This is a genomic window from Rothia sp. L_38 (assembly GCF_050689125.1).
Classification (GTDB): Bacteria; Actinomycetota; Actinomycetes; order Actinomycetales; family Micrococcaceae; genus Rothia.
In genome coordinates this window covers 1-115343 of the sequence record NZ_JBOEQD010000008.1, presented here as the reverse complement: position 1 = coordinate 115343, position 115343 = coordinate 1, and the positions used below count along the sequence as shown (strand labels likewise).

Genomic DNA, 115343 nt, shown 5'->3' with positions numbered 1-115343 from the left:
AAAAAGACTGCTTGGGGGACAAGCTGGGGCGTGTACCCCCGGTTTCTGGGCTGCTCTTGGGGTGCAGCTGACCCGGGGTGTCCCCTAAAAATCTTAGCGATGTGATGAAACAGTCGTACTATGACGATGGGTGAAGGCACCCAGGGCAGCAAGCACCACAGCAACCGTGACCGATATGAGCACCTCTAGGCGATGGGCTTCGGTGATACCCATGTACACCAGCAGGGCTAACAGACCCACGATGAGGATGTAGTTGATGACGCCGCTTCCCCCTTCACCATCTAGCCTACGGCTCCGCAGATGGGAGACCGCCACAATCAGCCAGACAAAGATGCCAACCCCGCCAGTGGAGTTCACCAGCAGGGAGAAGACCTGCTCGGGCATGAAATAGTTGAGGGCCACCGACACCACCCCGATAAGAGACGAGAGCACAATGGCGTTGCGGGGCGCCCGGGTACTAGAAACGCGGGAAAAGGCGCGCGGGGCGTCCCCCTGCTCTGCCAGGGCAAAGACCATGCGCGAGGCAGCATAAAGACTAGCGTTCAGGCACGACAGCAGGGCCGTGAGCACCACAATATTCATGGCCAACCCGGCATAGGGAATACCCAGGGCCTCAAACATGGTCACAAAGGGAGAAGAACCCGCCGTCACCATCGTCCAAGGAATCACCAGCAGAGTCACCGCAATAGACCCCACATAGAAGAAAAGCACCCGGAAAATCACCGACCGCACCGCCTTAGCCACAGCAACCGCAGGGTTACTAGACTCACCGGCTGCCACCGTGGCAATCTCAGCCCCAAACATCGAAAAAATCACCGCTAACAGGGCGGTAAAAATCGCACCCACACCGTTAGCAAAGAAGCCGCCCCCCGCCGTGTAGTTAGCAAAGGACGCCGTGGAGTTAGGGATCAGCCCCAGCACAGCCAGAAGACCCACCACAATAATCACGGCAATCGCCCCAATCTTGATGGAGGAAAACCAGAACTCCGCCTCACCGTAGGACCGCACTGACAGCAGATTCAAACCCATGAAAGCCAGAACCAGCACCAGGGCCACCAGCCACTGAGGAGCCGCCGGCCACCAGCCACTCACAATAGTGGCGGCCGCTGTAGCCTCAATCGCCACCGTCACCGACCAAAACCACCAGTACAACCAGCCCACCGAGAACCCAGCCCACCGGCCAATATAGCGACGGGCATAGACAGAAAAAGACCCCGTCTCAGGAGTCCGGGCAGCCATCTCACCCAGCATCCGCATCACCAGCACCAACACCGTGCCAGCCAGCAGATAGGTCACAATAACAGCAGGGCCCGCCGTCACAATAGCCGTCGACGAAGCCACCAACAGGCCAGCACCAATCGCCCCGCCCATAGCAATCATCGACAGATGCCGCGGCTGCAAAGACCGGGCCAAACGGGTATCAGATACCGGCTGCTTTATCTCGCGTGTAAGCGTCACACATACCTTCTTGAGCTACAGCGCACCCACATGTGCGCACCTGCTTTAACCACCGGCGTCCGCAAAAACTTCCCGCCCGCGCACCCGGTGGCAGCTGCAGATAATCCTAACCGTTACGCAAGTGTTACGCACAGTTGAGTTCTATGACGCCGCCACCTACACACAGCGCAACAAATGCCCCTACCCCCAACAGCCCACTAGGCTGGTGGGTAACTGAATCTTGCGCCTGAGCCGCGCACCACAGAAGGAGAACCATGGCAGAGAATGCAGCCGCACGCCAGACCAAAGTCCGCGCCTCAGAACTTATCGGCCGAGGCTGGCTCAACACCGGCGACAAACAGCTTTCCCTCGAAAGCCTGCGCGGAAAAATCGTCATCCTCGACTTCTGGACCTTCTGCTGCATGAACTGCCTGCATGTGCTCGATGAGCTGCGCCCCCTCGAAGAAGAATTCGCAGACGTCCTCGTCACCGTCGGCGTGCACTCACCCAAGTTCGAACACGAAGCCGACCCGGTGGCGCTCGCCGCCGCCGTCGACCGCTACGACATCACCCACCCCGTACTCGACGACCCCAACCTGGACACCTGGAACGCCTACACCGCCCGCGCCTGGCCTACCCTGGTCGTCGTCGACCCCGAAGGCTACATCGTCGCCCACCTCTCCGGTGAGGGCCACGTCAAGGGCCTCACCTCCCTGGTGCACGAACTCGTCGAAGAACACGAAGCCAAGGGCACCCTGCACCGCGGCGACGGCCCCTACGTGCCCCGCCCCAAGCCCCAGGGCACCTTCGCCTTCCCCGGCAAGGCCCTTGCCCTACCCGAAGACCTGGCCGGACGTCCCGGCACCTACCTGGTCACCGACACCGCCCGCCACCGCCTGGTGCAGGTCGAGGGTGACCTTGAAACCCCCCTGGCCAGCTTCGGCGGCCCCGAGAAGGGCTACGCGGACGGCGACGCCACCACCGCCCGCTTCAACGAACCCCAGGGCCTGGCCCTGGTGCCTGCTGATCTGCGAGAGACCCTGGGGGCGGACGTCCTCATCGCCGATTCTGTGAATCACCGTATTCGCGGCCTGCGCCTAGCCGACGGAACCGTCACCACCCTGGCAGGCTCCGGCGCCCAGCGCCTGATCGACGGCGACACCGCCCGCACCGACCCCAACTTCATTGCCGAGGGCGCCGATCCCCGCTCTGTCGCCCTGTCCTCCCCTTGGGACCTGGTCTACTCCCGTGAGGCATCCGTCTTCCTGATCGCCATGGCAGGCACCCACCAGATCTTCAGCTTCGACCCCGCAACCGGCCAGCTGGCTGTTTTCGCGGGTACAGGTGCCGAGGGTCTTAAGGACGGCGCGGCTGCCGACTCCTGGTTCGCCCAGTCCTCCGGCATTATCGAAGCCCGTGACGGCTCCATCTGGGTTGCCGACTCCGAAACCTCCGCCCTGCGCCAGATCACCTTTGAGAACGGCGCAGCTACCGTCAGCTCCGCTGTGGGCATCGGCCTCTTCGACTTCGGCTTCGTGGACGGCACCCGTGAGGACGCCCGCATGCAACACTGCCTGGGCCTCACCGAACTGCCCGACGGCTCCATCGCTATCGCCGACACCTACAACGGCGCTATCCGCCGGTTCGACCCGGCAACCGGCACCCTGGGCACCCTGGACCGTGGCTTTGCCGAGCCCTCTGACCTGCTGGTGGAAGAGACCAAGGACTGCGGCGCCCGCCTGATCGTGGTGGAAGCCAACGCCCACCAGCTGGTGCGTGTAGCTATTCCCGAGGCCATGCAGCACGTGGATGAGGGGGCCTCCCAGGTTACCCGCAAATCCACCCAGCTGACTGGCGGCACCTTGGACTTCACCGCCCGCTTTAGTGCCCCCACCGGTCAGAAGCTCGATACCCGCTGGGGCGACCCCACCCAGCTCAAGATTTCATCCACCCCCGAGAACTTCATCCTCGAAGGCGCGGGCACCTCCCAGGGCCTGACCCGCCACCTGGTGCTCAACCCCGAGATTACCGAGGCCGTCCTGCACATTACCGCCCGCGCAGCAGCCTGCGACGGTGAACCCGGCGGCGAAATTCCCGACCACGCGGCCTGCCACCTCTACCAGCAGGACTGGGGTCTGCCCGTCATCGTCACCGGGGATGCCGCAGACGAGTCTGATCTGGTGCTAGACCTGCGCGGGGTGAACTAGGCAAAGCAGGGATGTTTAGCCAGCGGGGGTAAAGGTAAGAGTCTCCCCGCTGGCAGAGAGCGAGCCAGTCAGGGTAAAAGGAACTGTCTCTGTGACCTGCTGGGTCTTGCCCGTATAGAGGTCAAGCTCGGTAAAGGAAATCTCTGCCTCACCGCTGCTCTTACCCAGGGCCCACTTGCCCCCGGCCAAAGTCACCTCTGGCTGGGGGTACTTCGTGACAAGCCAGGTCACATCGCCGTCCACTCGACCTGAAAAGTCGTACTCAAAGGGGCAGCCGGTGGGGTAGAGGGAACTCTGCGCGGCACAGGTATCAAGATAGGTCTTAATCTGCTGCTGAACCGAGGTCACCGCAGTTTCAGAAGGGGTGAGTTCTACAGCAAGGGTGGACGGCTCACTACTGGGAGCCGTCACATCGACCGTCTGCGACCCAGCGGTATACAGTGCTGACTCATAGGTGACCGTATAAGAGCCGGGGTAGAGCACCGCAAACTTACGGGTTCCTCCCTCAACCGCCACCTTAGTGTTATTGAGGGTAGCGGCCTCCACCGAATTTGAGGTAATTTCCACGGTCGGCAGTTCACCGGCGTCAATCTGCCACTGGTCAAAGACTCCCCAGTAGGAGCCCACCTTATGCAGATAGAAGTCCGTGCTACCAGCCTGCCCATCGAGGGTGTAGGTAACGGTCACGGTAGCCCGCTCCCCGCCGTCCGTCACGGTGATAGTTTCGGTCGAAAGATCTTTGAGACCGGCAAAGGAGGCCTGCAGGGCATCCCCATCGAGCATAGCGGCGCTGGCATCGGGAACCTGGGCACCCAAGATACCCAGGGCTTTAGAACCGTCGCCCTCCCGCACCGCAGCGAAGTAGGCGCGCACCTGCCCCTGCGGCCCGTAGACCAGACGGTTAATGAGGGCTAAAGAAGTAAGGGCGATAACAAGCGCGGCAAGGACGCCCAACAACCACCAGGCTAAAACACGGTCTACTGAAGATCTAAAATGCACCCTTTAAATGTAGCTCACACGCGCTTACGCCCCGTTTGGGCGGTACTGCCGATAGAGTAGAGCCATGGCAGAACACGCTCACCAGGTACCCGATAAGTACGGGGCCGTCACGAAGATCTTTCACCCCCGTATCAACTCCTACCACCGCCGCCTCATCGCGGGTGTGCCCGCGGGTGTGCTGGCTTTAGCTTGCATCTGGTTCATGGTGGCCAAGCGCCCCACCCCGGTCTTTATGGTGCTTCTGGGCCTAATCACCCTGGGTGCCCTCTTTGCTATCTACTCCACCCTGCGCCCCCAAATCGTGGTTAAAACCGAAACCCACGTACTGAGCGGACGCCTGTTCGGCTGGCAGGCTGCCGAGCTCAGCTCGATTTCTCAGACCGTCTTCGCTGAGCGTCTCACCCCCCGCCAGGCAGCGGGCAAGGAGCTAACCGGCATGGCAGCTTTGCGCTACAAGGGGGTGCCCGCCCTCTGGGCCGTGAACGCTAAGGGCAAGCGTGTTTTCCGCCTTGACGGGCGTATCTGGGACGCCAAAACCCTGCGCTCCATCGCCACCGCAATTGCCCCTCAGACCACCGTCTACCAGGTCATCAACGTGACCCAGATGAACAAGCAGCACCCCGGCCTGGTGACCTTCAACGAGCTACACCCCGGCTGGAAGTCCACCACCGTGGGCGTCATCTCCCTGCTCTTCCTGCTGGCCCTAGCCGTTGCCGCCGTTCTCCCCGAAGAGACCCTGCAGCAGTTCAATATTCTGTAGCCAGACGTTCACCGGCTAAAGAAAGGCCCGGGGTTCCCCTGATATCAGGGGAACCCCGGGCCTTGGCCTATCTGCTGGGAACAGGCCCTAGAAACTACTGGCGGTCATCCGCGACGATTTCGTAGTTTGAGGTGAGCTGGCTGTCGTCCGCATCAGCATCTGCCTCTACATGGTTCTCGTAGTCAGCGTTAATCTCAGCAATGATGTCTTCGACGAAGCTCATGACCCTGCCACCACCGAAGACCGGCCCGCCTGCCAGAAGGCCGTCCGCACCGAGCGCGACAGCGCTGGGGGTGCCGTTGCCGAAAATGCGCTGGGTTTTAAAGCCGGGGTCAACAAAGGCCTGGATATCGCCGGTGAAACTGAAGCGGTCGATATCGGAGTCGTTTGATACGACCGGGTGAATGCCAAGCATGGGCAGCTGCTGCTGCCATTCGTCAATCTTGCCGATGACCTGGTGGCAGTGACCACAACCGGGGGAGACGAAGAAGAGCACACGGGCCTGCTGCAGGGCCAGGTCACGCAGGCTGGTTTGTTCGCCTGAACCGGCAGGCAGTGAGCGGTCCTCGTGGGGGTAGTAGAGGGGTGCGAAGGGGACAGGGGTGCGGACGTACTCGCCCTCCTCATCCACGGGTGATTCAAGGGCCGGTGCGGCCTTCTCTTCCTCGGTAGCAGGAACCAGCTCAGAGCAGTAAATCGCCCAGAGGGTCAGCGAGGCCAGGCCGGCACCAATCACCCAGAGCCAACCGTTGGCGTCGAGGGCCAGGAGCATGGTCAGGGCTGAACCGCCGGTGGTCAGGGCCCCGATGAGGGCGCCACAGGCAGCCAACAGGAGGGCTGTGTTGCGAACCAGGGTGTAGACCGAGACGGGGGCGGTAGAAGCTGACCCGAAACAGTTACAGCTGGCGGTATTACCCTGGACCACAGCCCGTGCGATAACGGCCCAGTAACCAATAAAGAGCAGCAGGGCGGCTAGAGCCGCAAGAATCTGGATAATACCGGGGGCAAAGAAAAGGACGGCCGCCAGGGCCAGCTCTGCCCAGGGCAAGACCCTGGCAATCGGCTTAACCGGCAGCCACTGATCTAGCTTGAGATTGACGATAGCGGTAACCGTGCTGGAAGGCTCTTTCGCCTTGGCGTAACCGCTCACAGCCAGCGTCACAATAATGGTGAGCGTGCATAGCACTAGGGGAGTCATAGTCTGCTTTCGTGCGAGTGAAATAAGATACTTATCTTTTTAAGGGTACGCTTCTTCAGCACGATGCAGGGGGTGCACTACGCCACTGGCCCAAGAGAAAGAAAAAACGGGCCTAGCAGGGGGCTCCGGGTAGCAGTTACCGGCCGGTAACGTACCGAACGTTAAGCTTGCCCTCAACTTTTAGTCAGCTAGGGGTGGCCCCTAGGTAACGTTAGCTTTTTAGCCTAGTCACGGCACATACACTACACACGAAAGCACCCGCATGTCTCTCACCTTCCGTCGGGCCGCCAGCTGCGCTGCCGCGTCCTTACTCCTCTTTACCGACGCCTACGCCCCCGCCCAAGCTGAATCAGCAACCTCCACCCCCAAGAACGTCATCGTGCTCATTGGCGACGGTATGGGTTATAACTACCTCGACCTCTACAACGCCTACACCACCGGCAAGGTGCACTACCAGGTCGAAACCGGCGGTGACCACAAGGCCATCAGCGCTACCCTGCTGAACTCCGCCTACAGCGGCAGCGGCTTCCAGAGCTGGAACCGTCTTTCGATGCAGACCAACTGGGCCGAGGGCCCCGCCTACGACCCCAACGCTGCCTGGGCTAACTTCGACTGGGTCAAGAACAGCCCCACCGACTCCGCCGCAGCCGGCACCGCTATGGCCACCGGCGTCAAAACCTACAACGCCGGCATCGGCGTAGACGTGAACGAACAGACCGTCGAAAACCTCTCAGAACGTGCCAAGTCACTGGGCAAGTCCGCGGGCGTGGTCTCTAGCGTGCAGTACTCCCACGCAACCCCGGCGTCCTTCTCTGCCCACAGCCTTTCACGCAACAACTACCTAGAAATCGCCAACCAGCAGGTCTACGGCACCATGGACGTGGTGATGTGGGCGGGCCACCCCTGGTACAACAACGACCACCAGAAGATCTCCAACCCCAGCTACCGCTACATCAGCGAGGCTGACTACACCGCCCTCTCAACCGGGGCTACCGACTTCACCTTTGTTGAAGACGACGCAGCCTTCGAGAAACTCACCACCGGCGACACCCCTGACCGTGTTTTCGGCATCGCCCAGGTCGCCACCACCCTGCAGCAGGCCCGCAGCGATGCAGCTACCCCCAACGATGTCGTTGACCTGCCCACCATGACCCAGGGCGCCCTCAACGTTCTGGACAACAACTCCGAAGGCTTCTTCCTCATGGTCGAAGGCGGCGCCATCGACTGGACCGGCCACGCCAACCAGACCCAGCACGCTCTTGAAGAGACTACCGACTTCTTTAAAGCGGTAGACGCTGTGAACGCCTGGGTTGAGCAGAACTCCAGCTGGGACGAAACCCTGGTCATCGTAACCGCTGACCACGAAACCGGCTACCTCATGGGTGACCCCGAAGGCGGCTTTAATCCCATGGTGCCCCAGGGCATCGGCCAGTACCCCACCCACTCCTGGAACTCGGGTGACCACACCAACATGCTGGTTCCCTTCTTCTCCAAGGGGGCCGGTGCTGCCGAGCTAGAGGCCGCTACCGTAGGGCGTGACCAGGTGCGCGGACGCTACCTCGATAACACCAGCCTGGCCAACTGGCTGCTCGACACCAAATGGGTCGCCTCAGCTGAACCCATCCCCGCCCCGACCGAAGAGCCAACGGCTGAACCCACCGCAGACCCTTCAGCTAACCCCACCGCAGAGCCGACCGTTCAGTCGACCAGCCAGCCCACCGCCGATCCTACCTCTGCCCCCAGCGCTGAGCCGAGTGCGTCCGCCGCCCCCAGCCAGGAGCCCCCAGCAGAACCTACCGCTTCGACCCAGCCCACCAATTCCGACCAACAGAGCACTAGCGCAGCCGCCCTCACCTCGGGCGCTGACACCTCCGGTACCGGCAACGTTGCAAGTAGCAGCACAAAGCCTGCCAAGGGTGTGCTGGCCTCTACCGGCGCCTCGGTGGCCGCCCTGGCCCTTGGCGCGCTCGCCCTGCTCGGCCTCGGTGCTCTTGCCCTGACCGTCCAGCGTAAGAAGCGCTCTAGCTAGTACCCTCACCGAGCACCTCGGCAGTGCCCTTCTCTGGCCCTCCGGCAGCCTTTCGCTGCCGGAGGGCCAGCCGTTTTGCTGCTGGTTTCTTGAAGATCTGCGGTAGGGCGCCCGCAAGGGGCTGGGGGAGTACGGTATTTTTGAAGTGTGCTATTTTCTGATCAGGATATCCGCAAAGAGATTGATGCCGGGCGAATTGCCCTAGAGCCCTACGATCCGTCAATGATTCAGCCCGCCTCGGTTGACGTGCGCATTGACCGCTTTTTCAGGCTCTTCGACAATCACAAGTACCCCTACATCGACCCTTCCCAGGCCCAGGAAGACCTTACCCGCCTGGTAGAGGTGGCACCCGATGAGCCCTTCATCCTGCACCCTGGCGAATTCGTGCTGGGTGCAACCTACGAGAAGGTGACCCTGCCCGATAATATTGCTGCCCGACTTGAGGGCAAGTCCTCCCTGGGGCGTCTGGGCCTGCTCACCCACTCCACCGCCGGCTTTATCGACCCCGGCTTCTCGGGCCATGTGACCCTGGAGCTGTCGAATATGGCGACCCTGCCGATTATGCTCTGGCCCGGCTCTAAGGTCGGCCAGCTTTGCTTCTTCCAGCTCACCAGCGCAACCGAGCACCCCTACGGGTCAGGAGCCTACGGCAACCGCTACCAGGGCCAGCGCGGCCCCACCGCCTCGCGCAGCTACCTGAACTTCCATAAGACCCTCATCCCTACCGATACCCCGATCAGCTAAAGGAGCCCCCTCATGCGCGGCCTGTTGCTTCACCCCGCAGACGTTCCGGTGCTGGTGGTCTTTGAGGACGCGTCGGACCGGCTCTGGGAGGACTCCCTGCGTGCCTGGGGGTCCCTAACCCCGCAGATTATTGACCCCCTCATGGAGGCCCATGCGGAGGACGTCCGCCTGGTCGTGCTGACCCGGCGGCCAGCTGCCGACGTGGTAGCTGCCTACCCCAAGGGCCTTGAAACTACCACTATTGATAGCTCTGACGAGGGGCTTGCAGCCGAGCGCCTTACGGTGCACGTCACCATGCACCTGCTCAAAGCCCATGCGGGGAACAAGCACCTCTTGCACGCCGCTGTATTAGGCGACGCAGAGAGCGGGCAAGCTGTGGGCCTGGTGGCAGCTTCTGGCACCGGTAAAACCACCGCAGCCAGCGTGCTGGGGGCCTCTTTTGCCTACCTCAGTGACGAGACGGCCGTGGTCAACGTCGATGACCTGAGCATCATGCCCTACCCCAAGCCCCTTTCGGTGATTGAAGAGGAAAATGCGCCAAAGGTTCAGTACGACCCTGCTCAGCGGGGGCTCAAAGTCGCTGCGCCTGGCAGCACCTACACCCTCTCGCACCTGGTAATTCTTGACCGGGATAAGACCGGGCAGGCACCGGTGAGCTGGGAACGCCTGCCGCTCGATGACGCCCTCTTTACGATTGTTCTGCAGTCCTCTGGGGTGCAGCAGATGCCCCAGGGGCTAGGGGAACTAGCCCGACTTCTGAACCGGGTGGGCGGGGCTATCAAGCTGACCTACAGCGAGATTACTGAGACGCTCCCTTTCTTCCGTGACCTGCTTGCGGGGCGACTAGGTATTCCGCCGCTCACCCCAGATTTTGAATACCTGTGTGACCCCGAGCCCGTAACGGGTGGGACAAGTGGCGACAAGCTCTACCAGCGGGCCCCCGGTACTGAGGGCTTGGCAATTGGGGATAGCTTCTTACTGACTACATCAGGCAGGCTCTCACGTATCTCTATCATCGGTTGGGATATTTGGTCTTTCTTAGAGACCCCCCAGCGTGCAGACGATATTTACGAGGCCATGATTGAGCTTTACGGAGACATCGCCCGCCTTGACTTTGACACGGCCCTGCGGGGCATGGTCGACGGGCAGATGCTCAAAGTCATTCGCCAACCTGATGCCCCTGAGGACGCCCCGCTCCCCGATAGCCGAACCTAGGCCGGTCAGGGCTTACTTCCCTGCGGCCACCTGTGGGTCCTTAATGGGAATCATCAGGAGCAGGCCGGCCAGGAGCACGATGATGATGCCGACGATGCCCCAAATCTGGCTGCCCATGAGGGTGACGAAGATGCCGAAGAGGGCGGGGGCCAGGAAGCTGGCCGCGCGGCCGGTGGTGGAGTAGAGCCCGTAAATCTCACCTTCCTGGCCTTCCTCGACCAGGCGACCCAGATAGGATCGAGCCGCTGACTGAGCCGGGCCGACAAAGGCGCACAGGGCGAGGCCGCAGACCCAGAACATGGTGGTGGACGGCCAGACCAGCAGGGGGATGGCTACCACGATGAGGGCTACCAGCGAGAAGATAATGACGCGTTTGGGGCCAAAACGGTCGTCGAAGAAACCGCCCAGCATGGCCCCTGCCCCTGCCACGATGTTGCCGAAGATGGCAAAGATAATCACCTGGTTGGTACTAAAGCCAAAGGAACCCGCCGCGAGGATGCCGCCGAAGGTAAAGATACCGTTGAGGCCGTCGCGGAAAACAGCGGACGACACCAGGAAGTAGAGGGTTGTGGGGGCCTGCCGGTAGAGCCTGACGACGGTGGCAAAAAGCTGTTTGTAGGAGGCGAGAACCCCGGTACGGGGGGCGTCCGGACGCACCGTCTGCGGCAGGGAACGCACCTTGAGAATCAGGGGCAGAGAGAAGACTAGAGCCCAGGCCGCCGAGAAGAGGGCCACGGCGCGGACGTTGAGGGCGCCGTCCTCCGTAATACCTATCAGACCGGGGGAGATGAACCCCACGAGCACAAGGAGCAGGGCTACGATGCCGCCAAAGTAGCCAGCTGCCCAGCCGGTTCCGCTCATTTTGCCGATGGTATCTCGGGTAGAGATAGTGGGCAGGATAGCGTTGTAGTTGACCACGGCGAACTCATTGACCAGGTTGCCCAGGGCCAGCAGGGCCACACCCCAGATAAGGTAGTCGGGGGAGGGGGCTACGAAGAAGCACAGGGCCATCAGAAGCACCAGGAGCAGGCTGTTGACGGTCAGCCAGAGGCCGCGGCGGCCGGTCACATCGGCCCGCTGGCCCGAGAGCGGGGCAAGTAGAGCGATGAAGAAACCTGCGATGGTGAGACCGGCGGAGAGGACGGCCGAGGTGTGCTCGGTGCTGCCAAAGCTGGAGCTGGTGAGGTAGACCGTGAAGACGAAGGTCGTCATGATCGCGTTGAAGCTGGCGTTGCCCACATCCCACAGGGTCCAGGCGAAGAAGGTGGAGCGGGAGGCAGGGGCGGTAGCGGTGGCGCTGCCGGGTGCTGGTGTGGTCATGGCTATATGCTATCGGCCCGGTTGTTACTTGTGGCCTGTGAAACGGTTAAATGACGGTAAAAGTAAAGGCTGGCCCCGCTCATCACTGAGCGGGGCCAGCCTTGCAGGCGGGACTACCGGCCGGGCTTAGACCTCAGCCTGGTTGCCTGATCCGGCCTTTGCTTCAATCTTGTGCTGGGCACGGGTGATGCTGACCTTGATGACGGTGCCGACCAGGCCGGTGATGAGGGACCAGAGGATGATGTCGCGCCAGCGCTCATCGTCGTCGGGGTTATTGGCGGGGGGCTCGTTGCCGGTAATCTTGGTCCAGGTTGCGCCCAGGACCTTGTTGGCCAGGGCAACGCCGCCGAGTGAGGCAGCGGTTCCTGCGATCTTGATGAGGGGGTTCATGAGGTTCCCTTTCGGTAGCTGATGGAGGCTCTACAGAGAGCTACTGGCACTAACACTATCAGTACTGTGTAAATGTGGGCAGCTGGCAGCGGCTTCTGTCATAAAAGTTTGTATCTTTTCTTTGCCCGGTTGACCTGCCTATACTACAAAGGCGTTCAGAAGGAACGTCCGCCCACGGCGGAAACGACAGGGGAGCGCCCACACGGGGCGCTGAGAGTGCACATGCAGACCCTCGAACCTGATCCGGTTAGTACCGGCGCTAGGGAGTCGAACAGAACGGCTGGTTTTTTTGCCTGCCGGTGCATGCCCCCTTTGCTGTACCACACCAAAGGAAGGCTTATGTCTAAGAAAGCTGCGCTGACCTGGCGCGTTAACGATATCGTAGTAGCCTCTGTGCTGGCTGTTGCCTGCGCTGTGCTCTTCTGGGCCTGGAATAACGGCGGCTACAACATGGCCCAAACCGCCTTGGCCCTGGCCCCCGAGTACGCCTCGCTGGTGGGCGGCACCTGGCTGATTGCGGGCGTCCTTGGCGGCTATATCATCCGTAAGCCCGGCGCTGCCCTCTACACCGAGCTGCTGGCTGCGGTGATTTCTATGCTGCTGGGCAGTAGCTACTCTGTAGCGATTATTATCTCCGGCATTATCCAGGGCCTGGGCACCGAGCTGGTCTTCCTGCTCTTTGCCTACCGCGTCTGGAACCTGGGCACCGCCCTGCTAGCGGGTGCTTCTGCCGGTGCCTTTATGAGTATTTCTGAGCTCTTTATCTACTACGCGGGCGTCTTTGAGGGCTCCAAGGCTGTCACCTACGCGGTGTGCGGCGTTATCTCCGGCACCCTGCTGGCTGGTCTGGTGTCGTGGCTTCTCACCCGCGCCCTGGTGACGACCGGTGTGCTCGATTCTTTGGCCGCTGGCCGTGCCCGCCGCCGGGCTAGCACCTCACCCCGTTCCCAGGCCTAGACCGGGGGCAGGCGCGTGCAGATAGAGCAGGGGGCCCGCTTTGTGGCCCGTAATTTCGGCTGGCACCACCCCGGGCGGGCTACCCCTGCCTTTTCGGGGCTGAACTTTGAGATCGCCCCGGGGCAGAAAGTGCTCCTGGTGGGCCCTTCTGGCGCGGGCAAATCGACTCTGCTGCACGCCATGGCGGGCCTGCTTGTTGACGAGGACGACCAAACCCAGCTAGGTGAGCTGACCGTCAACGGGCAGACTCCCACCGAGGCCCGCGGGGTCTGCGGGCTTATGCAGCAGGACCCCGAAAGCTCGGTGGTGCTGGCGCGGGTAGGCGATGACGTGGCCTTCGGACCCGAGAACCTGGGGGTGCCCCGCGAGGATATCTGGGACCGGGCGACCTGGGCCCTGGAGGCCGTCGGTCTGGGCTCCCTGCCCCTTGACCGTTCCACCTCGGCTCTCTCTGGCGGGCAGAAGCAGAGGCTGGGCTTAGCCGGTATCTTGGCTATGCACCCCGGTGCCCTGCTCCTGGACGAACCCACCGCCAACCTCGACCCGGCGGGTGTGCTTGAGGTGCGCGACGCCGTCCTGGCCGCCGCTGCCGCATCGGGCGCTACCCTGGTGGTTATTGAACACCGGGTTGGTATTTGGGCAGAGCACGTTGACCGGGTGCTGGTGCTCGATGCTCAGGGCGGTATCAGCTTCGACGGCCCGCCTGCGCAGGTGCTGGAACAGGCCCGCGACCAGCTCATTGCCGGTGGGGTGTGGGCGCCCGGCTATGTGCCCCACCCGCCCCGGGCAAGGAAGGTGGGGGCGGACGTCCGCCCCGGGCAGGGTACGGACGAGCCCTCCCCGCTACTTGAGGCCCGCGAGGTGGCCCTGACCCGGCAGCTACCTACCCGTCACCAGCGCAAGGAGCGCTCCCGCGCTATCGCCGCGGGGCAGGTGCCTACTCTCGATCTGCCCACCCTAGCTAGTGGAATTAACCTGACCCTTTCTTCCGGGGAGCACCTGGCTCTTTTGGGGCCCAACGGTGCCGGGAAGTCGACCCTGGCGCTGACCCTTGCCGGGCTAATCTACCCGGCTGCTGGGCAGGTCTATGCCCACGAGGCACTCGTCGCGGGTCTACCCGCCCGGCACCGTAGCTCCGATCCGGCTAGCTGGCCCGCTGCCGAGCTGGCCGATCGTATCGGTCTGGTTTTCCAGGAGCCGGAGCAACAGTTCCTTGCCCCCACCGTGCGCGCAGAACTAGAGTTTGGCCCCCGGCACCTGGCCCGTGTGCGCAAGGAGAAGATTGATGAAGACTGGCTGGCTGCCCGCACCGATGAGCTCCTTGCCCGCCTGCGCCTTACCGACCTGGCCGATGCTAACCCCTTCACCCTCTCGGGCGGTGAAAAACGGCGGTTATCGGTAGCCACAGCCCTGGCTACCGAACCGGCTGTCCTGGTGCTTGATGAACCTACCTTCGGGCAGGACGCCACCACCTGGGCCGAGCTCGTCACCCTCATTAAAGAACTGCTCGACCGGGGGCTTGCCGTTATATCGGTAACCCACGATACAGACTATGTAGCGGCCCTCGGCGGTACGCGCCTGACCCTGCAGAAAGCGGAACCCACCCATGGCTCTTGACCTTTTCGCGCTAGGCCCTGCCCACCGTAGCCGCGCCGGAAAGCTCAACGCGGGCACCAAACTGCTGGCTACCTTCCTGCTATCGATAGGGCTGCTGCTCATCAAAGACTGGGGCACAGCCCTAGTGGTATTTGCCCTTGAACTGGCCCTGCTCAAAGCCTGGGGCGTGCAGCCGTTCGCCCTGTTGGCCCGTTTCTGGCCCCTGCTGATTGGCACCCTGCTCACCGGCTGGTCCACCTCGCTGATCGCCGATAAAACGGGGGAGACGGTGCTCCAGGTGGGGTTTATCTGGATTACCACCGACTCCCTTGCCATGGGTATCTCCCTGATGATTCGTGGCCTGGCCCTGATTCTGCCCAGCCTCTTGCTTATCACCACCACTGACCCCACCCACCTGGGCGACTCCCTGGCACAGACGGCTAAACTGCCGGCCCGCTTCGTCCTGGCAGCCCTGGCCGCCCTACGCCTGCTGGGGCTCATGTTCAGCGAATGGCACACCCTGGGGCAGGCACGGCGGGCGCGGGGACTGGGGGCAAGCGACTCCCTGCTCCGCCGCGTCCGTACCCTGGCCGGGCAGACCTTTGCCCTGCTGGTGCAAGCTATCCGGCGCGGCACCCGCCTGGCTGTCACCATGGAAGCTCGTGGTTTCGGTGCCGGGCCCCGCACCTGGGCCCGCGTTCCCGTCTACAGCAGGGATGATTCGATCTTCCTGCTGTGCTGTCTGGGAACGCTCATCATCGGCTACGTGACATCGGGCCTTGCTGGCACCCTCACCTGGGTGTGGCAGTAAAAATATGACCTAAAAAGTCCAAAAATCTTTGAGAAAGCCCCACCGACCGCGTTAGAGTGAAAGCGTGTACCCGGTCACCAGACCCCACGCCTGGTAGTACTGGGAAAGAGTTCGAGCTCCCGACCAGAGGGCTCGAAGAACGCTCGCGCCGCACGCGGTGCTCGCATCAGGTGCTCCCGCCCCGCAGCCCTTAACGCCAGGTTGCCGCGGGAGCATCAGCGTTAAGGGTTAGGCTTGGAAGTATGACTACAACCGTTGTGATGCTAACTGAAGCCAACCCCGCCGGTGAGCTGGTTGACGCCACCGCCCCCCTCATCAACATCGAAGACCAGGGGCTGACCCGCGGCGACGGCGTCTTTGAAACCATGCTGGCCGCTAACCGCCGCGTCCGTAAATTTGAAGCCCACCTGACTCGCCTGGCCGGCTCCGCCCGCTTGCTCGACCTGCCCCTGCCCGCTGAAGATAATCTGCGGGCTGCTGTGCAGCTGGCCGTCGATGCCGCTGCCCAGGGGCCCCAGACCGTGCTGGGTGAAGAGCACACCGTCAAGATCATCATCTCCCGCGGTACCGTTGAAGCCGGCCCCCACGCCTGGGTGACCGTGGCCCCGTCCTCACCCACGATTCTGCGTCAGCGCGAGCAGGGGGTGCGAGCTATGCTCCTGCCGCGCGGCCACGACCCCGCCGAAGACTCCGCCTACCCCTGGCTCCTGGCCGGAGCCAAGACCCTCTCCTACGCCATCAATATGTCAGTACTGCGCTACGTGGGCAAACACGGTGCGGACGACGCTATCTGGGTGACCGACGACCGCCGCATTCTTGAGGGGGCAACCTCATCGGTAATCGTTGCCAAAATCGAGGGGCAGAAGAAGGTGCTCTACACCCCCGAACCGGCCCACGGCATTCTGCCCGGCACCACCCAGGGTGCTATCTTTGCGGGCGCTCGCGCAGCCGGGTGGGAGCTCGGCTACGGGCCCCTCTACCCCCAGGACCTGCTGGAGGCGGACGCCGTGTGGCTGGCGTCCTCGGTACGTCTACTGGCGCCGGTTACCCACCTCAACGGTACTCCCGTGGCCACCGATAAAGAACTAACCGAAGAACTGCTGGGCTACCTGGCGCGCGGCTAGCGGTGGGGTAGATACTCGCTAGGGTTTGGGTCGGTCAATCGCGTAGTCGCTCTCGGCCCGCGGCGTAGTAGCTAGGCTCAGAGCGCTGAGGGCCGCAAACCCCATCATCGCGCAGGCCATGGGTAGGTAGGCGCTGCTGCCGCCCAGGGCAACCAGGGCTGAGGCGTTACCAAAGACCATGCCGACCGAGGCTGTGAAGGCAAACAGCAGAACCATGGTGGGAACAAGCGAAGGGGTGCCCAGTAGGAAGTAGCCCAGCAGGAGCAGGCTGACGGTCAGCAGGGAGCTGGTGCCAACGACGAGGAGCTTGCGCAGGGCAACCTTACCCACCAGGGAAGTCATCACGGTGGAAGCAAGGACGATGGCCAGGGAGTTCAGGCCAAAGACGTAGGTGAAGTGGGTTTCGCTCAGACCCATGACGTTTTGCAGCAGGTAGGGCGAGCCGGAGATATAGCTAAAGAGGGCACCGAAGGCCAGCACCATGGTCAGCATGAACCCCCGGTAGCGGCGGATTTGGGCCACCTCGATAATGCCGGCATAGGCTGAGAGCAGGGAGCCGGTGCGGCGCTTGTTAGCGGGCAGAGACTCCTTGATGAAGAAGAGAACCAGCACCAGGGAAATAGCGATAATGACGCTAATGACCTTGAAAATATCGCGCCAGGTACCGTGAGCCAGCACGAAGCCGCCGATGAGCGGGGCGGCGACCGGGGCGATACCGTTGATCATCATCATGATGCCCAGCAGGCGGGCGGTCTGCAGGCCGCTGGTGGAATCGGCCACGATAGCGCGGGCTAGCACCATGCCGATGGAGCCGGTAAAGCCCATCACGAAACGGGCCGCAATAAACAGCTCAATGGTAGGCGCAAAGACGCAGACCAGGGCCGAGAGGGCGCAGAGGGTTACACCGATGAGCAGGGGCAGACGGCGCCCGGTCTTGTCTGAAAGCGGCCCCACGATGAACTGCCCGGTACCCATACCCACCATGAAGGCGGTCAGAGTCAGCTGGGCGTAAGCGGTAGTGGTACCTAGATCAACCGCGATAGCCGGGAGTGCTGCCAGGTACATATCAATGGCCAGCGGGCCCACAGCGGTGAGTGACGCCAGGGTAATAATTGCAATCGGCGGCAGGCCCCGATTAGGTGCGGCGGCTGAGCTCATCGGCGGTGGGTCTTCCTCTTAGGGGCGGTTTTCAACCCGTCCATTCTACGCTCGCTGGTTTCTTATTTGATAGGGAAACTAATGTGATGTTGCAGAAATGAAAAAATATGACCTACCGCTGAAAATATCAGTGCGTGCTCTAGGATTAATTTCAGAGACTTTTTACTGCAAGAAAGATTGAGGGTTGATGGGGGAAAACACGGGCCGGTATTTGCTTTCTTTTAGTGCCGGCGCCTTGATGCTTAATGAGTCCTTGACAGTGGCCAGGGTCTATTGCGATTTTCGCGATTGGGAAGCCACTCGGCAGTACGTGTTAGAGAATAATTCGATTCAGGCAGCGGCTGAGTCGAGTCTCAAAAGGTACACGGCTGAGGTTGTTGGCCGACTGAGAATGCTGACTGATGATGAGATAGGGTTCCTTGCAGATGCCTCAGCGGCTGATCAAAAGCTCGCTATCTGGGTTGCAATCTGCCGCCGCTATACCTTTATCGGGGAGTTTGCTGAGGATGTGCTTCGACAGAAGTTCCTGCTTCACGACTATGCACTGACTTACGAAGACTACGACCGGTTCGTAGCCCAGAAAATGTTTTGGCATGAGGAACTAGAAGAGCTGACGGAGCTAACCCAGAAGAAATTGCGGTCGGTCATTTTTAAGATGCTGGGGGGAGCTGATTTGGTCAATGATGCTGGACTGATCTCGATGGTTTTTCCGTCTGCTGAACTGCTCAGGCTGTTTGACGGGGCAGAGCCAGGGTCTACGGCCCGTTTTTTACCTACTTTTGAAGGCGGTGCATAGCATGGCAACTGATCAGGAGCTGATAACTCTTTTGGGGAGCGAAAGTTTTCTTACGATGAGGGGGCTGAGCAATGAGGTTCCTTTCTTCATTTATCCCTTTGACCCCACAGATGCGCTGAACGCGGAAAAGTCCTTGCGTCTCGTGAGCGGGCACCTGCGGCAAGACGGTATTGATGTCGTGACGATTAATCTCTTTGACCTATGTCTTGAGCTCTTGGAAGAAAGAGGTTTGCTGAATCCTGTGCTTAAAGCAGAACCTCGGCAGAAGACTAAGTCAAAGTTTGCTGCTGGCTTGCAGAGCATGCTCGATGTAGAGACGATGATTGCTCCGCGGATAGCTGCGCGGTCGATTGACCATAGGCTTGTGGTTGTGCACGGTATCGGGGCTGTGTTCCCCTTTATCCGTACTCATGCTCTTCTGGAGGCCCTACAGATTCATATGCCACCGGTACCCTTGGTGCTGTGGTTCCCAGGTCAGTACACCAAGAATGAGGCTCGTGGGTACGAGCTGAAGGTGTTGAATATAGCCGCTAGCGATAGCTACTACCGGGCTAAGAATATCGAGGAAATGGTAAGGGCAGGTTTGTAATGCAGATTAATAATCTTTTTGCGAAGGACATTCAGCGTTCTATTGAGGGTGTGATCAAGGCTGATGACACGAAGCAGCTGGGTACTGAAGTTGAAGAGTACGTTTTAACGGCGGAAGCCGCACATGCTGTTGAGAATCTACTGGATAGCTATAACAACAAAGACGGTAGCAACGGCGTGTGGATTTCCGGTTTCTTTGGGTCTGGTAAGTCCCACCTGTTGAAGATGCTAGCGCACCTACTGGGCACTGTTCCACAGCATGAATTTGATCGAGCTGTGGCTGTTGATGCTTTTTGTCAGAAAGCTCGTGAAGCTGATGAATTGACCTTGGAGGGGGCTATCAGCCGCTCGGCTGGGATTCCGGCAACGAGTATTCTCTTCAATATTGATCAGAAGGCCAGCAACTCGGTAGAGAAGGGCGATGATGCCCTGCTAGCTGTTTTTGTGAGGGTTTTTGACGAGGCCTGTGGTTACTTTGGTCGGATGCCCCATGTAGCCCAGTTTGAGAGGGACCTGGACGCGCGGGGGGAGCTTGAGCGGTTCAAGGCTATTTACGCTGAGGTTGCTGATTTGCCTTGGGAGGAGGGACGTAGCCATAGTTTCTTGGAGGAACACAACGCGGCTGTTGCTTACGCCCGGTTAAAGGGAGCATCAGAAACTGATCCTGTTCAGATTCTGACCCAGTACAGCGATAACTACAGCGTTACCGTTGAAGACTTTGCCCAGAACGTCAAGGACTGGCTAGACCGCCGTGAGGATTCCCGGTACCGGATCAACTTCTTTGCTGATGAAGTGGGGCAGTTTATTGCCAATAATGTGAAGCTGATGCTGAAGCTCCAGACGGTTGCTGAGACCCTGATGACAGTCTGTGAGGGGCGTTCTTGGGTCTTTGTAACGTCGCAGGAGAGCATGGACGCGGTTCTGGGTGACCAGACGAAGCAGCAAACGAACGATTTCTCTAAGATTCAGGCCCGTTTTAAGGCCCGTTTGAAGCTTTCTAGCCAGGATGTTGAAGAGGTCATCAGTAAGCGTCTGCTGCGTAAGAACGATGAGGGTGCGGCTGAGGTGAGGGCCCTTTATGCCCAGCAGCATCAGAACCTGAAGACTCTGTTCGATTTCCATGATGGTTCACGGGTCTTTGGTCATTACAAAGATGAAAGTCATTTTGTAGATATCTACCCTTTTGTGGGTTATCAGTTCCGTCTATTTCAGAACGCTATTGAGGGTCTTTCCCAGCAGAACGCTTTTGAAGGCCGGTATTCGTCGGTGGGCGAGCGGTCAATGCTGGGGGTCGTTCAGGACGTTGCCCGGCAGATCGCTGAACAGGAAGTCGGTTCGACGGTTAGTTTTGACCGTATGTTTGAAGGGATTAAGAATTCCCTTCGATCCTCGATTGTGCGTCAGATTGCTGCCGCTGAGGTTGAGCTTGATGCTTTTGCCGCCCAGTTGCTCAAGGCTCTTTTCTTGGTTAAGTACGTTGATGAGTTCAAAGCTTCTGAACATAACCTGGTGGTCCTTATGTACGAGGGTTTCAATACTGACCTTTCGGTTGTGCAGGCAAGGGTAAAACATGCTTTGCAGGATTTGGAGCAGCGCAGTTTTATCCAGCGTAAGGGAGAGCTCTTTGAGTATCTGACAGACGCTGAGAAGGACATCGAACAGAAGATTAAGAATGTTGAGCTGGACCCGGGGGAGGAACTGAAGGAGTATCAGCAGAACATTGCATCTATTCTGGCTGGCACTAAAATTCGTGATGCTGCCACGGGCCGGGATTTTGCCTACACTCTCAAGATTGATAATACGTCTGCGGGCCGGGCACAGGATCTTAGCATTAACTTTTTGACTCCCCTCTATGAGTTCCATGAGAATCTTGATGCTCTGCGCGGGCACAGCATAGGCAAAAAAGAGCTTGTGGTGATGCTGAGGCCTGATGAGCGGCTGGCACATGATATTCGTCTGTATGTTCAGACCAATAAATATGTGAAACGCACCCAGGGTAGCTCTGCTAGTGAAGATGCAACCAGGGCCTTGAACATGAAGGTTCAGATTAACCAGATTCGAGGGCGGGAGCTGAAGGGCCGAATCGAGAAAGCTATTCTTGAATCTGCTCTGTTCGATAATGGTTCTGAGCTGATGGATATTTCTGCTCCGACGGCTAAGGGCCGGGTAGAGATTGCTTTCTCTCGTCTTGTGGGCCGGGTGTATTCTGAGCTGTCTCAGTTGGGGAATGCTCGAGCGACTGAGGCAACGATTCGGTCCATCCTGAGTTCTGAAGAGACGCTTGAGGGTATTGAGACCCAGAGTTCTATGGCTGTGGCTGCGGAGACAATGCTGGGGGCGATAACCCGTAAACAGAATGAGAGCCTCAATGTTGCTTGGTTGACTGGTTATTTTGAGGGTAGCCCCTACGGTTGGGACTCCCTCTCATCTCGCGCAGTTCTTGCCCTTCTGGTTTCCGGTGGCAAGGTCACGGTGAGTAAGGATAGCCGCCCCCTAAAGCGAACCCAGGTTGCTGAAGCCCTGACGAAGGCTACAGGGTTTGATGCGTTGTGGTTGAAGGTGACCCGCCAGATTCCAGAGAAACAGATTCGGGATATGCGGGAGTTTTTGCATGATCTTGAGCCGCACGAGAATCTTCCTGTCTTTGATAGCGCTGAAGAGCTTGCTGCCTATGCCCTGACGCGAATTCAGGCTGTATTGGCTGAGGTAGTTCAGCTGGAGAAAGAGCCCTACCCTTTTACGCCGCTGCTTCAACCACTGCGGGAGACCCTGGACGACTTCAAGCAGTATGCTTCTACCCCTGTGGCTCTTTTCAGCCAGGGGGAAGGCTTGGAAAGCCTTTTGGACGAGGTCGAAAGCGTGCTGGCTCCTGTGAGGGGCTTTATGAAGGGGCAGCAGCGGAAGGACTATGACCGGGCTACCCAGCTTTTAGATCGTGAGAAGGTGAATCTTGCGTCTGTTCCTGCTTCGGCTGTTGACCAGCTGAGGTCTGCCCTGGCAATGGAAAAGTGCTTTGATAGTCGTGTTATTCAGAAGATCCGCCAGCTGACGGGAGACCTGATTGAGAAGCTTGACCTGGCCAAGCAGAGTGCGAGGAGTCAGGCTTTAGAAAATTTGGGTCGTGGGCGGCAGGAACTTGAAAACCTGCCGGAATGGGCGCAGGCTACCGACGCTCTGCGGGGGCGGATTGATCAGGAGTTCCAAGGAGCTCAACAGCGTATTGTGGAAGAAGCCTTTATCCCCCTGATTCAGTCGGAGGCCCAAGCGTTTGAGCAGACTAGGATTCCTGCTCTGGCCCAGGAGTTGCTGGTTGCTTTAGCGGAGACTCCTACTGCTGACCCTGGAGAGAATCAGCCGGCTCAGGGGGAAGCTGAACCCAGTAAACCATCCCAGAACCTTCCTGGGCAGGCTGCCCAACAGGTATCGGCTCCGGTTCAGATTGGTCAGCTGATGAAGCCTAAGGGCGCCCCCCAGGTTTTGCGTTCTCAGGCTGATATCGATTCCTATGTGAGCCTCTTGAGGCAGGATCTTGAACGGGCTGTGGGTGAGGGCTGCTACATTATGCTCTTCTAGCCCTACCCATGAAGCGGCGGGCGCTGACACTTACCGCGTGTTCAGCGCCCGCGTTTGTTTTAATGAGAAGTAAGTTTTGATTCAGAGTAAAGGTGTATGTATGGATACTTCAGCGTTGAAGAATTTTGCGGCTGAGACCCGTCGGGAGCTAGCTCAGGGGGTGGCTGCCCGACTTGATACTGTGCTCATGCAGGGGTCGGATGAACGCCTGGATTTTCCTACTCTGGTAGGGAAGCTAGAGCAGACGATTGCTGAGTCGTCGCGTGAGGCTGTAATTGAGCGGGTGACCTACCTGTGGTTTAACCGTCTGGTGGCGATGCGGTTTATGGACGCTAGGGGCTATTCCCCGGTGGGGGTAGTGTCGCCGGAAGAGGGAGTTAATCCTATGCAGGCTCCTCCCCAGGTGGTTTCGGATGCCTTTGCCGGCATGATTGATGAGAGCATTGTGAAGTCTCTGGGAGTGGCTGGAAAGATCCGGGATATTGTGAACGGGGTAGCCCGTTCTCAGGATCCTTATTCTGATGTTTTTGCCCTGCTGGTGGATGAGTACGCTCAGCATTTTCAGACCTGGGTTCCGGCGATGTTCCCGGAGGCTGATGATGTGAGTAATTTGCTTCTTCCGGCTAACCTGCTTGCTGCTCATTCTGTGGTGCGTAAGATTGCCCAGACCATGACGGTTGAGATGTGCCAGGACGTCGAGGTGATTGGTTGGCTGTACCAGTTCTATATTGCTGAGCGTAAGGACGAGGTCTTCGGCGGCTTTAAGAAGGGGAAGAAAGCGGGAGCTGCTGAGATTCCTGCGGCGACCCAGCTGTTTACGCCGAACTGGATTGTGCGTTACCTGGTGCAGAATACGGTGGGGCGTACTTGGCTGCTGAATAACCCGGGTTCTGCCCTGCGGGAGCAAATGGAGTATTTTGTGGAGCCGGTGGGCGGCTTGGAGTCTGTCCAGGACTTTGTGCGTATTAGTTCGCCGGAGGAGCTGACGGTTCTGGACCCGGCGGTGGGATCTGGCCATATACTGACCTATGCTTTTGATCTGCTCTATGAGATGTATTGTGAGGCTGGGTATGCAGAGGCTGAGATTCCTGGTTTGATTTTGGCTAAGAACCTGGTGGGTTTGGAGTTGGATGAGCGGGCGGGTGCTCTGGCTGCTTTTGCTTTGACGATGAAGGCCCGTGAACGTTACCGCCGTTTCTTGCGCCCGGACCGTGTGGTGGCCCCGCAGATTTGCGTGTTGCAGAAGGTGTCTTTTACTGGCGAGGAGCTGAGGCGCCTGGGGGAGGGCTTTGATTTTGCTGCTGACCATGCGGTGAATGGTGAGCTGGTCCAGGTGGATGCTGATGTTTTTGCTGGGTTCTGGAACCAGTTTGAGAACGCTGATGTGTTTGGCTCTTTGATTCGCCCGGATGCTGCTGTTCTGCAGGTAGTGCGTGAGCATGTTGAGGCGTTTGTGGGGGAGGCGGACGCTGAGCCCGGGCTCTTGCTGGATGAGCTGGCTGAGCTTCGGGAGAAAGCCCGCCTGGTACTGCGCCAGGCTGAATTGCTTTCGGTGACTTACGTAGCTGTGGTGGCTAATCCGCCCTATATGGGTTCCAAGAACATGTCGCCTAAGATGACAGCTTGGTTGAAGGAAAACTATCCTGATACGGCGGCTGATTTGATGACTGCTTTTATGGAACGGGCAGAAACTCTTGGCAAAAAATCTGCCTATTGGGGCATGATTGATTTACCTTCGTGGATGTTCTTGTCATCTTTCAAAAATTACCGTGCCCACTTGCTGAAGGACCTACAGGTAACGATTCTTGCCCATCTGGGGCGTGGTATCTTCGGGTCTGATTTTGGTTCTGTTGCCTTTATTATTCAGAATAGTGAACCTTCTGCGACTGCACGTGGCATTTATCGGAAGCTCTATGACCAGCATGTTGAGGTGCGCTCGGTTGAGGTAATTCGCCAGAGGTTCTTTGCCGAGGCTGAGAAGCAGTTTGAGGTCAAGCAAGCAGACTTGCTGAAGGTCCCAGACCAGGCCCTGGTCTACTGGCTGACTGATGAGATGCTGGCTGCTTTCAGCAAGGGCAGCAAACTGAGTGTAATTGCGAATGCTAAAAAAGGCTTAAGTACAGGAAAAAATGATATATTTCTTCGACTATGGCATGAGGTAAGTATAAAGCTGGCTGATCTTATGCATAGTCCTGGTTTGCCTACAAAAAATAAATGGTACCCCCTGAATAAGGGTGGTTCCTATCGAAAATGGTATGGCAATCAGGACTACTTGATTAATTGGGAGAATGATGGTGCAGAAATACTTAGATATAGCAAATCGACAGTAAGAAATAGTCAGTTCTATTTTTATCCATCAGTTACCTGGACAAAACTCACTAGTGGCATGGCATCTTTCAGGAAGCTTCCAGAAGGGTTCGTGGTAGAGGACTCTGCCCAGTCTCTTTATTCTGACCTGAATATTAGTGACGTTCTCGGTGTATTGAATTCTTCTTTGATGGTTCATGTGTTAGCTTCGGTTTCTCCCACGCTTAATTTGACTGTAGGAGACATTGGCAAAGTTCCATTTATTCAGGACTTGGGCCTAGATATTAGTGTGAACCATCTTATCGATATACACCGCCGTGACTGGGATTCCTCCGAGAACTCCTGGAACTTCACCGTCAATTCTCTCTGCCGGCTGGCTGCCAGCACTGGCACTGGCACCCTTGCCGACCTCATCACCCAGGACTTTGAACAGGCCCTGGCAACCGTTGCCACCGTGCAAGACCTGGAACACGAGGTTAACGTCAAGGTCGCCGGGGCCTACGGAATCACCCACGGTGTCGAGCTAGAGACACCGGCTGACCGCGTCACCCTGCTCAAAAACCCCTACGCTCGCTACGGCACGGGCCTTGCACACGATGAGCTCCTGGCTAAGTACAGCCAGGACTCCGTCAAGGACCTCATCTCCTATTTCGTCGGCGTCCTCTTCGGCCGCTACTCCCTCGACGCCCCCGGCCTCATCATCGCCAACCAGGGCGAAACCCTAGCCGACTACCTGGCCAAGGCCGGCACCGACGCACCTACCTTCATCCCCGACGAAGATAACGTCATCCCCGTCCTAGCCGACGACCGCTTCGAGGACGACATCGTCGCCAAATTCCGGGCCTTCCTCAAAAAAGCCTTCGGTGAAGAAAACCTCGACACCAACCTCACCTACATCGAAGCAGCCCTCAGCAAGAGCGTGCGCAAATACTTCACCGACGACTTCTACGAGGACCACCTCAAACGCTACTCCAAGCGGCCCATCTACTGGATGTTCTCATCCACCGGTAATGGCAAGGGTAGCTTTAAAGCCCTGGTCTACATGCACCGCTACACTCCGGCAACCGTCAGCACCGTACTTAACGACTACCTGCGTCCCTACATGGACAAACTCACCGCCAACCGGGAACACCTCCAATACACGATCGCCCACGGCCAAGGCCGCGAAGCAACCAGGGCCCAGAAAGAGGACGACGCGCTCGCCAAGACCCTCAAAGAGCTCACCGACTACCAAGACAGCGTGCTCTACCCCCTAGCCGTTGAGAACATCCACATCGACCTGGATAACGGCGTCGCCCACAACTACCCCCTCTTTGGAGGAGCCCTCCACTCCCTCTAGAAAGGCAACCACCCGTGTTCGATGAGCTGACCACCGACAGCACCGGCAAACTCACACGCCCCGAGGGCAAAACGCTGGAATACAAGCGGGACCTCACCCACCCCGCCGGGCCCCTGCGCACCCTCGTAGCCTTCGCCAACTCTGCCGGTGGCCAGCTCATCGTAGGAATCAACGACGACCGCACCGTCAACGGCCTGGAAGACCCCCTCGCTGAAGAAGAACGGCTCACCTCCCTCATCAACGACACCATCACCCCGCAACTCTTGCCCAACATCATGGCAGCTACCGTAGCCGGGAAAACCGTGCTCATCGTCGACGTACCTGCCACCCGAAAGCCCCACTACATTCGTGCAGAAGGCCTCGACCGCGGCGTTTACGTCCGCTTAGGAAGCTCAACCCGCCAGGCAGACACCGCCATGGTCGCAGAACTAGAGCGGCTAGCCCGGGGTAGCTTCTTCGAAGACGAACCCTGCCCTGCTGCCTCCATCGACGAGCTAGACCTAGAGACTCTCTCCCAGCTTCGGAACACGCCAACGAGCCGGGAGCACCTCACCCACCTGGGATTGGCCGTGGCCTACCTCGGCACCCTGGTCCCCACTAATGCCGGAATCCTGGCAGCCCACCCCCACCCAGACTCCTACCTCCCCACCGCCTACGTGCAACTAGCCCGCTTTCGCGGCACCGACCGGCTCCATATCAGCGACCACACCGATGTGCACACCAACATCCCGGCTGCTGTGGAACCTATCATGGACTTCATCCTCAAACACGCCTACCGCAGGGCTATCTTCGGGGGAGTGAAACGCCAGGACGTCTACTCCGTGCCGGTCACAGCCCTCCGGGAACTCGTCGTCAATGCCCTAGCCCACGCCAACTACGGCGAAAGAGGCACCCCGATCCGCCTCGCCTTCTACGACGACCGGATCGAAATTGAGAACCCCGGCACCCTCCTGCCGGGCATGACTATAGAGACCATGCGCTACGTCTCTAAGCTCCGCAACCCCTCCCTGGCCAAAATTTTCAGAGAAGCCAACCTCATGGAACAGTGGGGCACAGGTTTAAAGCGAGCTTTCGCAGATATCGCAGAGGCCGGTTTACCCGAACCCCGTATCGAAGAGATTGTGGACAGGGTGAGGGTCATCGTATACATCGAAGACCACTCCTCAACGCCCAGCACCTCAATCGCATATGATGAACCGGGTACCGCATATGATGAGCCCGAAACCGCATATGATGAGCCCGAAACCGCATATGATGAGTTGGATACCGCATATGAGGGGCTCCGACTTTCGGCCAACCACCTCACGCTCCTGAGATACCTGGCGGGGGGTAGCAAGACAAGACAGGAAATTCAGATGAGGCTTGGTATCAAATCAACCAGCCACCTGAGCAGCAGCTACCTTACCCCCCTGCTGAATGCCCACTTGATTGAGCGAACCCTCCCCGACAAACCCCAGAGTAAGAACCAACAATATAGGCTTAGTTTTAGCGGCCGGCAACTACTAAAAACAGGAAAATAAAAATGTCAGAAATTACTCAGGCCATTAGCCGTAAACTCGACCAGCAGAGCATTGTAATCTGGCACGACCCTGAGCAGGAATTCCTCGAAGACTTCAACCAGCTAGAACTGCCGGAAAACACCCAAAAACTACACGTTGATAACAATGAATTCGGTATCAAACACACAATTTTCACTGCCCCCGAAGGTCAGAAATTTCTGATTTACCGCCCCGGGCCAGCCACCCAAGATACCGACAATTGGCTTCTCGACCTTGAGCTAGCCTACGGCACCTTTACCGCAGACCGTGCCTCCCTAGCCCTCAACGCAGCCGATATCAAATCTCCGATTGCCGCTAGCCTCGCTGCCCACCACCCCGCTTTCTTCAACGACAGCGCTTTGCTGGGCAAGCTCAAGGCCCGCCTCACCGGTCAAGAAGACGAGGCAACCTTTAAAGCAAAAATGACAGCCTGTATTCTGGACCTGCCCGAGGATCAGCACTCCATGCAGGCAGTCCTCTCCGCCCTCCTGGTGAGCTACGCTCATGGTAACCCGGAGCCTGAAGCCGTGCTCGACCTCTATGACCTCAAAGAATTCTTCTGGCAGGGAGTACGGACAATCTACGCTTACCCAGAAGAATCAACCGAAAACTTCGGTGCCTTCCTCATCTGGGCCTACCGCGATGAAGTGCTCAACAGCACCGCCCCTGAATACCGCAATATCCGAACAGACTACAAGGCCTTCCGCGACAGCTACCACACCCGCCAGAATGCTCTCACCGTCGCCCGTATCGTTGCAGAGAACACCAACTATCGCCAAGCTCATCAGGATGATACTCTGAACGACCTACTAGTCAGCACCCTCTTCGAGGAAACTGAACAGTTAATCCTCCTACACTTAGCTCAAGCTGTTCCCAACTCCCTTTACTCAGCACAAGAGATGAGCGATATGGTGATTCAGCGCGAGCAAAACTCAGTGCTCTGGTACACAAAATACGAAAACTCCTACCGGGCCCTCCTAACCGGTGCGCAGTTCCTTGAAGCTGTCAAGCGCTTCGAGTTGGGGAACAGCAACCTCAACGAAACCTTTAAAACATACGTCACTACCTGGTACACCATCGACCAGCTCTACCGTACCTACCACCTGGCCCAGAAACAGAGCAACCAGGACCACGCGAACTCAATATTCAATCCCCTGACCCGACAGATTAATCAGGCCTACACCAGCAACTACCTCATGCCGCTGGGGAACCGGTGGTCTGAACTCATTGAAGCAACCCCCCGGTGGCGGAAGACCTTCCGCACCAGTAACCTGCAAGAGAATTTCTTTACCGAGCACGTCCAGCGCGAAATTGAAAAAGCTCGTACTTGCGTCATCATCTCAGACGGCCTTCGATTCGAAGTAGCCCAAGAATTAGAACGAAAACTAGCCCACAACAAAAAATACGACACAACAATCAGCGCCATGCTCGGCGTTCTACCGAGCTACACCCAGCTAGGAATGGCCTCCCTGCTGCCACCTGCCCCGCTTACAATCAATCCTTCAAGCTCCACCGTTTCGGCAGGCAGCGTCTTGACCCGCGGCACAGAAAACCGTGACAAAATCCTGCGGCGCCATGAGGGTCTTGCTGTGCAGTATCAGGACATCATCTCCCTGAGCCAAAGTGAAATCCAGGAAAAATTCAAAGACCATAAATTTATCTACATTTACCACAACACAATCGACAACATTGGAGATAAACGAGCAACCGAGAACCAAACCTTCACCGCAACAGAACAAGCAATGAAGGAGATTAAGGCACTCATCAAAAAACTTCACCGGTCCGTCACCCGAATCCTCATCACTGCCGATCACGGCTTTATCTATCAAGATGAAGAAGACAACCAGGTAAGTTACCTCAGCGAAAGAGCCCACGGCGACTCACTGGCCTTTGTAGACCGTCGTTTTGTGCTGGGCACAGGTCTGAGCCGTAGCGACGCCTTCCACCACTTCACCTCAGAAGAGCTAGGCCTTACCGGTGATGCAGAGGTCCTTATCCCCCGATCCATTCAAAGGCTGAAAAGGCAGGGCTCTGGGTTCAAATACGTTCATGGCGGGGCCTCCCTCCAAGAACTGACGGTACCTGTGATTAATGTTCGCGTCACTAAGAAGCAGAACACCGCCCAAACCGTTAGGGTGGGCTTCGCAGAGGTGCCCCAACGAATGACCACAAACCTTCTGGCCATCAAACTCCTCCAACAAGAACCTGTAGGAGAGCTGAAACCCCTTAAACTCAGAGCGGGAATTTATCACGCAGGCAAGCTGATCTCAGATCAGCCTGAAGCAACCTTTAACCTCACCGCTGAGATGGCCAGTGAAAGGCAAATAAAGCTTATTCTGGAACTGACCCGCGCAGCTGACGGCCTCCCTGAAGGGCCCGCAGACATCAAGCTAGAGAGCTACAGCGCCACCACCGATACCTGGCAGCACTACGACAAAACAAGTATCGAGATCAGACGGGGCAACACCGTAATCGACGACTTCTTCAACTAGGCCACAGCAAGGAAAGAACACCAACCATGGCATACACACCGCTAGATGAAAAAATTATTACTGAATTCACCGGCAATGTGGTCCGCAAAGACCTTTCAGCCCACATCAAAAGCAATGCACCAGTACCCACCTACGTCCTTGAATATCTACTGGGCCAATACGCTACCTCCCACGATGAAACTCAAATTGCTGAGGGTATTGAGCGAGTCAAGCTCATCATGCAGAACAACTTTGTTCAGCGAAACCAGGCAGAACTCATCAAATCAACTATCCGCGAAAAAGGCCCCAAACTCCTCATCGACCGTATCCACGTAACCTTTAACGACCAGGACGACCGCTACGAGGCAAGCTTTAACAATTTAGGAATATCAGAGGTCATCATTGACCCAGCTACCGTTCGCGCAAACCCAAAACTCCTGACCACCGGCGTCTGGTGCCTGCCCCGAGTGAGCTACAACGGGACTACCGAAAAGGGCGTCAGCCCCTGGAGCATCGATAGTCTCAAACCAGTACAGCACTCAGGTTTCGACTTTGAAGAGTTCACCAAACACCGTGCAGAGTTCACGACCGAAGAATGGATTGACGTGCTAATGCAGTCCATTGGCCTCAACCCAGAATTCTTTGGAACCCGCCAGAAACTCTTCCAGCTCACCCGGCTCATCCCCTTCGTTGAGCGTAACTACAACCTGATAGAACTTGGCCCCAAAGGAACCGGCAAAACCCACGTCTACTCGGAGTTCTCCCCTCACGGCATCGTTATATCCGGCGGAGACGTTACCGTGCCGAAGCTCTTCATCAACAACACAACCGGCCGCATCGGCCTCGTGGGCTACTGGGATGTCGTAGCCTTTGATGAGTTTGCCGGGCGCACCAGACGCCCCCAGCGGGAACTCGTTGACATTATGAAGAACTACATGGCCAACAAGAGCTTCTCCCGGGGCAGCGACGTACAAAGTGCCGAGGCCTCTTTCGCTTTTGTAGGGAACACCGCCCATAACGTTCCCCATATGCTCAAGCACTCAGACCTTTTCTCGGAACTCCCAGCGAATTATCACGACCCCGCCTTTATCGATCGTTTCCACACCTACATTCCTGGCTGGGAAGTTGAAACCGTGCGCAATGAAATGTTCACTCAGGGGTTCGGTTTCGTGGTGGACTACCTGGCAGAAGGCCTGCGGTACATGCGAAATCTCGACTACTCCCAGCACGCCTCAACCTACTTTGAACTCGATAATAGTCTCTCCAAACGTGACCGGGACGGAGTCAACAAGACCTTTTCAGGTCTGCTTAAGCTCATCTATCCCCACGAAATTTTTACGTCAGAACAGGCTGAAGAACTTTTCACCTTCGCTATCGAAGGCCGAAAGCGTGTCAAAGACCAGCTGTGCCGGATCGACTCCACCATGACCCAACCTCGCTTTGCCTACCGTGAGAAAGCAAGCGGAGAAGAGCGCACCGTTCAGATCCTTGAAGAGGTTGAATACCCAGATCTTTACTGGCGAGAAAGCGCACAGAACCAAGAAGACCAAATGCTGCCTAGCCTTGATGAGGCAGCAGCTAATCACCTCCAGGTAGCCTCTGCACTGTCATCTGAGATCCCCGCATCTACTCCTCCAGAAGGCAAGAGCGGCCCTCAAGAAAAGCGTCTTGAAATCCGTGAGAATCAGACCGGAGTCACCTATCAGGCACTTTTTGCTGACTATCTGCGGGGTGCCACCCTCATTCAACTAGAAGACGCCTATATTCGCCGTTACCACCAAGGGCGCAACCTATTGGATCTCCTGGCCGTTGTTCACTCTGTAAAAGCCCCTGAAAGTGAAATTGTTTTTACACTGCGCTCTGGGTCTGATGAATACGGGGCTTTTACTCAAGAACAAGAAGAAATGTTCGAAGAAATAAAAAACCAGGTTCAACCCCACGGCATCACCTTCATCTATACCTATGACCCCGATGCTCATGATCGATCCATCAAATGTAACAATGGATGGATTATCGATTTAGGTATCGGACTAGATATGTTCCAAAGACCTGCAATGGGATCGTTTTCCCTGGAATTCAACTACCAACAGTTTCGAAAAACCAAACGGCTAGTTCTGAACTACACGTTTGAAGCTGAAGGAAATACAGTTCCTCATGCCTAAAGCAACCGCAATTTTTATCTGCGACGTTCGTGTCCACCCAGAACTCATTTCCTCTTCAGGATCAGCCTGGGAAACAGGAACCTACCCTATACCCAGCGGAACCCGTCGAGATGGAAGCCAACTCTACTCAGATGGCAGGTGGCGGGCAAACTACTTCCCCGCCACCATGTCGTCCTTCCTCTATGGAGACCTTGAGGGGTCTCAAAGCCTTACCGATATGCCCGTCAGATTCCACAGCGTACAGCAGATTGATCTGATGCCCTACGTTGAGAGGAAAACCCGCCGAGTAGACGGGGAACTAGTGCCTAACTTCCCTCAGGTAACAGAATTCTCCATCCGACGGCTAGAGATTTTGCTGGCTGACAGAGTAACGGATGACCTAGCACTTGCCCAGGTAGCGCTTGTATGCGATGTGGCAGCTGAGACTGAGAAACAAGTTAAGGATGTGATACGTAGTTTTGCCTCAGCTTACGGACGGGGCACACACCGAGGCGTTCGAGGGCGGTATCTTCACGAAGTCATCGAGCAAGAGGCACCGGAACTTAACATCAAGTTTCCGACAGCGCAAACCTTACGAGATGATACTGAGGCGAATACCTACACAGCTATTCTGCTCCAAAAAACTCCTGAAGAAATTGAAGAGCTTAGCAAAGCCTACCCAGAAGAATTCAAAGAGTACGAACCTGTTCTGCCTTTGCTTGTTGAGTATTCAACCAACCTATCTCCTGAGCATGCAGCCGAAGATATGGACCGCTTTGACCAGGAACAAGAAAGCCGGTTTATTACCTTCAATAGGATAGGCTACGGATACTTCGCCCGGTACTACGCCACGTTCATCGCGATCAAGGAGCAACAGAATAAGCGCTTCAACAACTTTATTGTGAGCTTCGAAGCTGAGTACCTCGATGCCCTCCTCCTGGGCAGATTACAGGATCAGATGCTTCGCCGTTCTGAGCTGCGCCTCGTTGAGGCTATGGCAGGGGCTGCCCATTCAAATAATCTCGGTAAAACCTCAGATCAGGTTTTGGCTCTCTACCGAGAAATTGAAGTTGATTCTGTACGCTACTGGATGGACGATGCATCGGCCAATACAGGTAAGACAATGGAGGTCCTTCGGGAATACAAGGAGGCTATTGAGTTTTACAAGCGGTACGGTGTGATGAAAGAACACGCGGCAACCATCATGAACATCGCAACTCGCGATCAGCAGGAAGCTGCCCTCGAAAGCCAAGACCGTATCGCGTTGATTCTTGCTATCGTCGGTGCCCTCGTGATTCCCCTGCCCCTCCTTAACGATGGGTTCGATTTCGTGGATAAGGTTGCTCAGCAGCAGATTTTTGTTTCCTGGCATGTCTTCGTTTTCTGGTTCCTGCTGTCAGGTATCTTGCTGGGAGCTATTGTAGGCCTAGCAAACTGGCTCCTAGCACGACGAAAAGGCCGCCTTCGAGGAATCTTCTCTATCCTGCGCTTGGGGAGGACTCGCCGATAAATTTAAACACCTCAGTGTTCTCGTACGCCCCGACATAGTCCTGTAAGAGAGTTACCTCCTGGGCTGCCCACATGTCCCAGTAAGGGCGGTAGGTTTCTCCGTCCCGGACTAGGGCCCGCTGCCTGCGGCGCGCGGTATCAAGCTCCACGAAAACACCCACATCGTGGGTACCGGTCAGGGCCCCTACCCCCTCAGCGATGAGCACGCCGCCCGCCGCCTGCTGGGCAGCGGTAAAGGGGTGCGGGCCGGTTGCCTGAGAGCTACCCCAATCCCAGCCAAACCAGTGCGGGGTAGTCTCGGGGGAGCTGGCGCGTCCGTCCGCCACGGCCTCGGCAAGCTGCTGCCATACCAGGGCAGCTTGGGCCAGCCCGCTCCAGCCCTGATAGAGGTCTTCTAGATGAAAGACCTCGGCCGCGATACCTCGCTTGCTCAACCAGGTAGCCAGCTCAGCAGCCAGGGTGGTTTTACCCGACCCGCTGCGTCCGTCAATCGCCACCAGCAGCGGCCGCTCACCCCGCACCTGCTGGTGGGCCTGTGCCACCACCTCACCGAGCGAATCTAGCCCCGTTAGCTCAAGCACCCCGGCCTCCTTCGCCTTTGCCATAACTACTGCCCTCAGGCTACCGCACCGGGGCGACCTGCTAGGCCATAATGAGAAACAAGCCAACAGGCTCCACCGACAACCAGGGGAACACATGAGCACCGAAGAAGCCCAGGGCACAGCCCTGCTCCACGCCAGCCAGCGCAGCCAAGCCACCCTCGCGGCCTTATCCGCCCCCACCGCCCTGCGCTTCAACCTGCCCGAGGGCTACGCCGGCTCCCTCTACCGCTTCGCCCCGTTGGCGCCCGCTTCTATCGAGAACCTTTCCACCTGGCTCACCCAGCAGTTCTGGCGCAACCAAAACCCCGCCCTGCACGATGACCTGCGCACCCTTGCCGCAGCGGGCGACAACCTTCCCGCCCTTCTGGCAGACATCCAGGCCGGGAGCGGCGGCCTGCTGGGCCGACTCTTTGGCGGCCAAAAGCGCCGCGCCGCAGAAGCTGCCAGTGCAGCCCTTGCTGAGCGGCTGGCGTCCGCCTCCGGTGCTCTTACCCGCCTCACCCCGCTCTTTGCCCAGGCAGACCAGCTCACCACCCTTACCCCCGATGCGGCCTTCGCCGCCAACACCTTAGGTATTAAGGACGCCGCCGCCCCGGCCCTTGCCCGCTATGCCGGGGAAAACTGGGCCGCCCCGCACTGGGAAGAAGTCAGCACCGCAGACCACGCCGCCTTCCTGTCGGTATGGGGAGCCCTCAACACCCCCGAACGTGCCCAGCTGCTCACCGGTATGAGCGGGGTGACATGCAGGCCCTCAAAGCAGAACGGGCCACCCTCACCCTCAAGAACGTTCCCGTCGAAAAACTGCGCGACCTGACCAGCGGTACCGTCCGCACCGCACCCCTTGCGGATGCCGGCCTAGCTACCGTCGCCGACGTCCTCGCCCAGGGCAGCGCCGCCGCCCTCACCCGCATACCCGGTATCGGCGAAACCACCGCCAACCAGATTTACGCAGCCGCCACCCGCCTACTCGACGAAGCAGCAGGCCAAGAAAAAGAGAACCTGGGCGAAACCCGCACCCCCGCCGCCGAACGAATCCTCATCGGCCTTGACCGCCTGCGCACCATCGACGCCGCCCTCGGCGACTCCGACCTCCTCGACCGCCTGGCCTCCTACGCGCCCCTGCTCACCCAGCCGACCCCGGCGTCCGGCCCCCTCTTTGTGGCCGTCGGCGACGACCTGACCGACCTCAACCAGCTCCGCACCGACCTTGCCCGCTGCCGGGACCTCGCTCCGCTCACCGTACCCCCAGCCACCTGGCTCACCCCCGACGCCGCCTGGGCCGGCTACCTCGCCGACCCAGCCACCCACCAGGCCCTGCTCGCCCACTACCTGGGCAAAGAAACCCTCGGCGACGCCTACCTGCCGGCTGAAATCTTCGAGCGGATCCGCAAATACCCCCTCAACCTCACCGGCCTCTCATCCACCCTGCGCGGCTACCAAACCTACGGCGCCAAATTCATGCTCGCCCAGAAAAAAGTAATCCTCGGCGACGAAATGGGCCTGGGCAAAACTATGCAAACCCTCGCCGCCCTCACCCACCTCACCAACACCGGCAAAACCCACTTCATCGTCGTCTGCCCGGCCTCCCTGGTCATCAACTGGCAGCGCGAAACCGAAAAATTCACCGCAATCCCCACCCACCTAGCCCACGGGGACGCCCGCGACGCCGCCCTCACCACCTGGAAAGCCGACGGCGGCCTGCTCATCACCACCTACGACGGGGCCCGCCTCTACTCCGACGCCACCTGGCGCGCCGACGCCGTCATCGCCGACGAAGCCCACCTGGTGAAAAACAAGAGCGCCCAACGCTCCCAAAAAGTCGCCGACCTCGTCCGCGCCGCCGACTACGCCGTCCTACTCTCCGGCACTCCCATGGAAAACCGCGTCTCAGAATTCGTCACCCTCGTCGACTACCTACAACCCGACCTCGTCGCCGGCGGTAGAGCCGAAAACCTACTCGCCAGCGAATTCCGCGCCCGCATAGCCCCCGCCTACCTGCGCCGCAACCAAAAAGACGTACTCTCCGAACTACCCGACATGACCGAGCACCGCGACTGGCTCGAACTCACCCCGTCTGACGCAGACGCCTACCGGGCCGCCGTCGCCGAAGGCAACTTCGCCCTCATGCGCCGCGCCGCCTGGGCCGCAGACGACTCCGCCAAACTCACCCGCCTGCTTGAAATCGTCGAAGAAGCCACCAACGCCGGCCGCCAGGTCCTCGTCTTCTCCTTCTTCCTCTCCGTCCTCACCCGCCTCGAAACCGCCCTCGGCACCAAAACCATCGGAACCATCACCGGCGCCATGCCCCCAGCCGAACGCCAAGCCGCCGTCGACAGGCTCAAAGACGCCGCCCCCGGCTCCGTCCTACTCGCCCAAATCACCGCAGCCGGTGCCGGGCTCAACATCCAATCAGCCTCCATCGTCATCCTCGCCGAACCCCAGTTCAAACCCACCATCGAAGCCCAAGCCATCGCCCGCGCCCACCGCATGGGCCAAACCCACGCCGTCGACGTCTACCGCCTCCTCGGCGCCAACACCGTCGACGAACGCATGATCGAACTCCTCGGCCTTAAATCCCAGCTCTTCGACGAATATGCCCGCATCTCCGCCACCAAGGACGGCGCCGCCGAAGCCGTCGACATCTCCGACTCCAAGATGGCCGCCCAAATCATCGCGGACGAACGCGCCCGCCTCGGCCTGGACGCCGCCGCACCCGTGGCCGATAGCGAGGGGACGGCTGAGGGTTAGGGAACAGGAGGAAAAGCACGCAGAGTTCGCGCTCGCTGGGCGGACGCGGCCAGGGCGCCCCTTGCGCTGACAACCGCTCTCGTTCGTCGCCCGGGGGCTCCTCACGATTCACCGCCAGCCCCGATCCACGTCAGCTCTCAGGGGCGCCCCTGCCCGCTTACCCGGCCCAGGCTAACTGCTGTGGGTCTGGATCTGCTCGATGACTCCGGGCACGGCGTCCCGAATCATCTGGAAGGTCTCGTAGAAGTCGCTCATATCGCCGTACCAGGGGTCGTAGATGCCCAGCCGGTCAAGGGGCTGGTCTGCGACAGCCGGGTCGAACTCGCGCATGAGCCTAACCTTGGCCGCTGCCTCGTCGCTAGGGGCCATACGCTTAAGCGCCCGGTAGTGGTTGGTGTCCATGGCTAGAAGCAGGTCGTAGCGGTCAAAATCGGTCCGGGTGAACTGCTGGGCTCGGTGGGAGCCGGTATTGATGTTGAGCTCATCGAGCACCTTCTTGGCTCGACGGTCGATGGGATTGCCCTCTTCCTCATTGGAAATGCCGCTGGAAGCGACCTCCACGGTGAGCCCGGCCTGGGCGGCAGCTTGTTTGATAAGGTACTCGCCCATGGGGGAGCGGCAGATATTTCCGGTGCATACAGTCATGATTCGATACATGCTCACTATGTTCCCATGAAGCTTTCGGGAAAAGGTGGGCGGGCAGAGAAGCTGAATAAAAAGTGGTAAAAAGTTCGCTCTAAGGCGGAAAAATAAGGGCAACCTGTGTATAGTCTTACAGGTACACACACTTGATGGTGGCTCTTAGGCAAGAAGGTTTGCCCGGTTCATACAGCAGTGAACTGAGAAGAGCAGCACCAGACACTCAGTTTCTTGAGTTCTTTCGAGATGACAAAAGCCCCGCAGGCCACACACCTGCGGGGCTTTTGCGTACTGCCTACAATGGGTGACATGAGTACCAGCACAACAGTCAACGACGACCGCCCTGAGGAACAGACCCCTAAACCTCGCCGCAGCAGGGGTAACCGCCTAGCTCTTGCCGCTCTACCGCTCATTTTCATTCTTGCGCCCTGGGTTCTAGCGCTGACTGCGCCTGAGCAAGTGGTGATTACTTCGATTCTGGTCGGCACCCCACTCGTCCTTGCGATTCTTGCCGCCTACGATGCGGCAACCTACCGACCTAATCTCACTTTCTGCCTGTTGGCCGCAGCCTGTATGTGGCTGGCTTCCAGGCTTTTTTATCCGGACGGAGCGGGCTGGTACGTTTGGGCGGTAATCATCATCTATATCGTGTCAGTCAGCCCCTGGCACAAAAAATTTGCGGACGAGTGGGGTACAAGTTCCGAGGGTAAAGAAGGCTCTGGAGGGAAAGAGTAATGCTCCGCTGGGAACTGCACCACCCTGTGGCAGGGCATCTGCTTCTGGAGCGTGGATCTGATGCCGAATTCATCGAGATCGACCCGGACTGGCCTATCAAAAAACCAGACGAGAAGTCACTGCACGCCCTTAACGAGTCTCCGGTAGGGGCAAAGATCCGTGAACGTATCGCCGAACGTATCGACCGGCCTAAGCAACGGGTGAGGGTGCTCGTTGACGGTGAAGTAGTGGGCCGGTATGACCATACTCCTACCAGCATTGCACTCAAGAAGAACCTTCTAGACGGAAAGTTCTCCCGGGCTAAGGCCGCTGTTCCCACAGACCCCCAGCTTAAACTCACCACAAACTTTCTGGATGAGCTGCTGGTCGTGGCCTATAAACATGGGACAGCTAAGGAATATGTCGAGCTCGACGTGCCAGCCGGTAGCCGGTCAGAAGCCTACCGTGAGGCGCTTGAAAGAAGCCCTTCTCGACGGTTTGTGTTGCCCTTGCTGTTCGGTTTGGGCCGCTCCGCCTGGTTTCTCGCCATGCTGGTGCTTATGCCTGTGCTGGGTAGGGTAGTGCAGTGGCTAGTCGAACGTCTTCCAGATATAAATGCGCCCCAGATAGCCCTGCCTGTTCCAGAATTTACTCTTTCCCTGCCTGCCCCACCCCAGATAAGTCTGCCCGTTCCTTCCTGGCGCGTCCCCTGGCCTACTATTACTCCACCGGACTGGCTTATTTTTCTCATGGAATACTCCAAAGCCTGGGTCCCTCTCGTCATCGGAATAGTTGCTGCAGTTCTGGCTGTACGTAATGGGAAAAAATCTAAGCGCAGGAGGGCTGAGCTCGAAACTGACGGCAAAGAAGCCCAGGGATAGCCCAGGAAAACGTAGACACCGCGCGAAATATAATCAAGCTGACCATTTTCGCCTGTAAAGTTAGCTAGGACACACACTATCTGTATGGAAGGATGAGATTGCCATGACTCAGCAGCCTACAAACCCTGAACCCAACCTCCCTGGCGCCGGTCAGGCGGCGTCCGCCCAGGGCGTCCCGCAGCCTGCGCCCGGCACCCAGGCACCCGATACTCTTATCGGCGGCCCTATACCCCAGCCTCCCGCTGACCCGAAAAAGAAAAACATGGGTCTGCTCATCGGCGGCCTGATGGCTATCGGTATTGCCATAGCTATCCTGTCGGGGCTTATAATCTCCGGCGTCTTCGGTGGGTAGGGAACGCCCTCTGCGGGCTCTAGAGCGCAGTGCATTGCCCCTTGGTTGCCCTGGGGTCTAGTACCACCTTGCCGAGTCGGCACCTCCTTGTGTGGAGTGCCGACTTTTTTGTGTGCACTTTCAGGGTTTTAAAAGGTGTGGACGTCGCAGCCCGCCCCTGCCCTGCAAAGGCGGGGCGGGCGTCCGTCTGCTTCCCATAAGCCTAAACTGTTCATGCGCAAAAAAGTTGAGTCTTTTTGACTCAACTCTGTTGACTTCTGCTCAAAACGTGGCAAACTAGATATCAAGACAAGCGGGTTGAGCATACCGGGCTCAACTTGCTTGAAAGATGTACAGATAACCAAATCTCAAGGAGAAAACATGTCACGTGCAGTAGGTATTGACCTCGGTACTACCAACTCAGTTGTATCAGTCCTCGAAGGCGGCGAGCCCGTCGTCATTGCCAACGCAGAAGGCGCCCGCACCACCCCCTCCGTCGTCGCATTCTCAAAGGACGGCGAAGTTCTGGTCGGTGACGTCGCCAAGCGTCAGGCCGTCACCAACGTCGACCGCACCATCGCCTCCGTCAAGCGCCACATGGGCACCACCTGGACCCAGGACATCGACGGCAAGGCCTACACCGCCCAGGAAATCTCAGCCCGCACCCTCATGAAGCTCAAGGGCGACGCTGAAGCCTACCTGAACGACAAGGTCACCGACGCCGTCATCACCGTCCCCGCCTACTTCAACGACGCCGAACGTCAGGCCACCAAGGAAGCCGGCGAAATCGCGGGCCTCAACGTCCTGCGTATCGTCAACGAACCCACCGCAGCAGCCCTGGCCTACGGCCTCGACAAGGGTAACGAAGACGAACTGATCTTGGTCTTCGACCTCGGCGGCGGCACCTTTGACGTCTCCCTGCTCGAAGTTGGCAAGGACGAAGATGGCTTCTCCACCATTCAGGTCCGTGCAACCTCAGGCGACAACCGCCTGGGCGGCGACGACTGGGACCAGCGCATCGTCGACTTCCTGCTGGAGCAGGTCAAGTCCAAGACCGGCGCTGACCTGTCCAAGGACAAGATTGCTCTGCAACGTCTGCGTGAAGCAGCAGAACAGGCCAAGAAGGAACTGTCCTCAGCAACTTCCACCAACATCTCCCTGCAGTATCTGTCCGTCACTCCCGAGGGCCCCATCCACCTGGATGAAAAGCTGACCCGCGCCAAGTTCCAGGACATGACCGCAGACCTGATCGAGCGCACCAAGAAGCCCTTCAACGATGTCATCTCTGAAGCAGGCGTCAAGGTCTCCGACATCGCCCACATCGTGCTGGTCGGTGGCTCCACCCGTATGCCCGCCGTCACCGAGGTCGTCAAGGAACTCTCCGGTGGCCGCGAACCCAACAAGGGCGTCAACCCCGACGAGGTTGTTGCCATGGGTGCAGCCCTGCAGGCAGGCGTGCTGAAGGGTGAGCGCAAGGACGTCCTGCTCATCGACGTCACCCCCCTCTCCCTCGGTATCGAGACCAAGGGCGGCGTGATGACCAAGCTGATCGAGCGCAACACCGCTATCCCCACCAAGCGTTCCGAAACCTTCACCACCGCTGAAGACAACCAGCCCTCAGTATCGATTCAGGTCTTCCAGGGCGAGCGCGAGTTCACCCGCGACAACAAGAACCTGGGCACCTTCGAACTGACCGGCATCGCACCCGCACCCCGCGGCGTCCCCCAGATCGAAGTTACCTTCGACATCGACGCCAACGGCATCGTGCACGTCTCCGCTAAGGACAAGGGCACCGGCACCGAGCAGTCCATGACCATCACCGGCGGCACTTCCCTCTCCAAGGAAGACATCGACCGCATGGTTAAGGACGCCGAGGCTCACGCCGAGCAGGACAAGGCCCGCCGCGAGGCAGCCGAGACCCGCAACGCTGCTGAGAACACCGCTTACTCCATCGAGAAGCTCATCAAGGACAACGACGAGAAGCTGCCCGAGGACGTCAAGACCGAGGTCCAGGCCGACGTTGACGCCCTGAAGGCTGCCCTCGAAGGTGAAGACGATGACGCCGTCAAGGCTGCTTTCGAGAAGCTGCAGGCCTCCCAGACCAAGCTGGGTGAGGCTCTCTACGCCCAGGCTCAGGCAGACGCCGCAGCCGGCGAGGGTACCAAGGATGAGGACGACGACGTCGTTGATGCCGAAGTAATCGATGAAGAAGACGAGAAGAAGAACTAATCATGGCTGAGAACACCAACGAGCCCGTAGACAACCAGCCCGAGGGCACCGACCCTCTGGAGGACGCCTTCGCCGCCCCGGCATCTGAAGGCCACCCCGAGCCCGAAGGTGTAGCTGCTGACGCTGCGGCAGATGAAGAACCTGCCGCAGCCGAGGCCTGCGAAAGTGCAGAGGCAGCTGAGAGCGCTGACGCGGCCCTGGCCGCCGAACGTCTTGAAGATCTGCGCCGCCTTCAGGCCGAGTTCACCAACTACAAGAACCGCACCGCCAAGGAAAAAGACCAGCTGCGCGACTTCGTGATCGCCGATCTGGTTGCCGCCCTGCTGCCCGTCATTGACGATATCGATGCCGCCCGCAAGCACGGCGACCTTGAAGAAGGCCCCTTCGCCGCCATCGCTAACAAGCTCGAAGAGACCCTGACCAAGCAGGGCCTGGAACGCTTTGGCGAAGTCGGCGAACCCTTCAACCCCCAGGTTCACGAGGCTGTCCTGCAGCAGCCCACCAGCGAGGTTGAGCCCGATTCAATCTCCATGGTTCTTCGCAACGGTTACAAGGTGAAGGACCGCGTGGTCCGCACCGCCCAGGTAGCCGTAGCGGTAGCAGAATAAGGGATGCGGGCGGGCACCCGGCCTGATACGTCAGGCTAGGTGCCCGCCCCTTATGTCAAGAGGTTTATATATTATGAGCTATTTTATTGGAGTATTTCCACTCGCAATTTTTAGCATCGGCTTCGTTGTCATTTTTTGTTGTATAAAGAGGCCCGCAAAATATCTAATAATGGAAAAATTTGCAGGGTTTGCATTTCAAACTGGTCTAGCAATAGCAGCAATCTCCGGTGCGATTCATATGGCAGTGGTTACATCTCTTATTTCCTATACAACGGCTTTAGGGGTGTCTGTCTCTGAAGTTCCCGAAAATCTTGATAATGATAGAATCTGGGAGATGGTTAGTATGCTCCAAGAGTATTCGGATGAGGCTTTCTATATCGCAATTTGTGCAGCAATTCTATGCCTTCTTGGGATTATTTTTTCTGTCGTGGCAACGCTAATAAAAGAAATATAATTTTAATTTAAAAATTTGGTGAAGTAAGTCTGCAAAGGGTGGCCCATTGTAGAATTCTTTGAATAAACTTCTATAAATAGTTGAATATCTACCTCGGAAGGAGAGGCACATGGCGAGCGAAAACTGGCTCCATCAAGATTTTTATAAGGTACTGGGCGTAGCCGAGGACGCTTCCGAGGCAGATATCAAGAAGGCCTACCGCAAGCTGGCCCGCAAGCACCACCCCGACCAGAACCCCGGCGACGAGGCCGCTGAGAAGAAGTTCAAGGAAGTCTCAGAAGCCTACGACGTGCTCTCAGACCCCAAGCAGAAGGAAGAGTACGACCAGATTCGCAAGTACGGCGCTGCCGGATTCGGTGGGGCTGGTGGCGGCTTCCCGGGCGGTTTCCCCGGTGGGGCCGGGGGCTTCCCCGGCGGCGCTGGCGGTATCAACATTGAAGACCTGCTCGGCGGCATGTTCGGTGGCGGTGCTGGCTTTGGCGGGGCCGGACGCTCCGCCGGAGGTTTCCCTGGCGGTGCGGGTGGCTTCCCCGGTGGCGGCTTCTCAGCCCCCAAGGGGGAGGACGCCACCACCAGCGCCCGCATCACCATCCAGCAGGCCTACGACGGCGCTGAGGTCTCGGTCTTCCGCCCCGGCGGCTCCCAAACCCAGGTGCGCCTGCCCCGCGGCGTCAAGGACGGCCAGAAAATCCGTGCCCGAGGCAAGGGGCACCCAGGTGCCGGTGGGGCAGGGGACCTGATCGTCACCGTCCGTGTGGACTCCCACCCTGTCTTTGACCGCGAGGGTGATAACCTGCTCGTGCGTGTGCCCGTCACCCTGGAAGAAGCCGTCAAGGGCGGCGTGATTGAGGCCCCCACCCTCGACGGCGGGAGCGTCAAACTCCGCCTGGCTGCCGGGGCCCCGTCCGGCCGTAAGCTGCGCGCTAAGGGCCGCGGCTTCGTGACCAAGAAGGGCACCGGCGATATGCTGGTTACCCCCGAGGTGCAGCTGCCCACCAACCTCACGCCCGAAGCTGAGGCAGCTCTCGACGCCTTTTTCGCGGTGGCACCCCAGGCTAACCCCCGTGAGGACCTGCTGAGGAAAGCTGGTGACTAAGAATGGCTCTCGAATCTGACCGCCCGGTCTTCGTTATATCCGTAGCTGCCGAATTGGCCGGTATGCACCCGCAGACCCTGCGCCAGTACGACCGGCTAGGGCTGGTGCAGCCCCAGCGAGCCCCGGGGCGGGCCCGTCGCTACTCCGAACGCGACGTGCAGAAACTCCAGGAGATTCAGGAGCTTTCCCAATCGGGCGTCTCGCTTGAGGGAATCAAGCGCATCATGCAGCTGGAGAACCAGGTGGAGGCCCTGCGGGCCCGCATGACCGAGCTGCAGGCTGAAAATGATGTCCTTCGTAATCGCCTGCAGGAGAGCTCCCGCATCTTTGCTGCCGGAACCTCAGGTGGGGCTGTGCACCTGGCCCGGGGCAAGCGTCCTGCTGCCCGCCAGACCTCCCAGGCTGTGGTGCTCTACCGGCCGCGCTAACCCCGCCCCTAGATCTTGACTGTAGCGATGGTTGCCATCAGCGCGAAAGAGATTCGTGCAGATGGCAACCATCGTTACTTTTAAGATGCTGGATACCTCCAGCACAGCTCTTAAAAACTTTTGGAATAAAGTAATTTGGGCTAGTGTTGAACTGTCTGTAGACGAGAAGTTCACCACCGAAAGGGAACCATCATGACCAACATCAACACCGCCCCCGACCTACGCCCCGGCCTGCTCAGCGTCGATAACACAGCCTTCCAGATGGGCCTGGACACCTTCGGCGACACCACCGTCGACCTGGCAGGGAACCGCCTGCACCACGCCCAGGTCATCCGCAACGTCCTTGAACAGGGCCAGCTGGCCGACTGTGTCGGCGTCGACTTCTTTGGTATCGGTGAACACCACCGCCCCGACTTTGCCGTCAGCGCCCCCGATACCATCCTGGCAGGCTTGGCTACCAGCACTGAACGCATCCACCTAGGTTCGGCCGTCACCGTCCTCTCCTCGGACGACCCCATCCGTGTCTACCAGCGCTTCGCCACCATCAACGCCCTCAGTGACGGCCGCGCCGAAGCCGTACTGGGCCGCGGCTCCTTCACTGAGTCCTTCCCCCTCTTCGGCTACAAGCTTGAAGACTACAACTCCCTTTTCTCCGAGAAGTTCGACCTCTTCACCAAAATCATCACTCAGGAGCCCCTCAATTGGAACCCCGGCAACCGCCCGCCCCTGGTGAACCAGGAGATTTACCCCAAGACCGAGGGTATTCTCAAGCACTGGCTGGCTGTTGGTGGCAGCCCTGAATCCGTCGCCCGCGCGGCCCAGTACAAGACCCCGCTCATGCTGGCGATCATTGGAGGGCCCGCTGAGCGCTTCAAGCCCTACACCGACCTCTACCGCCGGGCCAACGAGCAGCTGGGCAACGGCGATTTGCCCATCGCCGTCCACTCACCCGGCCACATCGCCGAGACGGACGAAGAAGCCCGCAGCCAGCTGCGCGAACACTGGATCGCTAACCGCAACAAGATCGGTGCTGAACGCGGCTGGGGCCCGGCAGGGGAGCGCGAATTTGAGCACGAAATTGAACACGGTGCCCTCTATGTGGGTTCGCCCGAAACCGTCGCCCAGAAGATTGCCGATACCGTTCACAAGCTGGGTGTCAACCGTTTCGATCTCAAGTTCTCCAACGGTGCTCTAGCCCATGAGCACTCCATGAACTCGATTGAACTCTACGGCACCAAGGTGCTGCCGCGCGTTCGTGAACTGCTGGCAGAAGATTAGGGTAAGGACGCCTGTGGCAGCGCAAGCGGTCACAGCGGCTCATAAAGTGGCGGCACCCTGTTTTGGGTGCCGCCACAATCTTTAAGTCTACGGTAGTCAGGGGTGGGTATGCCAGGCTTTGTGGGAAAATTATCAGCCTACTGTTCATAAGTCGTCATTCTGCTGCAGATAAGGCTTAAAGACTTGAAAATTCCGGTATTGGTCAGCTAGCTTAGTTCTATCAGCGGGGTAGACCCGCCCCATCGATCGACAAAGGAGCCGACCGTGACCGACACCCACCTTTCTTCCAACAAGCCCTTCGACACCCTCGACCTTAAGGCTCTGACCGAACCCGCAACTGAGGGGGCTGTCCGAGTTACCCTCACCCTTCCCACCGAACGCGCCGGTCGCGACACCACGGGGAATGCCATTCGCTTCCGCAACCTTCTCTCATCTGCCCGCGACAGACTAGAGGCAGCAGGGCATGATGCAGATTCAATCCTTGCTCCCGCCCAAGAACTCCACGACGACCGTGACTACTGGCAGCACCAGGGAGATGGCCTGCTAGTCCTTCTTGACGGAGATAAACTCACCGCCCAGCGTCTGCCCTTCGAGTTACCCGAAAGCGTCACTGTAGCCAATGACTACGACCTCACCGCCCTCGTCCCCCTTCTCAGCACCGATACCAGCCTGCACCTGCTGGCCCTCTCCCGCAAAGAAGTGCGCCTCTTTGAAACCGACGGCACCCGCATCGGCCGCATCAACCTCGAGAACATGATCGAGAGCGAAGACGATATCTACAACGACTACGATGTGCAGCGCACCCAGCAGCAGGCCCCCAAGGGTGGTGGGGAAGCCACCTTCCACGCCCACACCAACGACTCTGATACCGACCGCATCTATCGTGAACGGTTCTTACGCAAGGTAGCCCAGGGGATTGAAGCAGAAGTCTCTGAGCCTAACCGTCACCCGCTCGTCCTCGCAGGGGTCGAAGAGCTTACCCACGAGTTCCGCTCCACCACTTCCTGGGGTCAAGTGCTGGAAACCGTCATCACCGGTAGGGTTGACGGGATGAGCGAAAGCCAGCTGCTTGAAAATCTGCAGCCAGTACTTACCGAAGTAGCTGATGCCGAGACCAAGAGTCTCGCCCAGCAGATTGACGATGCCCGATCCGGAAAACGATATATCGGCGCTGGTGAGATTCTAGAGGCAGCGACCCAGGGGCAGATTGCAACCCTGCTGGTGGCCCCCGGGGCTGAGAGTGCTGCCGACGGCCAGCTCGGCGAAAAGGCCCAAACTATTAACCTGGTGCTCCGTTCAGGAGGCGAAGTGAAACCCGCCCCCGAGAGCCAGGAAGAAAAACTGGCAGCAATAACTCGCTGGTAAGTAAATACACAGAATAAGACGAGATAGGCCACCGGCTCCTTGACTCGCTATAGTTGAATGGCGCCCCACCGCAGTGCACACGCCTGCGGCGGGGCGTCCTTATTCATCACGCAGCTGCGGCGCTCCCTCGCCCGCAGCGACCTGTATCAAGGACACCACATGACCTTTCAAGACGTCTTGAGCGCTATAAGCTCCCTCATCTGGGGACCTTTTGTGCTCATACCGCTGCTTCTTGGCACCGGTATCTACCTGACGGTGCGGCTGGGCTTTATCCAGCTCACCAAACTACTCGTCGCTAACCGTCTAGCCTTCTTCGAACGCAAGGACGACGGTGCTACCGGCGGCGACATCTCCCAGTTCCAGTCCCTCACCACCGCCCTCGCCGCGACGGTGGGCACCGGTAATATCGTCGGCGTTGCCACCGCGATTTCTATCGGTGGCCCCGGCGCCCTCTTCTGGATGTGGGTCACCGCTATTTTCGGTATGGCCTCCAAGTACTCCGAAGCCTTCCTGGGCGTGCGCTACCGCACCACAGATGCCAAGGGGGAAGTCTCCGGCGGTCCCCAGTACTACCTCCAGCGCGGTATCAAAGGCCCCCTGGGTAAATTCCTAGCCCTCTTCTTCGCGGTAGCCGCCGTGCTGGCGTCCTTCGGCATCGGCAATACCGCCCAGGGCAACTCCATCGCCCACAACCTTGAAGACACCTTCCACCTGCCCGCAGCCCTCACCGGCATCGTGCTAGCCCTTATCACCCTTTTCGTGCTGATGGGCGGCATTAAGTCCATCGGCAAGGTGACCGCCGGTTTTGTGCCGATTATGATCCTCTTCTACGTGGGCGGGGCTCTTTACATTCTGGGCGTTAACGCCGCGGCGCTTCCGGCTGCCCTGGGGCAGATATTTTCGGACGCCTTCACCGGCTCCTCCGCCGTGGGCGGCTTTGCTGGGGCCTCTCTCATGTACGCCGTACAGTACGGTGTAGCCCGCGGTATTTTCTCCAACGAATCGGGCATGGGGTCCGCCGCTATCGCAGCAGCTGCTGCCCAGACCACCCACCCGGTCCGCCAGGGGCTGGTCTCCATGACCCAGACCTTCATCGACACCATGATCGTTGTGACCTGCACCGGCCTGGTGCTGGTTGTCACCGGCACGTGGCAGGCCACCGACTCCACCGGTGAACAGATATCAGCCTCAGTGATGACCAGCCATGCCTTTGCGTCGGTGATTGGGCCCGCCGGCAGCTGGATCGTGACCATCGGCCTGGTGCTCTTTGCCTACTCCACCATTCTGGGCTGGGCCTACTACGGCGAACGCAACATCGAAAGGCTCTTTGGTCGCCGGGGCGTCACCCCCTACCGTCTTTTCTTTGCAGTCATTGTCTACTTCGGCTGCACCATGGAACTGACCGTAGCCTGGACCTTCTCAGACATCGCCAACGGACTCATGGCCATCCCCAACCTGATTGGCCTGCTCCTTATGTCGGGACTGATCGCTCGAGAAACCAAGTACTACCTGGCCAACGATCCCAAGCTCACCGCCTCCAAAACAGAGATTGATGCCTTTATGCAGGGGCACCCCGGAGCGGTTGATTCCTACGAGAAAACCGGTCAATAAGAAGACCCTCACCGCATAAAAACAGGCGGGTACCCGCAGCCACACATGTGTGATAGCGGGTATCCGCCTATTGTATCTACCTAGCGTAAGTTCTAGCGACGAATATAGGTTAGGTCGTGGGCGCGACGTCCGGCCTCGCCAGCCTTGCGTTCGAAGCTGGTGACGACGCGTCCCTCCCAACGAGGCGCCCAGCCGCCGACGGGGTCGTCCTCGCTGGTATTCTCCCCGGCGTGGGCATTGGTGAAATCGGGGTGGGCATCGAGTACCTCGCGCATGACCAGGGCGTATTCCTCCCAGTCGGTAGCCAAACGCCAGGTACCGCCGGGCTTGAGTACCCGGGCTACCTTATCTGCAAAGGCGGGGGAAACCAGACGACGCTTGTGGTGGCGGGCCTTGTGCCAGGGGTCGGGGAAGAAGACCCATAGCTCATCCACCGAGGATTCTTCGAGCAGGTTATCCAGCAGCTCGGGTGCATTAGCCTGGGCAACACGCACGTTCTCAACTCCGGCCTGGCCCATCTTCAGCAGTAGGTCAGCGATGCCGGGGGTGTAGACCTCAACAGCCAGGAAGTTGGCCTCTGGTACCTGGGTCGCGCGGTTGACGATGGCTTCGCCCAGACCTGAGCCGATTTCAACGACCAGGGGCGCGTCAACGCGTCCGTAGAGGGCCTGCTGATCAAAGACCGCACCCTCAGCAACCGAGGTATCGCCGATGTTGCGGGGCAGGTCAAGGACGTGGGTGGGGGCGTAGGTATCCCAGGCCTTCTGACGGCGGGCGGTCAGGCGGTCACCGCGGCGGACGAACGAGTAGGGTTGGCGGTGGAATTTTTCGGGGACGGGGGCGGTCAGGTCTTCACCTGCCGCTGCACGCTCGGCCTTAGCGGCCAGGTCCTGCTTTTGCTTGTTGGTTTCCATAACTCTCCTTACGAGGTTGAAACAGATAAACCGGCGCGCACGGAAACGCAAAGTGCCGCCGGTAGGGGAAAGAAAGACTTCCCCAAGTATATCGTCACAGATAGACACCGGGGCAGGCTGAAAACAGCCTGCCCCGGTGGAGGGTCCCTGACGGTTCTACTTAGTAGATAACGCGGCCCTGGGTGACGCCCATGTGCTCAAAGTTATCGTCTGAATCGCCGTCCATCTCATCGATGACAGTAACTGCTACGAACAGCTCGTACTGGACGTTCCAGAAAGGGAAATTCACGTAATAGCGCAGGGGAATCTCTACGGACTCACCGGGCTGTAGGACGCCGGAGTAGGTCCAGGTAAAGGAGGGGGAACCCCAGCCTGCCTGTCCAGCGTACGCGAAGGTGACGAGCGGATCACTTGAGTTAACGTAGGTGCCGGCCCGGTTTGAACCGGTAGCGTCTGTAGCAACATCGTTCATGTCGGTCAGTAGGGTGCCGCTGGGGTTCACTGCGGGCACCGTACCAACGTTGGTGATGGTCATGGTGTTGGGGAAAGACGCGTAGGCAGCAACGTTGGTTCTTGTGGTCGGACCACGATAGATGGGGCTATCGTAGACCGGCTGAAAAGTTGACCAGTCCACAGTGGGATCAGAGAGCAGAATTGCTAGATCGGTGCGGGGGATCTCTTCGAAGCTCGCTGCGTAAGCGGGGATAGCACTGGTAGCCAGGACGGCGGGGGCCGCCCAGGCACCAGCCTTCAGTACGGTGCGGCGTTTGGGAGTGTGCGCAGTCATTGTGTGTGCTTTCTTGTTTAGGCGAAACGGCCTGCTGCAAGCAGACGGTCCATGTTTCGTTCTGCGATAGCAGTAATGGTTACGAAGGGGTTAACACCAATTTTGCCAGGGATGAGGGAGCCGTCCATAACAAAGAGACCGGGAACACCCTTAACTTCACCGTTGAGGTCGGTGGTTTCACCGATGACGGCACCGCCGAGGGGATGGTAGGTGAAGTAGTCAGCGAAGGTCTTGCCGTCCTTGAAGAGACCCTTGTTGTAGCTGGTTCCTGAGTTAGCGGCGTTCATCTTATCCATGAAGGCCCTAGCTGCTGCAACGCCGGGGGCTGCCTTGGCGGAGTCCCAATCCAGTTCCATAGAGCCGGTTGAGTTGTTCCAGGTGAACTTGCCCTTGTTGGGGTTGTTGGTGATAGCCAGGTAGAGGCCGATACGCATATCGATACCTGCGGGAAAGGGGGCCAGCTCAGCGAAGACCGAGTTGGTGGAGTTATCCCAGTTTGAGACACCCATGGCAGGGATGCCGGACTGGTAGCCACCGGTCGCAGCGTTCATATTACGGGCAACCATGATGTTGCCGTTGGGGCCCCAGTTGGTACCGAGGGTGGCGGGCAGGTTCTTGATGGTGCCGAAGTTCTTGGCCTGCAGGAGCAGACGGTTGGTGCCCACGGAACCGGCAGCCATGATAACGCGGTCGTAGACCTTCTTGGTGTTGCTGACCAGGTTGCCCTTGAAGTCGATGGTCTTCAGGTCCAGGGAGAAGGTGCCGTCGGCCTGCTGGGTAATGGAGGTTACCTCGGTCATGGTGGTCAGGTTGACCTTGCCGGTTGCGAAAGCAGTGGCGAGGATGGTCTTGGGCAGGGACTTCTTGCCGTAGTCGTTACCGAAGATAACCTGGCCGCCGAGAGCTGACTTGGGAACGCGGGCGAAGTTTTCCTGGCGCATGTAGTTCCAGTCGTACACGTTGGGTACGAGCTGGTGCTTGAAGCCGGCCTTGGCTGCCTGGGAGGCTGAGAGGCGTGAGAACTGGTACCACTTGGAGGTACCTACGATGTCGGAGGGTGGTACGTTGACACCAAGGTTTGAGTTGGCACGGGGGAAGTAGGTTGCGTACATTTCCGCAGCGTCGAGCTGGGGGAGGACCTGCTGGAAGTAGGACTGGGTGGGGGTAACCGCCATACCACCGTTGGCGAGGGAGCCACCGCCAACGCCCTTGCCGACGTAGACCTTCATGTTGGCGAAACGCTCAACACCGAGTACGCCAGCGGCGCGGCCGATGGAGCGGTTAACGAAGTCCATGCCTGCGATGCTTGAGAGAGGCATGTCGGTGCGGTTTTCGAACCACATGGACCGCTCGGTGGGGGAGGTCATCTGGTCAAACTTGTAGCCGTTTGACTTAGCTGCCATGTTTTCCCAGTCTGCACCCATCTCGATCATGTCGACGGTGTAGCCCTTTTCGGTGAGGGCGCGGGCTGCAACAGCGCCACCGTAGCCGGAACCGATGATAGCAATGCGCTTCTGGCCGTTAGCATGGGCGCTGGTAGCGGTAGCGGTAGCGGCGGTCAGAGCGGACGCGGCAGATGCAGCTGCGGTCAGCTTCAGAGCTGAGCGACGGTTTGGGGTAAATGACATGGGTGTGTCCTCTTCTAAAAGTACAGGTGCGAGACCGAGTGGAGTTACGCTCGTCAGCCTTGGGGGAGGCCTCGAGAGCTCTGTGGGCTGTTCAGCAATATTCTGGGGGATATTTTCAGAATGCGAAAAGTCCTGTCCCCACTTTAGCGGTAGCTGTGGTGCTTTTATATCGCAGTTTGTGGGGGTGGTAGCCTCTTTTGCGTTCTGCTGTGCTGGAAAAATTTCCGGTAAGGACTGGAGGGGAGGGGTGTTATGCCTACTCGACGGTAGCTTACCCTATGAAATTTCCTCCTGTTTTTAGCTTCTGATGCTAAATAATGCTTGATGAATCAAGGGAAATTTTAAAAATAGGCGGGTGGAAAGTTAGAGGCACGGTGTTTTTTTAAAAATCGATCGTACTAGTTAAAGCTGAAAATTTGTGTGATGGATACGAAAAATTATTTTGCGCTGTTCGTCGGGTCGTCAATTGCCCGATGGTCCGTAGGGGTTCCGAAGGTGGGTTTTGCCTGCTGAATAATGGGCAAGGAGCCGGTGTGTAGCGGGATGCTTCCCGTATTGACGTCGTCAATGGTGATGTCGTAAACCTCTGGCTGAGTGGACTGGGCGGCGTCGTCAGCCAGCATTTTTTCGGTCACCACTTTGAGGCTGGTGGTATCGGGGTGTTCTAGAACCGGGTTCTTCTGGGAGAGGTCAACTTCGTGGTCGATTTGGGCGTCCAAGCCGCCAAGGTAGCCGTACATGAAGCTGTCGATGTTGTCGACCGTTGCTTCAAAGTTGGGGTCGTGAGTCAGGTACTTCTTTGTTTCGCAGGCTACGAGGCCGGATAGAAGAAGCAGGCCGATGAGGTTGGGGATGGCCATGAGACCGTTCATAATATCGGAGAAAGTGAAGACCAGGGTGAGTGGAGCAATCGCTCCTAGCCCGCAGACCAGGGCAAAAATCATCCGATAGCTCACGATAGCTTTAGCGCCACCGCCGAGTGACTCTAGGGCGCGTTCACCGTAGTAAGACCAGCCGAGCACTGTGGAGTAGCCCAGGAGTACCAGGCAGAAGGTAACGATGTAACCGCCCCAGTCGCCGGGAAGACCGGTAGCAAAGGCAACTGATGTCGAGGTGGCTGGGTCATCACCTTGCCAAGCGCCGGTGGTTAGCAGAATGAAGCCCGTCATTGAGATCACCATGATAGTGTCGACGAAGGTCTGCGTCATGGAAGCTAGGCCCTGGCGCACAGGGTGGGAGGTGGTGGCTACGGCCGCTGGAATGGCCGCGGTGCCCATGCCAGATTCGTTGGAGAACAGGGACCGTTGGGCGCCGACCTGTAAGGCAAAAATCATTCCGGCACCGACAGCTCCTCCGAGGGCGCCTTCGCCGGTAAAAGCACCCCGCAGAATCATGATGAAAACCTCTGGAAGCATATGGGCGTTGATGGCCACAATGTAGGCCCCAAAACCCAGGTAGAGCAGAATCATGAGGGGTACACATAAGGCGGTTACCTTTGAAACCGTTTTAATGCCACCGAGCAGGGCTGCCGCGGTTCCTAGAGCAAGGACGCCCGCAGTGAGGTAGGGAGGGATGTTGAAGGAGTGCTCTAGGTTGGCTGAGATGGCGTTTGCCTGGGTCATGTTGCCGATGCCAAAGCAGGCGAAGACGCAGCAGACGGCAAACATGGTGGCAAGGAATTTGCCGAAGCGGTTGGGGATCCCGCGCTGGAGGTAGGCTTGCGGGCCGCCGGTGAGTTCGCCCATCTTGTCTCGATGGCGAAAGCGGACACCCAGAAAGCATTCGGTATATTTTGAAGCCATACCGAAAATGGCGGTAATCCACATCCAGAAAAGAGCACCAGGGCCGCCGATGCTGAGGGAAAGCGTAACACCAACAATGTTGCCGGTGCCTACGGTAGCGCCGAGGGAGGTGCTCATGGCCTGGAAGGAGGATATTTCTCCTTTGGCTCCCTCCTGACGGGAGCGCCGTCCGAACTGCAGGCTCATGGCCTTGGTGAAGAGTCTCAGTTGAATGAGGCCTAGCCTGACGGTGAGGAAGATGCCGGTGCCAATGAGGAGGGGAAGGAGTAGAAAAGGTCCCCAGATGAAGCTGCTGGCTGTATCGAGTGCTTCTTGTAGGGCGCCCACTCTTCTAACCCCTTCTTTCTCTGTGGTCTAACTCTCGTTAATTTATCATAAGGCTGATGATTAGCCTGCTTCCTGTTGGTTTATTAAGGATAGAAAAACCGCCTTCACTCCGTAGGGGTAAAGGCGGTTAGACAGAAGAGATCTGGGGTTACTACTTCTTGCTGGAGAAGAGTAGGGCCAGGCCTGCGCCGAGTAGTACGGCGTCCTTGGCCATTGCGGTGCCTTCCTGGGTGGGGCGTATGCCGTCTTCCTTGGTGAGCGAGTCAATGTTGAAGTACATGCTCAGAAGGCCTGCTGAGAAGGCGGTCAGGCCCAGGCCTGCCAGCTTTGCGGGGACGAACGGGGTCAGCAGGGTGGCGCCGAGCAGGGTTTCACTGGTTGCCAGTAGCTTGCCGAACTGCTTGTCAGAAAGCTTCGATACCTGGGGGATGCCGTTGGCAGCCATGCCCTTGAGGTGGTTGTAAGTCTCTTCGTCCATGGAGAGCTTGTTGATGCCCTGATCAAGAATAAGGGCACCAGCGGTGAGGCGGAGGGCGGCGTTAGAAAGCTTAGGCATGAGAATTCCTGTCCTAGTGGGGCTCGGCTGCGGTAACAAACCGAGAAATTTTGTTTCCGTGTAAACATTCTAGCGTGTGGAGAGCCACTTAGATAGTGGGAGTAAGCGACTCTCAAGGGGGCAGCTATCAACATTAACGGAACAAATACCCCTGCTAGAAGGACTACACTTGAGCTGAACTATAACAAAATACCGGTCTGGAAAGGCGCGTTACCCCCTGTTCTCATCGAATATGAAGGGTCGCGTTCGCTCCTGGCAGGACTTTGACTCTTCTAAGGGGGCGCTCATGGCTACAGCCGAGCACACACCTGATGCGCAGGCAACCGAAGGTCTGCAACGAGGTTTATCAAACCGTCATATCCAGCTCATCGCTATCGGCGGTGCAATCGGCACGGGCCTCTTCATGGGTTCAGGCAAGACCATCTCGCTGGCAGGCCCGTCCCTGCTCCTGGTCTACGCAATCATTGGTTCTGTTATTTTCTTGGTGCTCCGCGCTATGGGAGAGCTGTTGCTCTCCAACCTCAAGTACAAGACCTTCAACGATTTCATCACAGATTTGCTCGGACCCAGCGCAGGTTTCCTTATGGGCTGGTCCTACTGGTTTACCTGGGTCGTCATCGGTGTTGCCGATATCATCGCCATCACCAGCTACGTTCATTTCTGGTGGCCTGACCTCCCTGCCTGGATCCCAGCCCTCTGTCTCATCGGCCTGCTGCTGGCTCTGAACCTACCCAGCGTGAAGAACTTCGGTGAAATCGAGTTCTGGTTTGCCTTGATCAAGATTGTGGCTATCGTCCTGCTCATCATCGTGGGCCTGGTGATGGTCTTTGCAGGCTTTACCTCCCCCAACGGTGACAAGGCCTCCGTGGCAAACCTGTGGAACGATGGGGGCTTCTTTCCCATGGGCGCAAGCGGTTTCTTTGCGGCCTTCCAGATTGGCATCTTTGCCTTCCTGGGCGCTGAACTTATCGGCACTACAGCTGCTGAGACCAAGGACCCCACCAAGACCCTGCCCCGCGCCATCAACGCGGTGCCGGTGCGTATCATCGTCTTCTACGTACTGACCCTGGCCGTGATTCTCATGGTCACCCCCTGGCGCAACATCGACCCCAACCAGAGCCCCTTCGTTGAGATGTTCACCCTGGCAGGTTTGGGTTTTGCCGCCCACCTGGTGAACTTCGTGGTGCTCACCAGTGCGACCTCGTCCGCTAATTCGGGTATCTTCTCGACCTCCCGCATGATTTACGGTTTGGCCCACAGCGGTAGCGCCCCCGCCATTTTCGGCAAGCTCTCAAAGAATGGTGTACCCCGCAACGGCCTCTTTCTGACCACCGTGTTACTTTTCTCAGGCCTGATTCTGCTCTACTCGGGTGACTCCCTCATCGCGGCCTTTACCCTGGTAACCACGGTAGCTTCGGTGCTGACCGTTGTGACCTGGTCGCTGATTATTATTGCCTACCTCAAGTACCGTAAGACCCGCCCGGAACTGCACGAGGCCTCTGTCTACAAGCTGCCCGGCGGTGTCTTTACCTGCTATGCTGTGCTGGCCTTCTTCGTGGGCGTCGTCGTACTGCTCTTTATGTACGAAGACACCCGCCAGGCCCTCATTGCCATGCCGGTCTGGTATGCCCTATTGGGTGCTGGCTGGTGGCTGATCTACCGCAAGAACCGCGGCCAGACTCTCACCGCTCGTGCTGACCAGAAGGCTAAGCACCACTAGCCCGCAAAAGCAGACCTGTAAGCGGGCTGGTCAGGGCAGGTTGCTAGGACGCCCTGCATAGCCCGCTTTTCAGCGCTGGTGACAGTGAGCCGGTAGGCAGCTTTGACCGATACCTGCCGTGCCACATACTCGCAACGGTAGCCTGGCTGGGGGAGCCAGGCGTCCGCGCTTTTATCGGACTTCTCGGTGTTGGCCGCCTGCCCCGCAGCCTGCAGGTTAAGAGGGTCGTTAGCGAGCAGGACGCGCTCTTCTGCACTCCACTGCCAGGCCCCCGAAGACCAGGCGTTGGATAGTGCCACCACATGGTCAATGGGTACAGCCTCACTGGTCTTAGGCCCGCGCGTAAAGTCAATACTCTCAGCCGTATAGGGGTCGATAAAACTCCCCGAGAGAACGTAGCAGTTACTGGCAATCTCAAGCGTACTCAGGTCCCGGGTCAGAATATCGTTGCGCTGGTCGCACCCGTTCTGGTCAATATCAGCCCAGGGATTACCGTAGGCATCTCGCTTGTACCGGGTCTCAGCATAGGGCTCGGCTACAGTCAGGCTAGCAAGCACCTCACTAGCTGTGGAATAGGTTTGCACCCCGGATCCAGCAAAACCGGTGCTCACGGGGGTGCCTGCCGGGTTGAGCAGATCATCGAGCGCAGCGCGGACGTTCCACTCGTGAGAGTGCAACCAGAGCACACCGCCCACCAGCAGAATCACAATCAGCAGAAGCACCAGAGCCCGCCGCAGACCCCGGGGTAGGTCCGCTACAAAGCGGACGCCCGCACGGATTTGGCGGTTGCTGGGCGCAGAAAGACGGGGAGCTGACGAACGTTTACGGGAGGCACTCATAGGCAACCCATTCTAGCGCTGGGAGCTGGGCACCTCTCCCCTTAAAAATCGTCAATTGATATGAAACCGTTACCGGTCACCGGAACCATGGGAATAGACCCCGTACCGGGGTGAGCGACATGTACCGAAAGGTTACCGGTCGGGTCATCTGACTGGTAGTAATCAGGGTGGTCACAGCCCATGCCCCGGTGCATGGCTTCGATGACGCCTTCTGCGGCGTCCGAAACCGACAGGAAATTTCGAGCCCAACGGCCGCCCGGCGCGGGAGCCGTCCACCCGGCCTTTTCCAGCATCTCCGTATCAAGCTCCACTTCGATGGCCTCAAACTCATCGGGGGACGTGAGCTCACAGAAGTAACCGGCAGGTGAACGGAAAATACTCACAAAGTTAGTGACGTCCTCCGTTTTCACTACCTCAGGAGAGAGGTAGTAGATCCGCAGCGAAAGGGTCCATGGCAGTTCATCAAGACGCTGCTTGGTGACCGATAGGAGCTGCTGCCAGGCACGGGCGGTACGCTCGCTTTCGGTTAGCACCTTTGGCTGTACCACGCCGATACCCTGAGCCTGAATCTCTTGAATGTTGAGAGGCTCGGTGGGGTCAACCGGGGGTTGTTTGAGGGACCTGGCAGGTAAAGCAGGCGAACCACCCAAGGCCATTGCGTCGTTGAGCATCTGGCGGCCAACCTGTAGGGCCAGATGCCAGGAGCCGTACTTGGCCCGTACCGTACCTAGATGGGGCACGCGTCCGCTCCGGGCAGGGTCTTCAGCCCAGCTGCCGTAGAGCAGCGCCGAGGGCTTGCGGTCGTAGCGGATACAGTAGTTCAGGAACTCGCCCAGAGTGTTGCGGAAGGTGCGCTCGCTCAGGGTGTGGGCCTCGAGTTTAATACCCTGCCCCTCAGCATTCGGAGGGCAGGCCCCCACCTTGAGCAGGGCCTTGGACCAGGAACGGTCCCCCAGACGGTCCTCAATCAGGGCTCGGGACGGGGGCCAGGAGAAATCCCCGCGAGAGATATGGGCAATCTCTTGCGGCAGATGGGCGAGGAAGTCGTCGTAGGCCTGCTCTTCGAGCTCGGTATAGGGGTGTTCCGCCATGTATTTGAGGGCTGCACCGATACGCCCGACAATTCCGGAAATTGCCTCAGCGGGGACCGCAAAGGACTCCAGCATGCGCGGAAGATCCTGGATGATGGTCGGGTCAAGACCTACCGCCGCGTACTCATAGTCGGGCTCAAAATCAAAACTGACAGCTACTGCGTACCAGATAGCCGAGGCCATGAGCACATTTGAGTGGGTTTGCCCCTGGCTACCGCTAAAGAGCCAGCGGCCAGAATGAACGGCCTGATCTAGTAGGTCGCGATCGATATCGGGGTAGAGCACGGACGCACGGTGTACGGCTTCGGAGGAGGTCCAGCCCATGCGCGCCAGGCCGCTTAACAGAGAATCGTAGCGTTCACAGAACTCTGTATAGGTAAGATCAGCTGCGTCTGGCACGGTGGTTCTCCAAAGCAAGGTTGAATAAGGGCGTGGTAGCGGTACAAGAGACTCGGCGTAGGTCTGGTGATGCCGGTGCCGAAAATATATACCCTGTATGACTACTACTTTATGTGGTGTTAACCCTCTCTGCCCACTGCAAGCGTAACTATTACACACAGGGTTGGTGGTACACGCTGTCTTATGTGAATCAGGTGACTAGAACGTCCTTTGAACCCAGGCCTCTTGCTGAACCCGGTCATAAAACCGGTATGAGAAACTAGAAACTATGACACACGCAGGCCCGGTAGCAGAACCCCACGCCCCCCTTCCCTCAATTGAGGAACGTATCGCTGTAGAACTCGGTGCTCGGGTTGACCAGGTACGTTCGGCTGTGGTCCTGCTCGATGATGGGGCCACCGTGCCCTTCATTGCCCGCTATCGCAAGGAAGCCACCGGCGGGCTGGACGACGCCCAGCTACGCACTCTTGCTGAACGCCTGCGTTACCTGCGGGAACTCGAAGAACGTCGGGTAGCTACTGTGCAGACCCTGCACGAGCGGGCCCTGCTCACCGACGAACTGGCCGCCGCGCTGGCGTCCGCCCCCACCAAAAACGAGCTCGAAGCGCTCTACGCCCCCCACAAGACCAAGCGCAAGACTCTGGCCTTTCTTGCCCGCGAGGCTGGGCTGGAGTCCCTGGTTGAAGATCTGCTCGAAGTTCCCTTCGCCCCCACCGCCGATATCGCTGATGCCTACGTCGAACCTGAACTGGCCGATGCCGAACCCGGTACTGTTGAGGCGACCGTTGCCTCGGTCGATAACGCCCTAGACGGGGCCCGGGCCATCCTGATTGAGCAGGCAATGACCGACCCCGCGCTGGCCGAAACCCTCCGCCAGCGCTTCGTACGCCGCGGCGTCATCACCTCCCGGCTAGTACCCGGCCAGCAGGAGGCCGGGGCGAAGTTCAGCGACTACTTCGAGTTCAACGAAGAGATCCGCCGCATCCCCTCCCACCGGGTGCTGGCCCTGCTCCGTGCCGAAAAAGAAGGTGCCGTTAAGGTCAGTTTTGACGTGGACGTGCTGCCCCCGGCCAAGTCCTCCCTCAAGGGTGCCGCCCGCGAAGCTGCCGAAATTTTGGCTGAAGAATACGACCGGGAGCGTAGCTGGTACGAACGTACCGTAGCTGAGGCTCTGGGGATCGGGGCCCAGGTGCTCAACATGGTCTCCGACGAAACCATGGTCGTTGGCTGGCTGGCCAAGACCGTGCGCATCGCCTGGCGTCAGCGCCTACTACCCCGCTTCGCCGCAGAAGCCCGAACCTCCCTCTTCGAACAGGCGGAAAAGGACGCCATCGCCGTCTTCGCCTCGAACCTGCGCGATGTACTGCTGGCAGCACCCGCTGGCTCCCGCACCACCCTCGGGCTCGACCCCGGCCTGCGCACCGGCGTTAAGGTCGCTGTCATCGGGCAGACCGGCCAGGTGCTGGCCACCGACGTCATCTACCCCCACGCCCCCCGAAACCAGTGGCAGGCGTCCCTCGACACTCTCACCCAGCTGGTGCAGGCCCACCGGGTAGAGCTCGTAGCCATCGGCAACGGAACAGCCAGCCGTGAAACCGACAAACTTGCCAGCGACCTCATCAAACAGTGCGCGGCTAACGGCTACCGGGGTCTTGAAAAAGTGGTGGTCTCCGAAGCCGGTGCCTCCGTCTACTCCGCCTCAGAACTGGCCAGCCGCGAACTACCCGGCATGGACGTCTCCCTGCGCGGGGCGGTCTCTATCGCCCGCCGCCTGCAAGACCCCCTGGCCGAACTGGTCAAAATCGAACCCCAATCCATCGGCGTCGGCCAGTACCAGCACGACGTTTCCCCGGCTGCCCTCACCCGCGCCCTCGACGGCGTGGTCGAAGACTCCGTCAATGCCGTTGGCGTACTCGTCAACTCAGCCTCCCCGGCTCTTCTTGCCCGGGTGGCGGGCTTCAACAAGACCATCGCCGAAAATATCGTTGCCTACCGCACCGAGCACGGCCCCTTCACCCGCCGCACCGACCTGCTCAAGGTACCCCGCCTCGGCCCCAAGGCCTTTGAACAGGCAGCCGGCTTCGTCCGTATCACCGACGGCAGCGAACCCCTGGACGCCTCGGGCGTGCACCCCGAATCCTACGACCTTGCCCGCAAGATTGTGGCCGCAGCCGGCGGCTTCACCCAGGGCAAAGTCAGCGCAGACGCCCTTGCGTCCCTCAACCCGCGTGACTTCACCACAGCCACCGTCGGCCTACCCACCATCACCGACATCATCACCGAACTTTCTGCCCCCGGCCGCGACCCCCGCCCCACCTTCCGCACCGCCCGCTTCGAAGAAGGCATCGAAACGATCGCCGATCTTACCCCCGGCATGATTCTTGAAGGAACCGTCTCCAATGTCGCGGCATTCGGCGCCTTCGTCGACATCGGCGTGCACCAGGACGGCCTGGTACACGTCTCGCAGATGAGCCGCGAGTTCGTCTCCGACCCCCACACCATCGTCAAATCCGGCGACATTGTGCAGGTGCGCGTAGTCGAAGCCGACCCCGCCCGCAAGCGTATCTCCCTCTCCCTACTCCTCGAAGAGCCAGAACCTAAGGCCCGCAAGACGAGCGGACGCCGGCGCCGCTAGTTAGAGCGGCAGAGCGGGGTACGGCTGCAACCAGCACCCTGAACGCCAGCCCCGAGCCAGCTGGCTGCCACCGCACCCCGCCTCTGCATTCTCCACAGCAAAGGACTTCCCTATGAACCTGTCCCTGACCATGAACGATGGCCGCAGCATTCCCCAGCTGGGCTTTGGTACCTGCCGTATCGCACCGGCTGCCACCGCAGCAGCAGTAGCAACCGCCCTCGACACCGGCTACCGTCACATCGATACCGCCACCATCTACAAGAATGAAGTGGGAGTGGGGCAGGCCGTGGCCGAATCCGGCCTACCCCGCGCCGAGCTCTTCATCACCACCAAGCTCTGGAACACCGACCAGGGCTACGACACCGCTATCGAAGCAGCCGAACGCTCCCTGGAACTTCTGGGTCTGGACTACCTCGACCTCTACCTCATCCACTGGGCCCAGCCCGGTCTTGGTCGCTACCGGGCCTCCTGGGAAGCCCTGGTCGAGCTGTGCGAGCGCGGGCTGGTACGTTCCATTGGCGTTTCTAACTTCACCGACACCCAGCTTGACCAGATCATCGGCGACACCGGCGTCACCCCGGCGGTCAACCAGATTGAACTGCACCCCTACCTCACCCAAAGCAGCATGCGGGCAGAAAACTCGGCCCGCGGCGTCCTGACCGAGGCCTGGAGCCCGTTGGGCAACGGGCTGGTGCTTACCGACCCAACCCTGAAAGAGCTGGCAGGGCACCGCGGTATTGGGGTGGCTGAGCTGGTGCTGGCCTGGCAGCTGGCCGTGGGCAATGTTGTGATTCCTAAGACTGAAACCCCGGCCCGTATGGCCTCTAACCTGGCGGTACAGGGGCTGGAACTGACACCGGATGAGATCGCTGCTATCGAAGCCCTTGACCGTGGCCACCGGCTCGGCGGCGACCCCGCCGAAGGGGACCTGGGCGCACCCGAATATAGTGACCGGCCTACGTTCACCCCTACCGAACAGGCTAGGGGCTAAGAGTAGGGAGGACTAGAGTGGGGTGTGACCGTGCATACGCGAAAGGACAAGATATGACTGAGTCACCCCGCCTCACCTTCAACGACGGCAACAGCATTCCCCAGCTGGGCTACGGCGTCTGGCAGGTAGAAAACGATACCGCCGAAAAGGTCGTCGGCCTGGCCCTGGAAGCTGGCTACCGCCACATCGACACCGCCAAGATCTACGGCAATGAAGAGGGCACCGGCAAGGCAATTGCTGCCTCCGGCGTCGCCCGCGAGGACGTCTTCCTCACCACCAAGGTCTGGAACGATGAGCAGGGCTATGACGAGGCTATTGCAGCAGCCAATGCCTCCCTGGAACGCCTGGGCACCGACTACGTTGACCTGCTGCTCATTCACTGGGCCAAGCCCGCCCAGGGCCTCTATGTAGAGACCTGGAAGGCCCTGATTGAGCTACAGAAGCAGGGCAAGGCCAAGTCCATCGGTGTTTCAAACTTCCCCGAGGAACAGCTGCGCGAAATTGTTGCTGAAACCGGTGTAGTACCCGCTATTCACCAGATTGAGCTGCACCCCTACTTCGCCCAGGAGAACCTGCGTGAGGTCCACGCTGAACTGGGTATCGTCACCGAAGCGTGGAGCCCCTTGGGTAACCGCTCCGACCTGCTGGAGAACCCCGTCATCGGCGAGATTGCAGAAGCCCACGGTGCCACCCCCGCCCAGGTCGTACTGGCCTGGCACCGGGCCCACGGCATCGTGGCCATCCCCAAGTCGGTAACCCCCGAGCGTATCGTCTCTAACTTCGAGTCCCTGAACGTTGCCCTGACCGGCGACGAGGTTTCAAAGATTGACGCGCTCTCATCAGCTGAGGGCCGCATCGGCCCTGACCCGGCAGATATCGACTTCTAGGAGTCAACGATAGGCTGCTGCCGTGTTTCGGGGATAGGCTCCGGTACATAGCGCCAGAGGGCAGGTGCCGCCAGCGTCGCTAGGGCGATGGTGACCATCACCAGGGTTCCGCCGATAACCGCAGCTAAGGGGGAGCCCACCAGCTCGGCGGCACCGCCCACAAAGGCCATGCCCAGGTTGGGGCCGCCCGCAACCGTGATGATGAAGAGCCCCTGTAGGCGTCCGCGCAGGGCGTCGGGAGTGGCTACCTGAATAATGGTGGAACGGTAGACCGACCCCAGGGCGTCTGCCCAGCCCATGAAAGCCAGCGCCGCAAAAGCCAGGCTGAGCGGCAGCAGGTTTTCGGTGATAGAGGCGCTGGGCAGGCGTCCTTCATAAGCCCAGGCGATGAGCCCGAAGGCGATAAAGCCCAGCCCCCACCCGGTGTAGCTGAGGGTGAGGAATCGCCCCTGGCGGCGGACGTCCTTGAGGAAGCCCGAGAAAGACACCCCGATCAGGGCACCTACGGGGCCGGCAGCTAGCAGCAGGCCGGCTCCGGCTTCACCGCCGCCGAAGGTCAGGGCGGCCAGGGCCGGGATGAGCGGGCGGGCCTGGGCGAAGAACATGCCGAGTAGGTCCACCACAAAGGTCATACCCACGACCGTGTTGCGCCGCACGAACCCCAGCCCCTCGCGGATTGAGGTCAGGACGGACGGACGCGCCGCCCCGCTCTGCTCCGGGAGCATGGCTGGGAGCCGGTAAAGGGCCCAGATGCCAACGGTCATCGCGAAAACGTTGATGGAGTAGGTGAGTTGGTAGCCGACGGAGGCTACGAGCAGGCCGCCAATCAGGGGCCCGGCGCTCATGCCCAGGGTGCCTACCGACATCATGAGGGTGTTAGCTGCCGGGAGCAGACGGGGTTTGATGAGGCGGGGGATAATGGCCCCGCGGGCTGACTGGTTGATGGGTTGGAGCAGGGATTCTGCGGCGATGAGGGCGTAGAGTACCGCCACACTGTGGATGTTGAGCCAGGCGTGCAGGGCGATGAGTACGGTGACGCCCCACATGCCGAGGGTTGCTGTGAGGGCGACCTTGCGCCGGTCGTAGCGGTCGGCGATCACACCACCGTAGAGCCCGCCGATGACCAGGGGCACCACCGATACTAGACCCACCAAGCCCACGGCCCCGGCGGAACCTGTGAGCACGTAAATTTCGAGGGCGATTGCCACGCTGGTGATAGCAAAGCCGATGGTTGAGAAGAGCCCACCCAGCCAGATGCGTCTGAAGTCGGGGGAGTAGGTGAGCGGGGTGAAGTCCATGAGAATCTTGCCCACGGTTAATCTCCTGTCTTCTCTGGGGCGGTGCCCTGCCCGGCGTCCGGTTCTGGGGCCGCTAGCAGGTCGCGGATTTGGGCAGCGGTGAGCTGGGAGGCAAAGAAAGCCCCCTCATCGACCACAGCATCAAAGAGGGCGGCCTTGGACTCCTTGAGTTCCATGACCTTCTCTTCGATGGTGCCCGCCGATACCAGGCGGTAGACCATCACGTTCTTGGTCTGCCCGATGCGGTGCACACGGTCAACGGCCTGCTGTTCGGCAGCCGGGTTCCACCAGGGGTCCATGATGAAGCAGTAGTCGGCGCTGGTCAGGTTCAGGCCGAAGCCGCCTGCCTTGAGGGAGATCAGGAAGACGGGAGCGGTGCCCGACTCGAACTCTTCGAGCAGCTCCCCGCGGTTGCGGGTGGACCCGTCCAGGTAGAGGAAGGGAATCCCTATGTCAGAGAGCCTACCCGCGACCTTCTTGAGGTAGCCGGTGAACTGGCTAAAAATCAGGGCTCGGTGGCCGTCGTGGATAATTTCGGGCAGGTTCTGCTCTAGGTAGTCCAGCTTGGACGACTCCACCCCGGCGTAGCGCTCGGCGTCAATCAGGGTGGCATCCAGCGCCAGGCGGCGCAGGGTGGTGAGGGACTGGAAGATGGTGAAGCGGTTCTTGTCGATGTCTTCCAGCAGGCCCAGGATCTTCTGGCGCTCGCGCTGCAGGTGGGTGTCGTAGGCCCGGCGATGGGCCGGGGCCAGGGGCACATCGATCCGCATATCGGTCTTCTCGGGCAGGTCGGCGGCCACCAGTTCCTTGGTGCGGCGCTTCATGAGCGGACGGATGCGGCGGCGCAGCCTGCCCAGGGCCTTGGTTTCTTCACCGGATTCGATGGGGGTGGCGTAGACGTCCTTGAAAGCGCGGGCGGAGGGGAAGAGGCCGGGGGCGGCGATGGAGAACATGGACCACAGTTCCATGAGGTTGTTCTCCATGGGGGTGCCGGTCACCGCAATCTTGACGCGGGCAGGCAGATCGCGGGCGGCCTGGTGGGCCTTGGTCTTAGCGTTTTTGACGAACTGGGCTTCATCGAGCACCAGCCCCTCGAAAGGTTGCTGGCTGCCCATGTCAAAGTAGTGTTCCTCATCGATGCGGAAGAGGGCGTAGCTGGTCACCACAACGTCGGCTCCGGCGACGGTATCGGCCAGTCGCCGTTTCGACTTTCTCACCGATTCTTCCACCCCCACCACCGTGAGGGAGGGGGCAAAACGCTTGATTTCCCGCACCCAGTTGGGCACCACTGAGGTGGGGGCGACCACCAGGAAGGGGGCGGACGCGCCAGCCCCGGTTTCCGCACCACCCAGCTGACCGGCAGCGTCCTGCCCCTTTTCCTGGGCATGCAGGAAGAGGGCGATGGTTTGCAGGGTCTTGCCCAGGCCCATGTCATCGGCCAGCACGCCGCCTAAGCCGTGCTCCCAGAGGAAGGCTAGCCACTGGTAGCCCTCCACCTGGTAGGGGCGCAGGGTAGCTTGTAAGCCGGTGGGCACCTCGGCGGGGGAGTGGTCATCGAGGTTGAGCAGGGCCGAAACCTGCTCGTCCCAGGCGGCTACGGTCTGGGTTTCGGCGGCGAGCTCTTCGAGCTCCTCCCACAGGCCCACCTGGTGGCGGTTGATTTCGAGCGGCCCGGTTTTATCGGTGAGCTGGGCGGCTTCGCGCAGCAGCTCTTGTAATTTCATGAATTCGGGCCGGTCAAGGGCAAAGTATTGGCCGTTGCCCAGGAGCAGGTGGGTTTGGCCCTTGGCCAGGGCGGCAACGACCTCTGAGAAGGCCACATGCCAGTCCCCAGCCTTGATGGCGACGCCCAGCCCGAACCAGTCGCGGCGGCGGGTGTCGTCCACCGTGACGATAATTTCGGGGGTTTCGTCAAGCTCACGGAACTCAGGTTTCGGGCCCTTGATATCAACCCGCACACCCTCAATCTGCTCGTAGTCGGGCACATAGGTTTCGAGCAGGGTGCGGGTGCCCCAGTTCTCGGTGTAGTGGCGGGTGAAGGGCACGCCGGGGCGAATCTTTTTGACCTCTTTGAGTACCCGGTACTCGTGGGCGGTATCGCGCACATCGGCCCGGTATTCACCGGGGTATCCCAGGGCATCGAGCCTGAGAAAGTCGCTGTCGTCGCCGGTGGGGTTGACCGGGTACTCCCAGTGCCAGGTGGTGTGGGCGGTGAAGGGCGGGCCCGGCTCGTCAAAGGCAATGCTCAGCACCAGGGTGGGCATGCGGACGGCCGGCAGCTCAAGATCTTCGCTGCTCGTTGAGATGGGCAGTGCCCGAGTGAGGGCAGGGTAGTAGTCGGCAAAGAAGGCGGGGACATCGGTAGCCGGAACGGTGACCGGCTCACCGGATACCAGGGACTCGGCAACCGCGTCCAGCGGCTCAGCTAAGGGAATGAGCACCAGCTCGGAGTCGGCGGTGAGCCAGGAAGGACGGTCCGCGGGCGCTACGTCCTCAGCCTGGGCCAGAGCCGAGGGCAGGGTGGACTCCCAGCGGGCAGCGGCCGCAGCCTTCACATAGGTCTCCTGGGCCGCCCCGCCCAGGGCGATAAAGCCCTGCCTGTTATTGCCCAGCTTGTGGGTAAAACTAGCGGGCAGGGTGTAGGCCCCCCAGCGGAGCAGGGGAGTCAGGCGCAGGGCATCGGCGGACGACCCCCGCTCGGGTACCGGTTCAAGGGCCAGTTCAACCTGGGGAGCGCTCGCGATAGTCAGACCGGTTTCTTTGCCGTCTAAGAGGACAGACAGACCCACCTCGCTAGCAGATTCCAGCATCTGCCAGAGCAGGGAAGAATCCACATTCGAGATAGAAGCCCAGTCGCGGTGGGAGGAATAGATGGACTGGGAGCCCCGAATCACCGCGTAAAACTCATTGAACCAGGCCGCGTGCTCGGGGAGCAGGCCGGTTCCCGCCGACCCGGCGGCAGAGCCCGAAAACTTCTCCCAGCTCAAACCGCCCTTAATCCACTTGCCGCGGGCACCCATCATCAGGGGCCGAGCTTCAAGCGATACGCGGGGCGCCCCGATGTTCTTGGTCCACCCGTACTTACCGGGCACCACCAGGCGCAAATCAAGGGCACCGGTCACCCGGTGGTTGCGGCTATCGTAGCTGGGGCGGGCAGCAAGAGAATGGGCCAGGGACCGCCGCCAAGCTGGCAGGGACTGCCCAGCCCGAGCACCGGCGTCCGCCTGCTCATCGGTGCCGGCACTCGCCTGCTCGCCCCGGTGTTCCCTCAGCAGATCTGCAGCCCGCTGCAGGCCCACGGTATCGGCCATCTCCAGGATTTCCTGCACCTTCTCGTCAGCGCTCGCTGTGGTCTTCCAGGTACTTGAGGACGCCGTCATAGCCCGCTTGGCCTTGGCCGTACGGTCGATTGCGGTCAGCATCAGCGCCACCGCATGCTTGCAGTTGTGGGCCACCGGGCAGGAACAGGTCGCCGAAAAAGCATAGGAGCCCGGGGTGACCTCCGCGGGGAAGGCCACCCTCGCGGTGTAGGGGGCAGAACCTGAGCCAGCCACCTGCCCCTCCAGCACTCGCGCCTGCTCGTCATAGGTGTAACGAATGACGTTACCCTCCCGCATATACCGCTGCCCCCGCGTGTAGGCACCAGAGCCCACTTGCCGAATAATGGCGGGGGCTGTCACCGGAATTTCAGGGAAAGAAGTAGACACAGGCGTACCTTCACAACAGAGCAAATACCTAGTCTTCTAGCGTATCGCACCGCCTTACCCGCAGCGCCCACGGGCTGGTTCGTCACAGTAAGAAAAATTTCTGAGACCGGTGTTTACAGAAGCGCCAACAGCGGGTTATGCTTTTACCAGCTTCAAGAGATTCAACTGTCAAGCTCCGACTTTGGTTGAACGCCAACCCCATGTTCACGGGTGGCTCGGATGACGAAGCGGTCTGCATCGCGCATTTCGGCGCTGTTTGGTGCAGGCAAGAGCAAGTTTCGAAAGGAATGCGCACTTTACGCGCAACGACGGCATGTCAAACGCTCGACCTCACGCCCACCGTCCTCACATCACCGTTCAGAAGAACATCTCTGCTGCCTCTGTGCCCGCCCGCGGCGGCTACACCGCAATGAGCATCCAGGACTACACCCGCATCTCCAACGAGCGCAGCGAATTCCTCAACTTCCTGCTGGCCCCTAACCCCAGCGGTATCCCTGCAACTGAGTACGGTGTTCTGAAAGCTGCATGAGCCAGGTAGGTCTGCTTCTCGATTCCGATGTCCTTGCTGAGATCCGCAAGGCCAACCCGCACCCGCAGGTAGTGAACTGCCTGCGCCGCCGCTCCTACCGCACCATGTACATCTCAGTGCTCAGCCTCGGTGAAATCAAGGGTCTTTACCCCTACCCAGAAACCGAACGCTGGCTCGCTGAGCTCATGGACCGCTTCGACTCTCACGTACTAGAAGTCGACGCGAAGGTATCACTGGAGTGGGCCGGACGCCACGCCGAGAAGCACCTCCACCTGGTGGGTGGGCAGCGCCCCGCCCCCCTCGCCACAGCAGCCCTTGAGGGCCTGATGGCTGCCACCGCGACCGTCCACCAGCTTGAGATTATTTCGAGCAAGGCCGAGATTTACAAGTCCTGGGGGGTCCCTGCGGTGGACCCCTGGGAAGACTAGAGCCCGCAACATAGGTTCCACAGGCTCACGCTCGCTGCCGACCCTCTCGCTGGTTCGCTGACGCTCACGAGCGATTCACGCCAGCCGCCGAGCCAGCAGCTTCGCTGTGAGCCTGCGGAACCTTATCTAGTAGTCTCGCGTCCGCGCTATCGCAGCTGCCACCAGCCGGCGGGGTAGTGCCCGTGAGGCTGTAACCGCCAGCTTGTAGGGTAAGGACGGCACACAGATCGGCTTCCCTGCCGTGACTGCGGCGATGCCTTCGGCAACAACCCGTTGGGGGCTCAGCCACAAAAAGTTCGGTAGGCTGGGCTCACCCTGGCCCATAGCGTCGTGGAACTCCGAGCGGGTTAGCCCCGGGCAGAGGGCCGTCACATGGATACCCCGGCCCGAATACTGTAGGTGGGCCGATTCTGAGGCCACCACCAGAAAACGTTTGACCGCCGAGTAGGTGCCTCCGGGGGTAAAAGCTGCCACCGAGGCGACGTTAATAATGCGACCCCGCCCGCGAGGCAGCATGGCAAGAATCGCCGTGTGCATGAGCTGGAGCGGAACCCTAGCCAGCACGTCGACCTGGTCAAGGTGGCGTTCTACGGGTGCTGCATCAAAGCTCTTGCCGAGCCCGAAACCCGCATTATTGACCAGTATCTCAACGGGGTGCTCAACCTGCTGTAGGCGCTCAACCAGGCGGGTGACGTCCTGCTCCACCAGCAAATCGGCAGGGATTACCTCAATGTCTACCGCGAACCTGCCGCGCAGCTGGCCTGCTAGGTTTTCTAGAGCCTCGGCCCGCCGGGCGGTGAGTACCAGGTTGTACCCGGCTTCTGCATACTGGCGGGCGAACTCGGAGCCGATACCTGCTGAAGCACCGGTAATCATCACATACGAAGTTTCACTGCTCATGGCTCCCACTCTACCGCCGGGGCGAGATGGGCCGGTTATCTTCACCGCATTTTCAACCAGGCGATCTAGCTCCTTTATTTTATTAGGGGCTGTAAATGCTACAGCAACTGGTACTACTAAACTCAGGGGGCAGGGGCGTAAGTAGCCCCTGCCCTTGATATATGGAAAGGTTCAGTATTTTCTGCTTTATGCAGTACCGGCTTTCTCTTTCTTAAGTTCTAGAATGGCTTCTGTAAACCCTACGTCAGGATGAGCGGCTCGGTAGGCCTTAATCTCTTCAGGACTGGGATTTTCAAGATGCTTGTATTTCATGAGATCATCCAAAGTTTTATTTGAAGGCATAAAATACAGATAGATTATTAAGGAAGCTGGTAAGGCCGGAATAAGTCTCCATCCTCTAGGGACATCTGTGAGAAGCAGAATGGTCCAGACTGCTACAAGACCCCAAAATATATAGCTTAGATATCTCTTTCTTTGCTCTATCGGTATATTTTTTAAGCGAAACATTTTTCTCTTATTTCCTTGATATTAGAAGAAGCACAGGCCTCCGATAATCCTGTCAGAGATGTTGCAGAAAGGGCTATAGCAGTAGCCAGCGCGATTTTTTTTGCGGTTGCGGTGAAGGGTTTCATTGCGGAATCCTTTGCTTGGCCCAGCGCCTATGCTGGGATAACTGAAAACAGTTACTGTGACTTGGAAGCGATCGCTTAGCTCAAGACTAACCTGTGTAACCAACTTCACGCAATAGATATTTAAAATTTTTTTATAGAAAATTTTAAATAAGGGTAAAGGGTGTGGCCAGGTAGGCCTGCTGAGACTTATCAAAAGAGAAGATGTAGTGCATTCGCGGTGGGTTTGTCGGGGTATCGAGTACAGGGGAACGGAGTTCTTCCCCATGGCTTCGCGAAACATGACATGATGAAAGACGATGAATACCACCGCTCACCCCAAACATTCCCTCCCTATGCCCCTGTGGCTGCAGGGCTCAGTTGAACTTGCCCTCGTGGCGCTGGCCTCCTACCTCACCGTCGTCCTGCTCCTGGTGGCGGTCTGGTACACCAACGGCTTCAACAGCAGCGGTACCCTAGCCGGTGCTGTCTCTGTGGCCGGGCACTTGTGGCTGCTGGTTCACGGCGTGCCCCTGAACATGAATATCCCCGAGCAGGGGGTCTTCTCAGCGGTGACCGGAACCATGAGCCTGGTACCCCTGGGCCTCACTCTGATCCCCCTAGCCCTCTGCTACCGCTCCGGCCGCCGCCTGGCCCGCGCCAGCTACGAGGGCCAGTTCTGGCAGCCCCTGGCCGGTGGTCTTCTCGCCTACGCCGTAGTGGGCGCCGGGGTGAGCCTGCTATCCACCAACGACTTCTTCTCCACCTCGCCCGCTCTCGCGGCCCTGGTACCCCTCTGGGTAGCGGCCCTGGGCATCATCTTGGGCGGGTACGCCGAATCGCGCTCGCTAGCCGCCATGATCGGTGTGAACGCGGCCGACTGGGTGAAAAAATTCAGCCAGTATTCCCGCTGGGCAGGCTCCTACGTCTGGGCCCTGCTGAGGGCGGCCCTGGTGAGCGTACTGGCCTTTGTGGCCGGTGGCGCCCTGCTGCTGGTGGTCACCCTTATCTGGCACTGGGACGACGTCGTCTCCCTTTATCAGACCCTGCACGCTGGTGCCGTCGGCGGCCTAGCCCTAACCCTGCTGCAGCTGGGTCTGCTCGTGAACCTGGTGATCTACTCCATGGCGTGGAGCTCCGGCGCAGGCTTTGCCCTGGGCACCGGCACCTCCGTTGACCTGACCGGCACCAACGTGGGGGTCATGCCCTCCCTGCCGGTGCTGGGGGCGCTGCCGCACGCGTCCGAACCCTGGGGCTACCTGGCCCTTGCCGTGCCCCTAGCCGCCGGTGCCCTGGGTGGCTGGTGGTTCTTCCGCGAAGGCGAAAACCACTTTGACGAGTGGCTTTCCCTCAAGATTCGCTTCCGCTGGCTGTCCTGGCCACTCTCTACCCTGGGGCTTGCCGTCCTGACCCTGCTGCCAACCTTCCTGCTGACCACCCTGCTGGGCTGGGCCGCTAACGGGTCGCTGGGGCTGGGCCGCTTCACGGCTATCGGCCCGCACCCCCTCATCTTTGGGGCTTTCTCTGCCGTGCTGCTGGCGGTTGGCACCATGCTGGGACTGGGCCTGGCTCACCTGCTGGTGCGCGACACCTCCGGTGAACTGGAGCGCTTTGCCCAGGCTAAGCCCACCCGCGAGCAGAAGCGTGCCGCCCGCGCCGAGGCAAAAGCCCAGAAGGCAGTGGCCCGCGCCCAGCGCAAGGCAGAAAAGGCCGGGGCTGACCAGCCGGACGCCGCCCAGCCCGATACCGAGCAGGCCAGTCAAGAGCAGGAAGAGACGGATTCTCAGGACGCCGGGGAAAAGACCCCCGCTGAGGGCGGGTCGGTTGCGGCCTCCAGTGAGAAGGGCGCCGCTGCGCTGGCGCTGGCCCGCATCATGGCTGACCGTGAGCAGACCCAGCCGGCCGAGAGCGACGAGCCCGCCGAGAGCGATGAAGCTGCTACTGACGCTGAGGAAGTAGCGCCTGAAAATGAAGCTGAAGATACCGCATCTGGTGAAGCAGAAGCAGAGACTGCGCCCGAGACTGAAGCTGAAGAACCCGCTGTGCCCTTCCGGCCCGTGGTGAAGCGTCCTAAGTCCCTGCGTGCCCGCCGCCAAAAACGCCTTGAAGAGCTGGCAGAAGGTACGGGCAAGGAAACTGAAGCTCAGTAAAAGATAGATAAAGGTATACCAGGCTCACGCTCGCTGCCGACCCTCTCACCCGGTTCGCTAGCGCTCACAAGGTGATTCACGCCAGCCCCGAGCCAGCAGCTTCGCCGCGAGCCTGGTATACCTCTACTCGAATTAAGACTTAGAAACCTACTGCCCCATGAGCTGCTGCAGCAGGCCGTCGCTCATTTGCGAGGTGCACTGCTGCTGGCGGCTCAGGGTCACAGCCTGCTGCAGGCACTCCGCGTAGGCGATGGTGGCGTCCACAAAAATCAGCTGAACCAGCGCGGCGAAGCCCAAAAAGAGCGACCAGAGCATCACCATGACCATGAGCACCACCGAAAAGGCGGGGAACTTAGCTCCCACCATTTTCACCAGGGTCACCGTGGCAAGAGTGCAGGTCAGCACTGCCAGAGCCGCTGTTACCGCGGCAAACCAGCCCGGGTAGGAGGTGCTAGCCACTGTAGCAACCATCGCCAAAAACGACAGGCGGGACCACACCTTGATATTCTCAAGCACACGGTCAGAGGGCAGCTGGGCAGAAGGACGCACGGTGTCAGACATACCTACCACCTTACCGCGCCCTGCCGCCAGCCTCGAACAGCGCAAACTACCGGTGTCTCAGCATAAAAACGCGGCAGTGTGTTGGCGCTCGCATACGATAAACTTTCCTGTATGCGCATTGTGGTGATGGTGTCCGGATCGGGCACAAATTTACAGTCCATCCTTGACTCCGTGGCAGCCGGCGACCTGAACGCCACGGTCCTGGCCGTGGGCGCCGACAAGCCCTGCCTGGGAATCGAACGAGCAGAGGCCGCCGGAATCGAGACCTTCCTCGTCGAACCTTCCAGCTACGCCACCCGCGAAGCCTGGAACCGCGCCCTGGAAGAAAAAATCGCCAGCTACGGCGCCGACTACATCATCTTCGCCGGCTTCATGCGCATCGTCGACGCCCAGCTCGTTGACCGCTTCAAAAACCGCATCATCAACACCCACCCCGCCCTGCTGCCGTCCTTCCCAGGAGCCCACGGCGTGCGCGACGCCCTTGCCCACGGGGTCAAAGTCACCGGGCTCACGGTGCACCTGGTCGACTCCGGCGTCGACACCGGCCCCATCCTGGCCCAAGCCGCCGTCGACGTCCTCGATGACGACACCGAAGAAACCCTGCACGAGCGCATCAAGGTCAAAGAGCGAGTGCTCCTGGTAGAAACCATCGCCCGCCTGGCCCAAGACCTCAACGGCGAACCCGCCTAACCCACAAGTTTAGCCCCGCACCACGGGGCTGGGCCTAGGGTCGGGGCTCCTTACCAAAACGACTCACACCCACGTAACCACCTGCTGACCCGGCCCAACCCGGCAGCAAAAGAAACGGAGTTAATCTGTGAGTCTCATTGAGCTCGACCGCGTACCGCTCAAGCGTGCCCTCATCTCTGTCTACGACAAGACCGGTCTCGAAGACCTAGCAAAGGGCCTGCACGAAGCCGGCGTCGCTATCGTCTCCACCGGTTCCACCGCCTCCACCATCGCCGCCGCCGGTGTGCCTGTCACCGAAGTCTCCGACATCACCGGCTTCCCCGAATGCTTAGAGGGCCGCGTCAAAACCCTACACCCGCGCGTCCACGCCGGCATCCTGGCAGACCGCCGCAAGCAGGACCACATCGACACCCTCAAAGACATGGACATCGAGGCCTTCGACCTGGTCGTCGTCAACCTCTACCCCTTCGTTGAGACCGTAGCCTCCGGTGCCGACCAGGACGCCATCATCGAAAAAATCGACATTGGCGGCCCCTCCATGGTTCGCGCGGCAGCTAAGAACCACGACGCTGTAGCTATCGTCGTTGACCCTGCCAAGTACAGCCAGGTCGTTGAAGCTGCCAAGGCAGGTGGCTTTAACCTGGCAGAGCGCCGCCGCCTGGCGTCCGCCGCTTTCGCCCACACCGCCGCCTACGACACCGCCGTCGCCACCTGGACCGCAGCCCAGTTCGAGCAGGACGAGGACGCCAACTACTGGCCCCCCTTCGCAGGTCTCGCCTTCGAACGCTCCGAGTCCCTGCGCTACGGCGAAAACCCTCACCAGGCCGGTGCCCTCTACGTTGATCCCGCCGCAACCTCCGGCATTGCCCAGGCAGAACTGCTCGGCGGCAAGGCCATGAGCTACAACAATTACGTTGACGGCGACGCCGCCCTGCGCGCCGCCTACGACTTCGACGAACCTGCCGTTGCCATCATCAAGCACAATAACCCCTGCGGCATCGCCGTTGGCGCAGCAGATGCAGCCGACCCCATCGCCGATGCCCACGCCAAGGCCCACGCCTGCGATCCCCTCTCCGCCTACGGCGGCGTCATCGCAGCCAACCGCGAAGTTACCGCAGCCATGGCAGAAACCGTCAAGGGCATCTTCACCGAGGTCATCATCGCCCCCTCCTATGCCTCCGAAGCCCTGGAGATTCTGCAGACCAAGAAGAACCTGCGTATTCTCCAGCTGCCCGAAGGTTTTGCCCGCGATGCTATCGAATACCGCCAGGTATCCGGCGGCGCCCTCTTCCAGGACGCCGACCGCCTGCACGCCGACGGTGACCGCGTGGAGAACTGGCAGCTGGTTGCCGGTGAGGCCGCCGACGCAGCCACCCTCGCTGACCTCGAATTTGCCTGGAAGGCCCTGCGTTCCGCCAAATCCAACGCCATCCTGCTCGCCAACGACGGAGCTGCCGTCGGCATCGGTATGGGCCAGGTCAACCGCGTTGATTCCTGCCGCCTCTCCGTCGAACGCGCCAACACCCTCGCAGAAGGCGCAGAACGCGCCCGCGGCTCAGTCGCAGCCTCAGACGCCTTCTTCCCCTTCGCCGACGGCCTCCAGGTACTCCTGGACGCCGGCGTCCGCGCAGTCGTACAGCCCGGCGGCTCCATCCGCGATGAAGAGGTCATCGCTGCCGCCAAGGAAGCGGGAGCGACTATGTACTTCACCGGAGCTCGTCACTTCTTCCACTAGGGCTTCCAAACGAGTTAGGTTAGCTTATTCGTGACGAAGATAGGGCAGGCTCATGCTCGCTGCCGACCCTCTCGCAGGTTCGCTGACGCTCACGCGCGATTCACGCCAGCCCCGGAGCCAGCAGCTTCGCTATGAGCCTGCCCTATCTTTTCGGGAACCAAAATGCTTATAAAAGTCCGCCCCTCCACATACGGAGGGGCGGACTTTTATCGTGCTATGTGAAGAACCCTACTGCTGCGCAGCTGCGTCCGAGATGCCGGTGAGGGCTTCAGCGAAGATGCGCTGCACGTCGGTGGGGGAGGAAGCCATATGGGCCTCGCCACCGACGCTCTGGGCGATGGTGGTCAGGGCGTTCATATCCGCGTCCTCAGAGACACCAATCATGATGATGAAGACCGGGTTAGCCGGGTCCTGCTCCGCCTGAATGGTAGAAATCAGTTCTTCCTGGCTAATTGAACCATCATCAAAGTTTTCACCGTCGGTCAGTACAATCACGGCATTTACCGAACCGTAGGCGTAGTTCTCCTTAGCGGAGCGGAAGGCAGCCAGGGTGGTGTCATAGAGGGCGGTGAAGCCGTTGGGGTCAATGGTCGCGGCAATACCCGAGCCAGCCTCCTGTAGGAGCACCCGCTGGGTCTTACCGTCTACGGTTTCTTCAAAGCCACGCACGGGCACCAGCTCCTGGTAGTCAGAAACAGAACCGTCGGGCAGAGTGAGGTCACGAGAGAACTTCCACAGACCCATAGAGTCACGGGCAGGGAAGAGCTGGGAGCCAGCTAGCACAGATTCAACGGTGATATCCATGCGGGACTTATCGGTACCTTCTACCGGCAGCAGCATAGAACCTGACGCATCGAGCACCACCAGAGCGTTCAGCGGCGCAGACTGCAGAGAGTAAGAGGTCCAAACCTGGGTGAGTACATCCTGGTTGCTGGGAGTCAGCTCCGCAAAGCTACCGACGCTGTATTCGCCTTCTAGCTCCTGGCCGTCCGCTGCGCGCAAGCCAGCAGCTGCCAGGGCCTGCTTGCCGTCCTCGCTACCCATGAAGTCGATAATCTGCTGGGCAGCCTCATCGATAGTGGTGTTATTACTGGAGGACGCCTGGTAGAGGGGGTAGTTGAGGGCAAAGGAGCCGTCGCCGGGCACAGTTGCGGTCAGCCCGGAATCTGCGTGGGCTGAGGCATAGGCTGCGTAGTCAGCCTCGGTGACGATTGCGGCGTCCTTGGTGCCATTATCCACATCGGTCAGCAGCTCGGTGGCGCTCTGGGCAGCCTCGGTTACACCGATGCTCTGGGCACGCAGGGCGGTGCCGCCGGTGAGGTCCTCGACGCTGACGGTACCGGCTGATGCCTCAGAGATACCGCCGAGCAGGGCAGCGAAAGCTCCGGGGTCTTCCTTGGGGTCACCCATGCTGACGGTGTTTTCAGCCTTGAGGGCTTCGAGCCAGGTGCCGTAGCTGGTGTTATCTTCTGACACGATGACGCCGGGGGTCTGGGCAAGGGACTCCGCGAGGGGAGTCAGACCGGTGTTAGCTTCGCTCATGGCCAGCTCGGCGCGGGTGGTGGAGTCAGGAATCCAGAGGTTGGTGGTTGCCGTACCGCTGGTTGACTCGGTGAGCACATCACTGGCGGTCTTATCGGTGGTGATGTCGAGGGTGATGCAGGTGTCCTCGTCCACGGGCATAGCCTTCAGCGCTGCTGCCATAGGCTCGGTGGTGGCTACGGTGACGGCCTGGGTGGTTGAGCAGGCCGCCGGAACGGTCTGGCCGCTGGTGGTGGAGGGCTGCTTATCACCGGTGATATTGGTGTACGCAATAGCGCCGCCGCAGAGCAAAATCACGGCTGCAGCGCCGGTTGCAATCCACTTACGGCTGTTCTTCTTCTGCTTTTCAATACGCTCTTGACGGCGTGACTTGGCGTTATTCGCCATGTGACGGTGCCTCTTCCCTAATGCTGTGCGGTGGTGTGGGCGAGTGGGGGTTCCCCGTGAGCAGGTGCGGCTGCAGGGGCGCTCGCTGGGCAGCTACGGTGGGTGGGGTAGTGCCGCTGGTTCGCCCTTTAGTGTAGCAAGAAAGGGCACCTATGGCGGGGTTTGCCGGGGTGGGCGGCGGGCCGCTGTGCTTTAAAATGGGAGGGTGCCGAAAGTCAGTGAAGAGTATATGCGTTCCCGTCGTGCCGAGCTTGTTGAGGCTGCCCGTGCTGTGTTTATGCAGAAGGGGTATCAGCAGGCCTCAATGAGCGAGGTGATTGCGGCCTCGGGCTTATCTGCCGGGGCGATTTATAACCACTTCTCGGGGAAAACCGAGATTATGGCTGCGGCTGCCCGGGTAGACCTCTCTCAGCTTGAGGCGCGCAGCGATGAGCTGCCCTGGGAGTTTGTGGAGCGCTGTCTGGCGACCCTGCAGGCCGATGAGCAGCTGACTCGGTTTTTGGCGATTACCTGGGGAGAGGCCGTGACGGTACCTGAGGTCGCTGAGGTCGTGGACGAACAACTGGGCCTCTTGCGCTCCCGCGTAGTGGCGAGCTACCGGGCCTGGGCTGAGACCGAACTCGATTTTTCCCCCTCGGAGCTAGAAACCTGGTTACAGATGCTGGGCTCGGCAGTCCTGTCTGTGCTCACCGGCTTTGTGGTGCAGGCCAGCACCGTGCGTGACTTTGACGCCGAAAGCTACTTTGAATTTGCCCGCACTATTTTGCGGCAGGCCTAGCCTCCCTTTTTCCTGCGCGGACGCCGGTGAGCAGCTCACCGGCGTCCACCCCCGCTGAGGGGAGGGGAGGGGCAGAAAACCTGAAAATTGTCTCAAATCTGCCGGGGGCAACGGGCACTAGCTAGCTAGGTCACATACACTTAAAAAATAGAGTGCGCTCACACGCGCTACTCGGTTAAAGCATCACGTGATCTTCTGTATCCCCTCGTACAGACAACAGAAGAAACTGATCCACCATACTCAAGGAAGTGGCATGACCAACCTTTCACCCAACGTCACCAACCTGCCCCTGGCTGAGGTAGACCCCGAGGTCGCCGAAGCTATCCAGCACGAGCAGGAACGCCAGCAGAACACCCTCGAAATGATTGCATCCGAGAACTTCGCCCCCCGTGCAGTTCTTGAGGCTCAGGGTTCTGTTTTGACCAACAAGTACGCCGAAGGCTACCCCGGCCGCCGTTACTACGGCGGCTGCGAATTTGTTGACGTGGTGGAGCAGCTGGCAATCGACCGCGCTAAGGCCCTTTTCGGTGCCGACCACGCCAACGTCCAGCCCCACTCCGGTGCCCAGGCCAACAACGCTGTCATGCATGCCCTGCTGACCCCCGGCGATAAGATCATGGGCCTGTCCCTGGCTCACGGTGGCCACCTGACCCACGGCATGAAGCTCAACGTCTCCGGTAAGCTCTACGAAGTCGTCGCCTACGGGGTGGACGAAGAAACCGGCCGCGTGAACATGGACGAGGTCCGTGAGCTGGCCCTGGCTGAAAAGCCCAAGGTTATTATCGCCGGCTGGTCAGCCTACACCCGCCAGCTAGATTTCGCTGCCTTCCGCGAGATTGCCGACGAGATCGGGGCCTACCTCTGGGTTGATATGGCCCACTTTGCTGGTCTGGTAGCAGCTGGCCTGCACCCCAACCCCGTCCCCCACGCCCACGTGGTGTCCTCCACCGTCCACAAGACCCTGGCAGGCCCCCGCTCCGGCTTCATCATGTGTGTTGAAGACCTGAAGAAGAAGATCGACTCGGCGGTCTTCCCCGGCCAGCAGGGCGGCCCCCTCATGCACGCTATCGCCGGTAAGGCCACCGCCTTCAAGATTGCTGCTTCCGACATGTTCAAGGACCGCCAGGCTCGCACCCTCGAAGGCGCCAAGATTCTGGCTGACCGCCTGAACCAGGCCGACATGGCAGAGGCCGGCGTTAAGGTGATCTCCGGTGGCACCGACGTTCACCTGGTCCTGGTCGACCTGCGCGACGCTAAAATCAACGGCCGTGAGGCAGAAGACCTGCTGCACGAAGCCGGTATCACCGTCAACCGTAACGCAGTGCCCAACGACCCCCGTCCGCCCATGGTCACCTCGGGTCTGCGCATCGGCACCCCCGCCCTGGCAACCCGCGGCTTCGATGCTGAAGCCTTCACCGAGGTCGCCGACATCATCGCCGAAACCCTCAAGCCCGGCGTCGACGTCGCAGCCCAGCGTGAGCGCGTCACCGCCCTGTGCGAGAAGTTCCCCCTCTACTCCGGTATCGAGGAGTGGTAAACATGCCGCAGATTCTTGACGGCACCGCTACCGCCGCCCAGATTAAGAGCGAGCTCGCCGAGCGCGTAGCTACCCTGAAAGACAAGGGTGTTACCCCCGGTCTGGCGACCGTGCTGGTGGGAGATGACCCCGCTTCCCGCTCCTACGTGGGCGGTAAGCACCGCGACTGCGCCGAGGTTGGCATTGCCTCCATCAAGGTGGAGCTGCCCGAGACCATCAGCCAGGAAGAGCTTGAAGCTGAGCTCGAAAAACTGAACAACGACCCGGCCTGCACCGGCTACATCGTTCAGCTGCCCCTGCCCAAGCACATCGATACCAATCGAGTTCTTGAGAAGATTGCCCCCGAGAAGGACGCCGACGGCCTGCACCCCATGAACCTGGGCCGCCTCGTCCTCAATGTGGATGAACCCCTGAACTCGCCCCTGCCCTGCACCCCTAACGGTGTGATTGAGCTGGTGGAGCGCCACGGTATTTCGTGGAAGGGTAAGAAGGTTGCTGTGTTGGGCCGCGGTATTACCGTGGGCCGCCCCCTTGGCCTGCTGCTGACCCGCAAGGACGTCAATTCCACCGCCACCCTGGTGCACACCGGCACCGAGGACGTCAGTGCAGCCCTGCGCGATGCCGATATCATCGTGGCCGCCGTGGGTGTTGCCCACGCCGTGAAGGCTGACCAGGTCAAGGACGGGGCTATCCTGCTCGATGTTGGTGTCTCCCGTATCGAGGACCCCGAGACCGGCAAGAAGAAGCTGACCGGCGACATCTCACCCGAGGCCGCAGCTAAGGCCAGCTGGTACTCACCCAACCCCGGCGGCGTTGGCCCCATGACCCGCGCTATGCTGCTGGTCAACGTGGTAGAAACCGCAGAACGCCAGGCCGCCTAAGCCTAAGTGTCCACGAGAATCGCCGAGTGCCTACCAAGAGCGTATGCACTCGGCGATTCTCGTATGCACTCACGGAAAAAGAACTACCTCTTAACCTCTATCTCGAAGTCGTAGCGGTCGCCCCGGTAGAGGGTCTGGGTGCTTTCAACGGGCAGGCCGCGCACGGTGTAGCCCACTTTTTCAACGCGTAAGGCGGCCGCCCCGAGGGGAACCCCCAGCCGGGCTGCTTCTGCCTGGGTCAGGTTGGTTGCTACCACCCGCACGGTTGCGGTTTCCACCTGGAAGCCGGACGCCCGCATCTGGGCATCGAGCGAGGCAGACAGCTCAGGCTCCACATGGGAGAAGGCCTTGGGTAGGAAGTGGGCGGTTTCAAGAGCGATAGGGGAGCCGTCCGCCTGCCGCAGCCGCTGAATCTGGATCACCTTGGCACCGGCGTCCAGATTCAAATCGCGCTGAACCGCCAGCGGCGCCTCGATGAGGTGGCAGGTGAGGGTGAGGGAGTGGGGGCGGTGGCCGCGCGCGGCCATGTCGTCTGTGAAAGAGCGCAAGGACGGCGCCCGCATCGGGTGCTTGCGCGGGGCAACGTAGGTGCCTGAGCCCTGCACATGGTAGATAAGACCGGCGTCAGCTAGTTCCCGTAGGGCCCGGCGGACGGTGTCGCGTGAGACGGAGAAGATATCCTGCAGCTGCCGTTCTGTGGGCAGGGGCATGTTCTCATCGGCCGGGCAGATATAGCGCTCTTCGATGAGCCTGGCGACCTGCTGGTACTTCGTTTCACGTGATGAGGGCATCATGTACCCCACTTTACGCTTAAATTGGGCCTGCGATTCAGCGCGGCCTGGCTTCCTTTGACATAATAGAGGTCATGCAGTCGAACGGTTCAGAAAAAACAGCACAAGAGCAGAACACCAAGGTTGTCCTGATAGGGGCGGGCATCGGCATGGCAATTCTCGTTGCCTTGCTGGCTTGGGCTATCGTCCAGTCAGCCCGCGAAGAGTCGGTGCTGGGTTGGATTCTGGCCGGTATTATCGCAGCCTGGCTGGGTATCGCAGCCTACCTTCTAGTGAACGTCAACCGTACTCTGGTCGCCCAGCGCAAGGCCTACGAGGAGCACGCTGTGAAGCGCGCCGAGTACGAGTCTGATGTGCACACCGAGAAGCTCGCCCACTCTTTCCAGATTTGCCTGGTGCAGTCAAAGGTGATTGCCGAGCAGCTTGAGGTCAACGACGAAAACTCCCGCGACATGATTGATCGCGCTATCGACACCATTAACTTCACCGCTAAGAACGGTATGGAACTGGCCCGTGAAGGGGCCTAAACACAGCGAAGGACGCCCCGTGAGCAAGTCACAGCAGACCACCCCCGAAGAAAACATCAAGGCTAAGATTCCCAACGCGGCAACCGGTGCGCCGCGCGCTTTCTCGGGCGCCCAGCCGTCCGCGGATTCCATGCACCTGGGTAACTACATCGGTGCGGTCAATAACTGGGTTGCCCTGCAGAAAGACCACGAGTGCCTCTACTTCATTCCCGATATGCACTCGATTACCGTGCCCCAGGACCCTGCGGTTCTGCTGGAGCGCACCCGCAAGACCGCGGCCCAGTACATTGCAGCCGGTATCGACCCCGAGAAGACCCCGCTCTTCGTGCAATCGCATGTTCCCGAGCATGCCCAGCTAGCCTGGGTACTCAACTGCATTACCGGCTACGGTGAAGCTGCCCGCATGACCCAGTTCAAGGACAAGGCAGCTAAGCAGGGTACCGATAACGCCTCGGTGGGGCTCTTCACCTACCCCGTCCTTATGGCAGCAGACATCCTGCTTTACCAGGCTGACGTGGTGCCGGTGGGTGAGGACCAGCGCCAGCACCTGGAACTGACCCGCAATCTGGCCCAGCGCTTCAACTCCCGCTTTGGCGACACCTTTGTGGTGCCTGAGCCGGTTATTCTCAAAGAGACTGCCAAGATTTACGATCTGCAGACCCCGGATTCCAAGATGAGCAAGTCAGCAACCACCGATAAGGGCATTATCTGGTTGCTTGATGACCCTAAGAAGACCGCCAAGAAGATTAAGGGCGCAGTCACTGACGCCGGTAGCGAGATTACCTATGACCGCGAGAATAAGCCCGGTGTTTCTAACCTGCTGTCCATCTACTCGGCAGTGACGGGCAAGGCCATTGACGACATTGTCGCTGAATACGAGGGCAAGATGTACGGCCACCTCAAGGTTGACCTGGCCGAGATTGTGGTTGAAGAGCTGTCGCCCATTCGTGAGCGCGCCCTGGAACTCATGGACGACCCGGCGGAGCTAGACCGTCTGCTGGCTATCGGTGCCGGTAAGGCCCGTGAGATTGCCTCTGTGACCGTGAAGAACGTGTATGACGCGGTAGGCTTCCTGCCCGCTCTCTAAGAGTTAGACGATCTAACCTGGTGGCTTCTTCACCTACCATAGACCCCGACCGCAGGTACCTCAGCATTGTTGCCGAGGTGCCTGCGGTGGTGTCTGCGCGCCTGGTCAGCTGGCGGGTGAGCCAGGGCCTGGTAGGCCCCGTTGCAGAAAGCTGTCACATTACGATTTTGATTAGCGAGGACGCCGGCGGCGACCCCCTGCGCTCCATTGAGCAGGTGGTGGCCGGCATCGGCCCCGTGCAGGTGGGCCTGGGCCCGGCTGCAACCTTTGAGCCGGTTACCCCCGTAACCTATCTCCCCGTTGTCGCCGGGGCGGATAGGCTTACCCTGATTCATGCAGCCTGCCAGAAGGCGGTAGGGGAGTCCATGTCACCTTTTCCCTACGAGCCACACCTCACCCTAGCCAACCATGCCCCGGCCCCTGCCCTGGCAGCGTCCTTACGCGATTTTGCGACCCTACCACCCGCTCTTGCCCATTTCACCGTGAACCAGCTGACGGTCTACCGATTCAGCGCAGGCAGCTGGCAGCAGCTAGGAACAGTAAATCTATAGCAAAAGGCCCTGCTTCTTCGTGTCGTTGAACTAGCCTCCGATCCCACCACTGCGTCGAAGCATTTGCCCATGGGGAGGGAAGGGGTACCAAGTGCATACACCTCCCTTATGGTAGCGACAGTAAAAGAAAACGAACCCGGACGAGACCACCTCAGATTGTTCAACAATTGTTGCAGGTATGGCAGCGAACATACAAATGCATGAACTATCGTCTACCCCAGAACTGTACGAAAGTATATGTGGCAAGCTCTAACGCCTCACTAGAGTTTTTAGTGAAGGCGCAAGAGAAAGAAAAGCGAGGTGCGCAATGAACGGTCTCAAACTCCACGGGATTAGCCGCAGCTTCGGTGACCACAAGGTGCTGCAGGATGTAGATTTCGGCGTCCGTCGCGGTGAAATTGTTGGTTTCATCGGTGGTAACGGTGCAGGTAAAACCACCACCATGCGACTCATTCTAGGAATGCTTAACCCCACCGGCGGGCATATCACCTGGGACGGGAAGCCCATCTCAACCGAGAACCGCAGGTCAATCGGTTATATGCCGGAAGAGCGGGGCCTGTACCCCCAGATGAGTGTCAAAGATCAGATTGTTCACTTTGCTCTACTCGAAGGGAAAACCCTGGGGCAGGCGAAGGAAAAAGCTGACGAACTTATCGCTACACTGGGCCTATCGGGTCGAGAGAAAACCCTCGTCCAAGATTTGTCGCTAGGTAACCAGCAGCGAGTTCAGCTAGCTGTTTCCCTGGTTGGTAACCCAGAACTACTGGTACTTGATGAACCCTTCTCGGGGCTTGACCCCCTAGCTGTAGATACAATGGCTGGTCTTATCCAACAACAGGCAGCCCAGGGCGTGGGCATCCTGTTTTCATCGCATCAGTTGGAGCTTGTTGAGCGCCTATGCGACCGTGTCTGCGTACTTGATCGAGGCAGAGTGATGGCAGATGGTGCTGTCTCTGAGCTGCAAGATACTGATCAGACCCGGTGGGAACTAAAGTTTGATCGTCCGGCCGGAGAATTCGTTGCCGAACTATCGTTGGTCGCTCCCTTCCATATCGAATTCAAGATGAGCAACCAATCATCAGTTTTCATCACAGTTGATGGACGGGATGCAACCGTTCCCCAGGGCGTACTAGAAACTGCCACACGATTTGGAGGGCTGCGCAGTATTGAGCCTGTGCAACAGTCCTTGGGTGCACTCCTATCGCAGGATTATATTTCGTCGGGCCGCGGTATCACCCCTGCCCGTGAGGCAGAGCTTGAATCGGCAGGTCAGACACGATGAAAGCTAAAGGCATGACCCAGCAGACTACCCAGCATGAAGTAGGTGAAAAATCAGTGAGCACTGCTTACCGTGAAATGTTAATCGTCATTCGACGTGAGGTTCTTACCCGCACCAAGAATAAGACCATCCTGCTAGCCACCGGGCTGCTTGCCCTGACTGTGGGTATTGGAGCAGGTGTTGGCGGTTGGTTCTTGCGGGAGAAAATGGGGGATGCTAGCTTCCAGCTGGATACCCGCCTGCTCTTTGCTACAGCGATGGTGAGTGCTTTGCTCAGCTCTCTTGTGTACTCATCCCAGAGCCTGACCTCTGGTGTTGTTGAAGAGAAGTCATCGAGGGTTGTCGAAATCCTCCTCACCAAAATCGGTGTTGTACCTCTGTTGGCAGGAAAGATGATTGGTATCGGCGCGATAACGCTGGTTCAGCTACTTCTTATTGGCGGCACTGGTCTGCTGGGTTTCACCCTCGTGGACGGGTGGTCACTGCTGGAGCTTGAAGTAGGCGCAGCCCTCTTGTGGTTCCTTGTATGGTTCTTGCTGGGCTACATCATCTTCGCAACCATGAACACGATTCTGGCGTCAACGGTCTCCCGGCAGGAGGACCTGAGTGCCGCAGTGATGCCGCTGTCGGTTTTGCAGATGGTTCTGCTGGTGGTCACCCTGTACCTGACACCCACCTATCTTGAAGAGGCTTGGCTTAGGGGGCTGTCATTCGTCCCGCTTTTCTCTTCCTACCTGATGCCTATTCGCTTTGGTCTGGACGGCGTGCAGACCTGGGAAATGGTGACCGCTGCCAGTATCGCTGGGGTAACTATTCCGCTGCTGTTCTGGGTGGCAACCCGTGTATACAGCAACAACGCTTTACGAACCGGCTCTAAGGTTTCGCTGCAACAATCATTTGCCTCAGACAACGGGGCTTAAAGCCGGGCTTTTGTCCGATTCATCTTCTGGGATTACTTGCCCATCACCATTGAAAGGAAAAATAACATGACTGCTTACAAGAACGAGACTACCTACCCCACTACCTCAAAGGGTGCCTCAGCGGTTGGCCGCTGGACTCGTAGCCTGGCGCTGGCCTTGGTTGGCGGCGGCGTAGGCTATGCGGTAGTAACCCTCTTTTTCTAAGTCGATAGAACTTTACTGAACATATCGATTTAGCAGAGTGGGCAGACCTCATCCTGATTTACCCGGCAACCTTGGACTATGCATCACGCCTAGCTCATGGAATCACCGACTCCCCCTCTCTTTTGGCAGCAGTTGCTACAGAGGCACAGGTCTGTATAGCTCCCTCCTTCCCCCCGCGGTCAATAAAACATCCTGCAATTCAAGAGGTGCTGAGGAAACTCCGTCAGCCTTCCAATTACTTAGTCATCGATCCAGTCCCAGGCCCTAGCGAGTCAAGCGATACGGCTTTGGCCTGGGTTCCCCCAAACTTTGTTTCCGTGCTCCGAACGATCGAGGAGCATCGAGCAACTCGCCTAAACTCAGCCTATGAGAAGGCAGCATGACCCTCACCGAGACTGCCCCCCGTCAATCTGAACGAACTACGGTGTCAGCTACCGGTCTTTTGATAACAGAAAAGTGGTCTGCCGGTGGGCAGGAAGGACTGGTTCACACTTTAGGCGAGTCAGCGCCCCTGCCCTTCAGTTCCGCAGTTCTCGAACCCCAAGAGAAGCAAACGTCAGCTCTGGTCTGGGGCCGGGGAAACGTCCAGGAACGTTTCTACCCACTGACTAAGCACACCCCGCTCTATAACTATCTGATCGAAACAGAAGTGCAAGATAGCTTGGACTATCGGACGATAGGAAAGGCTTGGGGCTCCGCGCTGCGGGAAATGCATCAGCTACCGGTCCTGGGGGAGGCGCCGCCCACTTACTGTACGCCTCGGACTGCGGTGCGCTCGTACCACTGGTTGGATGAAGAAGGCTGGGAATATCTCACAAAAGTTCTAGCTGCCGAACATTTTGAAAAGCTGAGGCAGTGGATTGAAGCCGTCACAAGGGGGGGAAACCTAGCAGTCTCCCACGGAAATGCCGGCTTTATTAACTGGCTTATTTCTGCTGACCAGGTCACCGGAGTCCTACTAACCGGTGAAGATGTTGGTTACGCCTTGCCAGAATATGACATTGGGTGGGTTCTAGGGGAGTTCGCTGAACTATACGCTTTCTACCCCAACCTACGACTGAAACTAACCGATCTTCAGCAAGGATTTCTTACTGGGTATGGGGACTTTTCGGAAAATAATTTAAATTCGGCTATCGCCTTCCGTCTCATTCATCATGCTTATGACTGGCACCATTATGCGGGGGCAAATCTTCAAGCCGCCCAGCTTCTCATCGACTTGGCCACTAACTACCTTGATCGATAGGTACGAAAGGAAGGTAACTTCTTATGAGTTTTAGCCGTACATCCCTGGATAGCCACGGGTGCGAAGAGCTTACAATCGAAGGATTACGCGTTATCGCTATCCACGATCAAAAAGCAGCTAACTTTTCCATCAGTTTGGCAGTACCTGCTGGTATGCGGGATGAGGAACCTGGTCAAGAAGGGTTCTTCCACCTCATTGAACATATGATTTATCAGGATTCTCATGGTTCAACCGCCGTTCAGAGAGCGGCCGCTATTTCAGGTGAGGGAGGTATTCTCGGTGGTAATACGCATATGGACTACACTGAGTTCTACGAGACAGGTAGCCCGTTTTACCTGGAAACCTCGCTACAACGACTCCTGGAACAGGTATTTTTCCCTGCATTCAAGCTCCATCAGCTTGACGACCAGATTCAAGCGGTAGCCACCGAACGTTCTAACAGGTTAGCTAAAGCACCCGGCGGAGTCCTCCCCTGGCCGCACCTTACCGGACAGTTCTGGTCCGATTATGCCAACGGGCATGATGGTAGCGGCGACCTGGATCTCCGAGACCGAGCCACCACGACCGTCCTCATCGACATCCATCAGCGTTATTACCAGCTGCATGAATCTGCTCTAGTTATTCTTAGTCCCCTGCCTGCTGAACAAGTATTCAGCTATGTTGAAAGCGCTTTAGGTAACCTAGGGTTGGCTCGCCCAGAAAACAGTGGTTCTTTGGTAAAAATAAGTCAGCGAAAAGGTGCTGGGCAGTCTATTCAACAGAGTGTCACCAACTATTTGGAGCAGCCTGTAGAGTGGGGTTCACGAAGGATTTTAGTGACCCGCACTGTCGATACAGACACAATCAGCTCCCTCTTGCTAGGTACCTTGCTGGTGGCAGAAACCCTGTCGGGTGTGCGAGCCTTGGATGCCAGCGCAGGTATCTTTGGGGTTGCTGATATCCCTTACGATGACCTGTTTGTTCTGGTTGATGATACCAACATCCCGCTTGACCCTGCCGATCGGTTTAGTTCAGTCAAAACAGCCCCGGATAGTGCTATGAAACTTGCTGTCCAGCGGGCAATACTTCGACTGGAAAGCAACACTTCTAACGATCAGAAGGCCTCGCGCGTGATGGCTCGTGATGCTGTTATTCGACGAGACCCCCACTACATCCCTGCCTTGACAGACCGCCTCCGTGGCATAGAAGAACAGCTGGACGCTGTACGACAGCTAGCCAACGAGGCTGCCGTTACCCTTGAAAACCAGGCCTTCGCGTCCTTAGTAATTGGCACTAATCTCTAAGAGGAACACCACTATGTTTACCCCAAATAATTACACTCTCGTTGCTACTATCGATCACAGGTCAGAGCATACTTTTATAACTATCGGCTGGCCTGCTGCCGTTAGCAAAAACTATGCAGAAACCGTGACAGCCGTGACAGAGCAGACCAACCAAAGTGTTGGTAACCAGCCGCTACTGACTAAACAGGACAACGATCAGCAGGCGGGGTCAGCGTCCTTTGTGCTCAGCCCAGCAAATGCACAGGCTTGGGTGCAGTACTTTATGCAAGCTCTTGATGAAAAGGCTGAGACTTCCAGTGCTCAAACTACAGTGGCTATTGTTGCTCCTGAAACTGTGGTCCAGAGCTTTCCCGAGCCTGCTGCACCCTCTGCATTTCAGGCAGTGGAAGTGACCGCTAACCTCCAGCGCTACCAGCAGGGCTCAACAGAGCACATCATTATCACAGGCCCGGAGCCAGCAACCAAGGCGGGGAGCCTTGAAACCTTTGTGGCCATGTGTTTGCTTATGAACCCAGCGAATCCTCTCGTAGCATCATGGCTACCTGCCGGGATTAACCTTCAGCCGATGCGCGCATTGATTGAAGGCAAACCACACATCATTTGGAGCTTCAGCGGAGACAACGGTGAAAGCAAAGAGACATTAGAAATTCTAGGGAGCGTGGCGCAAGCTATCGTCAATATTCCTGAAACTTATAGCGAGACGGAATTTGAGCAGGTCAAAAAATTTGCGTTCAGTAATCTTAGCCGCTCGCATCTGGCACCCGATGATTTAGCGAGATTCTTAGCGCAGTACAGCGTGATGGGTTGGGGTGTTGACGCTTTGCTAGATATACACCGCATCGACAGCCTTAGCTTGGAAGATCTTGCCCCAGCCTTTGCTGGGCTCGTCTACCCTATCGGGGCTGTGCTAGGAATCGATCTCGGCTAAAAATAGCAAAGCTATGGGGTTTACCAGGTTTTTAGGTTGATTAGATTGTATTCAATAGCTTTAACTAGAATCTGAACCCTATCGCGCACCTGCATTTTTTCCATAATTTTCACAAAACGCGCTTTAATTGTGGATTCAGTAACGAAAAGTTCTGCGGCCATCTCTTTATTATTTAGACCGCGCGCGAGAAGCTCAATGACTTCTATTTCTTTCGCGGTAAGAACTGACATGAGTTCTTCGTCGGGAGAAATTTCGGCAGGAACTGACTGCTCAAGCCCTTGCACCACATAGCGGGTAACCTCGGGGGACAGTACTGATCCTCCGTCATGGACGGTGTGGATTGCGCTGGTGACCTCTTCGGGGCGGGAGTCCTTTACCAAGTACCCCGAGGCACCTGCCCGCAAGAGTTCAACAACATAGCGATCAGTCGCAAAGGTGCTCAGCCCCAATATTCTTATGTCGGGGAAAGAATGATGAATATACTGGGTTGCCTCGACACCGTCCATCAGAGGCATCTGCATATCCATCAAAATTACATCTGGCTGTAGGGCCCTTGCCTGTGAAATTGCCAGCTTGCCATTTGAAGCTTCCCCCACCACTTCCAGACTTTCATCGGAGGAAAGATAATCCTTCAAAATATTACGAATAAGGGATTCATCATCTACGAGGAGGACTTTAACCATGAATGGTTCCTTCACTGTCTGTACAAGCTAGAGCGGCAGCTTAAAAAGCTTTGGTCACTGTTTTAGGCAGGGGAAGGCTCACCTGAATCTTCCACACACCGTGGTCATTTTGATAAGACGATGTTCCACCCAAATCATGAAACCTAGCCTTCATTGATTCTAACCCGGTCAAAGATGAAGAAACGGGTTTGTTATGAGAGATGACGTTCTCTGAGGATAGCGTGACGTTACGCTGATCCACTGTGAGGTCTATTTTTACAGGTCCCTCAGGGGAGCCATGCTTGAGAATGTTGGTCCCTATCTCGCGAGCTGTACGTCTTAGCGCCTGGCGAGATGCCAAAGGAATAAGGCTTACATCCCCATCAACGGTCAGCGTAACAGTAAAGCCTGCATTTTCTAGGGCATCAGATATTTTATGTAAATCGTGAGTCAGGGCTAGAGACGATGTGGTTTCCCCTGAAAGAGAGGTGTCGCCCAGCAGCAAATTCTCTTCCGACTGGGGAGCACTGGGTAGCTCGCCGTTCAGCGAGTCATTTTTCTCGGCTTTAAGGACAGTCACCAGCTTGCGAAGATCCTCGAGCGCCTGGCTCGCAGAGTCCCCAATCCCAGTCAGAATAGCGGCTGTGCTCTTTGGATCCTCTGTAAACTGTGCACGCCGAGCCTGCATAGCGATGATGGTGACTTCATGGGCAACGATATCGTGTAACTCGTAGGCAAGGCGGGTGCGTTCCTCATTACGTGCCTGGAGCTGGGCTTCCTGAATAGAGATAATCTTTTGCTGGTCTTTTTCCCGCTGAAGCCGGAACCTTCTGAGTACTAGACCTGTGATGTATGAAAAAACTGCTAATGACGTTGTTATGAACTGAGCAACCAATGTATTTGAAACCCAACCCGGATACACAACAAAAACACACAGGACAATACCGAATGCCACGACCTGACGTTTTGTAGCCAGGTAAGCGCAATACACAGGCACCAGAATTGACGCCGATGAGAACCCAGCCCAGACGAAACTGGAATCGTTATAAAGCACCGTGATGTTGGCAAGAGAAAAATACCAGCCATAAATTCCGGGCATGAGCCCAAAGCCCATCATAAAAACGGGTAGATAGGCAATCGCAACAGCCCATACACGATTCTGGGTATGTGTATTTTCGTAGACCCCCAAAGATAAATCGACCGCAATAAAGATACATACCAGGCAGATAAACAGTGCTCTCATGAACGGTCCAAGGGGAAACCACTTCTTGCTGGAAGCACTATGGGGGCTTGTCGTCATAGGTTTATGCTACCAAACCCTTTGTGATGCCCCGAAGCATATGAGTGTTAGTCACATATCCCTGTTCTGCAAAGCCAGCCGAAGAAGGTAGGGGATGCGCTAGCTGCTGAAGTAGATGAGATATGAGCATCAATATCCCACGGCAAAGAAGCAGCCCGCGCAGGTGAAAAACTGAGGGTGAGAGCAACGGCGATGGAGATAATTGCCAGTGCTTTGCTGATGTTCTTCATGGCTCGGAGTCCTTAGTGTTGTGAGTTGAGTTAGACTGTTGTCCTGCTATCTATTGTGGAGTATTAGGCTCACGTAAGGGTATATACAAAAGTTCAGAAGTGGATTACCTATTGTTGTACTTAAGTTCAAGGTCTAGAGATTTTGTCTTCTGAACTAGCCTCCGAAAATTGGGCTGAGTTAAATTCTAGACAACCAGGACCCCAAAGGCTTACTCCGATACCTCACCGGAGTCCAGGCCCTTCAGCCGCTCCTGAAAACGATTATTGTTACACCCAAAAAACATACTCATCAACAGCCGTGAAGAACTCCTCAACACTCGCAAAACGCCCCCCGTAATACATCTCAGCCTTCAAATGCCCAAAAAGTTCTCCATCACAGCATTGTCATAGCAATTACCCTTGCGTGACATGGACTGAACACCACCGACCGACTTAATCAGTTTCCGCCAGCTAGAATGCTGATACTGGAAACCCGATCAGTACGAACCACCAACCCCATACCAGGTTCATGCCACATCAAAGCCTCCTTCAACGAAGCAGATGTGAACTTTGTCGACGGCGAAGTCGATAACTCGTGCGCCAGAATACTACAATCATGCAAATCCATAAGGGGTGCCAATAAACCTTGGTACCGCAGACTCAAAACTCAGTGGCATCACTGACCCACACAGCATTAGGCTCCTTGGGAGTGAAGTTACGGTTCAAAAGATTTTCAGCGATACAACTAACCTGCCCCTGATAAGAGCTGTACTTTTTACCTGCCCTGACCTTGTACTTCAGCCCTATCTGGTCCATGAGATTGTAGACGAGCTTGTGATTGACTTTCCACCCTAGGTGGCATAGTTCGGCAAGGACACGGCGGTAACTATACCGCCGTTTCGTTTTCTTAAAGATAGCTATAATGGCTTTCTTCAGCTGAGTATGCACATCAGGATGATTTAGCCGTAACTGGTGGTAGAAGTATGTTGATCAGGCCAAACCTGCTGCTTGAAGTAAATTACTCAGGTGGTGTTCTGACTTGAGGACGGCGATGATTTTGGCCTTTAGCCTTGCCGTTGGTTCCTCAAGTCCCGCAATTTTTTAGGCAGATGTTTTCTGCCTCTAGTTGCTCAATCCTACGGCGTAGCTTCTCTTCCTCTGTGAGCGTCTTTGGTTTGTTTACTCCCTTGGGGCGTCCTTACGCTATTTTGCGACCCTACCACCCGCTCTTGCCCATTTCACCGTGAACCGGCTGACGGTCTACCGATTCAGCGCAGGCAGCTGGCAGCAGCTGGGGACAGTGCGCCTTTAAACAATAGAAGCTTATTCATAAAGGTCGGTGGAGCAGGCTCGCAGCGAAGCTGCTGGCTCGATGAAGTGAGCGGGTGCGAGCGCGCGAGCACGCAAGAGCGAACGGAATCCGCCGTTAGGCGGGGCGTGAGGGTCAGGCTTGCGCCTATTCCGCCCGCAGATTTATTTCCTCGCGCGCTCGGAATCTGCTGGGCTCCATCCAGCGCGAGCCTGCGGAACCGCTTATGAATAAGCTTTATCGATAAAACGCTAGTGGTCAGAGTCCACTTCGGTGGTGGTGACCAGTTCAGCGGTGCGGGAGATACCGTTAATCTCGTTGGGTACCTCGGGCAGGTCGATGCTGGCAAATACCTCGGCGGTGCCGTCCGCAATCTTCGCCAGAGAAACAACGTGCAGCTTCTTGGTGGCGGGGTCGGTGACGTAGGCGGTTTCACCGTCTACCCAGATGGCGGGGCGGGGGTCCTGCCAAACCTCGGACTCGGTCCAGGAATCCATGATGTCAACGGAGCCCAGCTCGGTGCCGTCCTCAGCCCAGAAGCGCAACTTACCGTCGGTTGTCAGCAGCAGGTGGGAGCCTTCGGGGCCGCGGGCCAGTGAACGGAAGGTGTAGGAGACGCCTTCGGGTAGGGCAATCTTAGCGCGTTCCTTGGTGATGGTGTTGATCAGGGCGAACTGTTCGGGGCGTTCGAGCTCGGCGTCCTGGTCGGTTTTGTAGTCGGCAAGCACGATAGCTGAATCAGCTGAGCCGGCCTGGTTGCCGGAACGGGAGTAGGGGTCTTCGGGGTTGGTGACCTTGGTGAAAGTGCCGTTTGCGTAGATGAGGGCGCCGTCCTGGCAGCCGACGGTGAAGGTGTCGTTAGCGGCGATCGCTTCGCCGTGGATGCCGGGGCAGTCGAGGTTTTCGGTGACAACCGAGCCGTCTGCGTTGATGACGGCTGCGCCGGTGCGGGCGTCCTCGGTGCCTACCGAAACCAGGTACTGGTTGTTCTCGAGGGGGATGGCCAGGCCGTGGTGGGCATCGGGCAGGGTAATGGTTTCAGTGCTGACGCTGGTGGCGGTGTACTGGTCAGCACCTGTCAGGTCGGCGGGGGAGTAGACCTCGATGGTGCCGGTGTTGTCGGCGAACATGGCTGAGCGGCCGTAGTCGGTGATGACGTGGCCGGTGCCGTCCGCTGCGAAGGACAGGGAGGTGAGGGTGGGGGTGGTGGTGTAGTAGTGGTCGTGGTCGCCGTGGGCCTGGGTCCAGGCGCCCATGTCGAGCATGGTGTAGGAGGAGCCGTCTGCTACCACCAGGTGACGGTTGTCGCCAGCGGGCTGCAAGCGTAGGAAGCCTTCTTTTTCGATGGTTTCGATGACTTCGAAGGTTTTGCCGTCCACTATCATGATTCCGCCGTCGTAGGTGAGGGCGATACGGGCTGAGGGGGTGGAGGCTTCGGTGATGGCTGCGCGTTCTGCGGTTGCGGTGGCGCTGGCCTGGTCGCTGCTTGAGGTGGCGGAGGGGGCGGACGCTGCCCCGCAGCCTGCAAGGGCAAGGGCGAGGGTGGCGCTGATGAGGGTGAAAAGAGGACGAGAGGTGTTGTGCATGCCCACCAGTCTAAACTAAATGAGAATCATTTGCATAACGTGAGTGTCAAAAAGGCCCGCACCGGGAAAACGGTGCGGGCCTTTGTGTAACTCTGATGGGCTAGAGCAGGTTGTCCTGGCCCAGTTCTTTCAGGGTGTTGACGGTGTTTTTCACGCTCTGGGCGTCGTCGCGCACGGTGACAAGCAGGGCATCTGCGGTGTCAACGATAACAACATCTTCGATACCGATGACCGAAATCTTACGGCCGGTGTTGTTGACGACGATACCGGTGGATTCTTCGCTGATGACGCTGGACTTGTCGCCCAGTACGAAGAGGTCGTCACCGCTCTTTTCGATGTTGAGGCGGGCTACGGCGTCAAAGTCGCCTACGTCGTCCCAGCTGAAACGACCGGGAACCATGGCTACGTCACCGGCTGCTGCGGCAGGCTCAGCTACTGCATAGTCGATGGCGGTCTTGGGTAGGGTGTCCCAGAGGCGGTTCATGCAGGCTTCACGTGCGGGGGTGTCCCAGGCGCGGGCGATTTCCATGATGCCGGCGTAGAGTTCCGGCTCGTTGGCTTCGAGGTGCTGCAGCATGAGGGCTGCAGGGGCCACGAACATGCCGGCGTTCCAGGTGTAGTCGCCGCTGGCTACGTACTCGGTTGCGGTGGGCTCGTTGGGCTTTTCGACGAACTGTTCAACGGCAAGGACGCTGGGGGCGTCTTCCAGCCCCAGGTTCTGGGTGGCCTTGATGTAGCCGAAGGCGGTGGAAGGTTCGGTGGGCTCGATGCCGATGGTGACGATCTTGCCGGAGGCCGCGGCGTGTACGGCCTCGCGTACTACGGCCTGGAATTCTTCGACCGGGCTGATGATGTGGTCAGCGGCGAAGGAGCCAATGATGGCCTCGGGGTCACGCTCGTGCAGAATAGCGCAGGCAAGGCCAATGGCTGCTGCGGAGTCGCGAGGTGAGGGTTCGAGTACCAGATCGGACCCGCGCAGCTCTGAGAGCTGCTGGGTGACGGCATTGGCGTGGGCCTGGCCGGTGACGACAAGGACGCCATCAGCCGCGAGGTCAACCAAGCGATCGTAGGTAGCACGGAGGAGGGAAGAACCTGTCCCGGTCAGGTCAAGCAGAAATTTAGGTTCTACGGCGCGAGAGAGGGGCCATAGGCGGGACCCTACGCCGCCGGCCGGAATGAGGGGGTAGAACCGTTCAAGTGGTGTTCTCATTGTTTCTACAGTGTACCCAGAATTGAAGTCATAATGATGAAATCTTTTCCTTAAACTGTACGGCGCCGGTCACTTTTGACGGAAAACCTCACGGCGGCTTCCGCATAATAACGCCGATAGCTGGCTTAAGGGCATTGAAACCTTGCCTATTTCCCGGAAATACGGGGGTAAGAGATGGTGACACGGTGTAAGTAAGCGGCCCTAAAACCTGCTAATCTTGCTGTTGAGTAGAACACACAATACGTATGTTGCGTGGGCGCACAGATGGGCTCAACCTATCGGTGTGTCGTCTCGCATCACACAGGAGGTTATTCAGTGCCGAATACATCCAAGGGCACGCTGTACCGCGGCCGTGAAGGTATGTGGTCGTGGGTTGCCCACCGCATTACCGGTATCGCCATTTTCTTCTTCTTGCTGGTTCACGTGCTTGATACCGCCGTCGTCCGCGTCTCTCCCGAGGCCTACAACGCCGTCATGCACATCTACAAGAACCCCATCATGGGTCTGGGCGAAGCTGTTCTGGTAGCAGCTATTGTCTACCACGCCTTTAACGGTATCCGCATTATCCTGGTGGACTTCTGGAAGAACGGCGCCAAGAACCAGAAGGCTATGCTCTGGGGCGTCCTGGTGCTCTGGGCCGTCGTCATGGTTCCCTTCCTCGTCCGTCACTTCATGCTCGTCTTTGGGGGTCACTAAGACATGGCAACTCCTCTGAAAACCAAGATTTCGGTTCCCCGTAGCCGCGACAACACCGTATCGGGTGTCAAGTACAACCGCGCCTCGTCCAAGCGCAACAACTTCGAGATGTTCGCCTGGCTTTACATGCGTGTCTCCGGTGTTCTGCTGGTCATTCTGATTTTCGGTCACCTCTTCGTCAACCTCATGATGGGCGAAGGCGTACACCGCATCGACTTCGGTTTTGTTGGCGGTAAGCTGGCTAACCCCTTCTGGCAGGTCTGGGATCTTCTGCTCCTGTGGCTGGCTATGCTGCACGGTGCTAACGGCATTCGCGTCATCATCGACGATTACGCAGAAAAGGACGGCGTGCGCTTCGCCCTGAAGGTAGCCCTCTTCCTTGCCACCGCTTTCGTGATTCTTCTGGGCACCCTGGTCATCTTCACCTTTGACCCCTGCCCCGCCGGTGCAGCCGCAGACCTTCTGCCGTCCTTCTGCACCGCCCCGTAAGCTATTGGCGCTCTAGATTTTAGAAAGAAGCATTCACACAATGCAGGTACATAAGTACGACGTCGTTATCATCGGCGCAGGCGGCGCAGGTATGCGAGCCGCTATCGAAGCTGGCCAGCGCGTCCGCACCGCTGTGCTCACCAAGCTCTACCCCACCCGCTCCCACACCGGTGCCGCCCAGGGCGGCATGTGTGCGGCTCTGGCTAACGTTGAAGAGGACAACTGGGAGTGGCATACCTTTGACACCATCAAGGGTGGTGACTACCTGGTAGACCAGGACTCAGCTGAGGTTATGGCGAAAGAAGCCATCGATGCCGTTCTCGATCTTGAGAAGATGGGTCTTCCCTTTAACCGCACTCCCGAGGGCCGTATTGACCAGCGCCGTTTCGGTGGCCACACCCGCGACCACGGTAAGGCTCCTGTGCGCCGCGCCTGCTACGCAGCAGACCGCACCGGTCACATGATTCTGCAGACCCTCTACCAGAACTGCGTCAAGCACAACGTAGAGTTCTACAACGAGTACTACGTGCTCGACCTGGTTATGGTTGAGGACGAGGACGGCGTCCGCCGCCCCGCAGGTGTTGTCTCCTACGATCTGGCTACCGGTGACGTCCACGTCTTCCAGGCCAAGAGCGTTATCTTCGCCTCCGGCGGCTGTGGCAAGATCTTCAAGACCACCTCTAACGCCCACACCCTGACCGGTGACGGCATGGCAATTGCCCTACGCAACGGTATTCCGCTGGAAGACATGGAGTTCGTGCAGTTCCACCCCACCGGCCTTGCAGGCCTGGGCATCCTGGTTTCTGAGGCTGCCCGCGGTGAAGGCGGTATTCTGCGTAACTCCGACGGTGAACGCTTCATGGAGCGCTATGCTCCCACCATTAAGGACCTTGCTCCCCGCGACATCGTGGCCCGTTCTATGGCGAACGAGGTTCGTGAAGGCCGAGGCTGTGGCCCCAACAAGGACTACGTCCTTCTGGACCTCACCCACCTCGAGCCCTCCCACATCGACGAGAAGCTCCCCGACATCACCGAGTTCGCTCGCACCTACCTGGGCGTTGAACCCTACACCGAGCCCGTCCCGGTTTTCCCCACCGCCCACTACGCCATGGGTGGTATCCCCACCAACATCAAGGCAGAGGTACACTCCAACTCCGAGGACATCATCCCCGGCCTCTACGCTGCCGGTGAGGTTGCCTGCGTATCGGTCCACGGCTCCAACCGCCTGGGCACCAACTCCCTGCTCGACATCAACGTCTTCGGTAAGCGTGCCGGTATCTACGCGGCAGAATACGCAGCCTCAGCTGACTTCCTGCCCGTCCCCGACGACGCAGCAGACGCCACCCTGGAACTGCTCAACCAGATCCGCAACGGCGAAGGCACCGAAAAGGTAGGCCAGCTGCGCAAGGAACTGCAGGACGTCATGGACGCCGACATGCAGGTCTTCCGCACCGAGGCAACCATCCACAACGCCGTCAACAAGATTGTTGAGCTCGAAGAGCGTTACAAGAACATCCAGATTCAGGACAAGGGCAAGCGCTTCAACCTCGACCTGCTGGAAGCGGTCGAACTGGGCTTCCTGCTGGAACTGGCCAAGGTCATGTCTGTGGCTGCCCTGCACCGCAAGGAGTCCCGCGGCGGCCACTTCCGCGAAGACTACCCCGACCGCGACGACGCCAACTTCATGAAGCACTCAATGGTCTACCTCGATGAGAACGCCGAGATGGAAGGCATCAAGGGCCTGCGCTTCGACACCAAGCCCGTGACCTTCACCCGCTACGAACCGATGGAGCGTAAGTACTAAAATGGCTGATTTTGAAGCACGTGAACCCGAATCCAAGGTTGAGCTGAAGTCTGAGTCAGGCGAAGCGGGCGCTATTCCCACCTTCGACGTGACTGTGCAGGTTCGCCGCTACAACCCTGAAGAGTCAGCAGAAGCCCACTGGGACGAATTCAAGCTGACTATGTATGGCACCGACCGTGTGCTCGATGCCCTGCACAAGATTAAGTGGGAGATTGACGGCTCGCTGTCCTTCCGCCGCTCCTGTGCCCACGGTATCTGTGGCTCCGACGCCATGCGCATCAACGGCCGTAACCGCCTGGCCTGCAAGACCCTGCTCAAGGATCTTGACCTGTCCAAGCCCATCACCGTTGAGCCCATCAAGGGTCTGCCCTGCGAGAAGGACCTCATCGTAGACATGGAACCCTTCTTCCAGGCCTACCGTGAGATTATGCCCTTCCTGGTCAACGACACCCACGAGCCGGAGCGCGAGCGCTACCAGTCCCAGGAGGACCGCGCCCGCTTTGACGACACCACCAAGTGCATCCTCTGCGCCGCGTGTACCTCGTCCTGCCCCGTCTTTTGGACCGACGGCCAGTACTTCGGCCCCGCAGCTATCGTCAACGCCCACCGCTTCATCTTCGACTCTCGCGATGACGCCGGTGACATGCGTCTTGAGATTCTCAACGATAAGGAAGGCGTCTGGCGCTGCCGCACCACCTTCAACTGCACCGAGGCTTGCCCCCGCGGTATTGAAATTACCAAAGCGATTGCCGAGGTCAAGCAGGCTATCCTGGCCCGCTCCCTCTAAAGGTCGGTAGAAAGTCGCGCTCCACATCCCCTGTGGAGCGCGACTTTTTGTATGAGGGGCTACTCTATATACATGTCGTCCTATTCTTTTGCTGCAAGCTCCTTGGATCTGAGCTCACCCTTGTTTGCCCAGCGTCTGCGTACCCTGGTGCCGGAACTGATTGCTTTTCGCCGCGAGGTGCATCAGAACCCTGAGCTGTCGTACCTTGAGAACAAGACGACCGAGCGTATTTTCCGTACCCTCACCGAGGCTGGGCTGGCGCCCAAGCATTTGAAGGGTACCGGCTGCTATGTGGACGTGGGGTCTGGCCCGATGGCCGCTGCCCTGCGCGCCGATATCGATGCCCTGCCGATCCAGGAGGAAACCGACCTGCCCTACGCCTCGCAGGTCGATGGTGTCATGCACGCCTGCGGTCACGATATTCACCAGACCGTCATGCTGGGGGTGGCTATTGCCCTGCACCGCCTTCACCAGGAGCATCCCCTGGGCGGCACCGTGCGCATTATTTTCCAGCCCGCTGAGGAGCAGCTGCCCGGCGGGGCCGTGGACGTCATTGCCCAGGGCATCCTCGAGGGCGTGCCCCGCGCCTTCGCCCTGCACTGTGAACCCAAGGTTGACGTGGGTAAAATCGGTACCCGCATCGGTGCAATCACTAGTGCCTCCGACACCATCAAAATCACTCTTAAGGGCCGCGGCGGCCACACCTCCCGCCCGCACCTGACCGAGGACGTCATTTACGCCCTCTCCCAAATCGCGATTAACGTACCTGCTGTGCTCTCGCGCAAGACGGACGTCCGCTCTGGCGTGCTGGTTGCCTGGGGACAGATTGAGGCGGGGGTAGCTCCCAACGCTATTCCGTCCACCGCTTTCTTAGCGGGTACCATGCGCTGCCTGGATGCGGACGTCTGGAAGCAGGCTGGTGCCATGCTCGATGAGGTGGTCGATCAGATTGCTGCCCCCTACAACGTAGAGGTTGAGCTTGAGCACTACCGGGGGGTGCCGCCGTCCGTCAATACCGAAGATGAGGTAGCCATGATTGAAGCGGCCTCCCGCGCGGAACTGGGGGAGGACTCCGTGGTGCTGGTGGAGCAGTCCATGGGTGGGGAAGACTTCGCCTGGATGCTTCAGGAGGTTCCCGGCGCCCTGATTCGTCTGGGCACCCGCGTGCCCGGTGGGGTGACCTACGATCTGCACCGGGGGGACTACGCGCCGGACGAACGCGCGATTGAGTACGGAGTGCAGGTTATGGCCGCGACCGCGCTGCGGGCTATCCGCTCGGAGCTGTCTCGCAGCTAACCTCCGGGAAGTTACCGGCTGGTAACTTTTTTCAGAAAATTTTTTGAGAGGGCAGGACGCCCGCCCCGCTCCCGGGGGTGGCCTCCTGCCCTCTGTGATTAGCTCAAATACATATTCTGTGTGATTAAACAGCAGGAGCCTGTTGCGCGGTTCACGCTTTTTGAAGTAAATAGGGGGTGAATGGGAAGCTGAATCACACTAAGATGTGTTGTGTTACGCAAATTTTCTCTGAAAGCACCACTCACACACAGTTGGCGTAGACTATGCGCCGCCCGCTTTCAGGGCCGTACGAAAAGGACCTTCATGGCTTTCTCACGTAAGCACGTTGCTTCCACCGGTTCCATTCTGGGCATCTCAGCCCTGCTTCTGTCAGCTTGCGGCGCTGCCCCCGAAGAATCATCGTCAGCTTCCGGCGAAGCAGCCGACTACAAGGGTTGCATCGTTTCTGACTTCGGTGGCTTCCAGGATAAGTCCTTCAACCAGAACTCCTACAAGGGCCTGCAGGATGCCGTATCTGAGCTTGGCATCGACATGGCAGAAGCACAGTCTTCATCAGATACCGACTACGCTCCTAACGTCAACGGTATGATCCAGCAGGGCTGCAACATTACTGTTACTGTTGGCTTCGCTCTGTCTGATACCACCAAGGAAGTCGCAGAGGCAAACCCTGAATCACACTTTGCAATCGTTGACGATAACGCCATCGACCTGCCCAATGTTCGTCCCATCATCTTCGATACCGCCCAGGCTGCCTTCCAGGCAGGCTACCTAGCAGCTGCTCAGACCAAGACCGGTAAGGTAGCAACCTACGGTGGCGCCCAGTACCCCACCGTCACCATCTTCATGGATGGCTTTGCTCAGGGCGTTGCCTACTATAACGAGCAGAAGGACGCCAACGTTGAACTCCTGGGCTGGAATGTAGAGAGCCAGTCAGGTACCTTCACCGGTGACTTCGAAGACGCCGCTAAGGGCAAGACCAACACCCAGACCTTCTTGGATCAGGGCGCTGACATCATCCTGCCCGTTGCAGGCCCCGTAGGTTCCGGTACCCTCGAAGCTGTCAAGGAGTACAACGCCACTAACCCTGAAAACCCCGCATCGGTTGTTTGGGTTGACTCAGACGGCGTTGAAACCAACCCCAACTTCTCAGACATTATCCTGACCTCCATCATGAAGAAGATGGACGCAGCTGTTACCGAAACCATCAAGTCTGACTTCGAAGGTAACTTCACCGCTGAACCCTACGTCGGCACCCTGGAGAATGACGGTGTTGGCCTGGCACCCTTCCACAACTTTGACTCAGCAGTCTCAGACGAAACCAAGGCTGAACTCGATAAGATCAAGGAAGACATCATCGCCGGCACCATCACCATCGAATCAGAGGCTTCACCCAAGTAGTCTCTCCCGGCGCTGAAAGCCTCCTTTCAGTCACCTAACAGCGGCTCACCCCCTTGCACTCGAGGGGAGTGAGCCGTTTGTCTGGTAAAAGCCTCTGGCCCATAGCCCTGAGCCGTGAACAGTCTTTAGGGTAAGGGGCTAACCCGCTAAACTAGGCAGAAGCACTCCTTCACTCTGCAGCCCCCGGGGCCGCAGTGTGCGTCCGGTTCTCAGACAGAAAGCCACCCCATGAAACTCGAATTGCGCAAGGTCACCAAACGTTTCGGTGACTTTACCGCGAACGACAGCATCGACCTTGTGGTCCGCCCCGGCACAGTACACTGCCTGCTGGGTGAAAACGGCGCGGGTAAGTCCACCCTCATGAACGTTATCTTCGGTCTCTACCAGCCCACCGAAGGTCAGCTCTTCATTGATGATCAGCCGGTCGATTTTTCGGGCCCATCGGATGCTATGGCGGCAGGTATAGGCATGGTGCACCAGCACTTCATGCTGGTTCCGGTATTCACCGTTGCCGAGAACGTGGCCCTGGGCTCAGAATCAGTCAAGGGCGGAACCCTCGACCTTGAGACCACCCGCCGTAAGATTCGCGAAATCTCAGACCGCTACGGCTTTGCGGTCGATCCCGACGCCATCGTCGAAAACCTACCCGTTGGCGTGCAGCAGCGTGTTGAAATTATTAAAGCCCTGGTGCGCGACGCAGAAGTGCTCATTCTGGACGAGCCCACCGCTGTGCTCACCCCCGCTGAAACCGACCAGCTACTGGGCATCATGGACCAGCTCCGCAAAGACGGGAAGTCCCTGCTCTTCATCTCCCACAAGCTTCGCGAAGTTCGTGAAATTTCTGATGACATCACCGTCATCCGCCGCGGCAAGGTAGTTGGCCACGCTGACCCCTCCATGTCGACCACTGAACTGGCCTCTCTCATGGTGGGTAAGGCCGTTCAGCTAACCGTCGAAAAGTCCCAGGCTCAGACCAACCAACAGACCTTTGCTGTTGAAAACCTCACCCTAGTAGCCGATAACGGCGTGCCCCTGCTCAAGGACGTCAGCTTTACCGTGCACGGCGGCGAGATTCTCGCCGTTGCCGGTGTGCAGGGCAACGGCCAGACCGAGCTGGCCGAATCTATCATCGGCCTGCACCCCAAGGCCACCGGGTCAATGAAACTCAACGGAACAGAGCTCCTAGGGAAAACCACTAAGCAGGTGCTACGCTCCGGGGTCGGTTTCGTGCCCGAAGACCGTAGCAAGGACGGCCTGGTCGGCTCCTTCTCTATCTCAGAGAACCTGATCCTCGACCTCTTCGACACCAAAGACTTCTCATCGGCAGGCACCCTCAACCGTGCCAAGATCTCTGAAAACGCCGACCGGGCAGGTGCTGAGTTCGACATCCGCATGGGCTCCAAGGAGCACACCGCCTCGACCCTTTCCGGCGGTAACCAGCAGAAAATCGTTGTTGCCCGCGAGCTCTCCCGCCCCCTAGAGCTCTTCGTCGCATCCCAGCCCACCCGCGGCGTCGACGTTGGTTCTATCGAATTCATCCACAAGCGCATCGTCGAAGAACGCGATAAGGGCGTGCCCGTCATCATCGTCTCTACCGAACTCGACGAAGTTTACGGTCTAGCAGACCGCATCGCCGTCTTCTTCCATGGGGAGCTCATGGGAATCGTCCCGCCCAGCACCCCGCGCTCCGTTCTTGGCCAGATGATGGCAGGAGCCACCTATGAAGAAGCCCTCGCAGCTTCCGCAGAACACGAAGAAGAAGCCCCCAGCGCCTCCCACGCCAAGCACATGGCCCCCACCCCCGAGACCCCCTGGGCAGAAGGAGAAGAGAATGAGCGAGCATAAGCCCGCAGCCCCGCAGGTAGACCCTGCCCTCGCTGCCGACACGGCAGTTAAAACCCCGCCCCAGGACGTCCCCTCCCAGCTAGTAGCCACCGAAAAGCCCTCCACCTTCGCTCGTATCGCAGGCGGTAATATTGGGCTCTCCATCGGTGCAGCTCTAGCCGCCTTTATCGTGGGTGGCATTCTCATCGCTTTCACCGACCCGGCAACCCAAAAAGCGGCAGGCTACTTCTTTGCTCGACCCATGGATGCCATCAGCGCCGGGTGGTCTGCAGCCACCGACGCCTACATGGCCCTGCTCCAGGGGTCTATCTACAACCCCAACGGCAAAACCTTTGCCCAGCAGGTTCGACCCATTACCGAAACTCTGACCATGGCGACCCCCCTCATTTTCGCGGGTCTAGCTATCGCGATCTCCTTCCGAGCTGGTCTCTTCAACATCGGTGCCCAGGGCCAGATTATCCTCGGTGCTATCGTCTCCGGCTGGGTAGCCCTCAACGCTGGGCTTCCCCTGCCCCTTATGATTCCCCTTGTCCTCATCGGCGGTCTGATCGGTGGTGCTATCTGGGGCGGTATTATCGGCGTTCTCAAGGCTAAGACAGGCGCCCACGAAGTCATCCTGTCCATCATGATGAACTACATCGCCGCTAACCTCCTGACCTACCTGCTTAAAACCCCCGTGCTGCAGCGCGAAGGGAGTGCAAACCCCATCTCAGATCAGGTCGGCGCTAACGCGATTTTCCCTCTGATTCTTGGCCCCTCCTTCCGCCTGCACCTGGGCTTTATCGTTGCTGTTCTAGCAGTTATCTTTGTGAGCTGGCTTCTGAACCGCTCTACTATCGGCTTCCGCCTCCGAGCGGTCGGCGCAAACCCTAACGCTGCACGCACCGCAGGTATCTCTGTCGCCTCCGGGTACATCATCGTGATGGCTCTCTCCGGCGCCCTCGCAGGCCTCGCCGGTACCGCCCAGGTGTCGGGTACCGAAAAGGTTCTCAGCACCGGTGTTGCAGGCTCACTTGGCTTTGACGCTATCACCGTAGCCCTGCTCGGACGCTCCACCCCCTGGGGCACCTTCTTCGCGGCCCTCCTCTTCGGTGCCTTCCGTGCAGGTGGTGTCTCCATGCAGATCTCAACCGGAACCGACATCGACATCGTTCTGGTTCTTCAGGCTCTGATCGTTCTCTTCATCGCGGCACCCCCGCTGGTTCGATCCCTGTTCCGCCTGCCTGACCCCACCGGCAAGCCCAAGAAAAAGAAGTCAGCTAAGAAGAAGGCCGTGGAGGCATAACCATGAGCGTCATCGCAACTCCTGAAACCACTGCCAGCACTTCAGATGAAAAGCTGGTCGTCAAAAACTGGAAGAACCCCATCATCTACGGGGTACTTGCAGTACTCGGAACCCTGCTCATTGCCCTGCGCGCCCCCATGAGCACCATCAGCCTGGGCATCTCGGACGGCGTCAGCTGGTTCTCCGCCGAACCCCTCCAAATCAACCCCCAGGTCTACGGCTGGGTAGCCTCCATCGCCATGCTTGCTGTAGCAGGCTATGCTCTGGTCACCACCAACGCCGGCAAAACTATCGGCCGCTGGGTAGCGCCCCTCTTCTGGATTGCCTTTGCCAGCGGCCTGGTGGTTTGGGCTATCGGGTCCACCGAACGAGCCTCACTCTCCCTGGTTTCCCTGCTCACTGGCGCAGTGGCCCTCTCTATCCCCATGATCTTTGGTTCCATGGGTGGTCTGCTCTGTGAGCGTTCCGGTATCGTCAACATCGCCATCGAAGGCCAGCTTCTGCTGGGCGCCTTCTCCGCTGTCCTGGTGGGTTCTATCACCAAGAACGCCTGGGCAGGCCTTCTTGCAGCCATGATCGGCGGCATGCTGGTCTCAGCCCTGCTGGCCCTCTTCTCCATCAAGTACCTGGTCGACCAGGTTATCGTGGGTGTGGTGGTCAACGTCCTGGTCTCAGGCCTCACCGGCTTCCTCTTCGCACGTGTTCTTGAGCCCAACGCGTCCACCCTCAACTCCGCTCCCAAGCTGCCGGCCTTCGCCATCCCCGGCCTCTCCGAGATCCCTGTTCTGGGCCCCGTCCTCTTCAACCAGAACGTACTGGTTTACCTCATGTACATCGTGGTAGCCGTCATCTGGTTCGCCCTCAACAAGACCCGCTGGGGCCTACGCACCCGCGCCGTCGGCGAACACCCCAAGGCCGCCGACACCCTGGGCGTCAACGTCAACCGCCTGCGCGCCACCAACGTGCTGCTGGCCGGTGCCGTAGCCGGTATGGGCGGCGCCTTCTTCACCCTGGTCTCCGTATCCTCCTTCAACTCCGACATGACCGCAGGCCAAGGCTACATCGCCCTCGCCGCCCTCATCTTCGGCCGCTGGACCCCCATCGGAGCCCTCTCCGCCGCCCTCCTCTTCGGCTTCTCCCTCAACCTGCAGTTCGTTCTCTCCATCCTGGGCACCAGCGTGCCCACCGAACTGCTTGCCATGCTGCCCTACCTGGTCACCATCTTCGCGGTAGCCGGTCTGGTCGGGCGCTCCCGCGGCCCCGCCGCAGTGGGCAAGCCATACATCAAGGAGTAGGTCCGGACGGACGCAGGGAAGTAAGTAGCGCCATTCGGGTATGCCGCCGCCGCGCAACCATTCTTTCTCCTCGCGCGGGGCGCTCGTCGAAATTCATCGCCAGGCCCGATCCACGCGCTGGCAGGCGGCATACCCTACCGGCGCTTGAGCTCCATCTCACCTGAGCCATGTGGCCGTTATCTTCATGTAGGGTAGCGGCCACTGCTGTCTTAACGTTCTTAAATTTCGGCTGCTGGGGCGTCCACCTCCACCCCGTCCTTGCACAACATATACGAGGAAAGATACCAATGACTCCACACACCATTGACTGGGACCAGCTCACCGCTGCCGCCACCGCAGCCCTGGCGAACTCCTACTCGCCTTATTCCAACTTCGCGGTGGGGGCCGCAGCCCTGACCACCGACGGGCGCCTGATTACCGGCGCTAACATCGAAAACGCCTCCTACGGAATTACCCTCTGCGCCGAATGCTCCCTGATTTCCGAGCTCTTCCGCACCGGCGGCGGCAAGCTTGCCGCATTTGCCTGCGTCGATAAGGACGGCAACGCGCTTATGCCCTGTGGCCGCTGCCGTCAACTGCTCTACGAACACAGCACCCCCGGAATGCTCCTGCGCTCCACCAGCGGAGTGCTCACCATTGAGCAGATGCTACCCGACGCCTTCGGCCCCGACCGCCTAGCTGCCCACTAGCGTCCTCATCTTTCCCGTTCACTGACCGCTTTGCAACGGCCACGCCCCGGCGCGAACTGGCATACTGGAAGATAAGACCAAAGAACACAAGAATACAAGAACACAGGGCAGGGGAGCGAAGCTGCACCCTGCCGGGAAGGTGAGCGCTTGAGCACCGAAGCTTTCGACGCCGTAGACATTATCCGCACCAAACGCGACCACGGAACCCTCACCAACGAGCAGGTCGACTGGGTCATCGACGCCTACACCCGCGGCGTCGTAGCCGATGAACAGATGAGCGCCCTGGCCATGGCTATCTTCCTCAACGGCATGAATCACGACGAAATTGCCCGCTGGACTGACGCCATGATTCGCTCCGGCGAACGCATGGACTTCTCCTCCATCATCGGCCCCGGCAAAAAACTCGCTACCGCAGACAAGCACTCCACCGGTGGCGTGGGCGATAAAATCACCCTGCCCCTGGCCCCGCTGGTTGCCGTCTACAACGTGGCTGTACCCCAGCTTTCCGGCCGCGGCCTGGGGCATACCGGCGGTACCCTCGATAAGCTCGAAGCTATCCCCGGCTGGCAGGCCAACATCTCCAACGAAAAGACCCTCGATATTCTCGGCACCGTGGGTGCTGTTATTTCGGCGGCGGGCACCGGCCTCGCCCCCGCAGATAAGAAGCTTTATGCTCTGCGCGACACCACCTCCACTGTCGAGGCTATTCCGCTCATTGCCTCTTCCATCATGAGCAAGAAAATTGCCGAGGGCACCGATTCCCTGGTGCTGGATGTCAAGGTCGGTTCCGGTGCCTTTATGAAGGACGCTGTCCGCGCCCGAGAGCTGGCAGAGGTCATGGTTGAGCTGGGTCAGGGGGCCGGTGTTAAAACTAGTGCCCTGCTGACCAACATGGATACTCCGCTGGGTCTGGCCGTTGGCAACGCCAATGAAGTAGCTGAATCCGTTGAAGTGCTCGCCGGTGGTGGGCCCGCTGATATCGTCGAACTGACCGTCGAGTTGGCCCGCGTCATGCTCAAAAACTCCGGTATCGACGCCGATCCGGCCGAAGCCCTTGCGGACGGTCGCGCTATGGATAAGTGGCGCGAGATGATTTCCGCCCAGGGCGGTGACCCCGATGCAGCCCTGCCCGAGGCCCGCGAGACCCACACCGTCTACGCTGATGCCAGCGGTACCCTGACTCGCCTGGACGCTCTGGCGGTGGGCGTGGCGTCCTGGCGTTTGGGCGCAGGACGAGCCCGAAAAGAAGACGATGTACAGCTGGCTGCGGGCATTAACCTGCATGCCAAGCCCGGCGATACCGTCACCGCAGGTCAGCCCCTCATGACCCTGATGACCGACACCCCTGAACGCTTTGAACGAGCCCTGGAATCCCTCAAGGACGCCTGGACTATCGGAGGCGATTACACCCCCACCGACCTGATTCTGGATAGAATCAACGCTTAAAACCTCCCCTCGACCCTGCAAGAAAAGAGAAGAACCGTGGGCCTATTTAGCCGCAAAAAAACTCAGGCACCTGCCCCTGTGGAGAGCTCCGCTCAGCGGGACGTCCTGGCAACCAGCCTTGATGCCGAGCAGACCGCTGCCACTCAGACTGCTGAAATAGCCGCTCCTGCCAGTGGCCAGTTTGCCCCCACCGGGTTGGGCGCAGGCGAGGGTCTCAAGGCCGTTGTCAAGCTCATGCGCGCCAAGGCAGAGGGCCAGGTGACCCTGAACCTGACCCAGAACGCCAACGACATGAAGTACACCCTCTACCAGCGTGGCCAGGAAGTCGAATCTGGTCTGGTCACACCCGGTAGCGAGTGGTTCCAGGCCGTAGCTGACCTCTACGTTGAGGAAGAAAAGAGCGAGCGCGGTGCCTGGAACCGGGCCCTGGTTGTGGTGAACCCCGCCATCGGTAGCGAGGCGGCCGTGCACGCTTCGTTCATGAACACTGCCACCAGCAAGACCCACAACCTCAACTATGCCCTGGATATGGGCGCTGCCCAGGCTCAGCATGCTGGCGAGGCTGAGCAGGGGAAGGACGCCGCCCCCGCCTCAGCTGTCGCACCGGCAGGTACGACTCAGGGTGAGACCGCTGCCCAGGCTGAGGACCGCATGAGCCGTATCTCGGCTCGTCTGGCTCAGGAGAAAGTCGCACAGGAGCAAGCTGGTCAGGCCGAAGCAGCGAAGGCAGAAAGTTCTGCTGATGAAGTCTCAGATACCGCTGAGGAAGTGACTGTAGAGCCTGCGAAGGAAGAAACCGTGGAAGAGACCTCTGCGGCAGCAGCAAGCACTGCTGAGGCAGTTGCTACTGAAGAAGTTGCAGCCGAGGAGAGCCCTGCCGATGTAGCTCCTGCAGCAGATTCCACTAGCCAGCAGGGCGCTGTGTCCGCCGCAGCTGCCTCAAACTACCCGGCTACTGCCCGCGTCCGCTCAGAAGCTGACGCTGAAGCTCCCGCTGAAACCTCAGCCGAGGCTGCGACCGATAGCTCCGCCGAGGCAGTTACCGGGCAGGAAGAGCAGGAGCCCCACCAGCTCCCTGCCCACCTGGATGACAGCGAATTCGAGACCGAAGACCAGCCCCAGGCGTCCGTTGCCCCGGCCCAGGCCAGCAGCCTGCCCGCGTCCGCACCGACCCTGGATGCCCCCATGACCAGCACCAGCGTGGACATCGCCCCCTCCTACGCCGAGCACAGCCAACCCAAGCCTTCTGCCACCAAGAAAGCCAGCGGCAATCTGGTGCTCACCGAGGCCGAGGTCGTCTCCCGCTTTGCCCCGGCCTACGAAGCCCTCTTTGGTGCTACTGGCACCGCCCGCGATGTCTCCACCGTGCTGATTCGCGTTCGAACCCTGGGCTCCTACTACGACGCCCTGACCCATGTGCGCCGCAACGGCTTCTGGGAACAGGTACGCACCTTCGACCTGATCCCCGAAGAAACCCTAGCGATTCTGCAGCTCAAGGCCGATTCCTACAAGGAAGGCCACGGCTCGCCCCTGGCCATCAACATCCGCTTCACCCCCGGCACCCCCGTCGAAGCCACCTTCGACTACGCCGATGAAGAGGCCTTTGTGCGCTACCCTGAGCACCTGCCTGCCCAGCAGTACGTAGAAGAGCTGCGCATGTTCCCCCGCACAGGTGAGAACATCCCGGCCCACATGAATGAGGCTCTGGCCTCCTGGACCTTCTAGGCCAGCACCCACATTCTCTATCTCCCCGCCCCGAAAGAGCCCCGGCCTTTTCGGGGCGGGCCATTACCGAAAGAGCTTTCCCCGTATGACCGCTCCCGCGCCCACCCTGACCTGGCTCCAAAAGCTGCCCAAAGTCTGCCTGCACGACCACCTCGACGGTGGCCTGCTGCCCGAGACCCTCATCGAGCTAGCCGATCGGGTAGGGCACACCCTGCCCACAACCGACCCGCAGGAACTGGGGGAGTGGTTCAAACAGGCAGCGGACTCCCGCTCCCTGGCCCGCTACCTCGAAACCTTTGAGCACACGGTGGCCGTCATGCAGACCGAAGAAAACCTGCGACGAGTCGCCCGCGAGCATGTGCTGACCCTGGCTGCCGACGGCGTCATCTACGGTGAGGTGCGATGGGCTCCCGAGCTGCACCAGCGCGGCGGGCTCACCATGGCCCAGGCTGTTGAAGCGGTAGCCGACGGGCTCATGGACGGCATGGAACAGGTGGCTCAGGCAGGCGGACGCATACTGGTCAACCAGATTCTGTGCGCCATGCGCCACCAGAACAAGTCCCTAGAGGTCGTCAAAACCGCCCTAGCCTACCGGGCCCTGGGCGTGGTGGGCTTCGACCTGGCCGGGCCTGAGGACGGCCATCCTACCTCATCCCATGCAGAAGCCCTGAACCTTGCCGCCGAGCATTTCCTGCCCGTCACCCTGCACGCCGGTGAAGCCTTCGGCCTGGCCTCTATCCGCGAGGCCCTGGTCACCGGTCGTGCCCTGCGTCTGGGCCACGGCGTCCGTATCACAGAAGACATTACCGCCCGCACCCTGGCAGAGATTGACCCCGACGGCTCCCTCATGCCCGGGGCAGACCCCAGCCAGACCGTCCTGCAACTGGGCGAGGTCGCCGAAGCCGTCAAAAACCGCCGTATCGTGCTTGAAACCTGCCCCTGCTCCAATCTGCAGACCGACGCCGCCGAAAAAGCCAGCAACGTGGGGCAGAAGAAGGCCTTCGAACCGGCCCTCAGCCACGAGGAGCACCCGGCGGCCCTGCTCCTGCAGGCCGGGTTCGCGGTCACCATCAACCCCGATAACCGCCTGATGAGCGCCACCAGCATGACCCGGGAATTCGCCGAACTCGCCACCCACCAGGGCTTTGGCCTGCCCGAATTCTTTGAAGTCACCTACAACGCCATCAACGGGGCCTTCTGCTCCTTCGACGAAAAACAGGCCCTGCTCACCAGCATCCAGAGCGCCTACGGGCAGCTGGCCCTCGAAGAGCCCGGCCAGGCAGGTGCCGACCAGGAAGAGCAGTGCGGCGCATGACCCGGTCCAGACAAGAGCACCCCGCACCCGTACCAGAACCCGGTGACCTCGGGGGCAGCTTCGAGCACCTGATGGGGCTCATGCAGACCCTCCGCAGCCCCGATGGCTGCGCCTGGACGTCCGCCCAAACCCACGCGTCCATCATGCACTACCTCATCGAAGAAACCTACGAGGTCGCCGAAGCCGTTGAAGCCCCCGGCGGAGTCAACCTGCCCCTGCTGCGCGAAGAACTCGGGGATGTGCTGCTCAACGTCATCTTCCACGCCACCATGGCCGCCGAAACCCCCGCCGCGCAGGGCGGCTTCACCATGCAGGACGTCATCAACGAGCTCGCCGCCAAACTGGTGCGCCGCAACCCCCACGTCTTCGCGGCCACCGGCCAGGGCAGCGAAAAGCTCAGCGCCGCCGACATCTACGACACCTGGGACCAGCTCAAAAAAGCCGAAAAACCCGAACGCACCGGCCCCTTCGACGGGCTCCCGCCGGCCCTGCCCGCGCTCGCCCTCGCCGCCAAGGTCGCGGAGAGAGCCGAGACTGCCGGGGCTGACCTTACAGGCGCGGACGCGGGTGGGCAGCTCCCAGCCTTCGCCAACGAGCAGGAGCTGGGCGCCTACCTCTACGAGCTGGCAGCCTCAGCCCGCACCGCCGGGCTCGATGCGGAACGGGCCCTGCGGACCTATGTGCAAGGGCTAATACGCGACTGACACGGTGGGGTGGCGGTGCTCTGGCAGCCCGCTGGCTCGGGGCTGGCGTGAATCATGACGAGCCGCCAGGCGAGGAATGAGAGGGCCGGCGGGCAGAAGAGCACCGCCACCCCACCAGCACCGCCATAAGGTAGTTGTGACCCGTTGGTCAGAATCCCACAAAACCTCAGAAGTGCTGAAGAAAACCGTTGGAAATGTTGAATTCCTGTGTGCTTATGTGGGTTTTTTGGTAGACTGGGGGCATAAACGCGCACGGGCTAAAATGCCCGATCAGCAACCGGCTGTAGCGCTATATAGCCATTTTCATTTCTTATCCTTCAAGGAGCATTTTCATGGCTTTGATTACCGCAGTTCACGCTCGTCAGATTCTTGACTCACGCGGCAACCCCACCGTTGAGGTAGAGGTCCTGCTCGAAGACGGCGCTTTTGGCCGTGCAGCAGTTCCCTCAGGCGCATCCACCGGTGAGTGGGAGGCCGTAGAGCGCCGCGACGGCGACAAGGCTGTTTACCTGGGCAAGGGCGTCCTCGGCGCTGTCTCTGCAGTGATTGAAGAAATCGCTGAAGAGGTTATCGGCATCGACGCCACCGACCAGCGCGCTGTTGATGCAGCCATGATCGCCCTGGACGGCACCAACAACAAGGGCAAGCTCGGCGCAAACGCTATCCTCGGCGTTTCCATGGCCGTAGCTAAGGCAGCAGCTGAGTCTTCAGACCTGCCCCTCTACAAGTACCTGGGCGGCCCCAACGCTCACGTCCTGCCCGTTCCCATGATGAACATCCTCAACGGTGGCTCACACGCTGACTCCAACGTTGACATCCAGGAATTCATGATCGCCCCCATCGGCTTCGACACCTTCTCCGCTGCCCTGCAGGCTGGTGTTGAGGTGTACCACGCTCTCAAGGGTGTTCTGCACGACCGTGGTCTGTCCACCGGTCTGGGCGACGAGGGTGGCTTCGCTCCCAACCTCGACTCCAACGCTGCAGCTCTTGACCTGATCATCGAGGCCATCGAGAAGGCCGGCTACAAGCCCGGTGAAGAAATCGCCCTGGCTCTGGACGTTGCTTCTTCCGAGTTCTACAACGACGGTGCCTACGACTTCGAAGGCCAGAAGAAGTCCGCAGCTGAAATGTCTGCCTACTACGCTGACCTGGTTGCTAAGTACCCCCTCGTTTCCATCGAGGACCCCCTGGACGAGAACGACTGGGACGGTTACAAGACCCTCACCGCCGAAATTGGCGACAAGGTTCAGATTGTTGGCGACGACCTCTTCGTGACCAACCCCGAGCGTCTGGCTCAGGGCATCGAGGGTGGCGCTGCTAACGCCCTGCTCGTGAAGGTAAACCAGATTGGTTCACTGACCGAGACCTTCGACGCTATGAGCATGGCTCAGCGCAACGAGTACCGCTGCATGGTTTCCCACCGTTCCGGTGAGACCGAGGACGTCACCATCGCTGACCTGGCTGTTGCTACCAACGCCGGCCAGATCAAGACCGGTGCTCCCGCCCGTTCCGAGCGCGTTGCTAAGTACAACCAGCTGCTGCGCATCGAGGAAGAGCTCGGCGATCAGGCTGTTTACGCAGGCAAGGGTGCTTTCCCCCGCTTCGCAAAGTAGTCTGCCCACTCTCTAAGGTAAGAGAGTAAGGACGCCCGTGCCCCGGCCAGGTTGCCCCTGGCCGGGGCTTTGCGTATTTAAGAGGCTTATTCATAAGGGGTTTCGCAGGCTCACACTGGATGGAGCCCAGCAGATTCTGAGCGCGCGAGGAAATAAATCTGCGGGCGGAATAGGCGGTAAGCCTGACCCTCACGCCCCGTCTAGCGGCGGATTCCGTTCGCTCTTGCATGCTGTCGCACCCGCTCACTTCATCCGAGCCAGCAGCTTCGCTGTGAGCCTGCTCCACCTGCCCTAATGAATAAGCTTCTAAGAAGCTGATAGCTTTGATCGTATTTGCTCTACTACCTGGTGGTATCACCTAAAGATAAG

The 115343-nt window shown here is 58.9% G+C and carries 94 protein-coding genes, 2 pseudogenes and 2 riboswitches; of the genes and pseudogenes, 68 read left to right on the top strand and 28 right to left on the bottom strand.

Annotated features, from left to right (window positions below):
* Positions 1-93: 93 nt before the first annotated feature.
* Positions 94-1458 (bottom strand): amino acid permease, encoded by a 1365-nt coding sequence (locus ACRCJM_RS07715; RefSeq protein ID WP_237187191.1) that lies wholly within the window; start codon positions 1456-1458, stop codon positions 94-96.
* Between the two features lie 254 nt (positions 1459-1712).
* Here ACRCJM_RS07715 and ACRCJM_RS07710 point away from each other — a divergent pair, with 254 nt between their 5' ends.
* Positions 1713-3644, top strand: a complete 1932-nt coding sequence (locus tag ACRCJM_RS07710) for an NHL domain-containing thioredoxin family protein (RefSeq protein ID WP_431464458.1) — start codon at positions 1713-1715, stop codon at positions 3642-3644.
* Positions 3645-3659: 15 nt separating this feature from the next.
* Here ACRCJM_RS07710 and ACRCJM_RS07705 read toward each other — a convergent pair whose 3' ends face one another.
* Positions 3660-4598: a hypothetical protein gene (locus ACRCJM_RS07705; RefSeq protein WP_431464457.1), complete on the bottom strand. Its 939-nt coding sequence runs from the start codon at positions 4596-4598 to the stop codon at positions 3660-3662.
* Positions 4599-4707: 109 nt separating this feature from the next.
* Between ACRCJM_RS07705 and ACRCJM_RS07700 the strand changes: the two genes are divergently transcribed.
* On the top strand, positions 4708-5403 hold the full coding sequence (locus ACRCJM_RS07700; protein WP_237187188.1) for a hypothetical protein: 696 nt from the start codon (positions 4708-4710) through the stop codon (positions 5401-5403).
* 94 nt (positions 5404-5497) lie between these two features.
* Here ACRCJM_RS07700 and ACRCJM_RS07695 read toward each other — a convergent pair whose 3' ends face one another.
* On the bottom strand, positions 5498-6601 hold the full coding sequence (locus ACRCJM_RS07695; RefSeq protein ID WP_431464456.1) for a MauE/DoxX family redox-associated membrane protein: 1104 nt from the start codon (positions 6599-6601) through the stop codon (positions 5498-5500).
* A gap of 262 nt (positions 6602-6863) precedes the next feature.
* Here ACRCJM_RS07695 and ACRCJM_RS07690 point away from each other — a divergent pair, with 262 nt between their 5' ends.
* From ACRCJM_RS07690 to ACRCJM_RS07680, 3 genes are all read left to right on the top strand, one after another.
* Positions 6864-8630, top strand: coding sequence for an alkaline phosphatase (locus ACRCJM_RS07690; protein WP_431464455.1), 1767 nt, complete (start codon positions 6864-6866; stop codon positions 8628-8630).
* A 147-nt stretch (positions 8631-8777) separates the two neighbouring features.
* A complete protein-coding gene (dcd, locus tag ACRCJM_RS07685) occupies positions 8778-9374 on the top strand; it encodes a dCTP deaminase (protein WP_431464454.1) in 597 nt (198 codons plus the stop codon).
* Between the two features lie 12 nt (positions 9375-9386).
* A complete protein-coding gene (locus ACRCJM_RS07680) occupies positions 9387-10589 on the top strand; it encodes a hypothetical protein (protein ID WP_431464453.1) in 1203 nt (400 codons plus the stop codon).
* 12 nt (positions 10590-10601) lie between these two features.
* On the opposite strand, the gene ACRCJM_RS07675 is transcribed toward ACRCJM_RS07680, so the two are convergent.
* On the bottom strand, positions 10602-11909 hold the full coding sequence (locus tag ACRCJM_RS07675; RefSeq protein ID WP_431464452.1) for an MFS transporter: 1308 nt from the start codon (positions 11907-11909) through the stop codon (positions 10602-10604).
* Between the two features lie 126 nt (positions 11910-12035).
* On the bottom strand, positions 12036-12299 hold the full coding sequence (locus ACRCJM_RS07670; protein ID WP_185173499.1) for a DUF4235 domain-containing protein: 264 nt from the start codon (positions 12297-12299) through the stop codon (positions 12036-12038).
* A 178-nt stretch (positions 12300-12477) separates the two neighbouring features.
* A riboswitch (TPP riboswitch) is annotated at positions 12478-12582 on the top strand.
* 56 nt (positions 12583-12638) lie between these two features.
* Between ACRCJM_RS07670 and ACRCJM_RS07665 the strand changes: the two genes are divergently transcribed.
* The 4 genes from ACRCJM_RS07665 (at position 12639) to ACRCJM_RS07650 (ending at position 16787) form a co-directional block, all read left to right on the top strand.
* Positions 12639-13256, top strand: a complete 618-nt coding sequence (locus tag ACRCJM_RS07665; protein ID WP_431464451.1) for an ECF transporter S component — start codon at positions 12639-12641, stop codon at positions 13254-13256.
* A gap of 15 nt (positions 13257-13271) precedes the next feature.
* Entirely contained in the window at positions 13272-14873 is a 1602-nt protein-coding gene (locus tag ACRCJM_RS07660; protein ID WP_431464450.1) for an ABC transporter ATP-binding protein, read from the top strand.
* A complete protein-coding gene (locus ACRCJM_RS07655) occupies positions 14863-15663 on the top strand; it encodes an energy-coupling factor transporter transmembrane component T family protein (protein ID WP_237205706.1) in 801 nt (266 codons plus the stop codon). Before ACRCJM_RS07660 ends, ACRCJM_RS07655 begins: the two co-directional genes overlap by 11 nt.
* Positions 15664-15905: 242 nt before the next feature.
* A complete protein-coding gene (locus ACRCJM_RS07650) occupies positions 15906-16787 on the top strand; it encodes an aminotransferase class IV (RefSeq protein ID WP_431464449.1) in 882 nt (293 codons plus the stop codon).
* A gap of 18 nt (positions 16788-16805) precedes the next feature.
* On the opposite strand, the gene ACRCJM_RS07645 is transcribed toward ACRCJM_RS07650, so the two are convergent.
* Positions 16806-17945 (bottom strand): multidrug effflux MFS transporter, encoded by a 1140-nt coding sequence (locus tag ACRCJM_RS07645; protein WP_431464448.1) that lies wholly within the window; start codon positions 17943-17945, stop codon positions 16806-16808.
* A 187-nt stretch (positions 17946-18132) separates the two neighbouring features.
* Between ACRCJM_RS07645 and ACRCJM_RS07640 the strand changes: the two genes are divergently transcribed.
* From ACRCJM_RS07640 to ACRCJM_RS07605, 8 genes are all read left to right on the top strand, one after another.
* Positions 18133-18741, top strand: coding sequence for a DUF1819 family protein (locus ACRCJM_RS07640; protein ID WP_431464447.1), 609 nt, complete (start codon positions 18133-18135; stop codon positions 18739-18741).
* Position 18742: 1 nt separating this feature from the next.
* Entirely contained in the window at positions 18743-19330 is a 588-nt protein-coding gene (locus tag ACRCJM_RS07635; protein ID WP_431464446.1) for a BREX protein BrxB domain-containing protein, read from the top strand.
* Positions 19330-22902, top strand: coding sequence for a BREX system P-loop protein BrxC (brxC, locus tag ACRCJM_RS07630; RefSeq protein ID WP_431464445.1), 3573 nt, complete (start codon positions 19330-19332; stop codon positions 22900-22902). The genes ACRCJM_RS07635 and brxC overlap by 1 nt, the downstream gene beginning before the upstream one ends.
* Positions 22903-23002: 100 nt before the next feature.
* A complete protein-coding gene (pglX, locus tag ACRCJM_RS07625) occupies positions 23003-26548 on the top strand; it encodes a BREX-1 system adenine-specific DNA-methyltransferase PglX (RefSeq protein WP_431464444.1) in 3546 nt (1181 codons plus the stop codon).
* A 14-nt stretch (positions 26549-26562) separates the two neighbouring features.
* Positions 26563-28068, top strand: coding sequence for an ATP-binding protein (locus ACRCJM_RS07620; protein ID WP_431464443.1), 1506 nt, complete (start codon positions 26563-26565; stop codon positions 28066-28068).
* A 2-nt stretch (positions 28069-28070) separates the two neighbouring features.
* Positions 28071-30578 (top strand): BREX-1 system phosphatase PglZ type A, encoded by a 2508-nt coding sequence (pglZ, locus tag ACRCJM_RS07615; RefSeq protein WP_431464442.1) that lies wholly within the window; start codon positions 28071-28073, stop codon positions 30576-30578.
* Positions 30579-30604: 26 nt separating this feature from the next.
* The gene (gene brxL, locus ACRCJM_RS07610; protein WP_431464441.1) at positions 30605-32719 is read left to right on the top strand and encodes a BREX system Lon protease-like protein BrxL; all 2115 of its coding nucleotides are present in this window, start codon (positions 30605-30607) and stop codon (positions 32717-32719) included.
* Complete coding sequence (locus ACRCJM_RS07605) at positions 32712-34208, top strand: hypothetical protein (protein WP_431464440.1); 1497 nt, start codon at positions 32712-32714, stop codon at positions 34206-34208. The genes brxL and ACRCJM_RS07605 overlap by 8 nt, the downstream gene beginning before the upstream one ends.
* Here ACRCJM_RS07605 and ACRCJM_RS07600 read toward each other — a convergent pair.
* Positions 34177-34812, bottom strand: a complete 636-nt coding sequence (locus ACRCJM_RS07600; protein ID WP_431464439.1) for a hypothetical protein — start codon at positions 34810-34812, stop codon at positions 34177-34179. The two genes, ACRCJM_RS07605 and ACRCJM_RS07600, sit on opposite strands and share 32 nt — an antisense overlap.
* 91 nt (positions 34813-34903) lie before the next feature.
* On the opposite strand from ACRCJM_RS07600, the gene ACRCJM_RS07595 reads away from it, so the two are divergent.
* Positions 34904-35623: a hypothetical protein gene (locus tag ACRCJM_RS07595; RefSeq protein WP_431464438.1), complete on the top strand. Its 720-nt coding sequence runs from the start codon at positions 34904-34906 to the stop codon at positions 35621-35623.
* Positions 35551-37557, top strand: coding sequence for a DEAD/DEAH box helicase (locus ACRCJM_RS07590; RefSeq protein WP_431464437.1), 2007 nt, complete (start codon positions 35551-35553; stop codon positions 37555-37557). Before ACRCJM_RS07595 ends, ACRCJM_RS07590 begins: the two co-directional genes overlap by 73 nt.
* 171 nt (positions 37558-37728) lie before the next feature.
* On the opposite strand, the gene ACRCJM_RS07585 is transcribed toward ACRCJM_RS07590, so the two are convergent.
* Positions 37729-38202, bottom strand: a complete 474-nt coding sequence (locus tag ACRCJM_RS07585; RefSeq protein WP_431464436.1) for a low molecular weight protein-tyrosine-phosphatase — start codon at positions 38200-38202, stop codon at positions 37729-37731.
* A gap of 303 nt (positions 38203-38505) precedes the next feature.
* Here ACRCJM_RS07585 and ACRCJM_RS07580 point away from each other — a divergent pair, with 303 nt between their 5' ends.
* From ACRCJM_RS07580 to ACRCJM_RS07525, 12 genes are all read left to right on the top strand, one after another.
* Entirely contained in the window at positions 38506-38931 is a 426-nt protein-coding gene (locus tag ACRCJM_RS07580; protein WP_237222402.1) for a hypothetical protein, read from the top strand.
* Positions 38931-39791, top strand: a complete 861-nt coding sequence (locus ACRCJM_RS07575; RefSeq protein WP_431464435.1) for a hypothetical protein — start codon at positions 38931-38933, stop codon at positions 39789-39791. Before ACRCJM_RS07580 ends, ACRCJM_RS07575 begins: the two co-directional genes overlap by 1 nt.
* A 103-nt stretch (positions 39792-39894) precedes the next feature.
* Complete coding sequence (locus ACRCJM_RS07570; RefSeq protein WP_431464434.1) at positions 39895-40143, top strand: hypothetical protein; 249 nt, start codon at positions 39895-39897, stop codon at positions 40141-40143.
* A 360-nt stretch (positions 40144-40503) separates the two neighbouring features.
* On the top strand, positions 40504-42351 hold the full coding sequence (gene dnaK / locus ACRCJM_RS07565; protein ID WP_431464433.1) for a molecular chaperone DnaK: 1848 nt from the start codon (positions 40504-40506) through the stop codon (positions 42349-42351).
* A gap of 2 nt (positions 42352-42353) precedes the next feature.
* The gene (locus tag ACRCJM_RS07560) at positions 42354-42959 is read left to right on the top strand and encodes a nucleotide exchange factor GrpE (protein WP_431464432.1); all 606 of its coding nucleotides are present in this window, start codon (positions 42354-42356) and stop codon (positions 42957-42959) included.
* A 73-nt stretch (positions 42960-43032) separates the two neighbouring features.
* Positions 43033-43413, top strand: a complete 381-nt coding sequence (locus ACRCJM_RS07555) for a hypothetical protein (protein WP_237187162.1) — start codon at positions 43033-43035, stop codon at positions 43411-43413.
* Positions 43414-43522: 109 nt separating this feature from the next.
* Positions 43523-44509 carry a DnaJ C-terminal domain-containing protein gene (locus ACRCJM_RS07550; RefSeq protein WP_431464431.1) on the top strand — a complete coding sequence of 329 codons (987 nt, stop codon included), beginning with the start codon at positions 43523-43525 and terminating at the stop codon, positions 44507-44509.
* Positions 44510-44511: 2 nt separating this feature from the next.
* Positions 44512-44937: a heat shock protein transcriptional repressor HspR gene (locus ACRCJM_RS07545; protein ID WP_431464430.1), complete on the top strand. Its 426-nt coding sequence runs from the start codon at positions 44512-44514 to the stop codon at positions 44935-44937.
* 61 nt (positions 44938-44998) lie between these two features.
* On the top strand, positions 44999-45133 hold the full coding sequence (locus ACRCJM_RS07540; RefSeq protein ID WP_431464429.1) for a hypothetical protein: 135 nt from the start codon (positions 44999-45001) through the stop codon (positions 45131-45133).
* Positions 45130-46215 (top strand): LLM class flavin-dependent oxidoreductase, encoded by a 1086-nt coding sequence (locus tag ACRCJM_RS07535; RefSeq protein ID WP_431464428.1) that lies wholly within the window; start codon positions 45130-45132, stop codon positions 46213-46215. The genes ACRCJM_RS07540 and ACRCJM_RS07535 overlap by 4 nt, the downstream gene beginning before the upstream one ends.
* A 264-nt stretch (positions 46216-46479) precedes the next feature.
* Positions 46480-47580, top strand: a complete 1101-nt coding sequence (locus tag ACRCJM_RS07530) for a hypothetical protein (protein ID WP_431464427.1) — start codon at positions 46480-46482, stop codon at positions 47578-47580.
* A 159-nt stretch (positions 47581-47739) separates the two neighbouring features.
* A complete protein-coding gene (locus tag ACRCJM_RS07525) occupies positions 47740-49191 on the top strand; it encodes an alanine/glycine:cation symporter family protein (protein WP_431464426.1) in 1452 nt (483 codons plus the stop codon).
* A gap of 92 nt (positions 49192-49283) precedes the next feature.
* Here the strand turns inward: ACRCJM_RS07525 and trmB are convergent, their stop codons facing one another.
* The 5 genes and pseudogenes from trmB to ACRCJM_RS07500 all read right to left on the bottom strand — a co-directional run bounded on the left by trmB (position 49284) and on the right by ACRCJM_RS07500 (position 55205).
* Entirely contained in the window at positions 49284-50105 is an 822-nt protein-coding gene (gene trmB, locus ACRCJM_RS07520; RefSeq protein WP_431464425.1) for a tRNA (guanosine(46)-N7)-methyltransferase TrmB, read from the bottom strand.
* A 160-nt stretch (positions 50106-50265) separates the two neighbouring features.
* Entirely contained in the window at positions 50266-50892 is a 627-nt protein-coding gene (locus ACRCJM_RS07515; RefSeq protein ID WP_237197025.1) for a hypothetical protein, read from the bottom strand.
* A 17-nt stretch (positions 50893-50909) separates the two neighbouring features.
* Positions 50910-52520: a GMC oxidoreductase gene (locus tag ACRCJM_RS07510; protein WP_431464424.1), complete on the bottom strand. Its 1611-nt coding sequence runs from the start codon at positions 52518-52520 to the stop codon at positions 50910-50912.
* A 704-nt stretch (positions 52521-53224) separates the two neighbouring features.
* Positions 53225-54649, bottom strand: a pseudogene (locus ACRCJM_RS07505) (alanine/glycine:cation symporter family protein); the annotation flags it as partial.
* A gap of 151 nt (positions 54650-54800) precedes the next feature.
* Positions 54801-55205, bottom strand: coding sequence for a hypothetical protein (locus tag ACRCJM_RS07500; RefSeq protein WP_431464423.1), 405 nt, complete (start codon positions 55203-55205; stop codon positions 54801-54803).
* A 286-nt stretch (positions 55206-55491) separates the two neighbouring features.
* On the opposite strand from ACRCJM_RS07500, the gene ACRCJM_RS07495 reads away from it, so the two are divergent.
* A complete protein-coding gene (locus tag ACRCJM_RS07495) occupies positions 55492-56925 on the top strand; it encodes an amino acid permease (RefSeq protein ID WP_431464422.1) in 1434 nt (477 codons plus the stop codon).
* Here ACRCJM_RS07495 and ACRCJM_RS07490 read toward each other — a convergent pair.
* Positions 56922-57764: an HNH endonuclease family protein gene (locus ACRCJM_RS07490; RefSeq protein ID WP_431464421.1), complete on the bottom strand. Its 843-nt coding sequence runs from the start codon at positions 57762-57764 to the stop codon at positions 56922-56924. The genes ACRCJM_RS07495 and ACRCJM_RS07490 overlap by 4 nt on opposite strands.
* Positions 57765-57805: 41 nt before the next feature.
* Positions 57806-59254 (bottom strand): TY-Chap domain-containing protein, encoded by a 1449-nt coding sequence (locus ACRCJM_RS07485; protein ID WP_431464420.1) that lies wholly within the window; start codon positions 59252-59254, stop codon positions 57806-57808.
* Positions 59255-59522: 268 nt separating this feature from the next.
* Here ACRCJM_RS07485 and ACRCJM_RS07480 point away from each other — a divergent pair, with 268 nt between their 5' ends.
* From ACRCJM_RS07480 to ACRCJM_RS07470, 3 genes are all read left to right on the top strand, one after another.
* Positions 59523-61889, top strand: coding sequence for a Tex family protein (locus ACRCJM_RS07480; RefSeq protein WP_431464419.1), 2367 nt, complete (start codon positions 59523-59525; stop codon positions 61887-61889).
* Between the two features lie 112 nt (positions 61890-62001).
* The gene (locus ACRCJM_RS07475; protein ID WP_431464418.1) at positions 62002-62880 is read left to right on the top strand and encodes an aldo/keto reductase; all 879 of its coding nucleotides are present in this window, start codon (positions 62002-62004) and stop codon (positions 62878-62880) included.
* A gap of 53 nt (positions 62881-62933) precedes the next feature.
* Positions 62934-63767 (top strand): aldo/keto reductase, encoded by an 834-nt coding sequence (locus tag ACRCJM_RS07470; RefSeq protein ID WP_431464417.1) that lies wholly within the window; start codon positions 62934-62936, stop codon positions 63765-63767.
* On the opposite strand, the gene ACRCJM_RS07465 is transcribed toward ACRCJM_RS07470, so the two are convergent.
* Together ACRCJM_RS07465 and ACRCJM_RS07460 are read right to left on the bottom strand one after the other, a co-directional pair.
* Positions 63764-65080: an MFS transporter gene (locus ACRCJM_RS07465; protein ID WP_431464416.1), complete on the bottom strand. Its 1317-nt coding sequence runs from the start codon at positions 65078-65080 to the stop codon at positions 63764-63766. The two genes, ACRCJM_RS07470 and ACRCJM_RS07465, sit on opposite strands and share 4 nt — an antisense overlap.
* Positions 65081-65082: 2 nt before the next feature.
* A complete protein-coding gene (locus ACRCJM_RS07460) occupies positions 65083-68772 on the bottom strand; it encodes an SNF2-related protein (RefSeq protein ID WP_431464415.1) in 3690 nt (1229 codons plus the stop codon).
* 150 nt (positions 68773-68922) lie between these two features.
* A riboswitch (SAM riboswitch) is annotated at positions 68923-69050 on the top strand.
* 35 nt (positions 69051-69085) lie between these two features.
* Between ACRCJM_RS07460 and ACRCJM_RS07455 the strand changes: the two genes are divergently transcribed.
* Both ACRCJM_RS07455 and ACRCJM_RS07450 read left to right on the top strand, forming a co-directional pair.
* Positions 69086-69301, top strand: a complete 216-nt coding sequence (locus ACRCJM_RS07455; RefSeq protein ID WP_083091505.1) for a nuclease PIN — start codon at positions 69086-69088, stop codon at positions 69299-69301.
* Complete coding sequence (locus tag ACRCJM_RS07450) at positions 69298-69729, top strand: plasmid stabilization protein (protein ID WP_431464414.1); 432 nt, start codon at positions 69298-69300, stop codon at positions 69727-69729. The genes ACRCJM_RS07455 and ACRCJM_RS07450 overlap by 4 nt, the downstream gene beginning before the upstream one ends.
* A gap of 126 nt (positions 69730-69855) precedes the next feature.
* On the opposite strand, the gene ACRCJM_RS07445 is transcribed toward ACRCJM_RS07450, so the two are convergent.
* Positions 69856-70629 (bottom strand): SDR family NAD(P)-dependent oxidoreductase, encoded by a 774-nt coding sequence (locus ACRCJM_RS07445; protein ID WP_431464413.1) that lies wholly within the window; start codon positions 70627-70629, stop codon positions 69856-69858.
* Between the two features lie 186 nt (positions 70630-70815).
* Complete coding sequence (locus ACRCJM_RS07440; RefSeq protein ID WP_431464412.1) at positions 70816-71136, bottom strand: hypothetical protein; 321 nt, start codon at positions 71134-71136, stop codon at positions 70816-70818.
* 421 nt (positions 71137-71557) lie between these two features.
* Between ACRCJM_RS07440 and ACRCJM_RS07435 the strand changes: the two genes are divergently transcribed.
* Complete coding sequence (locus ACRCJM_RS07435; protein WP_431464411.1) at positions 71558-73387, top strand: cell division protein PerM; 1830 nt, start codon at positions 71558-71560, stop codon at positions 73385-73387.
* Between the two features lie 147 nt (positions 73388-73534).
* On the opposite strand, the gene ACRCJM_RS07430 is transcribed toward ACRCJM_RS07435, so the two are convergent.
* On the bottom strand, positions 73535-73948 hold the full coding sequence (locus ACRCJM_RS07430) for a hypothetical protein (RefSeq protein ID WP_377125982.1): 414 nt from the start codon (positions 73946-73948) through the stop codon (positions 73535-73537).
* 111 nt (positions 73949-74059) lie between these two features.
* Between ACRCJM_RS07430 and purN the strand changes: the two genes are divergently transcribed.
* Positions 74060-74638: a phosphoribosylglycinamide formyltransferase gene (gene purN / locus ACRCJM_RS07425; RefSeq protein ID WP_431464410.1), complete on the top strand. Its 579-nt coding sequence runs from the start codon at positions 74060-74062 to the stop codon at positions 74636-74638.
* A 127-nt stretch (positions 74639-74765) separates the two neighbouring features.
* Positions 74766-76373, top strand: coding sequence for a bifunctional phosphoribosylaminoimidazolecarboxamide formyltransferase/IMP cyclohydrolase (gene purH / locus ACRCJM_RS07420; protein WP_431464409.1), 1608 nt, complete (start codon positions 74766-74768; stop codon positions 76371-76373).
* Positions 76374-76601: 228 nt separating this feature from the next.
* On the opposite strand, the gene ACRCJM_RS07415 is transcribed toward purH, so the two are convergent.
* On the bottom strand, positions 76602-78302 hold the full coding sequence (locus ACRCJM_RS07415) for a substrate-binding domain-containing protein (protein ID WP_237222383.1): 1701 nt from the start codon (positions 78300-78302) through the stop codon (positions 76602-76604).
* 229 nt (positions 78303-78531) lie between these two features.
* Between ACRCJM_RS07415 and ACRCJM_RS07410 the strand changes: the two genes are divergently transcribed.
* From ACRCJM_RS07410 to ACRCJM_RS07400, 3 genes are all read left to right on the top strand, one after another.
* Positions 78532-79080 (top strand): TetR/AcrR family transcriptional regulator, encoded by a 549-nt coding sequence (locus ACRCJM_RS07410; RefSeq protein ID WP_431464408.1) that lies wholly within the window; start codon positions 78532-78534, stop codon positions 79078-79080.
* A gap of 253 nt (positions 79081-79333) precedes the next feature.
* Positions 79334-80617 (top strand): serine hydroxymethyltransferase, encoded by a 1284-nt coding sequence (gene glyA / locus ACRCJM_RS07405; RefSeq protein WP_431464407.1) that lies wholly within the window; start codon positions 79334-79336, stop codon positions 80615-80617.
* A gap of 2 nt (positions 80618-80619) precedes the next feature.
* Positions 80620-81498, top strand: coding sequence for a bifunctional methylenetetrahydrofolate dehydrogenase/methenyltetrahydrofolate cyclohydrolase (locus ACRCJM_RS07400; RefSeq protein ID WP_431464406.1), 879 nt, complete (start codon positions 80620-80622; stop codon positions 81496-81498).
* Between the two features lie 83 nt (positions 81499-81581).
* Here ACRCJM_RS07400 and ACRCJM_RS07395 read toward each other — a convergent pair whose 3' ends face one another.
* On the bottom strand, positions 81582-82292 hold the full coding sequence (locus tag ACRCJM_RS07395) for a GntR family transcriptional regulator (protein WP_431464405.1): 711 nt from the start codon (positions 82290-82292) through the stop codon (positions 81582-81584).
* 71 nt (positions 82293-82363) lie between these two features.
* Here ACRCJM_RS07395 and ACRCJM_RS07390 point away from each other — a divergent pair, with 71 nt between their 5' ends.
* The 10 genes from ACRCJM_RS07390 (at position 82364) to ACRCJM_RS07345 (ending at position 90311) form a co-directional block, all read left to right on the top strand.
* A complete protein-coding gene (locus ACRCJM_RS07390; protein WP_185173464.1) occupies positions 82364-82816 on the top strand; it encodes a hypothetical protein in 453 nt (150 codons plus the stop codon).
* 19 nt (positions 82817-82835) lie between these two features.
* Positions 82836-83903 (top strand): tryptophan--tRNA ligase, encoded by a 1068-nt coding sequence (gene trpS / locus ACRCJM_RS07385; RefSeq protein WP_431464404.1) that lies wholly within the window; start codon positions 82836-82838, stop codon positions 83901-83903.
* 20 nt (positions 83904-83923) lie between these two features.
* Positions 83924-84454: a 2'-5' RNA ligase family protein gene (locus tag ACRCJM_RS07380; protein WP_431464403.1), complete on the top strand. Its 531-nt coding sequence runs from the start codon at positions 83924-83926 to the stop codon at positions 84452-84454.
* Positions 84455-84761: 307 nt separating this feature from the next.
* Positions 84762-85736 carry an ABC transporter ATP-binding protein gene (locus ACRCJM_RS07375; protein WP_431464402.1) on the top strand — a complete coding sequence of 325 codons (975 nt, stop codon included), beginning with the start codon at positions 84762-84764 and terminating at the stop codon, positions 85734-85736.
* Between the two features lie 11 nt (positions 85737-85747).
* Positions 85748-86653: an ABC transporter permease gene (locus ACRCJM_RS07370; RefSeq protein WP_237222377.1), complete on the top strand. Its 906-nt coding sequence runs from the start codon at positions 85748-85750 to the stop codon at positions 86651-86653.
* A 66-nt stretch (positions 86654-86719) separates the two neighbouring features.
* Positions 86720-86857 carry a hypothetical protein gene (locus ACRCJM_RS07365; protein ID WP_237187248.1) on the top strand — a complete coding sequence of 46 codons (138 nt, stop codon included), beginning with the start codon at positions 86720-86722 and terminating at the stop codon, positions 86855-86857.
* Positions 86858-86880: 23 nt separating this feature from the next.
* Positions 86881-87240, top strand: coding sequence for a flavoprotein (locus ACRCJM_RS07360; RefSeq protein ID WP_431464475.1), 360 nt, complete (start codon positions 86881-86883; stop codon positions 87238-87240).
* A complete protein-coding gene (locus ACRCJM_RS07355; RefSeq protein ID WP_431464401.1) occupies positions 87237-88100 on the top strand; it encodes a phosphotransferase in 864 nt (287 codons plus the stop codon). Before ACRCJM_RS07360 ends, ACRCJM_RS07355 begins: the two co-directional genes overlap by 4 nt.
* 23 nt (positions 88101-88123) lie before the next feature.
* Positions 88124-89383: a M16 family metallopeptidase gene (locus tag ACRCJM_RS07350; RefSeq protein WP_431464400.1), complete on the top strand. Its 1260-nt coding sequence runs from the start codon at positions 88124-88126 to the stop codon at positions 89381-89383.
* Positions 89384-89396: 13 nt separating this feature from the next.
* The gene (locus ACRCJM_RS07345) at positions 89397-90311 is read left to right on the top strand and encodes a hypothetical protein (protein WP_431464399.1); all 915 of its coding nucleotides are present in this window, start codon (positions 89397-89399) and stop codon (positions 90309-90311) included.
* 20 nt (positions 90312-90331) lie between these two features.
* Here the strand turns inward: ACRCJM_RS07345 and ACRCJM_RS07340 are convergent, their stop codons facing one another.
* The 6 genes and pseudogenes from ACRCJM_RS07340 to ACRCJM_RS07315 form a co-directional block, all read right to left on the bottom strand.
* A complete protein-coding gene (locus tag ACRCJM_RS07340; protein WP_346875386.1) occupies positions 90332-90994 on the bottom strand; it encodes a response regulator transcription factor in 663 nt (220 codons plus the stop codon).
* Between the two features lie 40 nt (positions 90995-91034).
* Positions 91035-92273, bottom strand: a complete 1239-nt coding sequence (locus ACRCJM_RS07335) for a sensor histidine kinase (RefSeq protein ID WP_431464398.1) — start codon at positions 92271-92273, stop codon at positions 91035-91037.
* Positions 92274-92320: 47 nt separating this feature from the next.
* The gene (locus tag ACRCJM_RS07330; RefSeq protein WP_237187245.1) at positions 92321-92503 is read right to left on the bottom strand and encodes a hypothetical protein; all 183 of its coding nucleotides are present in this window, start codon (positions 92501-92503) and stop codon (positions 92321-92323) included.
* Between the two features lie 178 nt (positions 92504-92681).
* Positions 92682-93680: pseudogene (locus ACRCJM_RS07325) on the bottom strand (IS3 family transposase); the annotation flags it as partial.
* A 362-nt stretch (positions 93681-94042) separates the two neighbouring features.
* The gene (locus ACRCJM_RS07320; RefSeq protein WP_431464397.1) at positions 94043-95377 is read right to left on the bottom strand and encodes a hypothetical protein; all 1335 of its coding nucleotides are present in this window, start codon (positions 95375-95377) and stop codon (positions 94043-94045) included.
* A gap of 100 nt (positions 95378-95477) precedes the next feature.
* The gene (locus ACRCJM_RS07315; RefSeq protein ID WP_431464396.1) at positions 95478-96587 is read right to left on the bottom strand and encodes a mannose-1-phosphate guanylyltransferase; all 1110 of its coding nucleotides are present in this window, start codon (positions 96585-96587) and stop codon (positions 95478-95480) included.
* 315 nt (positions 96588-96902) lie between these two features.
* Here ACRCJM_RS07315 and sdhC point away from each other — a divergent pair, with 315 nt between their 5' ends.
* The 15 genes from sdhC to eno all read left to right on the top strand — a co-directional run bounded on the left by sdhC (position 96903) and on the right by eno (position 114974).
* The gene (gene sdhC, locus ACRCJM_RS07310; RefSeq protein WP_237196975.1) at positions 96903-97283 is read left to right on the top strand and encodes a succinate dehydrogenase, cytochrome b556 subunit; all 381 of its coding nucleotides are present in this window, start codon (positions 96903-96905) and stop codon (positions 97281-97283) included.
* 3 nt (positions 97284-97286) lie between these two features.
* Complete coding sequence (locus ACRCJM_RS07305) at positions 97287-97772, top strand: succinate dehydrogenase hydrophobic membrane anchor subunit (RefSeq protein WP_237196973.1); 486 nt, start codon at positions 97287-97289, stop codon at positions 97770-97772.
* Between the two features lie 40 nt (positions 97773-97812).
* Positions 97813-99576, top strand: a complete 1764-nt coding sequence (sdhA, locus tag ACRCJM_RS07300; RefSeq protein WP_135011169.1) for a succinate dehydrogenase flavoprotein subunit — start codon at positions 97813-97815, stop codon at positions 99574-99576.
* 1 nt (position 99577) lies between these two features.
* Entirely contained in the window at positions 99578-100363 is a 786-nt protein-coding gene (locus tag ACRCJM_RS07295; protein WP_135011168.1) for a succinate dehydrogenase iron-sulfur subunit, read from the top strand.
* A gap of 72 nt (positions 100364-100435) precedes the next feature.
* Positions 100436-101659 (top strand): amidohydrolase, encoded by a 1224-nt coding sequence (locus ACRCJM_RS07290; RefSeq protein WP_237187240.1) that lies wholly within the window; start codon positions 100436-100438, stop codon positions 101657-101659.
* Positions 101660-101962: 303 nt separating this feature from the next.
* A complete protein-coding gene (locus tag ACRCJM_RS07285; protein WP_431464395.1) occupies positions 101963-103057 on the top strand; it encodes a BMP family lipoprotein in 1095 nt (364 codons plus the stop codon).
* Positions 103058-103285: 228 nt separating this feature from the next.
* A complete protein-coding gene (locus ACRCJM_RS07280; protein ID WP_431464394.1) occupies positions 103286-104902 on the top strand; it encodes an ABC transporter ATP-binding protein in 1617 nt (538 codons plus the stop codon).
* Complete coding sequence (locus ACRCJM_RS07275; RefSeq protein WP_431464393.1) at positions 104889-106187, top strand: ABC transporter permease; 1299 nt, start codon at positions 104889-104891, stop codon at positions 106185-106187. Before ACRCJM_RS07280 ends, ACRCJM_RS07275 begins: the two co-directional genes overlap by 14 nt.
* Positions 106188-106189: 2 nt before the next feature.
* Positions 106190-107482, top strand: coding sequence for an ABC transporter permease (locus ACRCJM_RS07270; RefSeq protein WP_431464392.1), 1293 nt, complete (start codon positions 106190-106192; stop codon positions 107480-107482).
* Between the two features lie 287 nt (positions 107483-107769).
* Complete coding sequence (locus tag ACRCJM_RS07265) at positions 107770-108171, top strand: cytidine deaminase (RefSeq protein WP_431464391.1); 402 nt, start codon at positions 107770-107772, stop codon at positions 108169-108171.
* A 147-nt stretch (positions 108172-108318) separates the two neighbouring features.
* Positions 108319-109617 (top strand): thymidine phosphorylase, encoded by a 1299-nt coding sequence (locus ACRCJM_RS07260; protein WP_431464390.1) that lies wholly within the window; start codon positions 108319-108321, stop codon positions 109615-109617.
* Between the two features lie 36 nt (positions 109618-109653).
* Complete coding sequence (locus ACRCJM_RS07255; RefSeq protein WP_431464389.1) at positions 109654-111342, top strand: hypothetical protein; 1689 nt, start codon at positions 109654-109656, stop codon at positions 111340-111342.
* An 85-nt stretch (positions 111343-111427) separates the two neighbouring features.
* Positions 111428-112657, top strand: coding sequence for an adenosine deaminase (locus tag ACRCJM_RS07250; protein ID WP_431464388.1), 1230 nt, complete (start codon positions 111428-111430; stop codon positions 112655-112657).
* Complete coding sequence (locus tag ACRCJM_RS07245; protein WP_431464387.1) at positions 112654-113361, top strand: MazG nucleotide pyrophosphohydrolase domain-containing protein; 708 nt, start codon at positions 112654-112656, stop codon at positions 113359-113361. The genes ACRCJM_RS07250 and ACRCJM_RS07245 overlap by 4 nt, the downstream gene beginning before the upstream one ends.
* Positions 113362-113693: 332 nt before the next feature.
* Positions 113694-114974, top strand: a complete 1281-nt coding sequence (eno, locus tag ACRCJM_RS07240) for a phosphopyruvate hydratase (protein ID WP_283489677.1) — start codon at positions 113694-113696, stop codon at positions 114972-114974.
* Positions 114975-115343 lie beyond the last annotated feature (369 nt).

Excerpts from the sequence above, each read along its gene's own strand:
- ACRCJM_RS07315 (WP_431464396.1), bottom strand. The coding sequence starts at position 96,587 with ATGAGAACACCACTTGAACGGTTCTACCCCCTCATTCCGGCCGGCGGC.
- ACRCJM_RS07375 (WP_431464402.1), top strand. The coding sequence starts at position 84,762 with ATGAACGGTCTCAAACTCCACGGGATTAGCCGCAGCTTCGGTGACCAC.
- ACRCJM_RS07650 (WP_431464449.1), top strand. The coding sequence starts at position 15,906 with ATGACTACAACCGTTGTGATGCTAACTGAAGCCAACCCCGCCGGTGAG.
- ACRCJM_RS07675 (WP_431464452.1), bottom strand. The coding sequence starts at position 11,909 with ATGACCACACCAGCACCCGGCAGCGCCACCGCTACCGCCCCTGCCTCC.
- ACRCJM_RS07335 (WP_431464398.1), bottom strand. The coding sequence starts at position 92,273 with ATGACGACAAGCCCCCATAGTGCTTCCAGCAAGAAGTGGTTTCCCCTT.
- ACRCJM_RS07455 (WP_083091505.1), top strand. The coding sequence starts at position 69,086 with ATGTCAAACGCTCGACCTCACGCCCACCGTCCTCACATCACCGTTCAG.
- ACRCJM_RS07665 (WP_431464451.1), top strand. The coding sequence starts at position 12,639 with ATGTCTAAGAAAGCTGCGCTGACCTGGCGCGTTAACGATATCGTAGTA.
- ACRCJM_RS07250 (WP_431464388.1), top strand. The coding sequence starts at position 111,428 with ATGACCGCTCCCGCGCCCACCCTGACCTGGCTCCAAAAGCTGCCCAAA.
- ACRCJM_RS07365 (WP_237187248.1), top strand. The coding sequence starts at position 86,720 with ATGACTGCTTACAAGAACGAGACTACCTACCCCACTACCTCAAAGGGT.
- ACRCJM_RS07370 (WP_237222377.1), top strand. The coding sequence starts at position 85,748 with ATGACCCAGCAGACTACCCAGCATGAAGTAGGTGAAAAATCAGTGAGC.
- brxL (WP_431464441.1), top strand. The coding sequence starts at position 30,605 with ATGGCATACACACCGCTAGATGAAAAAATTATTACTGAATTCACCGGC.
- ACRCJM_RS07655 (WP_237205706.1), top strand. The coding sequence starts at position 14,863 with ATGGCTCTTGACCTTTTCGCGCTAGGCCCTGCCCACCGTAGCCGCGCC.
- ACRCJM_RS07475 (WP_431464418.1), top strand. The coding sequence starts at position 62,002 with ATGAACCTGTCCCTGACCATGAACGATGGCCGCAGCATTCCCCAGCTG.
- ACRCJM_RS07575 (WP_431464435.1), top strand. The coding sequence starts at position 38,931 with ATGCTCCGCTGGGAACTGCACCACCCTGTGGCAGGGCATCTGCTTCTG.
- ACRCJM_RS07500 (WP_431464423.1), bottom strand. The coding sequence starts at position 55,205 with ATGCCTAAGCTTTCTAACGCCGCCCTCCGCCTCACCGCTGGTGCCCTT.
- ACRCJM_RS07275 (WP_431464393.1), top strand. The coding sequence starts at position 104,889 with ATGAGCGAGCATAAGCCCGCAGCCCCGCAGGTAGACCCTGCCCTCGCT.
- ACRCJM_RS07635 (WP_431464446.1), top strand. The coding sequence starts at position 18,743 with ATGGCAACTGATCAGGAGCTGATAACTCTTTTGGGGAGCGAAAGTTTT.
- ACRCJM_RS07535 (WP_431464428.1), top strand. The coding sequence starts at position 45,130 with ATGACCAACATCAACACCGCCCCCGACCTACGCCCCGGCCTGCTCAGC.
- ACRCJM_RS07560 (WP_431464432.1), top strand. The coding sequence starts at position 42,354 with ATGGCTGAGAACACCAACGAGCCCGTAGACAACCAGCCCGAGGGCACC.
- ACRCJM_RS07595 (WP_431464438.1), top strand. The coding sequence starts at position 34,904 with ATGAGCACCGAAGAAGCCCAGGGCACAGCCCTGCTCCACGCCAGCCAG.
- ACRCJM_RS07400 (WP_431464406.1), top strand. The coding sequence starts at position 80,620 with ATGCCGCAGATTCTTGACGGCACCGCTACCGCCGCCCAGATTAAGAGC.
- ACRCJM_RS07490 (WP_431464421.1), bottom strand. The coding sequence starts at position 57,764 with ATGAGTGCCTCCCGTAAACGTTCGTCAGCTCCCCGTCTTTCTGCGCCC.
- ACRCJM_RS07345 (WP_431464399.1), top strand. The coding sequence starts at position 89,397 with ATGTTTACCCCAAATAATTACACTCTCGTTGCTACTATCGATCACAGG.
- ACRCJM_RS07570 (WP_431464434.1), top strand. The coding sequence starts at position 39,895 with ATGACTCAGCAGCCTACAAACCCTGAACCCAACCTCCCTGGCGCCGGT.
- pglX (WP_431464444.1), top strand. The coding sequence starts at position 23,003 with ATGGATACTTCAGCGTTGAAGAATTTTGCGGCTGAGACCCGTCGGGAG.
- ACRCJM_RS07695 (WP_431464456.1), bottom strand. The coding sequence starts at position 6,601 with ATGACTCCCCTAGTGCTATGCACGCTCACCATTATTGTGACGCTGGCT.
- ACRCJM_RS07440 (WP_431464412.1), bottom strand. The coding sequence starts at position 71,136 with ATGTTTCGCTTAAAAAATATACCGATAGAGCAAAGAAAGAGATATCTA.
- ACRCJM_RS07600 (WP_431464439.1), bottom strand. The coding sequence starts at position 34,812 with ATGGCAAAGGCGAAGGAGGCCGGGGTGCTTGAGCTAACGGGGCTAGAT.
- ACRCJM_RS07700 (WP_237187188.1), top strand. The coding sequence starts at position 4,708 with ATGGCAGAACACGCTCACCAGGTACCCGATAAGTACGGGGCCGTCACG.
- ACRCJM_RS07340 (WP_346875386.1), bottom strand. The coding sequence starts at position 90,994 with ATGGTTAAAGTCCTCCTCGTAGATGATGAATCCCTTATTCGTAATATT.
- ACRCJM_RS07395 (WP_431464405.1), bottom strand. The coding sequence starts at position 82,292 with ATGATGCCCTCATCACGTGAAACGAAGTACCAGCAGGTCGCCAGGCTC.
- ACRCJM_RS07355 (WP_431464401.1), top strand. The coding sequence starts at position 87,237 with ATGACCCTCACCGAGACTGCCCCCCGTCAATCTGAACGAACTACGGTG.
- ACRCJM_RS07410 (WP_431464408.1), top strand. The coding sequence starts at position 78,532 with ATGCGTTCCCGTCGTGCCGAGCTTGTTGAGGCTGCCCGTGCTGTGTTT.
- ACRCJM_RS07445 (WP_431464413.1), bottom strand. The coding sequence starts at position 70,629 with ATGAGCAGTGAAACTTCGTATGTGATGATTACCGGTGCTTCAGCAGGT.
- ACRCJM_RS07245 (WP_431464387.1), top strand. The coding sequence starts at position 112,654 with ATGACCCGGTCCAGACAAGAGCACCCCGCACCCGTACCAGAACCCGGT.
- ACRCJM_RS07270 (WP_431464392.1), top strand. The coding sequence starts at position 106,190 with ATGAGCGTCATCGCAACTCCTGAAACCACTGCCAGCACTTCAGATGAA.
- ACRCJM_RS07585 (WP_431464436.1), bottom strand. The coding sequence starts at position 38,202 with ATGACTGTATGCACCGGAAATATCTGCCGCTCCCCCATGGGCGAGTAC.
- ACRCJM_RS07280 (WP_431464394.1), top strand. The coding sequence starts at position 103,286 with ATGAAACTCGAATTGCGCAAGGTCACCAAACGTTTCGGTGACTTTACC.
- brxC (WP_431464445.1), top strand. The coding sequence starts at position 19,330 with ATGCAGATTAATAATCTTTTTGCGAAGGACATTCAGCGTTCTATTGAG.
- ACRCJM_RS07690 (WP_431464455.1), top strand. The coding sequence starts at position 6,864 with ATGTCTCTCACCTTCCGTCGGGCCGCCAGCTGCGCTGCCGCGTCCTTA.
- ACRCJM_RS07550 (WP_431464431.1), top strand. The coding sequence starts at position 43,523 with ATGGCGAGCGAAAACTGGCTCCATCAAGATTTTTATAAGGTACTGGGC.
- ACRCJM_RS07285 (WP_431464395.1), top strand. The coding sequence starts at position 101,963 with ATGGCTTTCTCACGTAAGCACGTTGCTTCCACCGGTTCCATTCTGGGC.
- pglZ (WP_431464442.1), top strand. The coding sequence starts at position 28,071 with ATGTCAGAAATTACTCAGGCCATTAGCCGTAAACTCGACCAGCAGAGC.
- ACRCJM_RS07470 (WP_431464417.1), top strand. The coding sequence starts at position 62,934 with ATGACTGAGTCACCCCGCCTCACCTTCAACGACGGCAACAGCATTCCC.
- ACRCJM_RS07290 (WP_237187240.1), top strand. The coding sequence starts at position 100,436 with ATGTCGTCCTATTCTTTTGCTGCAAGCTCCTTGGATCTGAGCTCACCC.
- ACRCJM_RS07450 (WP_431464414.1), top strand. The coding sequence starts at position 69,298 with ATGAGCCAGGTAGGTCTGCTTCTCGATTCCGATGTCCTTGCTGAGATC.
- purN (WP_431464410.1), top strand. The coding sequence starts at position 74,060 with ATGCGCATTGTGGTGATGGTGTCCGGATCGGGCACAAATTTACAGTCC.
- ACRCJM_RS07480 (WP_431464419.1), top strand. The coding sequence starts at position 59,523 with ATGACACACGCAGGCCCGGTAGCAGAACCCCACGCCCCCCTTCCCTCA.
- ACRCJM_RS07390 (WP_185173464.1), top strand. The coding sequence starts at position 82,364 with ATGCAGTCGAACGGTTCAGAAAAAACAGCACAAGAGCAGAACACCAAG.
- sdhA (WP_135011169.1), top strand. The coding sequence starts at position 97,813 with ATGCAGGTACATAAGTACGACGTCGTTATCATCGGCGCAGGCGGCGCA.
- ACRCJM_RS07540 (WP_431464429.1), top strand. The coding sequence starts at position 44,999 with ATGGCAACCATCGTTACTTTTAAGATGCTGGATACCTCCAGCACAGCT.
- ACRCJM_RS07710 (WP_431464458.1), top strand. The coding sequence starts at position 1,713 with ATGGCAGAGAATGCAGCCGCACGCCAGACCAAAGTCCGCGCCTCAGAA.
- ACRCJM_RS07680 (WP_431464453.1), top strand. The coding sequence starts at position 9,387 with ATGCGCGGCCTGTTGCTTCACCCCGCAGACGTTCCGGTGCTGGTGGTC.
- ACRCJM_RS07510 (WP_431464424.1), bottom strand. The coding sequence starts at position 52,520 with ATGTCATTTACCCCAAACCGTCGCTCAGCTCTGAAGCTGACCGCAGCT.
- dnaK (WP_431464433.1), top strand. The coding sequence starts at position 40,504 with ATGTCACGTGCAGTAGGTATTGACCTCGGTACTACCAACTCAGTTGTA.
- ACRCJM_RS07605 (WP_431464440.1), top strand. The coding sequence starts at position 32,712 with ATGCCTAAAGCAACCGCAATTTTTATCTGCGACGTTCGTGTCCACCCA.
- ACRCJM_RS07545 (WP_431464430.1), top strand. The coding sequence starts at position 44,512 with ATGGCTCTCGAATCTGACCGCCCGGTCTTCGTTATATCCGTAGCTGCC.
- ACRCJM_RS07525 (WP_431464426.1), top strand. The coding sequence starts at position 47,740 with ATGACCTTTCAAGACGTCTTGAGCGCTATAAGCTCCCTCATCTGGGGA.
- ACRCJM_RS07305 (WP_237196973.1), top strand. The coding sequence starts at position 97,287 with ATGGCAACTCCTCTGAAAACCAAGATTTCGGTTCCCCGTAGCCGCGAC.
- ACRCJM_RS07430 (WP_377125982.1), bottom strand. The coding sequence starts at position 73,948 with ATGTCTGACACCGTGCGTCCTTCTGCCCAGCTGCCCTCTGACCGTGTG.
- ACRCJM_RS07590 (WP_431464437.1), top strand. The coding sequence starts at position 35,551 with ATGCAGGCCCTCAAAGCAGAACGGGCCACCCTCACCCTCAAGAACGTT.
- trmB (WP_431464425.1), bottom strand. The coding sequence starts at position 50,105 with ATGGAAACCAACAAGCAAAAGCAGGACCTGGCCGCTAAGGCCGAGCGT.
- ACRCJM_RS07295 (WP_135011168.1), top strand. The coding sequence starts at position 99,578 with ATGGCTGATTTTGAAGCACGTGAACCCGAATCCAAGGTTGAGCTGAAG.
- ACRCJM_RS07265 (WP_431464391.1), top strand. The coding sequence starts at position 107,770 with ATGACTCCACACACCATTGACTGGGACCAGCTCACCGCTGCCGCCACC.
- ACRCJM_RS07415 (WP_237222383.1), bottom strand. The coding sequence starts at position 78,302 with ATGGCGAATAACGCCAAGTCACGCCGTCAAGAGCGTATTGAAAAGCAG.
- ACRCJM_RS07645 (WP_431464448.1), bottom strand. The coding sequence starts at position 17,945 with ATGAGCTCAGCCGCCGCACCTAATCGGGGCCTGCCGCCGATTGCAATT.
- eno (WP_283489677.1), top strand. The coding sequence starts at position 113,694 with ATGGCTTTGATTACCGCAGTTCACGCTCGTCAGATTCTTGACTCACGC.
- ACRCJM_RS07515 (WP_237197025.1), bottom strand. The coding sequence starts at position 50,892 with ATGACTGCGCACACTCCCAAACGCCGCACCGTACTGAAGGCTGGTGCC.
- glyA (WP_431464407.1), top strand. The coding sequence starts at position 79,334 with ATGACCAACCTTTCACCCAACGTCACCAACCTGCCCCTGGCTGAGGTA.
- ACRCJM_RS07320 (WP_431464397.1), bottom strand. The coding sequence starts at position 95,377 with ATGCACAACACCTCTCGTCCTCTTTTCACCCTCATCAGCGCCACCCTC.
- ACRCJM_RS07670 (WP_185173499.1), bottom strand. The coding sequence starts at position 12,299 with ATGAACCCCCTCATCAAGATCGCAGGAACCGCTGCCTCACTCGGCGGC.
- ACRCJM_RS07435 (WP_431464411.1), top strand. The coding sequence starts at position 71,558 with ATGAATACCACCGCTCACCCCAAACATTCCCTCCCTATGCCCCTGTGG.
- ACRCJM_RS07330 (WP_237187245.1), bottom strand. The coding sequence starts at position 92,503 with ATGAAGAACATCAGCAAAGCACTGGCAATTATCTCCATCGCCGTTGCT.
- ACRCJM_RS07555 (WP_237187162.1), top strand. The coding sequence starts at position 43,033 with ATGAGCTATTTTATTGGAGTATTTCCACTCGCAATTTTTAGCATCGGC.
- ACRCJM_RS07350 (WP_431464400.1), top strand. The coding sequence starts at position 88,124 with ATGAGTTTTAGCCGTACATCCCTGGATAGCCACGGGTGCGAAGAGCTT.
- ACRCJM_RS07640 (WP_431464447.1), top strand. The coding sequence starts at position 18,133 with ATGGGGGAAAACACGGGCCGGTATTTGCTTTCTTTTAGTGCCGGCGCC.
- ACRCJM_RS07495 (WP_431464422.1), top strand. The coding sequence starts at position 55,492 with ATGGCTACAGCCGAGCACACACCTGATGCGCAGGCAACCGAAGGTCTG.
- ACRCJM_RS07580 (WP_237222402.1), top strand. The coding sequence starts at position 38,506 with ATGAGTACCAGCACAACAGTCAACGACGACCGCCCTGAGGAACAGACC.